We start from the raw sequence: 107,282 nt of genomic DNA, 5'->3' as shown, positions 1-107,282 counted from the left end.
GAGCCATTTTAATCTGTAACTCGTCAGCGTTGGTTAAATAATAACTGGTTACACCAAAACGTGCTGATGCTACCTGTTTAATCGCTGTTCGCATACTGTTGCCATTTGGCAATTTAGTATAACGCATTTCATCTTCAACCACCTTCACCGGTATTGCTCTTTCCGCCGATGCGGTTCATTGCAATGGCTAAAGTAGAGTGTGCCTCGTGAGAGATTGAACCGAAAGACATAGCCCCTGTTGCAAATCTTTTCAGAATTGATTCAGTGGATTCAACTTCGTTTAGCGGTACCGACGGACGGCTATAGTTGAATTCAAACAAATCCCACGTGATGGTATAAGCTTGTTGCGTTTGCTCATTAACCAGTTTGGAGTATTGTTTAAAGATACTGTAATCGTTTTTGCGGGTTGCATTTTGAAGCAAGTGGATGGTTTGCGGATTAAACAAATGCGCCTCACCTTTACGACGGAATTTATAAGTCTCCTCCGGCAGGCAATAAATGCTCTGTTTCAGTCAGCGGACCAAAACTGCGGTGGTGTTTGATTAATGTTTCTTTAGCAATTTCATCCAGACCTAAGCCACCGATACGGGAAACTGCGCCAGTGAAATAAGTGTTTACCACCTGTTTATTTAAACCTAAAATCTCAAAAATCTGCGCTCCCTGGTAAGATTGCAGGGTAGAAATACCCATTTTAGAAAAGATTTTAAGCAAACCACTGTTTACGGCGTAAATGTAGTTTTTTGTTAATTGCTCTGCTGACAAACCAGATTCTTTTTGAAAACCGTTTATGGTTTCTAATGCTAAATATGGGTTAATTGCAGTTACACCAAAACCTAATAAAGTAGCAAAATGGTGTACCTCCCAGATGTCGCCAATAGCTTCAATTACAATACCTACAGCACCCGACGATATCCTTTACGGATTAAATGGTGGTGTACTGCAGAAACCGCCAATAATGATGGCATAGCAGCATGTTCTAAATTCATTGCCCTATCTGTTAATACAATTACCTGGAAACCATCTTCCACGGCATCAACAGCGTAACGGCACAAACGATCTAAAGCTTTTGCCATTGCACCTGGCTTTGCCATCAGCCCAAAAATACGTCTGTAAAGTTTTCGCCTGGAAAACTCCGGTATCAATACTTCTCAATTTTTCAAGCTCCTGATTGGTTAAAATTGGATGTTTAATGGCTACGCAGTGCGATTGTAATGGATTTTCTTCTAAAAGATTTCCGTTACTGCCCATAAAACTTGCCAAACTCATTACCACTTTCTCGCGGATAGGATCGATAGGCGGATTGGTGACCTGTGCAAATAACTGCTTAAAATATGAGGATAAATGCTGAGGACGTTTAGATAAAATGGCCAAAGGGGTATCAGTTCCCATTGAACCGATTGGCTTTTGGCTTCTATAGCCATTGGTTCAAGCAAAAGATCAACGTCTTCCCTGCTGTAACCAAAAACCTGTTGATATTTAAAGATAGATTCTTCTGATAAGCCGGTAAACATCACACGTGGCTCAGGCAATTCTTCCAAACGGATCTGGTACTGATTAATCCAGTCAGCATATGGGCTTTTACCACAAACCTGTTGTTTAATTTCGTTATCGCTTATAATTCTTACCCTGCTCCATGTCTACTACGAACATTTTGCCAGGCGTTAAACGGCCTTTTTCTATTACTGTACTTTGATCTATCGCAAGTGCACCAGCTTCTGAACCCATGATTACACGGTCATCAGAGGTGATGGCGTAACGCGATGGACGCAGACCGTTACGATCTAAAGTAGCACCAATTAATTTTCCATCTGTAAATGCAATTGCCGCTGGTCCATCCCATGGTTCCATTAAAGTAGCATGAAACTCATAGAATGCCCTTTTAACAGGATCCATGTCTTCATTGCCATCCCACGCTTCCGGAACCAGCATCATTAGTACGTGTGGTAAAGTTCTGCCTGCATGAAGCAACAATTCAATAACGTTATCTAAACATCCTGAATCTGAGTTGGTTTCATCGATAACTGGCAATAACATATCAAGTTCTTCCGGAGTAAAATATGCCGAAGCAAAAGATTTAACCCCAGCCCTGAACCAGTTTAAATTTCCTTGTAAAGTATTAATCTCACCATTGTGGGCAATAAAGCGGAATGGCTGGGCCAATCTCCACGAAGGGAATGTATTTGTGGCAAAACGTGAATGTACCAAACCTAAAGCAGAAACCATTCGCTTATCGGAAAGATCGGTAAAATAAGTACGTACCTGCAATGAAGTAAGCTGACCTTTATATATAATGGTTTGCGCAGAAAGCGAAACAATATAAAAATCTTTACCGCCATGAACGGTATTGACGATTAGCTTAATGAGGTAGTTTTTAAAAATATAAAGTTTACGTTCAAAATCTGCTCCTGGAGCAACTGTATAAGGGCGGGCAATAAATACCTGCTCAATTTCGGGTTCTACAGAAAGTGCCATATTGCCGATATCTGTTGTATCAACATCAACTTTTCTGAAGCCTAAAATTTCAAGGCCAAGTTTTTCGGCGGCACGGTAAATTAATTCTCTGCACTCTTCTCTGGATCTGATATCCTTTGGCATAAATAACATACCTACACCATAATTATTGGTTTCAGGTAAGCTAAAGCCAGCTTTTAAACATTCATCATAAAAAAATTCATGGGGAATCTGAATCATTATACCAGCACCATCGCCAGTATTCGGTTCTGCTCCACATGCCCCTCTATGATCTAGATTTTCTAAAATAGTAAGTGCATCGGAGATGATTTGATGCGATTTTCGCCCTTTCACATGTGCAACGAACCCAATACCGCAGGCATCGTGTTCAAATTGCGCATCGTACAATCCACTGTTTGGTTCCATTCTTTGCTCGTTAGTTGTTAGTGTATAGGAAACACTAAGATACGAAAAACAATCTTTAAATTACAGAGTTGACATGTTTTTTTAGAAAAATTTTAGCCCTTATGTAATTTAAAGTCTTAAAATTAAAATAATACTAATATAAGCTCAATATAATTATCATATTAATAATGGTAAGATTATACAATAAATTCAATTTTAAACGCAAAAATCAGCCTAAAACGTTTTATTTAAGTATTTACATATAAACAAACTATTTATAAATGAAAATATTGAACCTGTCTGCTTATGCATCCATATTTTTAATGCATTTTAAAATTACACATTTAAATTTTATTAATTTACTAATCAACAAGATAGCGCATTTGATAAAAAAAATAGAAAAATGCATTTCGGGAAACAACTTCTTTTTCTACCTTTGTGGCCGGGCAAGTCTTTTACGACCAGCTCCCTTTGAACTCCCCCAGGGTGGGAACACAGCAAGGGTAGAAGGTTGTAGCGGTGCGATAGAAGGTGCTTGCCCTTTCTTTTTACCCCCTTACCCCCTGAAGGGGGGATATTAAATTCTTCAGGGGTTCTTGTAACAGAACCTAGTAATCATTTTAAGAATTTATAAGCATGAAATTTTTTATTGACACAGCAAATCTTGATCAAATCAAAGAAGCGCAAGATCTTGGCATTTTAGATGGAGTAACCACTAATCCTAGCTTAATGGCTAAAGAAGGTATTACCGGCGAAGAAAATGTAATCAATCATTATAAAGCCATCTGCGATATCGTTGATGATAACGTTAGTGCTGAAGTAATTTCTACAACTTTCGATGAGATTGTTAAGGAAGGTGAAGCTTTAGCAGCTTTAAATCCAAAAATCGTAGTTAAAGTTCCGATGATTAAAGATGGTGTGAAGGCCATTAAATATTTTTCATCTAAAGGAATTAAAACCAACTGTACTTTAATTTTCTCTGCAGGCCAGGCTTTATTGGCTGCAAAAGCTGGAGCTACCTATGTTTCTCCGTTTTTAGGTCGTTTAGATGATATTTCGAGTGATGGTTTGGTTTTAATCGAAGATATCAGAACTATTTTTGATAATTACGGTTACGAAACTCAAATTTTAGCAGCATCAATCCGCGGACCATTGCACATTGTAAACTGTGCTAAATTGGGAGCTGATGTTATTACTGCACCATTAGCAGCGATAGTTGGTTTATTGAAACACCCATTAACCGATAGCGGTTTGGCTACATTCTTAGCTGACCATGCTAAAGCAGCTGGTAAATAAGTTTGGAGATTTTAGTTTGGAATGTTGAGTTCCAAATGTATAAAAAAGACCTAAGTTAGTATTTAACTTAGGTCTTTTTTTGTGTTATAGAAAGTGTAACTGGACAGGTACTTAATGTGTTTTATTGCGTTTGCCACGGAAACACAGAATTCACGGAAATTTATTATGTTTTCTAAACGCGTTACTCAATTTGGTGATTTCATCCTAAGCCCTCACGCGTCTTCCTGAACTTGTTTCAGGATCTTATCATAAGTTGACCACAGTTACTCATTAAGAAGTTAAGATCATATGGCAGTTTGCTTATTCCAAACTCCAAGCCCTAACCTCCAAACTAAACTAAAGATTCCCGGCTTAAAGCTTCCTTAATCTTTTCATAACTAATATGCTCATCCGGCGCTATCAAAATTCCCTTCACTCCTGCCCCGTTTGCGGCTTCAACATCTCTAGGTTTATCGCCAATCATGATAGATTGTGCAGGGTCGATATCGTACATTTCAATTGCATCCAAAATCATACCTGAAGCTGGTTTTCTGCATTTGCATTCGCCGCCTACTGTTGGGTGATGTGGACAGTAATAAAACGCTGCAATATCTGCCCCTTTTGCTAAAAAAGCATTTCTAAGCATTTGATGCATTACCCCTAATTCCTGTTCTGTATAACGTTTTAAGGCGATACCACCCTGATTTGTAATTACAATGAGGAGATAACCTTCATCGAATAGCTTTTTTAGTACTGGTATCTGATAGTTTAATATTTCGAAATCTTCTACGCGGCAGATGTAATCATATATTTCGTGGTTGAGTACGCCATCGCGATCGAGAAAAATAGCTTTATTCATTATTGTGGTTTGAGATAAGAGTATTGTGATTAGAGCATGTATCATAAAGGTAGAATTGTCACCCGCCCTATCAATGACCTGTTTAAATGCCTATCAGCATTTAGACATGCTCGACGTGACATAATTTGAATGGAATTGCTACAAATGATACATTTTCTTTATAATCGCCAAAATAAGGAAAAATTAAGGACAAAAGAAAGCCCAATCTTTTTAGAGACCGGGCTTAATCATATAATTTATTTGGTTGGGTTTATTTTAAATTCAATCCGGCTTTGTGTCCTTTTATGGCGAAAAACAAGATATATAAATAACAAGGCAATACGGTTAGCAAATAAGCCAACTGGAAGTTTACATGAAGTTTTTCATTTAGAAATGCATATAATAACGGCATAATTGCACCGCCGGCAATACCCATTACCATAATAGCTGAACCGATTTTAGTAAATTTACCTAAATGGCTGATGCCGAGTGGAAAAATCGCAGGCCACATTAATGAATTCGCCAATCCTAATAAAGCCACAAAAATTACAGCGAACCAGCTCGAAATCGCAAAAGATAATACCGTGAATATGATACCTAATATTGCACAGATCCTCAATGCTTTTTGTTGTGAAATGTATTTTGGAATGGTAATTATACCAACAATATAACCAATTAACATACTAAATAGCGTAATTGAGGTTAATTTCCCACTAATTTCGGTACTTATTCCCAATTCGCGACCATAAATACCAATAATATCACCTGCCATAACCTCAGCACCTACATATACAAAAATACAGAGTGCGCCTAAAAATAAATGCGGAAACTGAAATATGCTTTGGTGTTTAACAATGGCTCCTTTACTTTCGTCAACAATATCTTCTTCTACCTCAACTTCCGGTAAATCAGTAAATTTGATAAAAATGGCGAATAGCGAAAAAACTATGGCTAAAACAATATATGGCATGTTTACACGGCCTAAAACGTCGTTTAATAAGTGCTCGTGCACAGCACCGGTAGCTGCCTTAATTTTCTTTTCTACTTCAGATGCATTTTTCAAAAACAGGCTTCCCATAATTAAAGGCACAATCATTCCTGCAAATTTGTTGCAGATACCGGCTATGCTGATGCGTTTTGCCGCACTTTCTATGGGGCCAATAATTGTTAAATATGGATTTGAAGCGGTTTGAAGCAAGGCCAATGCAGCACCCTGAACAAAAATCCCTGTTAAAAATAAACCAAATGTTCTGGTTTGTGCAGCCGGAATAAAAATAAGCGAACCTACACCCAAAATTACCAAGCCTAACACGATACCATTTTTAAATCCCACTTTTTTAAGTATCCATGATGATGGTAATGCCAAAAAAAAGTAAGCCATATATGAAGCAAACGTTACAAAAAATGCCTGTAAGTTTGATAAGCCAAAAGATAATTTAAAGAAAGGAATTAATGTTCCATTTGCCCAGGTTACAAAGCCAAAAATAAAAAATAGGGCACAAATAATTAGGAGTGGTTTAGGGCCCTGTGCTTGACCCGATTTTGTTGTTTGTTGCATAAAATTTGGTTCGGTTTAAGTTGTAGCGACCAAACTAAACAATAATATTAAATAATGTGTAGGGCAAACGTTTGCGTGATTTCATCTTTGATTGATAAATAAACTTAATTGGTGCTTACGCATCTGAAACCAGTATGTTCAAGGCCGGTATCTGCTGAGGTTTTCATTCTTGAAGTTACACGATATCCTTTACAATAAGAGGCATTACACATAAAAGAACCGCCCCTTACAACCCTTTTGGGTATAGTAGGCTCCATAGGATCGTAGCTATCTTTTGGCCCTTTTGGATTGTTGGTTAAGCCGGTAAGCGTTCCGTAATAATCAGGACGATACCAATCACTGCACCATTCCCAAACATTACCTGCCATATCAAATAATCCGTAACCATTCGATTTAAACTGTTTTACAGCTGCTAAACCATTGTATCCGTCCCAATCCGTATTTTTAACCGGGAAATTACCTTGCCAGGTATTGGCTTTCGCTTTACCCTTTTCTATATCTTCATTTCCCCATGGATACTTTTCGTTTTTCAAAGCACCTCTTGCTGCATATTCCCACTCTGCTTCTGTTGGTAAACGTTTTCCAGACCATTTGCAATAAGCCATCGCATCATCCCAAGAAACATGTACTACAGGATAATTTTCTTTTCCTTTAATATCACTTTTAGGTCCGTGAGGATGTTTCCAGTCTGCACCTTTTACCCAGCGCCACCATTGCGAAGCATCGTTTAATGAAGTAATGCTTTTTGGTTGGTAAAAAACCAGAGATGCAGCAACAAAAACACTATCTGGTGGTTTTGGCGTGCCTTCAGGAAGCTGTTTTTTCATTTCTTCCCAGTCTGGTTTGCGTTCGGCAGTGGTTTTGTATCCGGTTGCATCAACAAATTTTTTGAAACTTGCATTGGTTACTTCAGTTACATCAATCCAAAACGAAGCAAGTTTTATCTGATGTTGCGGATATTCATCATCTCTACCCTCTTTATCCGATGCACCCATGGCAAATTCTCCGGCAGGGATTAAAACCATCCCTTCATGACTAACTTCATTCGAAGCAAAACTCGAAGAATCTTTTACTGCACCAAAACGGCTTGGCATATTTTTTTCGCAGGATGCTAATGAATCTTGTTTGTGCTTCGCCTGTTCTTCTTCTTTAACTTTATTGGATTGGCAGGAAAATATAGTGAGCATCGGCAAAAAAAGTAAGACGGCAAGAGATCTACGCATAGGATAGTATTAAATTATGAGCCATAAAAATATCAATTCTAATTAAAAAAGAAAAGGTAAATAATTAATTCGCCTATAAATCAATACACTAACGCATTTGATGATTTTTTATTTGCAGGAAACACTCCATAACCCTATATTTGCACCACTTTAAAGGAAACGGATAACGTTTTTAATCAAAGTAGATTCCGTAGCTCAGCTGGTAGAGCATTACACTTTTAATGTAGTGGTCCTGGGTTCGAATCCCAGCGGGATCACAGAAAAAGGAAGATCAATTTGATCTTCCTTTTGTTTTTAAAACAAATTTTCTCGCCATATCTTAGAGTAATTTCAATCCCATCGAAGAAATCCTAACACTGAGTTCTAACTCTGAAAGTTACATCATAAATGAAATCCAATATTGGATGTTGAATTTCGTCCACAACATTTAGCTATGATTACAGCAATTATTAAAGAACTACCATTTTTTGATAAAGTAATGTTGATGATCAATTTCTATGCGGTCTTATGTATCTTTAAAGCGTTAAATCTTAATCCAATTACACTTAAAAGCCTTAAAAATGAAGGATGTTGATATCAAGCGAATATCAAGGCTTACGGCAATTATCACGCAAATGCAGAGCAAACGCTTGTTGACCGCCAGTGAGCTTGCCGACAGGTTTTATGTAAGTGTCAGAACTATTTATCGTGATGTAAAAGCGTTGGAACAAGCAGGTATTCCCATTAATAAGGTGGAGGGCAAAGGCTATAGCCTAATGGATGGATATAGGGTTCCACCAATAATGTTCACAGAAAATGAGGCCAGTGCTTTAATCACTGCTGAACAGATTCTATTTAAAGGTTCCGACACTTCACTAAGCAGAGAATACCGGGCAGCGATCAGCAAAATAAAATCTGTACTTCAACATTTAACAAAAGAAAAAGTGACATTGCTATCTGATAGAATAGCGATTAGTCCAGCAATTTTTCATAATCATCAAAGTAATTCACTGACAATGGTTCAAAATGCGCTCACCTCTTTTAATCTGCTCGAAATCACATACCGGTCAAATCTTAAAGGGGAGCTTACTCAACGCGAAATTGAGCCATTTGCGCTGTATTTCAGCCTAAAAGAAAGTTGGCTGTTGATTGCTTTTTGTAGGTTGAGAAAAGATTTTAGAATGTTTAGCCTAGAGGGAATTCAAAAAATTAAAAAGCTTGATTCGAGTTTTCAACCACACAAACTAACCCTGGCGGAGTATTTAGAAGAAAAGAAAAAAAAGTTTCATACCCCTGACACACTGTTGTCTTAACCCTAATTTATCTTTGTAACGGCGAAGGCCAATACACGATTACACAAAAATTAGGATTATGAATTTAATTTCGATTAGAATTATTACTGAAGACGTCAAATTGCTAGTTAACTTTTATGAGCGATTGACAAAGATGCCGGTATTACAACACACTGATGATTTTGCAGAGATAAAAACCAAGGCAGCAACACTTGCGATAGGAAGTACAAGAACCTTACAGTTTTTTGGAGGTGAGGAAGTTGCAAAAGCTGCCCAAAATAGAACGGCAATCATAGAATTTATGGTTGAGGATGTAGATAGTGAATATCATAGGCTAGCCGACTTTCTTCAACCTTACATTGTGCAAATGCCTACAATAATGCCCTGGGAAATAAATCCCTATTGTTACGTGACCCGGACGGTAACCTCGTAAATTTTTTCACTCCTGTTTCTACCGAAGCAATTAAAAGATTCAAGAATTATTAGCATATGCCAATACCTTATTCTGTTTTATATTTTAATTTTGGGATAGTGGGTCCTCACCTATCTCAAAAAATTCGAATATTGGTTGGCTATTAAGGGAAGCTTAAATTGTTTAGCATCAGTTGTTTGTCCATTTTAAGCGCCCCCCACACTAGGTGCAAATCCTGGCTGGATTATAGAAAAATGAAGATCAATTGATCTTCATTTTGTTTTAAAAACAGTTTTTTTTTCCCTATCATAAGTCATAGTATTCATTTCTTATTCGATACGGAAAAAAGCAGCTTGTATTTAAGTGTACAATTGAGAATTTCCAACACGATTTTTTCAATTGTTTCTTAAAATGGATGAGCATAAAATAAAAGTTATTATTTAGAATAATCCCCCTATTCATTTATAATATTACCCCTACTATAAATTTCATGTTCGGTAGATTTGGATAACCACTTATAAATCAATTACCAATATGAAAAAATTTCTATCTACACTCCTTATCGGAGAGCATGCTTGTTCGGTTGTAAAAAGAGCAATCAGGAAAAAACCATTTCAACCACAGAAAAGATTTCGGCAAAGGCAAAAACCGAACTGACTGCCAGCTCCGTTAACCTTGATGATTACACGTTAACATTGGAAGATAATTTTGACGGCGTTGGTCCACTTAATGCCCGCTGGAACTACAGGGCCGAAAATACGGTTAGAGGATATGCAACCATTCTGCGTTCAAATGTATCGTATGCAGTAAGCGGAGCAGGCATTTTAAGGTTAGCGGCAAAAAGAAACGGTGATAGCTTTACCGCTAGTCAGATTTCGACTCAGAACTCGTTTTTACAGAAATACGGTTATTTTGAATGCCGTGTACTTGTAAATCGAACAGTTGGTCCGCATTGTTCTTTCTGGATACAATCACCCACCTATGGTAATACAAATGATCCAGGTGTTTCTGGAACTGAAATTGATGTTTTTGAGCACCATATGGCTAATGGAGCTAATATTGCCCGCCACAACCTACATTGGAATGGTTATGGTGCTGATCATCAAACTATTGGATCATTGGAAACCATAAGCGGACTTCAATATGGCTTTCATACTTTTGGTGTGGAATGGACATCTTCGGCTTATATATTTTATGTAGATGGCGTGGAAAGATGGCGCACCAGTACTGCTATATCTCATACGAGCGAATACCTTATTTTTAGTCAGGAAATTACCGGATTTGGTGGAGATCGTTTTACAGGAACCTATCCTGATTTTATGGATATTGACTGGGTAAGGGTTTACAAAACCAGAAAAGCATCCATATTTCAAGAATGCCAGTATAAAGGCTGGGCAAAACAACTCCCGATAGGAAATTATACCACAGCACAGTTGGCTGCTTTTGGTGTAACAAACGATGCCATATCTTCTATTTCTGTTCCTTCGGGTATTAAAATACAGCTTTATCAGGGCGACAATTTTACAGGGCCATCAATAACACTTACTGCCGATAACACTTGCTTATCAGATGAAAACTTTGATGACAATATTTCTTCTATAAAGGTGAGCGCAAATTAAGTTAGTACATATTAAGGTTCGGCACGGAATATTTTAGTGCCGCATCTTTCTCTATGGCGATTATTTGGGCTATGATTTACTTCGCAAAATTCCATTCACTGCTAAGAATTATATAATTATTTGGGATCAGCAAACTTGGTTACATTCTTCCCGAAAAAACACATCCATACTATATAATGATGAATATCTAAATCAAACTTATATATGCTATATTCATTTACAATCAAGCTTTCGGATTAAAAAATCAATTAAATTTTTTAATTCAAATAAATAAACGTTAATTAGACATTTATTTATTGTTATGAGCACAGCAAATTATGTAATTGGAGTAGATTACGGGACGGATTCTGTCCGGTCTGTTCTAGTCGATACCGCAAACGGAAAAGAGATTGCCTCATCTGTTTTCCTTTATCCACGATGGCAGAAAGGTTTATATTGTAAGCCCGCTGTAAATCAGTTTCGCCAACACCCCTTAGATTATATTGAAGGTTTAACCCACACGATAAAAGATTGCCTTGAAAAAGCCGGTGGAGCAGAAATTGCACACCTGGTAAAAGGGATTTCAGTTGATACAACAGGTTCTAGTCCTGTGGCAGTTGATGCAACAGGTACTCCCCTTGCATTGACTAAAGATTTTGAGGAAAATCCAAATGCTATGTTTGTGCTGTGGAAAGATCATACATCGGTTAAAGAAGCAGCCGAGATTAATGAACACGCTACAAAGTTCAGCACCAATTACCTTAAATACGTGGGCGGAATTTACTCGTCTGAATGGTTTTGGGCTAAATTATTACACATTTTAAGGATAGATTCTACTATTAAAAAAGGTGCAGCATCATGGGTTGAACATTGCGACTGGATCCCATTTTTACTTTGTGGTGGAAACGACATTAAGGAAATGAAACGCAGCCGTTGTGCCGCTGGGCATAAAGCCTTATGGGCCGAAGAATTTAACGGTTTACCTCCAGAAGATTTTTTTAGCAGCCTTGATCCACTTTTAGCTGGATTTAGAGAAAAATTATTTAACGATACTTATACTTCTGATATTGCTGCTGGTACCTTAAGCGAAGAATGGGCAACAAAACTCGGCTTAAGTACCGATGTAATAGTTGGCGTTGGTGCATTTGATGCACATATGGGGGCTGTTGGCGGACAAATTGAGCCCTATTACCTCAGTAAGGTAATGGGTACAAGTACCTGCGATATCCTGGTGGCACCGAACCAGGATTTACACGGAAAATTAATCAATGGTATCTGCGGGCAGGTAAATGGATCTGTAATACCAGGTATGGCTGGTTTAGAAGCTGGTCAATCTGCTTTTGGTGATGTTTATGCATGGTTTAAGAATTTAATCAGTTGGCCTCTAAATCATTTACTTGCCGAATCTGAAGTGATTGATGAAGCTACTGCTCATGCATTAAAGGCAGAATTGGAAGGGAAAATAATTGCAAAGTTAAGTACCGAAGCTGCTGCCTTACCCGATGGCGATTATGCTGAGCTGGCAATAGACTGGTTAAACGGCCGCAGAACACCAGATGCAAACCAGGAACTTAAAGGCGCAATTACAGGTTTGGGTTTAGGAACCGACGCTCCACGTTTCTTTCGTGCATTGGCTGCCGCAACATGTTTTGGTGCCAAGGCCATTGTAGATCGTTTTAAAGAGCAAGGTGTGCCTGTTAAAGGCATTATTGGTATTGGTGGTGTAGCTAAAAAATCGGCTTATATTATGCAAATGATGGCTGATGTATTGGAAATGCCAATCAGAATTCACCGTTTTGAGCATACCTGTGCTTTAGGTGCAGCGATGTTTGCAGCGGTAGCAGCCGGTGTGTATCCAAACATTGAAGCAGCAATGGCAGCCATGGGAACTGGATTTGAGAAAGAATATAAGCCTAATATTAAAAAGCAGAAACTTTACCGCCAGCATTACCAACAATATTTGGGATTAGGCAGATACCTGGAAAAATACAATAAAAAGGATGTAAAACCTTATCTATCATGAGCAACTATCAGGATATAAAAGAACAGGCTTACCAGGCCAATATGCAGTTGCCAAAATTGGGTTTGGTACTTTTTACCTTCGGAAACGTGAGTGCTGCAGATCGGTCGAAAGGTGTTTTTGCCATTAAACCTAGTGGTGTACCTTATGAGGATTTATCGCCAGAGAAAATGGTCATTGTAGATTTTGACGGAAATACCATTGAAGGAAGTTTACGCCCATCATCAGATACTAAAACCCATGCCGTTTTATATAAACATTGGGAAGAAATTGGTGGAATTGTGCATACACATTCTACTTACGGTACAGCATGGGCACAGGCACAAAGGGCAATTCCCATATTTGGAACAACCCATGCCGACCATTTAACAGTTGATATTCCATGTGCACCGCCAATGGCTGATGAAATGATCAAAGGAAATTACGAGTACGAAACGGGTTTCCAAATTATGAACCATTTTGAAAGTTTAGGTTTAAGTTATCAAGAAGTAGAAATGATTTTGGTAGGGAACCACGCTCCTTTTACCTGGGGAAAAACGGCTGAGAAAGCAGTTTACAATAGTGCTGTTTTGGAAACTGTAGCGCAAATGGCTTTGTTAACCGAACAGATCAATCCGCAGGCACCGAAGCTGAAAGATTCGTTAATAGAGAAACATTACGAGCGTAAACATGGTGATGGTGCTTATTATGGACAGCGTTGAGGTAGTCTTTAGTCACGAGTCTAAAGTCTTTAGTCTTGGGTGCAGAAATAGCGTTGCATAATAAGTTTTGGAAAGCAGGTACAGTAGTGCTTGGGGAACGAAAGCCCCGCCATTCGCTATAATTCCGATAAAGAATCGGGAGCTGCCGCTGCTGTCGGGTTTAACAAAGTAAAGTTTACCTAAGTAACCTAAACCTGATTGGAGTGACGACATGAACCCAACTGCAGGTGGGTGAATAAAACGGAAAGCAGGATTATCGTTGCTTTTCAAAAAAATCTAAGTGGTCAGTGAGGACACAGACCACGGCGGTTGAAATAAAATATATGGTCTATGGAAATGCAGACCACATGAATAGAATAAATTAAAAATAACATAAATAGTAATGATTGATTTAAAAAAATTACAAGTTTGGTTTATTACAGGTACGCAACATTTGTACGGTGAAGAAACCTTAAAACAAGTAGCAGAACATGCACAACAAGTGGCCGATTCGTTAAACCAGAATGGAAGTATTTCTGTTTCGGTAGTGTACAAACCGATTGTAAAAACTACAGAGGAGATTTTCGAAACCTTGCAACAAGCCAATATTGATGAAAACTGTATCGGCGTAATTACCTGGATGCACACCTTCTCTCCTGCTAAAATGTGGATCAGGGGTTTAAATGTTTTGCAAAAACCATTATTGCACTTACATACGCAATTTAACCGTGATATTCCATGGAATACCATTGATATGGATTTCATGAACCTGAACCAAAGTGCGCATGGCGACCGTGAGTTTGGTTTTATGGTTTCGCGGATGCGTAAAGATCGTAAAGTGGTTGTAGGCCATTGGCAGGATGAAGAAGTAGCTAAACAGATTGATACCTGGTGCAGGGCCGCTGCTGGCTGGCACGATTGGCAAGGGGCTAAATTTGCCCGTTTTGGCGATAATATGCGTTATGTTGCCGTTACAGATGGCGATAAAGTAGAAGCTGAAATGAAATTTGGTTTTGCCGTAAATACTTATGGGATAGGTGATTTAGTAGCGGTAATTAATGGAATAAGTGAAGATTCGATTCAAACATTATTGAAAGAATATGAAGCTACTTACGAAATGGCCGACGATTTAAAAGTTGGCGGTGCCAGACATTCATCTGTATACGAGGCCGCGAAAATTGAATTGGGTTTAAGAAAATTCTTGACAGATGGAGGCTTTAAAGGCTTCTCTGATACTTTTGAAGATTTGCATGGTATGATTCAATTACCTGGGATTGCAGCACAGCGTTTAATGGCCGATGGTTATGGTTTTGCGGGTGAAGGCGATTGGAAAACGGCCGCTTTGGTACGTGCCTGTAAAGTAATGGGCGCTGGTTTAGCAGGCGGCAATGCATTTATGGAAGATTATACCTATCATTTCGATCCGGCAAATTCGATGGTTTTAGGTTCGCATATGCTTGAGGTTGATGCTTCATTGGCGAGTGGAAAAGCCAGTTTAGAGGTACATCCATTGGGTATTGGAGGCAAAGCAGATCCTGCACGTTTAGTTTTTAATGTTGCTGGTGGCGATGCATTAAACGCATCTTTAATTGATATGGGCAACCGTTTCCGTTTATTGGTAAATGAAGTAAAAGCTGTTGAGGCTGAACATGATTTACCAAACTTACCGGTAGCCCGTGTATTGTGGAAACCACTCCCTGATATGAAAACCGGTTGTGCCGCATGGATTTATGCTGGTGGTGCACATCATACTGCTTATAGTCAGAATTTAACTACTGAACATTTATTGGATTTTGCCAATATTGCTGGTTTAGAATATGTAAATATTGGTGCTGATACCAAGATCAATCAATTCAGGAATGAATTGCATTGGAACGAGGTTTTTTATAAATAGTTTTGACGATGTTCGATAAAAAAAGCCGATAATTAAACGATTATCGGCTTTTATATTACATATCTCATTATTGATTGTATTCCCTGCGATCGTTCTACCTTTTGATCGTCATCCGCTGCGATAGTCCTCGCCTTTGATAGTCATGGCCTTTGATCTTCCTTCCCTGCGATCGTTCTCCTGAACTTGTTTCAGGATCTTAATTCACATGAAATAACTTATTTATTATTAAGTATTTGTATAAATAATGAAGTTTATTTGCTGAAGGCGATAGAATCGCCATTTTCATGCATCCTCGTTACAAACAAGGACGATTACTTTTTATGCGATCGTCTTCCTGAACTTGTTTCAGGATCTTACTTTACATATAATAACTTATTGATTAATAAGTATTTGTTCATATAATGAAGTTTAATTGTTTTAAGTGATACAATCGCCATTTTCGTGCATCCTCGTTACAAACGAGGGCAATTATTGCGATCGTCTTCCTGAACTTGTTTCAGGATCTTTTTTGATAAATTTAACCTTTTACAATTGAGGTGAAATCTGAAAAAATCTTCAACCTTAAAAGCTCTAATATCTCTTACTGACTTTTTAAACCAATCAATATTAGAAAGGATATTAATTGCTTTATAAACAGCTGTTAAATTTTCTTCAGTAACATATGTACTTCCCTGAATCCAATAGAAACCACTATTATTTAAATGATTTTTTATTTCAACATAAGCACTATGATATTTCTCACCATATTCTTTTAAGGTCAGATATAGTCATATCAAAGCTTAATGCGTACATGCTTCCTCATTTGAAAACCTAAATAAATCTTCTTTTTCAAAGAAAACTTCGCCATCATCTGATTTTGCAGTTATCACAATACCGGCAAATGGATTTTCTTCTATTTCTAGAACAATACCATATATCCATTCTGCTCTATCGGTAACTTGCGGAGAAATTGAAACTCTATCACCTATTTTCATAACAAATGTTTTATTGTTAAATTAACATCATTACAAATATAAGTATTTTGATGTAGATGTATAAATTGTTACTGTCTCAATTGAGATTAGGTTCAAAACCAATAATACTCTTCATAAAAATAGTAAATAATTTTAAATTTCGAAACAAGTTTAGGTGCACGCATAATTAAAATATCACTTACAGGTATTTTGCTGATAAAGTCGGCTAGCGCTTTAAAATTTCCGCCTGCGTGGGAATGATTACCGTGTTAGAATTAGATAGATCATGTCAGTTCATACTAACCATTGCTTTAATCACCCCATTTTTTGGATCTAACCAGCTTTCAAACTCATCTTTCACTTCTTCAAATTTAACCTGATGCGTAATGTAATTGGTGGGATTAACCAAACCAGCTTTCATCGATTTAATTACATGCTCGAAATCTTCAAAGGTAGCATTCCTGCTGCTCATTAATGTCGATTCACGCTTATGAAACTCAGGATGATTAAAAATTAAATCCCCTTTCTGAAGTCCGATTAAAACAAACCGTGCGCCATGAGCCATGTAATTTATGGCGTTATTGATTGCTTTTTGATTACCTGTAGCATCAATTACTACCGTTGGCATATCGCCATTGGTAATTTTGCTAAGTTGTTGTGTTACGTCAGGTGATAATGCATTAACTACATGTGCAACTTTCAATTTATCTTTACAGAATGCCAAACGGTCTTCATTAATATCCAAAGCGATTACATTTGCTCCTGCAATTCGGGCGAATTCCATCGTACCTAAACCAATTGGCCCGGCACCGATAACCAGCACAAATTCTCCAGGCTGTACATCTGCCCTGCGAACACCATGCGCCCCGATGGCTAAAGGTTCTACTAAAGCCAGTTCATCATAACTCAAGCCTTCGCCATGTAAAAGTGTTTTAGATGGAACCTGTAAATATTCGCGCATACCACCATCTACATGTACCCCGCAAACTTGCATTTTAACACAGCAGTTGGGTTTATTCATCCGGCAGGCAATACATTCGCCACAATTAAAGTATGGAATAAAGGTAACAGCCTCTCCTATTTTGAAACCAGTGGCTCCATCGGCTTCAGCCAATTCGCCAGATAATTCGTGACCTAACACTCTTGGGTAATTAAAGAAAGGTTGAGTACCTTCAAAGGCATGTAAATCGGTTCCGCAAATGCCGATTCTTTTAATTTTTATAATCGCATGGTCCTTTTTAAGCTTCAGGTTTTGATGTTTCTGAATATTCGAAAGTTCCGGGTGTTGTACAGGTAAGGGTTTTCATTTTAATGAAGGTTAATTGTATAAATTGGTTTATCGGTTAACTGTAAATTGGGAACTGTTAACTGAAAACTCGCTATGCGTTTGCCAAAGCTCGGTCTAAATGTACATAACCGCCATCAACATGAATAATTTGTCCGGTGGTATGGCTTGATTTATTCGACATTAAAAAGGCCGTCATATTTGCAATTTCCTCAGCGGTTGTCATTCTATTTTCCAATGGAATTTTAGAAGTGATTTCTTTTAGTTTATCTTCCGCGTTATCCAAAGTTTCAATCCAGGTTTCGTAAGCGGGTGTCCAGCATTCGGCAACCACTACTGCATTTACACGAATGCCATATTTAAGCAACTCTACGGCCCATTCTCTTGTTAAGGCATTTCTACCTCCATTTGCAGCAGCATAGGCCGAGGTATTTCCTTGTCCGGTTTCTGCAGTTTTAGAAGTGATGTTTACAATTGCACCTTTGCTTTTAATTAATTCTGGAAGGGCATGGTGTGCCATCAAATAATAATGCACTACATTTTTATGTAATGAGGCCATAAAATCTTTATAATTTCCACTTTCTAAGCCCACGCCATCATTAACGCCTGCGTTATTCACTAAACCGTCGATTTTGCCAAATTTGGCCACGATATTTTTCACAACTGATTCGCAATCGTCAGGGTTTGAAAGCTCCGCCACAAATTGCGCTGCTTTTCCTCCATTTGCGGCAATTGCATCAACTACTTTTTGATTGTCTTCTGCTTTTCTACCTACGATTACTGCAATTGCATTTTCATTTGCAAAAACTTCTGCAATACTTCTGCCAATGCCCTTTGCAGCACCAGTGATGATGATCACTTTTTCTTTTAATTGTAAATCCATTTTTTTTATTTTTTTGTGTCGTCTCCGCTAAATTCAATTCTGCGATTTTTAATGCTGATTAGGTCCTGAAAAAAGTTCAGGGATGAGGATACCGATTAGTTAATCATATTTATTATATCCGCTTTCCTTGATGCCGGCAATACTTTTAAATCTATCAATTTTCCATTCTTTAAGCTGCCTTCAACGGTGGTTTGATATGGCGCATAAAGTTTGAAATGAACATCCCAATCTTTTGGCCATGCCGGAAACAGATATATTTTCTTTCCATTAACCTGCATCAGCATTTCCTGTAAACCGATCATGCCTGATCCGCCCCAATTATGGTCTGGAGTCCAGTCGAAACCTGGCCCCCAAAATGCAGGAAACCTTCTCCCTGAATCTTTTAGTTTAGCGGTAGTTAATTTCGCAGCATCTTCTGTTAAACCGAGCCTTGCCGCAAATATATTATCCTGTTTCCATCCAACATGACTTCGGAATTTAAGCACATCGGTATCATATTTAAAAGTATTAATTGCGATATCTAAACCAGGCTTCCCTATCCCATACATGCCCCAAGGAAATACAGGGTACAACTGCGGACTTTCAGTATTATTAATGCGTTCCCAGAGTTTTGCTGGCGAAATGGTGGTATGTCCGTCAAAAGTCCTGAAACTTATTGGCGGAATGGTTTTCAGCATGACTTTCCACTCCGTTTTCTTAGCTTCAGATAAAGAAGGTTTGTTAATCAATCTTTCTAAAACCGTTTTCAAAGCCGCAACTGTAGAGGTAGAATTGTAAGCCATTTTATAAGTCTCGGCCCCTGAACCTGGGTATAAAACCAAATGACCATCTGCATCTAAAGCTTTTGCCCCTCTTTGCTTGGCCAAATAAGTGTAATGTTCTTTAAAAAAAGTAAGTGAACTTTCAATTAAAGGGAGGTATTTATCAATATTTTTGCCGCCATAGCTTTCGGTTTCCAAAATCGTCATACAAAACTCCAAAACGGTATCCCACTCGTATTCTAACCAGGCATTGTATTCCATGCCTTTATTAAAATCGGCAGGGCGTTTCCAACCATATTCAGCAGGATTTGGTAAGCCGAAATTTTCTAATTGCTCGGTAAAACTTGCGCCCTTGTGCCCAGGCAGCTTCGGTTCTGATTTCTGCATTTTTCAATAAATCCAGATAAAAATCAAATTGAGGCTTCATCTGGTCGATATCCCCGCTTTTTAGCATGGGCCAATATACCAGGCGTTGGTTTTGAGCGGTATGCGTTCCACCGCCCCAGTTTCTAAAATCGGGGGTGTATTTTAACGTGGTGTCGGTTAATTGAGGGTCGAATGTGAAAAGACCGCCATTAAACTTTGTTGGGTATTTGCCAAAAGCATTGCAGCCTAACATATAGCGGAACAATTGATAGTTTTTTGATGCTTGATTTGCTGTCTCATCTTTCGAATCGATGTAAATGAAACTCTTTTTAAAGTAATCATTCCACCACTTTATACTGGCTTTTTGGTCATTTTTGGAATTTACAGCATTCAAGCCCTTTTCCCATTCAGCAATTGATGGCGTGTTTAAAGTATTGAGTGTAATTGCAATCTGATTTGAAGTTGAAGGTGTTTTACTTCTTAATTTCCAGGCTTTAAAAGGTGTATTCAAGTATATTCCGGTATAGTTTCCGGCGGGTAACATATTCTGGCCTTCCATTAAGCCTCCGAAGATTAAATTTTTCAAAGGATTAAATAATTCAGCCTTTCTTTCTTCCAACCCTTGTTGCTTTACAACAATATCAAATACTGTTTCAGGTTTATTTTGGTGATAGAATTGAATCGTATTGTTTTTAAAGGCTATTTCATCTTTATATGTTTTTACAATGCCTTGAGGTGCCCATTTATACGAATTTTGGTTATTTTCTTTGCCTTTTGTGATGCGGTCTTCAAAACGCCAGCTTTCATAACTTGCTTCGGTTGTAATTTTTTGATTGCATTTAACATTAAGGTGGATTACCGGATTGAAAAACATCAACCCAGACTTTAATTTGAGTATTTAAGTTTCCATTTTCACCTGAAATCTGCGCATAACCATCCTTTAAAATCAATTCTTGTTTGAATGATTTTCCTTCGAATGGATTTGGAATTAAATTAAGTTTTACGCGCCCCAGTTTAAGCAAAGTATTGTTTTCATCGAATGTTCCGCTGCGCGATAAGTAGAGGTATACTTCACCCTTTTCTACCCAGAGATTTAAGCCAATATCGCCACCTCCTACAGGCATGGATTCGGAAGAGTTATTACTTTGTGAAGCCCAGATAACGTTATCTTTTTCTTTGTGAAAAAGCATTTGTGGATAACCATAAAGACAAGAAGAACACCAGAAAAATGGCTGGTTTTTTTAAGTTTATACTATTTGACCAATTAATACCTGTAAGAACATTCATGTGCTTAGCCAAAAAACTTATTATCTGCGTTTTGGTGGTTAAAATCATATTAATTATTCCAATTATCAGTACGAAAAGAAGAAACTGGTAGGCCATCGTTTCCGAATAAGTCGCCGATTACAAAATCTTTAAATGCGTAGCGAACCGCAACAGGAACTTTAACTTCTGGGGCCGAAACCACTATACTACTTCCTTTTATAGCTGCTTTTGCAGGATAAAATTTTTGATCAGTACCTGCAATTTCGAATAAAGACAGTTCTTTACCAAACGAAGTTAAGCCATTCGGCACATTTTGAAATTTGACTACAGCTGTATTCTTTTCAATTGTTAAAGATTCGTAATTCGGACTTGCAAAACCAAAACCTTTTATGCCATAAGTTTGTGCCAAAGCCAGGTAAGCCCAGTCTTTCTCCGCCTTGTTTTTTATTTGCTGGATGGATTGATTTTTCTTCGCCGATATCCAATAAAACAGCCATTCCGGAATTCGGTATTGTAGTTAATGATTTACGTTGTGCATCTCTCAGGTACTGCAGAATTATTATTTTTACTTCCTTTGGCCAATGATGAGAAATTGTAATTATAAGGTGCAATTTGTGCATAATAAAAAGGGAATTCGCCATTTTCCCAGTTTTTTCGCCATGAGGAAACCATCGCTGGAAATAAATCTTCGTAACGATCAGGACGGTCGTAATTTGATTCGCCCTGGTACCAGATCGCCCCTTTTATGCCATAACCAATAACCGGGTAAAGCATACCATTGTATAGCGTGGTTGGTGTACGGCTCACTTCTTTTATACTGTCTCCTTTTATCGGAATTTTGATTTCAGCATAAGGTTTTAAATCTTCCGGCGACATCCATGCCTCAATGGTTGAACCGCCGTAACTGTCGTTAATGATTCCAATAGGCACATTTAACATTTCGCTCAATAATGTACCGAAATAATAGGCTGTAGCGCTAAAATTAGAAACAGTTTCTGGCGCAGCCAATTTCCAATCTGATGGCTTGCTATTTTCTTGTCGTTCGATAATTGAAGAACGAGGAACCGTATATAGCCTGATATTATTATTCGATGATTTTAGAATTGCCTCATTTGAACCAATTATTGGCTGGCTTTTAAAACCTTTCATGGGCATTTCCATGTTTGATTGCCCACCACAAAACCAAACTTCTCCAATCAAAATATCGGTTAAAACAAGTTTTTCACCATCATTTAATTCAATTTCATAAGGGCCTCCAGCTGATGGCGTTGAAACTTTCACTTTCCATTTACCACTCTGATCAGCGGTAACGGTATAACTTTGTTTATTCCAGGAGGTATTAATTTTTACTTTACCCGAGGCTTTTGCCCATCCCCAAATGGCTACGTTGCTTTGTTGTTGCAATACCATGTGGTTGGTAAAAATTGATGCGGGTTTAACCGTTGCAGATGCAACAAGGCCGCATGCTAGGTTTAAGAATATGAGGAGTTTTAGTTTCATTTTTGTTTTTTTAATAGCCGTCACCCTGAATTTATTTATAGTCTAAATACACAAATAAGACCCTGAAATAAATTCAAAGTGACGATCGCGTTTAATGTTATCTACTTACAGGCAACCATACCGACATTTCTGAATGCCCTCTGTTGCCCCAGGCAAAATACGGCACCAGTTTAATTGTTGTTTCTTCATTTTTACGATCGATTGGGCGGTAAAGTACATTGTTCCAGCTGTTCGGCTCTACTATCTTTGCTTTACCGATCAGGGCTCATCATTTCAGCTCCATCAATATTGATAGTTTTAGCCTCGAATTTCGTTGAAGTGGGTATAAATGCATTAAAAATTCGTTTTCCGGGTAGATCGGTCGATTCCAGACAATACACAATCGGGCCACGTTTTACAGCTACCTGATTTCTGTTTTCTTCTACCAAAGGATTTGCCTCAATCAATGTGGCCTCCATCGGAAGGTTTAATTCTATTACATCTCCCTTTTTCCAAACACGATTAATTTCCGCATAGGTACCAGAATTAGCTATAATATTTTCAGTTTTCCCATTGATGGTGATTTTTGCATCATGTGTCCATGAAGGAATCCTTAAAAACATCGAATAAGCTTTATTAGCGGTCTCTTTTATGGTGATTGTTATCTTTCCATCCCAAGGATAATTTGTTTCTTCTGTTAATGAAATTTTGCTGCCATCAGCTAATTGAGTACTTAACTTATTTCCACCATACAAATTAAACCACAGCCCTTTATCAGAAACACTGTAAGCATAATCACTTACTTCGGCAATGGTGCGTACCACATTCGGCGGACAGCAGTTTGATAATGCAATATAAGGCACTCTATCTTTCGACCAGCGCTGTTTGAAAGGCAAATCATTAGATTGCGCCAGTGGATTGGTATATAAAAAATTCTTACCATCCAAACTTATCCCAGATAAAACGCTATTGTGCAAAGCCAATTCCATTACATCGGCATATTTTGCATTACCAGTAATTTGTAACATGCGCCAGTTCCAAAGTACGTTACCAATGTTGGCGCAAGTTCCATTATGAGCAGTGAAATTGGGCAACTGGTAATCGCGACCAAAGGCCTGATGGATTTTCTGTACATCTGCAGGATTGTAAGAAGTCCCATCTGGTGAAGTACCGTCATAAAGTGAGCCACAACCACCTGTAATGTACATTTTGTGCTGATTTACATCATCCCACATTAAATTTAAAGTATTTAACAAGGAGTCTTTCCCGGTTTCGGCATAAAGATCGGCCACACCAGCGTATAGATAATTGGCTCTTACGGCATGCCCCATGGCTTTGGTTTGCTGCAAAAACGGAATCCGATCCTGGTTATCATCTGTTCCATCGTCGATTTTACCTTTAATCGCAATTAAATGTTTCGCAAGTTCTAAATATCTGGGATCTTTTGTGGTGCGGTACATTTCTATCACGCCCATATAATGGGATGGACAAATGGCATTACGTGCCAAGGTTGGTGAGGCCGATTTATAAAAGTTGTATAAATAATCGGTTGCTTTTTTAGCGATGTTAAGTAAAGTTGTTTTACCTGTAGCGCGGTAATGGATGCAACCGGCTGTCATTAAATGGCCAATATTGTATGATTCGAAGCTTAGGCGATCCTGAAATTGATTTTTCGAACCGGTTTTCCGCTGTTCAATCATCGCTTTGGTGTAAATGTATCCATCCTCACGCTGCGATTTACCAATTACTGCAATGGCCTGGTCCATCATTTCGTTCAACTTTGGATTTTTAGTTGAAGCATATAAAACAGCGACAGCTTCTAAAGTTTTGTAATAATCGCCATCATGAAAAGACGGCCCTGAATGAGACCCGGTATCTAATCCTGCAGCTATTCTGAAATTCTCGAAAGCATGGCTAATTTTTGGATCGTTATAAATGGCCCACATATTGGGCACCATCGTTTCTGTAGCTACCTTGAAACGATCGGCCCAAAAACCGTTTGTCCAGGTTACATCAGCCATATTGATACTATGCAATTTGGCATAAGGAGATTTTGATGTATTTACCAAAGCTTTATCCTGTGCATTAACACAGAACGAAACTATAGAAAATACTATAAATAAATTAATTTTTAAAATGCTCATATCTTATTTCTTCTCCACTTGTATTACTACCGGTCCAAGCAATCCCGCTGGATTTAAAGGTTTGCCTTCTAATCGGAAAGGGGCTGTTGTTTTGGTAATTCTTTTATTTTCTGGCAGTTTGCTGTCACCAATTAAACGGTTTGCCCAGGTATTGGTTACTTCGATGGTAATTTGATTTTCACCATTTTTTAATGCTTTGGTAATTTCCAGGCGATGCGGGGCTGTCCACAAAGTGCCACAATTTACACCGTTGATTTTCACCTCTGCAATACTGGAGAATTCTCCTAAATCAAGCCAGATTTTAGCTTTAAGATCTCCGTTAAAGGTGAAGTTTTTATTATATGTAGCTGTGCCAGAATAATATTTTACCAAGCTATCGGCATTAAGCGTCCAATCGGTTAATTCATTAAAAACGACAGGTTTTGACGGCCCGGCATAAGCCGTATCGAATTTCACTTGCCAGGATTTGGAAATATCCTGAATGGTTTTGAAGCTTGACCAGTTGTTGCCACTATTAAATTGAGTTTTAGGAGTTTTCCTTTTCGAAGAGAAAGAATAAACTTTGGTTAGGAGCGATTTTATAAGTAAAGAGCTCGTTTCGCTCTCCTTCATTAGACCAATTATTAATGTCAGTTAACTTATCGGCAACAGCATCATAAACTTGTGGTACTTTATTGGCTACACGAAATGAAAAATATAGGTTTCTTTCCTTATTTTCTTTTGGTTTGAAATAAAGTAAATTTCTTTTTTTTTCACTCACTCTGTGTGTATAGGCAATATTATTTGCAGGTTGAATTTCAACATCCTCAATTGGCACAATGTCATATATCTCAATATCTTTTTTAACTCCTATTTTATCGAAATTCTCACCATAGTAAGGAGCATTAATAACCGTACCTAGAGCAATCTTTTTGGTAAAATTAACCGCAATATTTTTATCCCAAATTTGATTTACAACAGCATTAAACTCGGTAGCATTAACTTCCTGTAAATCAATCTGATACAAAGGCTTATCTCCAACAATTACTTTAGCTCCAGCTTTAATTAATTCCAGCAGTTTTTTTAACAGTACCATAACTCATATACTGATAATTTGGATTCATTTTCATGTTGCCTGGAATTACCAAAATTTTATAAGATGCACCACTTTCGAAAACAACATTACCATTTTTAACGCTTGCTGTTTTCAATACATCAGGATTAAAACTATCGTAAGCATAGCCCCGTAACGGATTTACCCAATTTTCAGGGTCGGCCATGTTTGCCAGAATGGGTTACACCGGATGGGATTTGCCGTAAAGGTTCACCAACATTTGCGAGGCGTTTCTTTTCAGCCGCCACTACTTTTGCACCAAAAATCCCGGGTAAGGTTTCAACCAAACGATCTGGTAAAACAGAACGGCGGGGTAATTCTTCACCCGTAAAAACGGCTATATCTACAACTGGTTTTCCTTGTTTGTAGTAAATGATTTGAGTACGTTCTGCATATTCTATCCATGCTTTTCCTGGTTTCCAGCCAGGTTTGGTCGCGTTGGAAGTATAAGCCCACGCCATCTAAAGTAGTCCAGGTTTCCGATCTGTCCAGGGATTATGGGTAAAAACGTGATATACCAATTTATTGATTCCGAGGGCATAATTACGATCCTGTAAGCTTTTCATATTGGCTGGACTTTCGTTCCAATCCATACGGACGGTAGTAAAAGCTTCGGCCTGAATTATGTTTTTCCCATAAATATGTGCGCCAGAAATGGCATCTAACATATCGTTCGGTTTATCATGTGTAGGGCTGTTTAACCAAAACTCACCCATGGGAATGTCGACAGTTTTGTAATGCATTAAACCATCACTCATCATGGTTGGTGCAATACTTTCGGCCGTAAATATTACACCTTTTTCTTTGGCCAATTGCGCCAAAGTTTTATAAAACTGATCAACCACCAATTCTGAAATGGTTTTTCTTACATCGTAAAGGAAATTTTCAGAAACTGCGGCACTTTCTACTGGTAACCCGGTCATAATGGGTAAATAATGCGTTAAATCGTAACCTCTACGTTTTAAAAATTCGGCTTTAAACACTGGCGACCAATTCTGACTGCCACACTCCCAACTGTCTACATGAAAAACACTCAAAACTTTTTTAGCGATTTCGGGTCCGCCATGCTTTAAAGCTTCACCATACCAGTTATCGAATTGTAATTTTACTGCATCTGGATTAAATTTATCACACTCCAGTCCTTTTCCACCGCCACCGGTTGCGTTGGTATGTCCGGTTGAAGTATGGCCAATTCTCAAAATTGTCCAGCTGCCTTTCGGTGCTTTCCAGTTTAAAGTCCCGTCTTTATTTAATCTACGGGTAAGATTAATAATTTTATTCAACGGCACGCATAAATTCCTGGCAATTTCAGCGTCGGTACTTCTTTTGCTTACCCGCCAAACTGATCCGTTTTTACCTTCAAACTGGTTGATTTTCGCTTCTGATGATAGCTCCAGATTGACCAGTTTTAATGATGGCTTCCATTTAGCCGCATCCAGATCTTCTGAACCTGGTTCTGATCCTTTTTTATCATAAATAAAACGGAAAAATTTGGCTGTAGTTGGCTTGATGGAGTGTGTTACATCTTCATCGGTGTCTTGCCAGCCATGACGAGGTGGTTCTAACCTGCCAATCGAACGGAAAACTTTGCCGTCATTACTTACTTCGACGGCTAAACGCTGTGCCTGATAATTGTTGCCACTAACTTTAATGGTTATCGTTTTGCAAGTAAATGGCTTGGCAAATTCATATTGGATGTAGCATGGTTCATTTGAACCAAAGTTTTTCTTATTGCCAGGTTGAACCAAACCAGTGGCATCAGCACCATTGCTTGCTGTAATTTTTGGGATAACCGTTCTGGTAGAAATATTTTCCCCTACGGGAGATGGATACGCATAAACTGCTATATCTTTATAATAGTTTTCTTTTGATTCAGGTTGAGGTAAAGTGATTTTAGTGTTTGAATTATTGATAGTTATCTTCGACCATACCATCTTCTGCATGGAAAGTTCTGGTGTAATCCAAGGTCCACCGGCCAGGGCGAAACCATCACTTACATGCATACCTAATTTGAGATCTAACCTTTTCGCTTCCGCCATGGCAAATTCAACCATTTTCCACCATTCCGCTGTTAACTGAACCGCAGGTGGCGAATAAACCGGCGTTTTATCTGGTCCCTGGATACTCATTAAATAAGCACCCGCGATACCGTTTGATTTCATGGCTTCCAGATCGGCTGTGATGCCGGCTTTTGAAACCGCACCTTTAACCCAATACCAAAATACCCAGGGTTTAGCATTTTCATTCTGTTGCGCATAAACATTTACAGCCAAAAAAAAGTTCGACAACAGCATGAATATTAAAATCTTGCTAAACCTAAATTTCATTTATTTATATTTTTTTAATACCAAGGTGCTTTTAACCCTCGAAATAATCTTTATTAGAGAACAGATTGCTTTTAGCTCCATTCGCAATGATGATATTATTTGTGCGCTATTTTATACCCTCTTAAACCGAAATAAAGAATAATCACAAAACACACCAGTGGAATGCTGTAACCGATCTGAATATTATCTCCATACATATCGATTAAACTTCCCATTCCAAAGGGTAAAATGGCTCCTCCAACAATAGACATAATTAACCATGACGAACCTGGTTTGGTATCGTCTCCAATACCCTCAATTCCTAATGCGAAAATGGTTGGAAACATAATCGACATAAAAAAGCCTATTGCACCCAAGGCATAAACCACATATGAACCTTTGCCTAATATGGCCACTAAACACAATAAAATTGAGATAACGGCATAAATGGTGAGCAATTTATGAGAGGATATAAATTGCAAAAGTGCTGTACCGGCAAAACGGCCTGCGGTAAATAGAAATCCATAAACTACCAAATATGACGCAGCGGTTTTTTCATCAAAACCTCCCCCTTGTTGCGCCATTCTAATAAAGAAACTGGTTACGCAAACCTGTGCGCCCACATAGAAAAACTGTGCTATAACAGCCCATCTTAAATGTTTGTGGCGTAAGGAACCGAAAAAGCTTCCCTTTGCCTCACCATCAATGCTTTTCGTTTTAATTTCGGGAAGATTTATAAAGTAGAATATCGCGGCGATAACCAATAGCACTATTCCTAGTGTAATATAGGGCGTTTTCACCGATGCAGCCTCTTCCAAAAAGTAGTTATTTCGGCTAACGTCGTTCATAGCAGCCAGTTCATCTTTTGTGTGAGATTTACCCGAGAGGATAAATAAACCACCAATCATTGGGGCAACCATTGCTGCCAATCCGTTAAAAGATGCAGCTAAATTTAATCTGCTTGTTGCCTTTGCAGGATCGCCCAATACGGCTGCATAAGGATTTGCGGAAGTTTCGAGCATGGTTAAGCCACAACCAATAATAAAAAGTGCTATCAAAAATGTTATGTAAGATAAATTATTTGCAGCAGGCACAAATAGGAATGCACCGAAAGCAAATGCCAATAAACCAGCAATCATAGTGGCTTTATATCCCCATTTTTTTAAAATTATTCCGGCTGGAATAGCCATTAGAAAATAAGCGAAGAAAACAGAGGTATCAATTAGGGTTGATTGTTTATTATTTAAATTACAGGCTTTTTTTAGGTGAGGAATCAGAATTGAATCGAGGTTATGTGCCATTCCCCAAAGGAAAAACAAGCTGATTACAAGTATAAATGGCAATAAATACTTCTTCCTTGATGAGGAATCGCCCTCGGTTATAATTTCTGGCTGTGTGTTGTGGTTCATTATATTTGGTTTTTGTTTGAATTGACAAAAAAGATTGCCGCGTCGTTCCTGCTCGCAATGACGATTTATCTTACTTTTTCTTCACTACTAAAAGGTGGTCGCATACAAGTACCACTTCTCCGTATTGGTTGATGATTTCAACGTGCATCGGTTACGGTGCCATATTCTGGCCTTTTGCTATCTCCTTTTTCAGAAATGGTTATTTCGGAGTGAATGGTATCGCCAATAAAAACTGGCTTTACAAAACGTAGTTTATCATATCCTTTGCTCATTGCCTCCGGATTGATTTCTGAAGCTGTTAAACCGATTCCGATGCTAAAAATCATGGTTCCATGTGCGATTCTTTGCTTAAAGGGCTGTGTAGCACACCATTCTGCGTCCATGTGGTGCGGAAAAAAATCGCCGGTATGGCCTGCATGCACAACAAAATCTGTTTCAGTTATGGTACGACCTAAGGTTACGCGCTTATCCTGTAATTGGTATTCTTCAAAAAATGTTGATTTGAAATACATAGTTTTAATCTTTTTTACGAAACCTCGCAGGTTTTAAAAACCTGCGAGGTTTAAGCATTTAGTTTTTTAACTTCTCTTTAACTTTAACCCCACCAATATCACTCGATTTATATGCACTTTCTACAACTGCCATGGTTTGAATTACATCTTCTACACTGGTATGCAACACATCAGTTGAACCTTCATTGTACCGCATTAAATTGGCCATTGTGCCGATAAAAGCTTCAGGAAACCAGGAACCTTCCAGTTTAACGGTTTGCCATTCTGCTTGTTTTCCATCCTCTACAATGCAATATTCAAAAACATCAGGCACACCATGCGGATAATCCATCAGCAAGCCAATTTTAGCTACGATTGCCCCCTTTGTTCCCTCCCATTTAATATAACTTTCCTGGTGATTTGGGCCGAAATCGTGATCATGATTGGTGTTGATTACGGCATGCATGGTATCGCCATAATCGAATAAAATGGTAGAACGTGATGATGACAAACTTTTAGCCGGATGTTTAAGGGTTTTAGCCAGAATACTTTCCGGATTACCCAAAAACGAGCGAATTAAATCTACATAGTGAATGCTATGGTACTGGATTTCTAACCGGGGGTGAATAATTACGTGAGGGAAAATCTCCAGGGCGTTTTAATCGTTACACGAACTTCCATATCATATAACTCACCTATTAATCCTTTATCGATCAGGTATTTTGCAGCACTTACAAATGGGGCAAATCGCAATTGAAAATTTATAGCTGCTTTTAAGTTTTTGGATCTGCACAGTTCGAGGATTTCCTTTGCCTGAGTAAAATCATCACCCATGGGTTTTTGGATCAGTACAGCACTGCCATCAGGCAACTGTTTTAGCGTTTCAATATATTGTTCGGGCATGATGGTTAAATCGTACACAGCGTTTGCAGGTGCAAGCTTTACCGCTTCCTCAACCGAATTGTACACGTTTGGAATATCAAAGGCATCTGAAAGTTTCTGCGCTCTTTCTTTGGTTCTGTTTACAATGCCGTGAACCTCAAAACCTGCAATTTTATAGGCAGGGAGATGTGCATCGGCCACAATGCCGCCAGCACCAATAATAATAATCGGTTGTTTGGTTTTCGGTAATTCTGGTTTATATTTGATATCAATGCTCATTTGTCAATTTCATTAATCTGGTTTTGTGCAAGCTGAATCAATTCTTTGGTAGTTTGATCGGTATTTATGGCCTGCAGAACCATCTGATCGATTATAGCCGCTATTGCAGCCCAGTTTGTTTTTTGAGGCAACATGTTGGCCACCTCATGTAAAGCTTCTAATTTGTGGTAATATGGAATAACTTGATTGATTTGCTCATCTTTCCAGGTTGATATCCGGCAACCGATTCCGCCTTCTAAGGTGAGCTGTTTGTCTTGTTCTTTATCTAATGCAAAACGAAGAAAATCGTAAGCAATATCTTTGTTTTTACTTCCCTTCGCAATAGTGTAAAGCCAGTATACATTTAAAGAAGCTGATTTTTGATTAACAGCTGAAGGTAAAAGTTCAACATCAATTTTGCCTTTTACTTTTGAATTTGCATCTACTTCGCACATGGCCGCAAAACCAAACCAATTAATCATCATGGCAGCTTCACCTTGTGAAAAGGCTATCCCTGCAGCAACAGATTCAAATTGTGCAGATTTTGGATGAACAGCAGTTTTGTCGTTCACTATCTTGCGGTAAAAGTTAAGTCCATCAATCGTTTCTTGTGTATTGATGTAGATGTTATTATTTTTATCAACCAGGCTTCCTCCTCGAGTCCACAATTGCAGGCAAAAGTCGAAAACGGTATTGTGGCCATCAGGATAACAAGCGAAGATACTTCCGTAAAGATTATCCTGTGGACGGTTAAAGAACCTGGCGATCTGATGAAAATCTTCCCAGGTTTTCGGTACTTCCAATGCCTTACCGTATTGTGCTAAATAACTGGCTTTTTCGGTATCGTTTTCAAACAGATCTTTGCGGTAAATGAAACATTCAGGCCCATCATGAAAAGGCAGACCAACTACTTCCCAGCCAAACCGCTGTAAACTTAATAACGACTTGCTCCAGCCTCTCGGAAAATCGTCGGGTTTATTTTTATTGATGTAAGGATTTAAAACTTCAAAATCATGATTGGTATAACCTTCTAAAACCCAATCGGTGCTGATGTGCGCAATATCGAAATCGCCTTTGGCTAAACCTTTTTGAGCAATGGTACTGTCGTAAAGTTCGTGTAAATCCATCACTACCATTTCCAACTTCATTTTACAACCTGAGACCATACAATATTGATCCCAGAATTTCTGCATGGCAGATTCAAAAGGCGCAAATTTACGAACGGCTATTCTGAAAGTTTCTATCTGGTTATGCATTTGCAGTGGTATGCTGTGTTATAAATTCTTTGATAATTTTTTCATTATCCTGTCCTAATTTAGGCGATCCTTTTGATGAAGTAAGCAACTCGCCATCAATACGGATCGGGCACCTGGTGGTTTGATATTTGTAACCATCTACCATTTCCACCTCCTGGATCATGTTCAAAACTTTAAATCCGTCGTGTGCCATCAACGCATTCCAGTTTAACACATCAGCGCACCAAATATCGGCTGGCTCGAGTATAGAAAGCCACTTTTCAGTAGTTGCAGAGAGAAGATGATTGGCTAAAATAGCTTTAATCTCATCCCGTTTATCAAATGCTTCGCTCACTTCAACGTAATTTTCCAGTTGCTCGCAAATTAGTAAATTGCCTAACTGTGGAATTGAACCCATTGCCAAAGCTAAATATCCGTTTTCTGTTTGATAAATCCCATATGGAGCGCCTAAATATGCATTTGCATTATTCTTTTTTGAACGCTCGGGTAAGCTTCCTCCATCATTCATAAAAGTGGTAATGGTTTCAAACTGAAAATCGTAGGCCGATTCCATCATGCTTACCTGCACAAATCCACCTTCATTTTTGATGGCTTTTCGATATAAACACGCTAAAAGTCCTTGCGCTAAATGTGCGCCAGCCAACATGTCTACAATGGATAAACCCATGGCAACAGGACCACTATCGGCATTCCCCGTTAAAAAAGTTAGGCCGGTAACTGATTGTAAAAGTAGATCCTGACCTGGCTTATTTTTCCATTCAGTAGCGGTTCCATAACCTGATATTTCGCCATAAATAATTGAAGGATTTAAAGTGATTACCGACTGATAATCGAAACCCAAACGTTCCATCACACCGGGACGGAAGTTATGAATCATTACATCTGCCTTTTTTAGCAGTTCGCGGACCATTTCGCAATCTTCTTCGCTTTTTAAATCTACTTCAAAGCTTTCCTTATTTCTGTTAATGGCATGAAAAACTGACGATTCGCCATTCATAATCAGGTTTGAAGTGTATAGTGTACGGCAGATATCGCCAACACCCAATCGCTCAATTTTGATTACGCGCGCACCCATATCGGCAAGGCGTAAACCTGCCGATGGGCCAGAAAGAAACTGGCTGAAATCGATAACTAAATAATCTTCAAGCGGTAGCATAATTTTATTTGTTTATTCTTGACTCGTCATGCTGAATTTATTTCAGCATCTTTACTAATAAGACCCTGAAATAAATTCAGGGTGACGAATTGATATAATTAATTTAACTCAAATTCCTTATTAATCTCTACAGTATTCTCACCAAGTTTTGGTGCTGCTTTACTGGCAAATAACTTTACGTTATCCAACCTAATCGGGCTAACGGTTGTCTTTATTTTTTTACCTTCATCTAAAACCAAATCCTGTTCAATCTGCAGGCCTTTATAAGTATTCAATGCTGTTGCCGTTTGATAGTTCAGTACTTCAGCGCACCAAATACCATGATTTTCTAACAGTTCGACCCAGGTTTTGGTATTCTCATTTTTAAAAGTTGCTGCCAAGCGAACAATCAACTTGTCGCGATTTTCGAAGGCTGATCCTGCTTCTACGTATAAATCTGTGATATCACAATTAATAATGGCGCAGATATTTGGAAGATTGCCCATTGCCATCGCAATATAACCATCGGCAGTTTCGTACATGCCATAAGGCGCACTTAAGTAGGCGTGTGCGCTTCCCTTCGCCCCGCTTCTATCGGGTAATTTTCCACCATCATTTAGGTAAGTGGTTAATACTTCGAATTGTACATCTAAAATTGATTCCAATAAGCTTACTTCCACTAAAACACTTTTGCTGGTTTTTGCTCTTTTGATTAAAGCTGCCATAATTCCCTGCACCAAATGGTTACCACACATGATATCAGAAACGGAAAGACCAAATGGAACGGGTCCATCTACATCAACTCCTGATAGAAAAGTTAGACCTGAAACGGATTGAACCAATAAATCTTGTCCGGGTTTGTTTTTCCAGGGGCCTTCGTTGCCATAACCAGTTACCATACCATAAACAATTTTAGGATTTACCTTTTGAACTGTTTCATAATCCAGGCCAATTTTTTCCATTACCCCCGGACGGAAATTATGCGTCATTACATCGGCCTTGCTGATTAGTTTTTTTAACCTTTCTAAATCGTCAGGATTCTTTAAATCGGCTGCATAACTTTCTTTATTTCGGTTTATCGTATGAAAAAGTAAACTATCTTCATCTATAAAAAGGTTTTTGATGGATAGTTGCCTGCAAGCATCTCCCGTTTTTGGACGTTCAATTTTGATTACACGTGCGCCTAAATCTGCCAGTTTTAAACCAGCAGATGGTCCAGCCAGAAACTGGCAAAACTCCAAAACCAAAAGTCCTTCTAACGGCCTGTTCATGATAATACTAAACTTTTAGATTTTTGATATAATTCGTTCATTGCTTTTAAAACCAGTATTTCATCTCCACCATTCATTAAATAATCGCGAACAACATCACCTGCATGGTCTTGAAAATACATGGAGCCATGGTAGCGTGGACGAAGAAAAGCCCTTTGTAGAGCCGGTAAGGTATTTGAAAAATAATTTTGACTCTGACGGTTTACTTCTTCGTTTTCCAGGCTGCCAGATGCCCAGGCTGCCCACCACTTTCAAAGAACAAGGTGGATTGACAAGCTGGTGAGCCAACAAACGCTACATATTTAGCGGCCATATCGGGTGCTTCGCATTTAGCAGAAATGGCTAAACCAGTTCCGCCTAATGTGCTTCTCAGGTTGGTTTTTCCATTTATAGAAATCATATCGTGAAAATGTAAGGTTTTGCGTGCATAACCGTTACGCGAGTAGTTTGAATAACCATAAGCGAAAGGACAATAAGCAATTTCATCGTTCAAAGTCATAGCTTCATATACTTGAATGGGGTTCCTGTTAAAATTGGCCTGATCCATTTTTGAAGCCAATTCGCGGTACATTTTCAAAACCTTTACTCCTGTTTTACTGGAAATCACTTCTTCATCATTTTGGCAAGGATCTTCTCCTACGGAACAGCAAAGCGTATAAAAATTCATTAAAACATCAATTGGAATACCAGCAAATGCCACTAAGCCTTTATCTGCAAGTGCCAATAAATCATCAAAAGACTGAGGTAGTTGCAGTCCTTTTTCAGCAAGTATATCAGGCCTTGAAGCAGCTACAGGTGTTGCCGCATCTATCGGTAAGGCCCATAAATGGTCATCATAGAAGTAACTCTCGTAAGATTGCCCAACGGAATTTTCTTTTTGATCTTTTAAATATTCTGGAGATAGGTAAGAATCCAAAGGCAATATTGATTTTGTTTTTGCGGCAAAACCTGCCCAGGGATGGTCAATTACCAAAAGATCAAATCGCTCGGCCAATTCCTGGATTGAAAAATCTGCAAATTGCTGTAAACTTCTTTTCTCCCAAGTGATGTTCACATTTGGGTACAATTCAGAAAATCGCTGTGCCGTGGCCACCATCGGCAAAAGCCCACGACTGTGGTTCCAGGTTATTCCTTTTAAATTAATCGTCTTTTCCACTTTATTTATCTTCTAATGGTTGGTGTCTCCATCGACCATGGTTTTATTTTACCTATTTTCGGTCGGTGAGACACCAACCGATAGAACAATTTTAAATTGATCGTCTTCTCCACTTATCTTATTTTAATTATTCTTCTAATGGTTGGTGTCTCCACCGGCCATGGTTTTATTTTACATATTTTCGGTCGGTGAGACACCAACCGATAGAATAAAAGCTTAGTGTTCTTCGTGTCTTTGTGGTTAAAAATTTGTACGTGCTCATTATTTTCCAGTGTTAATTGTGAATGACGAGGAAACTAAGCCAGCTGATGATGCTGTCAAGTTAATCGTTCCGGTTTTTTCTGTTGACTGTACAATGGCTAAGCATAAACCATGAAAAGCTTTGCGGTAATTGGCTTTAAAAGGTTCTAAACTTGCCTGAAACCCATTATCAACGCCAGCAATGAAGCCAACCCCATCTACTTTAAAATTTACCAGGTTATCAGCATTCGGCACTACATTTCCGGCAGCATCTAAAATGCGTACGGTTACAAACGAAAGATCTTTACCATCAGCTTTAATACTTTTCCGATCAGCTATTAATTCGATTTTTGCCGGTTCTCCTGCGGTTTTAACCTCTCGTACTAAAATATCTTTCCCGTTTTTGCGTGATACCGCTTTTAATGTTCCAGGCTCAAAAGCCACATTCCAAAGCACATGTAAATCATCATTATGCTTTGATCTTTTACCTAAAGATTTCCCGTTCAGGTAAAGTTCTACTTCATCAGCATTATTGTAATAAGCCCATACCTCAACTGATTTTCCTTGCTTCCAGTTCCAATGAGGCAAAATATGTAATACGGGCTCATTGGTCCACTCGCTTTGGTACATATAATAGGAATCTTTTGGGAAACCCGCTAAATCGACGATGCCGAAATAAGAACTTCTGGCCGGCCACGGATATGGCAGCGGTTCGCCAAGGTAATCGAAGCCAGTCCAAACAAACAAACCAGATACATGATCGTATTTTTTAGCTGCTGCCCAGGTTTCTTCGTGTGTAGAACCCCAATATGCCGAAACATTATCGTAAGCAGATGCCGACCATTCCTTATTTCCTTCAGTAAATTTAGTTTTACCATCCTTTGGCCAGCGGCGAATGGTATCGGCTGTATCATAAAAACCCCTGGTTTGTAGCGCAGAAGTAGTTTCTGTAGCCAAAAATTTAACACCAGGATAATTATTAGGGAAATCTTTATACAGCTTATGGTTATAGTTTAATCCATAAATATCAAGCGCATTGGCCTGGTAGATAAAATTCTTTTCGGCTTTTGTTTCGGTCAATGCTGAAATTACGGGGCGGGATTTGTCGAGATTTTTAACAATACCCACTAATTCTTTTGTAATGGTTACACCTGTACTATCGAATTGCTCACGGATTTCATTACCGATACTCCATAGAATAATGGATGGGTGGTTGCGATCGCGTTTAATCATTTCTTCTAGATCTCTTTTGTGCCACTCCGGAAAATCGAGGTGATAGTCATTTTTTGTTTTCTTTTTTACCCACATGTCAAAAGCTTCATCCATAACGAGGAAACCCATTTTGTCGCATAAATCTAAAAACTCAGGAGCAGGTGGATTATGGGCAGTTCTGATGGCGTTAACCCCCATTGCTTTCATAATTTCCAGCTGCCGCTCCATTGCACGCACATTTACAGCAGCTCCCAGGGCACCTAAATCGTGGTGCAGGCAAACACCTAAAATTTTCGTTGATTTTCCGTTTAAAGAAAAGCCTTTAGTTGCATCGAAATTGAATTCCCGAACCCCAAAAAGTGTGGTATAATGGTCGATAATTTTTCCATCAGTTCGCATCACTTCTGTAACTAACTTATACATCACCGGCCGTTCAACCGACCATAATTTCGGGTTTGCAATGCTTAACCCATTTATGACTAATTTTGAATTGGTTTGATTAATAGCCATTGGCCATTGCTTTTGTTGAAGTTTCTTTCCTCTATCATCGAAAATGGTAGTCAGGATTTTATAATTTCCCGTTGTGTTGAATTTATTTTCAAGTTCGATATCAACAGCTATTGATGCCAGGCTTTCACCAGGAGATAAAATCCGGTTTTCAATGCTTTGACCTTTATCGCCATTAATAACATCAGTTTTAACAAAAACACCATTTCTTTTAACTGAAACTGCTGCAGCCGAGGTTAACCACACATTTCTATAAATTCCTGAGCCTGAATACCAGCGAGAATCGGGCTGTGCTGAATTATCCACCTTAACCGCGATACTATTTTTTCCGGATTTTAAAAATTTGCTGATCTCGTAAGAAAATGAGCTGTAGCCGTAAGGCCTTTTGCCCAGATATTGTCCATTGATCCAAACTTCACTGTTTTTATATACGCCATCGAATTCGATGCTAATCAACCTGTTTTTTAAAATTGGCAGGGGCAATAAATTCCTTTCTATACCAGCCTATGCCCGTGGGTAAACCACCACCTTCTGGTTTTGCGGGATTCTTCTCGTCGAATTTCCCTTCAATGCTCCAATCGTGCGGTAAAGTGAGTTTTCTCCAATTCAAATCGTTAAATGAAGATGATTTTGCATTTGGCTCATCCCCTAAGAAGAATTTCCAATCTTTGTTAAAGCTGGTTCTAGTGCGGGGTTCCGGCCCAATCTTATCTCGATTGGTCGTCATTGCGAGGCACGAAGCAATCTTACTACTATAGGTTGGCCGTTCTTTCGCATTAGGATTGCATTCCCGAAAAGTCGGGACAGGCAGTGCCTCGCAATGACGTGATGCCCACAAACCGAATGTCAGAAAAATTACAACTTTAAAATTAGGTAGCCTCTTCATCAGTTCTTCGTTTCACTTACAAAATTCAAATTACTTTTACCTAAATCTTTGGAAGTTGCCACGGCAATGCCACGCTGATCTTGTTTGTTAACAGCGCAGTAAAAATGATAGACAATGCCTTTATACTTTAAAACGAAAGATTTATGGGCATACAACTCATCATACTTTTCTGATGACTCAATCAGGTTTTCACCTGTCCAATCGGTCCAGTTTACCAGGTCATTGGAGGCAGCAAAGCGGTTAAATGAACCCTTTCTATCTTGCCAAAAGGCACCAAAGTAAAACATGACCCAGGTATTGTTAATCTTCTGGATAACAGCATCTCCTGTAATACCAACTGGATGATGAACCACAGGATTTTTATTAAAACGCTGCCAATGAATCATATCGTCAGAAACGGCCATTCCAATTCGCTCATACCAGCGTGTTTTTTTGTTATTCACCAGCGAATCGCCAACAGCATTGTAGTACATCACAAATTGATGTCCGGTTAACTTTTGTTTATCCTCAATTACGGTGCTTTTAAAAAGTTTGTTACGGTTTTCCCACCAGCGTACATCTGCATCGCCCGAAGCTAAAACAGGTTTATCTAACCGGCTCCATTCCTGAACTTTGGATGGATCTTGTTTGGTATAGGCCATGCCGATGGATAAAGGCTCCACTTCATATCCTTTTTCCTTACCACCGAAATAAGACATCCAGTACTTGCCATCGAACTTGTTTACACCATAACTGCCACCCCATTTGGTATCCAATAAGGCATTATAACCTGCCTTTTGATTATCATCCCAATGGCCTGCATCGCCAAACGACATGAGTTTGCCTTGATTCTCCCAATGCAGTAAGTCTCTACTTTTTGCTAACCAGGTTTCGTAACCGCGACCGCTAAAAATCAGGTAAGTCATGTACCAATATTTACCCTTTTTAAAAATAGTCGGGCAATCCATTTTATGGTCTTTATCTGCTGGTACCATCACCAAACCATATTTATAAGGGGTTTTAACTTCCTGATAAATTTTTTCCATCGTTTCTGCTGAAACAGGATATAAGGTTTGCGCATTCAAATTCAATGCACTAACAAAAAGAAAGAATACGAGGATTATCTTTTTCATTTGTACGTTAAATTAAATTTATAGTAACCAGAACCGATAGCTATCTTGTTCTTGCCATTTTCTGTTCCTGCTTCCTTAAATGATGATTTAAATTCTTCTGAGATAGCATATTTCGGTAAAACAGGCAAATAAATGGTAGCTTTTGAGTTTACAGGAATGTTAACTTCTAAAGTAAAATTTTTAGCTGTTTTGGTCCATTTGCTCGATATTTCTCCATAAGGGCCATTATAGCTTACCTTAGCTGATGTTAAATCGCCAACTACTTCCGGTTCGATTTTAATGTGGTTAAAGGCAATTGAATTTTCTTCCTGGCGGATGCCACCTACGCCACTGTACAGCCATTCCATTAAATGGCCCAGCATAAAATGATTGTTGGATACGGTTGGTAAGGCTGCCCACGATTCGGTTAAGGCTGTTGCGCCTTTAGCCAACTGCATGCCATAGCCAGGTACATCAGAACGGCTGTTCATGTCGAAAATCACATCCGATTTCCCCGCATCTTCTAAAACGCGTAACACATAGCGGTAACCAATATCCCCTGCTGTTAAGCTATTTTTACGATCTCTTATGTCTTTAACCAGACTTTCAATCACTGCACTTTTATCTTTTTCTTCAACCAAACCCATATAAACTGCCATCGCATTCGCTGCTTGCGAACCTGTTGCGTATTGCTTGGTTTTTGCATCAAAAAACTTGTTATTGAAAGATTTTCTCACTTCTACAGCGAGTTTTGCGTAAGCAAGTGCATCAGCTTTTTTACCTAAAAGCGTGGCTATATTTTCCATGATATTTAAATCATAGTAATAAATGGCCGTTCCGGTAACGCCCATTGGGGTTAATTGGGAAACACCAGGTGGATTCGGACCTAAATCATACCAATCTCCTAAACCTTGTGATAAGATGTGATTATTGGCCTTAGTATCAAGGTATTTAATGTAGCGCTGCATCATCGGGTAATAATCATGCATCGCCTGTTGATCACCATACCACTGATATAAATACCATGGCATCAAAATCCCGCTACTGCCCCATTCAGGAGAATCGCGGAACATATCGCCCCCATATTCGAACTTTACGTATTCAGGTGAAATTTCAGGGATTAATCCGTTAGCCAGTTGGGAGTTTTTCATATCCTGCAAGGCTTTTTTAAACAGCGGTGCGGCGTTGTAATTGTAGCGTACAGAACTGCCCATTAAATGCAATTCTTCTAACCAACCTAGTTTTTCGCGGTGAGGGCAATCGGTAAATACGCTCACCATATTGCTTTTTATCGCCCAATCGATCAGGCTAAAAGTTTTATTAAATAATTCGTTTGAGGAGGAAAATTTACCCACTTGCTCAGCTGCATTTCTAATGTGTAATGCTTTTAAAACTTCTATTACAGCTTTGCCAGTTGTGTTTGTATTACCAATTAGTATCCCACCCTTAACCTGTAGATAACGAAATCCTGTATAAAAGAATTTTGGTCGCCAGGTTTCCAAACCTTCCCCTTTTAATATGTAGGTAAAATAAGATGGCCCTCCAATATTTTTTTGCGTTACCGAACCATCAGCTTTTAATAATTCGGCTGGTGTAATGCGAATGGTATCGCCTTTTTTACCGCGGACTTTTAATTCGATAATGGCTGATGAATTTTGCCCCATATCATAAACCCATTCGCCATTGGTAACTGGATTGATATTTTGAGGGACAAAATTTTCGAAGATTTTTATTGGTTCTTCTTTCTGCGCATTTAATTCCACACCATCAACCAGTAACGATGATTTCCATTTTCGATCGTTAAAACCAGCTAAATTCCAGCCGTTTTGCTCAAGATTGGCATTGTAATCTTCCCCACCGTAAATGCTCGAAAAAGTTATGGGCGATGGTGCGGTTTTCCAACTTTGGTTACTTATAATGTTTGCATTGGTACCATCTGTATATTCAATCAATATCCGGCAGATCATTTTTGGGTAACCATTTGCAACCTTTAATTTTCTATACCTTTCTTTAACTGGAGGAATATAATAAAAACCATTGCCCAACATCACGCCGATTGCATTTTCACCCTTTTTAAGCTGTTTAGTTAAATCATAAGTGAGGTACAATGCCTCTTTATCATACTTTGTCCAGCCGGGTGCTAAAAAATCATCGCCAACTTTAGCACCGTTTAAAGTCATTTCGAAATGGCCTAACCCAGAAATAAAAGCGGTGGCTTTTTTAATGGTCTTTGTAACCGTAAAACCCTTGCGGAACATAGGTAATACGTTATTGCCATTATATTTGTCTTTTTTGCCGTCTGTTGGCAAGCTGTTTTTGTTAGAATCAGCCAGTTTTTCATAGGCAATCCATTTTGCGCCTTTCCAATCCGCTACGGTTAGCAATCCCATTTGCCAAAACGCCAGACTGCTCCAGTCAGACTGATGACCGAAATTATCCCAAACACGGACTTTCCAATAGTAGGTTTGAGTTGATGAAAGCTTAACACCTTTATAAGGTATTTGAATAGATTGACTTGAATTGACTTTTTTTGTATCCCAGATTTCGCCAATATTCTTATCTAAATTGCTTTTACTGCCCGAAACTAAAATTTGGTAAGCCGTTTGCATCACATTGTGTTTTGATGATTGCAGTTTCCAACTTAACCCCGGCGATTGTACATCAATTCCAATCGGATTATTACGATACTCACAATCCAATCGGGCAACCTTAATATCTTGCGCAAAAAGCGGAATGCTTAACAGGTAAAGCCAAGAAAAGATTACGAGTTTACTCATCAATTTTTACACCATTTTAGGTGCTTGCTTAGGTTTATAAATGGTTATCAGCGATACAACTATTTTAGAAATAAATGCCCAATTCTTTTTGAATTAAGCACTTTAAATTTCGTAACTTTAAATTGCTATCTCTAATTCAAATATAAATGTTTTTTTTAAATATGAAAACATATATTCGTATTTAAATTATGCAAAATCTTCTGTTGTATAAATAAGAAAGCATTTTGTATGTTTGATATTGTAAAAAATACGCTACAGCCAAATTTAAACCCGTATGAACGAAAAAGAATCGAAGTACCAAGCCCCTGCTTTGGATAAAGGACTTGATATATTAGAGTATTTATCAGCACAATCTATCCCATTATCTCAAACTGAAATTGCTGTTGGTATTGAGAAAACACCTAACGAAATTTATAGGATGTTGATGAGTTTAGAAAGTCGGGGTTACATTTTACGCGATGAGGTTTCGGGTAAGTACAGGCTATCGCTTAAGCTTTTTTACCTTTCGCACAGGCACTCGCCAATTGATGAACTGCGTAAAGCTGCACAATTTCCGTTAGAAGAACTGGCCAATACCATTCGCCAATCGTGCCACCTGAGTATTTTATACATGAACCAGGTAATGGTGATTATCCATGCAAAAAGCCCCGGCCCCATTGCACTTTCTATTGAAGAAGGTAACTTATTCCCACTACCATTAACTGCATCAGGCAAGGTTTTATTGGCATATATGCCTGATTATGAACGTAATACAACCTTAAAAAACAATTCTATTTTTAAAAAATATGCGAAGGCACAACAAGAAGATTTCTTGAATTCGTTAACGGATATTCAGCAAACAGGTTCTTATTTTAAAAATAGTGATTCGGTTTCGGGTGTTACCGACATCTCTGTTCCAATCGGCGTAGCAAGCAACAACGGCATTATTGCCTGTTTAACCATTTCGATGTTAAATGCGCTAAATGTAGATCAAACGATTGCCAATGATGTGATTCTTGCTGAGGCCTACAAATGCGTTAAAAAGATTGAGCAACGGATTGGAGTTTAACCCCCAAACCCCTGATGGGGGCTTTGACTTTCTAATCGTTAATATAACTGCTAACTGCAATTGCCAACTGATTTGGGCGTTCCCAAGCTACGCAAGGGGTCGGGCTTTTCAGGGCTCCGCTTCGCTTCGGTACCGATGAAGGATCGGTACTGAACCCTTACAATCCCTAACGCAGTATTTGTTGCAGTAAGCTACAGATAGGGAGATGTATAGACAAGAACAACTGAGTTTGGTTAAATAAACCTGATAGAACGGAAAGCCCGGAACGAAGAATGAGTGAGGACTTCGGAGGGAGAGCAGGGCTTTCATAACCTAAAAGCACCGAACCCCGCTTTTCTAAATAATAGGACCGGCAAAATAAAACCTCCACTTCGCTCTGGTACCGATGAGGAATTGGTACAACCCCCAACGCGAAACTACCGTATTAAGATTTTCTTTTAAACCTCGCAGGTTTACCAAAACTGCGAGGTTTAAGGTTTTTAGCCCGAATACTTCACCTTATACTCTCTTCCCTTTTCAATCGTTACCTCATAAATTCCTTTCGAAATTTCTTTCACTTCTGCATCTTTTACAACTGGTTTCGACTTACTTTTAATACGCAATTTTCCTAATCCTGTTGCTGAAGATACCTTAATTTCTTTTTTACTGCAAAAAACAGCAATATCACCATTGGCTGTTGGCACCTTACCTTCTATCCATTCCAATCCGCCTAAATTGGGTTCAATGGTGTAGTTTTCGTAACCAGGGCTGGTTGGCTGAACTCCTAAATAGTATTTTCCCAATAAGTAAATCGGACTCGCACCCCAGGCATGACAGAGGCTTTTCCCGAATGGCCTGCCATACATGGCTAAATGTTCTGTTCCCTTTTTATCGGGGTTGTATTCTTCCCAAAAAGAAGTGGCACCCAGTTTTAACATTCCGCCCCAATAATTTTTCATTTCCTTAAGTACATAAGGTTGTTCTCCCATGGCACATAATGCTTCCAATTCATAAAAACGCATGTAAGGAGTAGTAATTTTGGCGATCTGATCGTTTAGCAATACATTCTTTTTAACAGCCAGTTTTTGTTCTGGAGTAAAATAATCAAAAAAGATCCCAAACATATTGGCATAACGGGTTACATTATCGGTTTGCTTATCGTTAACGCGACTATGCACTAATGCACTCTTATTTTGGTTCCAGTAGAGTTCGAAAATCTTGCTTTTCAGTTCTTTTGCCTGCTTATCGTATTTTGCCATGCCTTCGGTATCATTGGCCAATTTGGCGCATAAAGCCATGGTTTCTAAACTGCGCGCATACAAGAGTTGCTCAAAACTCACTTCTCCATCTTTACTCAGTTTATCTGCCCAATCGATAAAAATCCAATCCCCAGGCATCCATTCCAACAAGCCATTTTTATTCTTTCTGCCATCAATGTAGGTCATTAACGATTGCATTCGCGGATAAATATCCTGTACAAATTTCTGGTCGCCTGTAAATTTATAGTAATCGTAAATCCCTAAAAACCAATAAAAAGAATAGTCCATAATGGTATTAATGTGTGCCGTTACCGGATCTTTACCACGCTGAGCAAGCAATGTGCGTTTAACTGTTGGCGCATCAAAAAACGAGTAATAGTTCATTAAATAACTTTGATAGGCATCACCACTCCATACCCAACGGTCGCGTTTTATGCCATCAATAAAAAACTCACGGGTATTTAAGTGAAAAGTGTATTTAGCAACATCATAGATTTTATTGAGTTCGCTATCGGAAGATTTGAAACTTCCTTTTTCTGTTACAGGAGCATATTCGTACAGCATGGAAACAGAATCAGCTGATGCCGAACCTTGAGCTTGATAATTGACATACCTAAAAGCTTTTGAAAGCGGCATAATGGAATCCTTTTTCTGAGCCAAGTCGATATCCAGATCATCCAAAGTTTCACATTTATCTGTTGATAAAGCCTCCTCTTTCGATTCTCCATAATAAATACTCAATCGTCCTTTTCCTTTCAAACCGTGTACTTTTATAAACCCAAAAGTTTCCTTTCCGAAATCAGCAACTGCACCCTTATCTACTTTTTCGGTTTTAACTGCCGATTGCGCAACTACGGGCAATTTAAATTGTGAAGGCAATTTAGTCGGATCAGATAAGTTCCATGATCCTGCCGAAACAAAAGTAGTTCCTGATTTATCAGAGGTTTTTCCACTGGCATCTATCCATTCTTTATCCTCGAAAGTACTTAACCAGGTTTCATCAGAAACTACGGTTTTGCCTTGAACAAAAATTGCTGGCACATTAGCCTGATTATAAACTTTTAAGCTCAATTTGTGCTTTCCAGCGGGGATCTGGATACTTTTAGGGAAACCGGAAATGGCCTGTCCATCTATTTTCACATTGTAAGTTCCTTCTACAAACAACTTAACTTCTTCTGGCTGAGTAAGGGTAAATTCTTTATGAAAATCGACCAGCACATAGTGGCTGTCCATTTTCCAGAATACTGGGAAAAATGATCCTCTTTCGGTTCTGCGGTTTTGCATTACATTGCTCATGTAGATATCGAAATCGCCAGGGTACCAGATCCATGAGGCTTTTTGAGCAAAAAGTTGTGCTGCCGAGCTTGTGAAAATGGCAATTAGGATAAGTTTTTTTAAGTTTTTCATATTATTGAATTTTTTAAACACAGATTAACACAGATTTTTATATCTGTGTGCATCCTTTTCTTCTGTAGTTCATTATTTTTAATGCCCATTAAAAAAAAGGTAAAGTGCAACCATCACTATTGCTAATGCAATCCACGAGATCCAAACTGTTCGATCAGGTTTTTCGATGTTGGCCTCATGTTCCTTATTAACCTTGTATATACTTGGTGATCTATCCAATAAAGAAATTAAAATCGCGATAATCAGTAATCCGGCAAAAATGAAAAATGATAACATCAGGTAATGGGGCCAAAATGTATATTGATCTGAAGGCAAAATCCATAGGTAAGTTACCCCCACACCTAAACTTAAAACAGAGCCGATTGACAGGGTAAAAATTTACCGCTTTTCTCGTCGTTCTTTTCCAGAAAACGGTAAGTAAAAATACTACAGAAAGCGGTGGTGCAATAAAGCCTAAAACTGATTGAAAAACGTCGAATAGATTTAGCCCTTTAATGTTATCGATAGCCAAAACAACAATAACAGCAAAAATACATCCTGCAACAACTGCCAAACGGCCAATACGGATAATCTGTTTATTGCTGGCTTTGGGGTTAATTTTCTTTACATAAATATCCATGGTAAAAACGGTACTTAATGAATTTAAGGAAGACCCGATGGTGCCCACCAACACGGCAATGAGTACTACGATAACCAGGCCATTCATACCTGGAGGGAATAAATTGGTTACCATGGTCATATATGCTTCATTCGGATCTTTTAAACCTGGAAAAAGCACATAACAAAGGATTCCAGTACCAATAAACAAGGGTAGGGAAAGGATTTTTAACCAGCCGATAAAACTCACACCCAATTGCCCCTGCTTTAAATTTTTAGCGCCTAGAACGGATTGAACCATTGATTGATCAGTACAGAAAAAGGCTACAGCTGCAACAGGGTAACCTAACAATATGGCATACCATGGGTATTTTGGATCGCTGGAGGGCTGAATTAAATTCCAGAAGTGATGAGGTGTTTTTGCATACAATGCAGAAACCCCACCAACTTTGTTTAAGCCTAAAAGCATCAGCGAAAGCGAAACGGCAATCAATAAAATCATTTGAAAAACGTTCACTTTGGCAATGGCCTTTAATCCACCGAAAAAGGTGAACAAACCAGCAAAAGCCACCAATACCGTAACAGATTGCCACATGGGAATGCCCAAAATCTGGCGGACTAAAAAGCCGCCTGCAAACAAACCCAATGATAACCAAGAGATTAAAATTTTAACCAACGCATACCAGGCGAGGATATTTTGCGTAGAATCGCCGTAACGGTTACCCATAAATTCGGGCATGGTGCTAACCTTAGCGGCAAGGTATTTTGGCGCAAAAACAATTGCAAGTAAGAATAAAAATATAAAGGCATACCAATCGAAGTTGACGGCCACAATACCGGTGCTATAACCAATGCTTGCAAAGGCCAATAGCATTGAAGGGCCAACGTTTGTGCCCCACATATTGAAACCAATGCTGCTCCAGTTTAAAGATTTATTGGCCAGAAATAAGGTTTCATCATCATTTTTCTTTTTAGAGAAACTGGCGCGATACCCAATGATTATCAGCACTATAAGGTAAGCGATTACGATGAAGTAATTTAAACTGGTTAAACGTTCTACAATGTTTCCCATTAGGTTTATTTTGGTTAGTTTTATTTATTGCCACGGAAACACGGAATTCACGGAGCCCAGACGACCATTTTTATAGTTACGTCATGCTTAATTCATTTCAGCATCTATTTTACCAAATAGATTGCTTTGTCGTTCCTCCTCGCAATGACGATTTTTCTCTTACAAGCCTATCGATTCCCTTGTGATGTGATTTGCTTTCAAAATTTCATCAACTTTTACAGGTAAACCAGTTTCTAACGATTGATCCATTGCTTGTAGCAAAGCCACAGTACCAATTCCTTCCTTTAAATCGGGATAAGCGGTAAAGTTGTTGTTTATGCTATCTGCAAAATAATCCAGGTAATTCTGGTATTCTCCCGCATGGTGGCTTTGTCCTTCAAAACGGAAATAATGTTTTAAGGTCGAATCGCCCCAGGTTATTATCTTTTCTTCGCCGGTTTTTGTAGTAACCGAATAACGCAGTTCATGGTAATCGGCCTGGCTTGCCCCTTCAGTTCCGCGGAGGATGCAGCTCATGCCACTATCGCGACTTGCTGGTTGTGTTGGGCCTGTATAAGCACCGCTAACCCTTGCAATCCGGCCATCTTTTGCCTTGAAAATAAAGTGCATCGTATCCTGATTTTTCAGTCCGGCTTTTAAGCCATTGCTACTCAACATGCCATAGCCCATTACTTCTTCAATATCAGGCATGTACCACCTGATAAAATCTACCGGGTGACTTAAGCCTCCATACAGCCATTTAAATGATTGTTTTAAAGACCAGCCTTTCTCCAAAAACCAACGGTGATCTGCATGGTAATGACTTTCTATTGTGATTAGTTCGCCGATTAACCCTTCATCAAAATCTTTCTTTTGGCGCATTGCAGGCTCGAAAAAGCGTGAACTTTGCCCTACAAAAATCTTTTTTCTCGATTTCTTTGCCAACTCCAAAAGCTCATTGGCTTGAGCTAAATCATCAATAAATGGCTTGGTACACACCACATGTTTTCCGTGCTCCAGTGCCAATTTAATGTGCTCAAAATGCAGGTGATCTGGCGTATAAATCGCAATCATGTCGATTTTATCGCTGTTTAACATATCCTCGTAATTGGTTGTCCAGTTTTCAAAATCGAACTCCAAAGCACGTTCTTCGCAAAGCTTTTTATTGGCATCGCAAATCTGGATGAGCTTAAATTTTCTACTTGATAGTGATGCTGAAATTGTGCTTCTGCCCTCTCCTAAACCTAAAATCCCTAATCTTAACATGATATTATTTTTTCTAAGCGTTTAATATTTCCTCTTCCTGCCCCCTCCAAAAGGGAACAATAATGCTTCTAACGTATCGGTTTAAAAAATACCCAAACCTCATCGGGTTTTGTGCCTTCAATTCCTTCCTGGTATTTTTTCATAATGGCATTCCATTCATCCACCTTTGGATTGTTCTCGGTAGTTTTTGGATTTAAATCATCTAATTTTTTCCCTTTTGGGATGCTAATAATCAGCATAAGCTGCCGATCATTTTTAAAAATGGCCAATCGTTGAAATTCTGCATTACAAAACCCCTTTGATATTTCGGGCCATTTTTGAAATTGTGTTTTATGATAATCTAAATATTCTTTTTGCATCTTTTCATCCTTAACCAGGTTGGCCGATAAAATGATGTTATCCCATTCTTCAACTGGCTTATCTCCGCAGTTTTTTTCTCTGTTGAAATCATAAAACAGGTTATCGTATAACTTAATTTCGGATGCATTCAGGCGTTTTAGGGATTGTTTTAAGCTCTCTACTTTTTAAGCTAGAGGTGTAAATCACCAATCGGTTATTCCACTTATAAATTGAATTTGCCAAAAGGTTATTTTCTTTTGCAAAAGTTGTTAAAGTGTTATTGCCTGGAAGATTATCCGACTTAAAAACCAATTCAAATACTACTGATTGATCTACAGCCTGGTTAATCCCTCTTTTGGCGTAGTGGGCTTTTTCCTTTAATAAATATTGAAATGCGCTTTCTAAGCCGGCATTTTGCTTAACCTGATCTGAAACTTTTGGTCCGTTGCTTTCCCAAACATTACCTGGTCCGTTGGCATTTTGGAGATACTTTTCTGTTGGTGTCCAATTGTTTTTGATGGTAAAATCAGATGATCCTTCATCGGTATACAGATAAAACCAATGATCTGGCAAATGCGCGTACGGAGCCTTGTAAATGCTGTCGACTACATTTTCTATTATAGTTGATCCTGGCTGGGCAGACAAGGTGTAAATCCCGGCAACATCATACATATGTTTTCCGTAATGGTTTATTTTATTACTACTAATTGTGTTGTTCGCCATCGCGTTTTTGGTTTTCGTCCAACCCCAACCCATGCTGATGCCCGAGTAAGAAACATCACTGATTTCGTTATGAAGAATTTTAATGCCGCTAACATAACCTGCCCCAATACCCACTGCGCCCCAATCTTCATTGGTAACATCTGTAATCAGGTTATTTTCGATGGTGTTATTGCCCGAAATTTCTCTTTTATCAGTCGGATTGTATGGCAAATGCACTTCAACAGCTTCATCAGAGAAAGTTCCCATCAAAATGGCCGAACCACCAATATCTTTGAATAAATTTCCTTTGATTTCATTGTCTATAGTTCCTTTTTTATAATCCAAACCTGTAGAAGCTAGATGGACGAAACGGCAGGATTGAAATGAGGTATTATTAGCATAACTAACCTCTATAGCAGCTGCCGGGCGGCCAACCCATGCCTGATTTTCTAAAGTTGGTTTATCCGGTGTGCCGGCTTTATTTAATTTGTAAGCATCGAGCATATACATACCCGCCTGATGTGGCACATGGCCCAGTTTTGATGGCCTCAACCAGGTAGCATGTTCGAAAGAAATGCCTTTAAAGCTCACAAAAGAAACCGGTTGATCTATCGTTCCTTCAATTTTAATAAGGTTCTCCAGTGCTGGGGAAATTACCTCGGCATTCTGCATATTTTCTGAAGCTTTTGGCCAATAATAAAGTTTATGATTTTGCAAATCTTCATACCATTCGCCAGGTTTATTTAAAAATTGGATGGCATTGCTGAGGTAAAAAGCTGAATTCCCTGTTTTGTCTGAAATCCATGGTGCTGGCCAGGGATGTTCGGATTGTATTCTGCTCTCAGGTTGCCAAAAAGAAAGCTCAGCTGTATTGCCAATCACTTTAACCGATTTAACACGGAGATTTGCAATAGCCCACCATTGATGGATCAGCATTTCCATTCCTTTGATATTGGTTAAATTAATACCTTTTTGCATTGGAATTTTACAGGTTTGTTTCTTGCTATCCCATGACAAAATCCTTCCCATTTCTTCACCATTATAATTTTTTGCACGTATGGCCTTTTTATCGTTTACCCAGAGCTGCCTGAATTGCAGGTCGCTCCCGTCAAAATTTGGAATATTTGTAACCCAAACTTTGCCCGTTGCTTCTTTTGGTAAGCCTGGGATGTTACCATATAGTTTTTTCCATCCTTTAATTTTTACACCACCACTTAAAACAACCTTCTCATTGGCAATTATCTGTGTCGGACTATCGTTTGTACCTGAATCTTCCGGTCTAAGTACTATCGGTTCATCCAATTGATAAAAACCTTTGCCAATTATAATTCTAATACCACCTTTAATTGATGTATCGTTTAAACGTCTAAATTCGCGTGCTTTACGCAGGGCTGAATGAAGTGTTGCCAAAGGGTTTTCTTTAGTGCCTAAATTGGTGTCAGATCCATTTATTGATACATAAATATCTGTTGCATTAGCATTAAAACACAATAAAGAAAAAAGAATTAAGAGGCTAAAAAGTGGTAGTTGTTTGGTTCGTGGAAACCCAAACCAAGACGTTAGAGATTTAAAATTTAGCATAGATAGTTGGTTGGTCTGTGAGGACACGGACCAAGTAGCAGGTAAAGAAGATATGAACCAAGGCATGGATATACCGCCCCAGTACTTGTCTCCACGTACCGACCGGTTATAAAAACTAAAAATTCTTCTCAAAAAGCACTTCATTATATTTATACTATTTCGGTTGAAAAACAGATTTCAGGTAGCTTGTATTTGCGCTGAAATTATATTTTACATTTGTTGGCTGGTTGGCATCCCGGCTTCTTTCTACAACCAGCCAACCGCTCCAGCCCATATCATTTAAAGTTTCTTTAACTTTGTTCAAATCAATTTTTGGATCGTTCTGTAACCAAACCCCATCTTCATTTGTAGCATGGATCTGAACGATGTTTTTCCTGCCTAAAATCCTGAGTTCATCGTTTAAATCTCTTCCATTCTTAATGGCATTAGAGAAATTGAAATAACTTTTAACATGCTTGCAATTGATATCTTTTAATAATTGTAATTCTCCTTTGGCATCTAAAGCACTTTCAATTCCAATTGTAATGCCAGCTTTAGCAGCCATTTTTCCAGCAACTTTTAACCTTTCTACAATTGGTTCGCGCAGTTCTGGATTTTTAATTAAATCGCCTTGAATACCCAATGGCAGAAAGACTGCTTTAACATGCATTGCTTTAGCAGTATCTAAACAATCCTGAATCATTTTCTGATAAGTTGGGCGTTTGGCAAATGATTGCGCATAAAAACCAGTCATCGCTAACGAACAGATTTCGAGATTCAGCTCTTTTGCTTTATCCAAGTACTCCTGTCTGATTTTTGGATCGGCCAGTTTATTGTCGAAAGTTTCGCGATCACCCAAACCACCCATGTCAATTTCAAGCCCATCGGCACCAATTTCTTTTGCAAGTGTCAAAGCACTGATTTTCTGACGTTTTAAAATCATTAAATCAATAACGGCAACTTTAAAACGGTTTTTTTTATCTGCGGCGAAAAGCAAATGACTGGGAAACATAAAAGCTCCCGTTAACAAGGCCATGCTACCAATAAAAGATCTTCTGTTTTGATGTTGCATATCCAGTTATTTACTCGTGCTTAGTGGAAATAATTTTTCTAAATTTTGAAAGCCCATCATCGCATTTTTAGGCAATTTTTCACCTTTATCGCCAAATACATATAAAGCATTCTCCTTTTCAATCGTTACCTTACTTTCATCATATTTACCGGTTTTATCTTTAACCCCAGAAGCATTTAATTTGAAATTTTTAATTAGGAAATCGTATAACGCAACGCGTTTATTGACACCAAAATCGTGCTTTTCATCAGGAAGATGAACATTCTCCACTTTATCTTTAGCCCCATAATAACCGTACATTTTCTGCAGGTAAGGAAAATCGTGTTCTGGTGTATGTGCTGTCCAATCGCTACCGTCTGACACCAGTAATTGCGGACGTGGAGCAGCCATTGCGGCTAATTCTACGTTATCGGTACCACCACCACATTGATGGATTGGCATTCCGCTTTCGCATGGGCAACCGCCATAAAAGTATGATGACATGGCAACCACGGGTGCACTCAATTTAATCCGGTCATCCATGGCTGTCATTAAAATAGAATGACTTCCGGCGCCCGATCCACCGCTAATTCCGATCCGGTTGGTATCTGTTTCTTTTAGCGAGCCGAAATAATCCAAAATTCTGATACCGCCTAAAGCTTGAACGGTTTGGGCCAGGCTTTTTCTATGGTCTTCGTATTTAAACTGCAACATCGATTCGCCCCAGGCAAAAAGATCATAACTAAAAGCCATTGCTCCCATTTTGGCAATCATTGCACAGCGGATCTGGCAATCGGGCCTATAACGTTGTTTTTCCCAGTGTCCGTCAGGGCTAAGCACCACAGGAATTTTTCCTTTAAAATTTAATGGTTTGTAAAGGGAACCGTTAATCCATACACCTGGTAAGATTTCCAATGCAATGTTTTCTACCGAATAGCCATCAAAAATTCTTTTTGCCGTTACAATCGGTTTTGAATTTGGTTTTGCAGGTAGCGGTGATAGCAGTAAAGCTTTGTATAGTTCAGGTTTAATTTCTGCTTTACGTTTTTCCCAACTTGCCTGATCATGATATTTTGTAGCCAATTGATCTAAATATGCCCATCCATCCTGCACTTCCCATCGGTAATATTCATATTCTTTTAATTTATAAACACCAGGCTTTTCTTTGTTTACCTTCATATCCAAAGGCATAAGCACATTGGTAAGTGTTTCGTCTACATCAGCCCGGAAACGCCAATCAGCATAGTTTACCCATTTATCTTTTACCTGAGGTTCTGAGTATTTAATTTGTACTTTGAAACGCGTTTGAATCTCTTTCAAAACATCAATAAGTGGTTTTTTATAGAGATTATCAGTGTTTTGAATTTGAGCAGAGAGGTTGTTTACAGGGAATATATAGGAAATAAATAATACAGCAAAAAATCTCAGCACCCTGGTCGTCATTGCGAGTGCTGATTTTTCATCAGCCGAAGCAATCTTTCTTGATAGGATAGATTGCCGCATCATGCTTCCTCGTAATGACGATCGCAACGACCTAGAAATGAATTCTTTAATTGAATTTATCATCTTAACCTTCCTCATTTTTAGTTTCAGTAATTACGGGTGCCGTATATCCTTTCAGTTTCGGCCAAACACCATTTTTAATTTTCTTCAGTTTTAACTTTGAAGGATCTACCACTACATGTTTAATTTTTTCCCTTCTCCAGGTATAAATAAAATGTAACATGCCGTCGCTGGTTTGAATTACAGCCGGATAAGAATACTGGCTAATGGGTGAATCTTCCAAAATCAATGCAGCAGACCATTCTTTGCCATCTTTAGAAACCGATACATTTAATGGTGTTCTAGGTCCTTTAGCTAAATCGCCCGGAGGTAAAACATGGTTGTACACCAATACCTGCCGCCCATCTTTCATGGTTACTGCATCTGTGCCAGAGTTATTGTTGGGTAATGTGGTTTTGGTTAATGCCGACCAGGTTTCACCATTATCGTTAGACCATGCCTCTACAATTGCACGGTTGGCGGTTCTGGCCAAAATCTGCAACTTTCCGTTTCCGTATTGTAAAATACTTGGTTGAATGGCTTTTATGCCGTTTTCAGGAAGCGGGCCAACCTTCCTCCAGGTTTTACCATTGTCTTTTGTTACTTCAAAATGGATTTTCCAACCATCGCCCTCTTTGCTTGATGGTGCAAAGAGATTTCCGTTGCTCAATAAAACCGGTTTGTTTTTTACAGGTCCAATATAACCATCAGGTAGCTTTGTAGCATCCGACCAGGTTTTACCATCATCTTTCGAAGTTTTCATCATCCCCCACCATTCAGATGGTTTTGGTCCGATTTTATAAAATAACAACAAATCTCCGCCGGGAACCTGATAAAGAACAGGATTCCACGTTGGTAATCTTGTACCATCAGGCTGAATACCATTTGCAACCGAAAACGGAGCCAACCATTTACCATCAACAAAGCGGCTGATGTAGATTTCTACATCGGGATTCCGCTCTTTTGTGCCGCCAAAAAATGAAGCTACCAAACCTGTCGGCGTTTCTGTTATTGTAGCTGAATGGCATGAAGGAAACGGAGCTTTGTCGTAAAGAAATTCTTGTTTTACGATTCCGGTTTGCCATTTTTCTACCTGGGCATTGGCGCTGATTAAGGCAGCAAATATAAAGACCAGTGTAATTTGTATTTTTCTTTTTAACATCATATTTATTTATTAAAAAAGGTCATCATTGCGAGGCACGAAGCAATCCTAATGCTATAGCTACCGTAGTAAGATTGCTTCGTGCCTCGCAATGACGATGAGGTGAAGCAAATTCTCGTTATTGTTTTGCTTTTGCCGCTTTCTCTTCTTTTATCTTTTTTGTATAGGCACTATAAAGTGCTCTCCAGCTTCGACCATTATTATTTAGCATTTGCTCCGATTTTGTTTTGTAAATTTCGAAAATGGCTGAAACCTGCTTCATGTTTTTATAATCCACAGCTTGCTCGCGGGCTTGTTTTAAGTAAGCCAAAATCTTGGCTTCCTCATCAGCAGTTAAATCCGGAACAATGGCTTTATAACCTTTCATGGTGAATTCTACTTTACCAATAGTGTATTTATCCAATATGGTTTCTACCTGCTCTGGTGTTAAGTTTTTTCTCAACCCATCCATTAAAACCTGGTGAACGGTAGAAGGTATTGCAGAATCGGCAATAATCTGTTTGTCTAAATCGCTTAATTTATTGCCAGTAACCGGATTTATTCCATCAGGAACTGTAGATGATGGATGATCGTTATGCCAATCCCTAATTGTTGTTAAGTGAACTGCAATTGCATTTTCTACTGCTGATTTTTTAGCTGCATCAGTTAAATTTAATGCTGAGGTCCATTCTTTGGCTTTGGCTACAATTTCTTCAGGCACCACAATGTCCTTCGTTTGACTGAACGCGTTTACTGTGGTTAGCAGTAAGGTTATCAGTATAAATGGTTTAAAAAACTTTCTCATAATTGTGTTTTCTTTTTTAATCGTCATTGCGAGACTTGATTTTTCATCAACCGAAGCAATCTTTCTTGGCAGGATAGATTGCTTCGTCGTTCCTCCTCGCAATGACGACTTATTTCATTTTTATTTCCGCTCTACCACAAATGAATAATCTCCAGAGCCGAGCTCATAAACGGCCCTGTTATTCTCCATTTTTATAAATTTTAAATCTTTTATTGATTTCGATTTTTCTGAAACCTCATTTTTATTATTTGCAGGAATATAAATCATTGCAGTTGTATTTGCCGGAATGGTGATATTCCAGTTAAATTGCTTTGCTGTTGTATTATAATTGCTTTTAATTAGTCCATAAACCGAATTGTAACTTGCATTTACAGCGTTTAAGCCATTAATTATTTCCGGTTTCATGATTATCTTTTTGAAAGCTGCACTTTCGGATTTTATTCCAGCCAGATTTTCATAATACCAGATCAGTAAGTCACCGAGCATCATTACATGGTTTTGTGAATTCATTTTTGGATCGGCTGTATTCCCATTCCACAATTCCCAAATGGTGGTTGCGCCGTTATCTACCATGTAGCCCCAACTCGGATAAGTTTTTTGTGTGGCCACGGTATAAGCCAAATCTGGTCGGCCATAATCGTTTAAACAGCGCATTAACCACTGAATCCCCACTAAACCATTGCTCAAATGCCCCTTATTTGTAACCTCTACCGTGTAAGTAATGCTCTTAAAAACTTTATCTACATTGTTTTGAGGAACCATCCCGAAGTAAAGCGGAATGATGTTATCGGTTAGTGCATTTGAGGCATAGTAGCCTTTGTTGTTATAATATTTTTGATTAAAAGCGTCTTTGATTTTATTTCCCAAAAGCTCATATGCCTTTATTTCTTCATTGTTGCCGCTTACCTTGGCAAATTGCATCATCAATTGGGTGAAATGATAATAATATGCTGTCGAAATCAATTCTGACGGATACTTTTTATCTGCACTTTTACCACGGCCAAATTCGATGGTAATGGGCGGCATGCACCAATCGCCATAACTATCTTTGGTCAAAATATAATCTTTCATGTAACGGTTTTGCATGTAAGCAAGCCATTTTTTCATTGCCGGATAGTTGTCCTTTACGGCAGATACATCACCAGTTTGCTTATATAACATTTCGGTAACTAAAAGCATTGCTCCGGGCCAGGTCATGTTATCGCTGTAGTAGCGCCAAAAGGCTGGTGCAACATCCGGAATGGCACCATCTTCTTTTTGTGAATTTCTAATATCCTGCAACCATTTGGCGTAAAATCTACCGTTATCAAAAAGAAAACTTTCACCATAAGCCACTGCGCCTCTATCGCCCAACCAAGGCATGCGCTCGTTGCGTTGCGGACAATCAACCGGAATCCCTTTATAGCTGCCAGCAATTCCCCACCAGGCATTTTTTACAATCTGATTGGTCAAAGCATCCGAAGTTTCGAACGTTCCGACCGTTTTTATGTTATCGTAAATCATTTTGCCAACAAAATCGCTTAGTGATGGCTGGTAGGTATAGCCTGTAAGTTCTATATATCTAAATCCGCGGTAAGCAAAAGTAGGTTCCCATGTTTCTAATTCCCCACCTTTTAAGGTGTATAAATCGGTACATTTTGCATTGCGAAGATTAGCGGTAAACAGTTCGCCATTATCTTGTAATGATTCAGCAAACCGCATTTTAATCTGGTTGCCTTTAATACCTTTTACCTTGATTTGCAGCCAGCCCACCATATTCTGACCCATATCCAAAATATACCGGCTACCCGAAATTTTAGTGATTGAAACCGGTTTAATGGTATTCATCACCTTCATATTTTCATTCATCTGGGCCTCAATTGTTCCCATTGGTTCTTGTACAAATTCTGCCTTTGCCCATTTACTATCATCAAAACCTACCTTATTCCAGCCTGAAGCTTCTTTTGTAGCATCGTATTCTTCGCCATCGTATTCGTTATTGGTTCTGATCGGTCCATCTGTTGTGCCCTTCCAGCTATCGTCGGTATCAATATTTGCCGTTGTTCCGTCGGTGTAAACAATGTTGATGTTCATGAGCATTTTCGGAAAACCAAACGTTTTAATTTTATACGGTTTTTCATTTTGGCGCATTGCGAAGAAACGGCCATTTCCGAGTATGGCTCCGACTGCATTTTTACCATTTTGAATGTAACTGGTTACATCATAGGTATTGTACTTTACGTTTTTAGTATAATCAGTAGGCGACGGCGATAAAACATCATCCCCCACTTTTTTACCATTAATATATAGTTGGTATAAACCTAAGCCAATGATAGATGCGGTGGCAGATTTGATTTGTTTTATAGACTGAAACTCCTTTCTGAAATATCGTGCTGATAAACGTGAATCCGTTTTAATGTTATCCCATGGGAAAGCCCTGTCGAAACCAATCCAACCCTTTGGCCAATCTTTATAATAAAGCAAACCCATAGAGAAAGCGTTGTTAGCCGACCATTCACTTTGACCAGCAGTTGTCCATACTTTAACCTTCCAGTAGGCTTTCATACGGCTAGTTAACGCCATACCGTTGTAGCTTACATGGATAGATTCTGGTTCGTTAACCTTTCCTGAGTCCCATAAATCTCCTTCATTCGCCTTTAATTTTTCTGCCGATGATGCAACTAAAATTTGATAAGCGGTTTGCATTACATTACGCTCATTAGAAATGATATGCCATGCAAAGCGGGGTTTTACAACATCAATGCCCAACGGATTTTCGAGCATCTCGCAGGTGGTGTGCTGCAACGAGATTTGCGCCATCACTTTTGTAAAGGATAGGAGGCAAATGCTGATGATCGCTAGGTGGAGTTTAATGTTCATTACGCTTCGCGGTTGATTGCACAGATTTATTGATTATACTAATTGTATTATTGTTTTTTAAAAAAATTCGTCATTTCGAAGCTGCGCCTGTGCGAGCTGAAGCAATCTTTTTTGCTAATGTTATTGTGCTCCATTATTGCTTTATTGAGATTGCTTCGTCGTTACTCCTCGCAATGACGAACTATGGAGCGAAAAATCAAAATACAAGGTCATATTCAATGCCCTACTTGGATCTTTATCAAAATCGTAATAAATATTCTTCATTCCCATTGGCCCTGTTGTTTCTGGTTTTTGGGTTTTTGTACCAATTGCCGAAATGGCATTCATAAAGGAAATATCACCATTCGGAAATGTCGGACTCATATTATCGTATTCTGTATCCTTTGATTTTTTTGGTGTAAATAACCTTAAAAAAACATCTTCCCGATCCGTTACAACTTTGAATGATTGTTGCTTGCCAATAAATTCGCACCAGTACATATTTGAATAATAGCCTTTAAATTCTGGATATTGCCATGGTGCTTCTCCTGTTGCCGAATTGTTATAATCCTTTTTCCAAATGCCAAACTCCGTTCCCTTCATCCTGTTTTTCCAAACGCGGTATGGCCCATTACCTTTGTATTCAACGGCTTTAATCTCTGTTTCTGGATAAGAAAAGTTAACACCAACAAAAGTCGTAAAGTAATCTGATGGAAAATATTTTACTTCCATTTTTAACCATCCAGATGGGTAAATCGTCCATTGTAGGGTATTCCAGCTTTCCTTTTTATCAAATTTAGATGAAATCACTAAATTCTCGCCATCCATTTTTTGAGTAAAACCTTTAAAGTTATTTACACCCTCCTGCAAAATAGGACCATTAGCAAAAGGAATTATCCCTTTAGCATTCCTGGCCTGTTGCAACAAACCAGTTGTTTTGTCGAACGTTAAATCAATACCATTGGCAGAAACAAGGTATAATTTAGCGTCTTCTTTCAGATTTATTTTTGAAGAACCTGTTTTTACGATAATTTTCCCAGCATCATCTGTAGGTAAAGCGATGGGGAAACTCCAGGTGAATAATTCTTTACCATCCGGTCCATTTGCGCTAAGATAAAGTGCATCAAAACTTCTCCAATCTGCTGGAAGATTAATCTGTAATTTTCCTTTTTCGAAGGGTTTAATGTTTGGTGCATCTGCTTTGCCAGACTTAAATGCAGCATCTGTTCCAGCTTTTAATTTCTTCAATTTCCAGTTAAAAGTACATTGATTGAGGTTGGTAAAAGCATAGCGGTTTTCTAAGGTAAACGAGCCATCAAAGCCAATTGTCATTTCTCTTTTTGCTATAAAAACCGGACTCCAAACTTCCTTAATGGTGAAAAAACTGCCTTCTTTTTCATGGTAAGGCCCAACAATTCCATCTGGGCCATGATTTCCATCGGTATCCAATTCGCCATTTTTATCGGTACGCACCACAGCCTGGTCGGCAAAATCCCAAAGGAAACCACCAGCCGAAAGTGGATTGTTCCACATGGCATTCCAGTAATCTTCAATGCCTGCACCATGACCGCCATCCCACATACCATGCAGAAACTCGGTAGGCATTAAAATATTGTGCCCATGATCGTAGTTGCCAATTCCGTAATTAAATTCACGGTAGTGTGTGGTTTCAAATCCGTTAAAAACTTCCCAAGGGTGAATTAAAGGTCTTTTTTGAAGATCTTCCTCGCCAAAAAGATGATCGAGTTCGCGGTTATGCCCCCCTTCGTTGCCATTGGCCCAAAAAATAATCGATGGATGATTTTCATCATTCAACATCATTTCTTTCATCAACTTCGTTCCGGTTTGCGTATCATAAGTGCCGTGCCAGCCTGCCAGTTCGTCCATAACAAATAAGCCAAGCGAATCGCAAACGTCTAAAAAATGGCCATCTGGTGGGTAGTGAGACATCCGGACGGCATTCATATTCATTTCTTTCATCAACAAAACATCGGCGATGCTGATTTTTTTACTGGTAGTTCTGCCCGATGATGGATAAAATGAATGCCGGTTTACACCTTTAAACTTCATTTTTACTCCGTTAACATATACGCCATCACGTTCTTTTACTTCAACTGTTCTAAAACCAATTTTTTTGGAAATCTGATGGATCTCTTTCCCATTTTTAATTAATGTTAAGCTTGCCGTATACAAATTCGGAAATTCTGACGACCATAAAGCCGGATTGGAAAACTGATGATTGAGTTTTATGTTTTTATTTCCTTTATTTATTGAAGTTGTAAACCGATCACCAAATCTTTTCCCATTTTTTCCTAAAAGCTCCACTTCGATTTTATCTGCATCACCAGTATAATTGATTTGCGCATTTAAACTGCCATCAGCTTTGGCATCGATCTGAATCCGATTGATATGGGTTTGCGGCAGTGATTCGAGATATACAGGTCTGAAAATGCCGCCAAAAATCCAGAAATCAGCCTTGCGTTCGGCATTGTTAACCGATTCATTAGCAGAATGCTTGGATACTTTTACTTCAAGTAAATTATCGTCGCTAAATTTAATCAGTTTGGAAATATCGTATTTAAAAACATAAAATGAACCTTGGTGAATCTCACCGGCCAACTGACCGTTAATTTTGACTTCGGTATCGGTCATTGAGCCTTCAAAAACGATATTGATTTCCTTATTTTTCCAGGCAGTTGGAACTTTAAATTTATACTTATAAAGCCCTTCTTCCTTTCCCTTATTGTCTTCTTTGTTGAAACCATAATTATATTTTCCGAAACCCTGCAGTTCCCAGTTTGAAGGAACTGGTATAGTGGTCCATTTGCCTGAGTTGGCGCCAGCGGTACAGAAAAAATCCCAGTTCACGGTATTGTCGTTCCCTGTTCCCGATAGGTATAATTTCTCCGTTTGCTGTGCTTTTAGCGAGCAGAATATGGTTGTTAAACACAAGAAAAGTATAAATCTGCGTTTCATTAATTGGTTTTAAAAGTTTTAGTTAATGGATTATCGGTTCGGAAAGGCAAAGCAGGTAAACCATTGCTATAAAAGTTTCCTGTTGGGTTTTCCGTCCAGTTATAACGCACGGCTACAGGTGTCTTAACTTCTTTTGAAGAAACAACAACTTTTCCATCTTTTATCACAGCATCAGCATTTACAAATTTTCCGTCATTTCCTGCGATGGTAAAACCGGTAATAGGACCGGATGAAGCTGATTTTAAATAATCGAAATTCAATTCGGCTTTCCCATTTTTAAACGATACTGATTGATAAACAGGCCCTGAGAAATCATTTTTTTGATTATAGGTTTCGGCCAAAGCCCAAAGTGCCAATCTTCTGCCTACCTCCCATTTATATGTTGGGTGTAAATCTTCATTGGAGTCGGTTAAATCGTTTGTAGAAACCATTCCAGTGTTCGGTAAACGCAACAATTGTGTTTGCGCTTCCCAAAATCCAGGTTCGGTATTTTCATCAACAGGTACTTTTCCTTTGGTATTGGAATAGTTAAAAGGTGCAATCTGGACAAAATAAAAAGGCATAGTCTTTTCTTTCCAGGCTTTTCGCCAGCTATTAATCAATACCTTCATTTTATAGGCGTAATTGATCTTTTCATTTAAAAAGCAATTGGTTTCGCCCTGATACCACAAAAAACCACGGATTTTAAATTGTGTTAAAGGTTCGATCATCGTTGAATAAAACTTACCCGGATCGTTACCTATTTTTTGATTTTTGAAATAATCCTCCAGTGCAAATGCATTTTCTGAAATCCACGGTTCAATTGCACTTCCCGGAATGGCCGAAGAAATCATGCCCACTGGAATTCCTAATTTTTCCTGAACTTCTTTGGCGAAGAAATAACCAACGGCTGAAAAAGCACGTAATGCTGAATCTTGCGCCATTGCCCAGCTTTTATGAAGCGAATCAGGTTTGATTAAAGTTTTTCGGTTAACCAGGAAAATTCTGATCTGATCATTTTTTGCCTTTGCAACTTCATCAAACGGGAAACCTAATTTTTCATTTTTAGGTTTTGGGATTTTGGCCAGTTTGCGCATGGCATATTCCATATTGGATTGACCAGAACATACCCAAACCTCGCCTACCAGAATATTGGTAAGCTCAATTTTATTTGAGCCACTGATGATCATGGTTTGGGGTTTTGTAGCTGTTTTTAATGGTGCTAAAACCACCAACCAGTTTCCATTTTTATCGGCAACTGTTTCTTTTTTCTGACCTGCAAAAACTACTGCTACTTTTTCATCAGGTGAAGCAAAACCCCAGATATTGATTGGTTTTTGGCGCTGTAAAACCATATTGCTCGATAAAATTTGAGGCAAAAGGATTTTTGCATTCACGGTTAAAGAGAGAAGAGAAAGTAATATTGTTATTGCCGTCATTGCGAGAAGGAACGACGAAGCAATCTCTCTCGCTTTTTGAAAAGATTGATTTATTCCTCGTAATCCCGGATTCTCTCCCGTCATTTCGATCCGATAGCTATCAGATGGAACGCAGCGAAACCGAGAAATCATTTCCGCTGGGTTCAAAGATTTCTCCACTACGGTCAAAATGACGCTTAGAAAAGATTTCCTCGCCTTGCCCCCTCGTACTGACGATGATGTGGCCGGAATGCCGAACGCTTTAACACGCAATGAGGGAAAAAGTCCAAACTCCAAACCCAAAACTCCAAACTTTCTCATCTAAAATCCCTCCGTTTTTAAATACTTAATCGAATAAACGGCTTCCTTCTTCTCTGCTTCCCCGGCATTTTTCAAATCATAGGTTTGATCCGCAGGTGTATCTACATCAGGAAAACGACGAACGTCGCCGGTGCGGAAAACAATTCTGGAAACATCAGCAACAGGTTGAAAAGCCAGGCTGGTTAATACATCTTTGCCGTTTACAGTGATAGTGTAAAAACGCGTAAAGGCATCTAATTTTAATTTGATGTCGTAACTTTTACCTGCCTCGTATTTCATGAAATTTTTATACCGTGCTCCTGCCTTTGCGCTTAAAGTTCCTGCGGTATCAAAAGTAAGGCGCACAGTAGCTGTTCCTTTAGCATCCTGCAACTCGATTTCCAATAAACCGAAGTCATTTTGCTTCGGCGTAACAGAAAATGAGGCGATTATTTTTTTTGCTGCTGGAAACAACCTTTCAACTTTGGCATAATCAAAAGGATCTTTGTCTTTCAATACTAAAACGCCGTTTTCAACCTTAACAGGGGCCCAAAGTGGACTGTAGACATTCCATGTTTCGAGTGCTTTATCAGCTGGCATCTTACTGAAATCATCGTTTACATGTTGTGTTGCTTTATTATTAAGGGGTACCGGCACAGAAGAAACCCAAATATCTTCTTTGTTCATGCTGTAGGTTACCCATAATTTACCATCAGCAGGTTTGCCATTACCTTCGATAATTCCACGTACATATTGTGGCCCGTACGATTTATAATTGCCTCCATAACGCATTGGCGTAATTTCACCGTGTACGAGTAGAAGGTTGGTATAATCGAGTCCGTTTTTACTTGTTGATATGGCTAGCGGCCACCGGTACTCAGATGGATTATAAACCGTTACGTAGTTGCCATCAGAAGTTTTTTGTCCCCATATTTTGGCATTACTATTCACGAAACCGGGTGCCCTGGAAGCATTTTCCGGCCAGCTCGTACCGTTATCATTGCTAATTGCAGTTAAGGCATTTTTCCATAAACCTACTACTCTGCCATCAGGTAAATGATAGTAACTGAAGGCCTTATATTGCTTTTGTAAGGTAATTAGCGGATCTTTTCTATTGGCTTCCTCATTCCATTGCTGTGTCATTAGTTTATTGGCTAACAGCTCATTACAAGCTTCAATAAAAGCTTTACTTTTACTTTTGGTGTATAATAGGTATTTTGTATTTTTCTCGAAGTAGCCGGGGTTGTAGTGAATAAAATAAATAGGGCCATATTTGCCGTCTGGCTGAATTTCTCTTACGGCCCTGCCAATTCCCTGGCCATCGTTAGGATCGTCTTTAGCATCAAAACTGATCGCATAGAAACCCAAAACCAGGAAAACATTTTTCTTTGAAACATAAAAGCCCATGCGTTGATGCATCACGGCATCTAAGCCTTTAGCTACATCGGTTCTACCCGCTTTTGTTGTACCATCCGGAATTCGGTAAACCGGAAAAATAACATCTGGCTTGCTCCAGGTGTAGCCATCTTTTGAAGACTGTAATAATGTTTGACCTGGTGGGATACTTTCGCCAACTTTATCACTCAGGTATTCGATGTAAAATTTATTGTTCCAATAGGCCAGCATGGGGGCATGGTTGTAAGTCCAACCGAAGTTTTCGGCCAGTTCAGGGTGTTCTCTGTTCGCACGGAAAGTTTGGATATTATGCACACCCATTACCGGCGAAAGCTGACCATGATGGTAATCTGCATTAACCAGGGTTTTACCTGTATAGCGCACCGTATCTTGCGCATGCGAAGTGGTTATCGCAAATGCAAATGGTAAGCTTAAACAAAGTATTTTAAATATTTTCATGTTTATGTTGCTTTCTTTGGTGCGTCACTCTGGATTTATTTCAGAGCCTTTTTAGCTTTCCCATTAAATGCTGAACTAAATTCAGCATGACGACCGTATTAAAACTCATTTATTATTTCTCAATCTCTTTATCACTTTTCTTTTCACTTTTATAATCGTTCCGTGTTTATGCCCTTCGGGGATTGAAATTGATGCTGTTACATCTTTAAATGTCTTAAAATCGGAAGTTTTATAAGCTGAATAAATCTTTTGCCCATAAGCATCGAAATAAATAAGCCAATCATTTTTTACTTTTACCACCGTTGGTCCTTCTGTTAATTTCGGACTAAAAGTTTCAGAAACGTTTTCGTAAGGCCCAAGTGCATCTTTTGCAAAAGCAACTTTTAAATTCCTGTTCGGTCGGGTATTGTCTTTTAGTACCAATACATAATCTTTAGGAGCGCGTTTTACAATTACCGCATCAATTACACTAAAACCAGGATCAAGAAATAGTTTAGGTTTAGAGAAGGCAACAAAATCTTTTGTGGTAATGCTGTACATCCGATGGTTGTTCTCTTCCTCTTCTATTCCTTTAGTAAAACGGAATGGTATAGTTGAAGCCCAAATGATTATATATTCCTTTTTCTCGTTATCATAAAAAATCTCTGGTGCCCAAACATTAACTGTCTTTGTTTCGCTTTCCATTACCGGAAGGAATTTTTGTTCGCTCCAATTGATCAGATCTTTTGAACTGGCATAACCAAAACCTTTGTCACCCTTCCAACTGCAAGTCCATACTAAATGGAAAGTGCCGTCTGGCCCTTGAGCAATTGACGGATCGCGGAGTACTTTTTGCGTACCTACTGCTGGTTTCAAAAAGGTTTTATTTAAATCTGTCCAATGGTAAGCATCATAGCTGTATAAAAGCCTTAACCCTTCGTTTGCCGGCTCGCGGAAAGAGGTAAATAAGTAAGCCTGTTTTGAACAGGAACTTAATCCGCACAATAGCAGGCCAATTATAGCTAAGCGAAATGATGATATGGAATTGGGTTTAAACACTGTTTTTATTGTTATTTTCTTTTTTCAATTGTCAGTCTGAGCGTAGTCGAAGACCCTTTATTATAATTTGGTTAAGGATGGCCCTTCGCCTACGCTCAGGGAGACATTATTTATTTATTGATGGTCGTCATTCCCGCGCAGGCGGGAAACTAAATACCCCAATAGCCAAAGCATTACGATTCCCAATCAAGTTGGGAATGACGATCGCCCTAGTATGCGTTATTTCGCTGCGCTTCATCCAATAACTATCGGATCGAAATGACGAGCTTTCTAATGAGATTGCTTCGTCGTTCCTTCTCGCAATGACGATATTGACCCGGCTTAACGCCATACGCCTATCGCTAAACGCTTCTACTATATCTCTTCCAAAACCAACACCCAGTCATTTCCATTTCCAGGTTCACCTGGGGGATTGAACTCCTTAATGCCTTTATTTTCAAACTCTCCAATCGGCGTAGTTTTTCCTGTTCTTGGATCAAACCATGAAGCTTTTACTTCGTCACCATCAATTTTACCCATTTGTACACTGAAATTTTTACCAGTATAGGTGTATAACATTGCAAACTCTTCGCCTCTTGTAGCAAGAACGCGCTCGTACTTTTCTCCATTTTTACCAGCAACTAAAGTTCGGTCTGGTACACGGTCGAAATAAGAGTGCGAAAGCATTAAATTTTTCAGGTATTGCATCTGTTTTGCACCTGGGGCATTAATTGCCGTTATCCATTGATCTTTAGGGCCATAAGCAGGTTTTAAATCTGTCTTTTTATACATCTGCATTACCGAATTGTGACCATAAGTATAACCAAATGCACCTGCAAAAACCGACCAATAACCGTATCTTCTAACATCGCTATCTGTCCAGCGCGGTTGCAGTGTATCATGTAAACCTTGTGGAATATCCTCATATGAAGGCTCCCCATCAATAGTTGGTTTGGTTGGTTTTAATTTATAATCGGCTTCGATGTATTTCCAGTTATCCTCTCCATAATGCAGTTGCTCATTTTTAGAAGTGTCTTGGTCGTAACGGCGGTGGCCTGACTGTACCATATCGAAATCGCACCATTTTGCATTTTGAAACCACTGTGATGAAGCGGTACGGCCTCTTGGATGAAATGTAATTAAATGATTCGGATCATTTGCTCTTAAGGTTTCGCCGATGGTGTTCCAAACAGCCGCACCTTCACTCCCTTTAATGTCGCCACCATTTAACCAGATAATATTCCATTTTTCTTTATAACGTTTGGCTAAAAACTCTGAATAGGCTTTTGCCTGTTTTTCATTTACTTTTTTGGCCTTTACATTGGTTCCCCAAACCGGAACTAAAGCCATATAAAGACCTTTTTCTGCGGCCAGATCTACGATATAATCTACATGGTCCCAATAATCGTAAGCCAATGAATCTTTAGGATTGTTGCCAGGTGTGAGCATTGGTTTGGAAACATCAGCATGAACAACTGACGAATCTCCATATACATTTTTCGAAGGTACATCATGTAATAACATCACCTGAATAACATTAAAGCCCTTTTGTTTACGGTCTTCGAGATAGGTATTTGCTTCTTCGCGGGTTAAACGCCCGAACAGTAACCAACCTGTATCGCCAAGCCAAAAGAAGGGTTTGCCATCCCCTGTGGTTAAATATCTTCCGTTTTCTGATACCAAAAGGCTTTTATCCCCAAAATGAGATTTCTTTTTACAGCCAAAAGCAAGGCAAGAAACTAAAGCAAGTAGATATAGTATAGATTTAATGTTCATGTTAAATTTTATTGATGATGAGTACCTCGTCGCCTGCTGCCACTTTATTCAGTTTTACAATTGTACCACCGTTAATTTTCTCTTCTTTTAGCACTTTACCATTTCTGGTATTAAGCACTTTTACATTGAATTTACCTGTATTTTTACTTAAATCGAGGTCTATTGCATTTGATGAGGCATTATATAAAATATAAGCTTTACCTGCATTTTCCAGCCCATATTGTTTAGCTGATTTACCTGCAGGGAGAAAAGGTTTCATTGAGGAAGCAGCACTTAAAACTGTTTTATTTATATCGTTAACGTTTGATAAAGAACCACCTGCCATTAAAATCGCCCATCCAAAACTATCAAAGCTATCTCCCGAATACATTACTGCTTTTTCAGGGAACTTATTTTTATATTCGGAAACGGCATGGTAAACTTCTTCGAAAGATGTTTTCTTAGGTTTTAGCAAACGGGCATGTTGTCGCGGTGCCAAACTTAAACCACCTTGCGGTGCATAAGCTGTTCCATCGGCCTGATAATGCCAATACCTGATATCTATTAAATTAATCACACTTGCACGTTCAGGATCGGCTAAAATGGCATCCTGCACATCTTTGGTTACACTCAAACCAATAATTGGGTGTTTGCCTGTTTCTTTCTCCCATTCTTTTATGGTATCGATCCAGAATTGAACGAAATGAAGCGGACCGGTAAATTCGGCACCGATTAACTGAATTACACCAGTATTTCCATTAAAATTTTCCAGGCATTTTCTGATGTAAGCCTTATGGATTGCTTTACGATGCTCGTTGCTGATGTCGTAAAATTGCTCGGCCATAAAAATGCGTTTATCGCCAGCATATGGCACAGGCTCAGGAAAACCCGTATTGTTGATGTTGTTTGCGGTACGCCATGGAAAGTCGGCATAATGTGCTCCGGCTTCGATAATGTTGTGCTGAAAATAATTTTCGTGGATTAAAACCAGGCCTTTTTGATCGGCAAGGTTAGCGAATTGCTTTAACCTGTCCCAATACCATAAATTGTATTTAGTAATGTCGTATTTGCTTAAACCATCCCAGGCTTTATCCTGACCGCTACGGGCAAAAGGCAATTCGTAAAAAGGAGCCCAAACCTCGCCATCCATACGGCGGATTCGCTCATGATCATCTCTTCTTCTGTCGTACCAAAGGCCATAATTGTGATCGAGCACTTTAACGGTGCCATTTTTCATCGCATCTGTGATCGAATCCAAATCATCCGTTAAGCCATTGCCTGAACGCCCAGGTACGAAACGGGTAATGTGAAATTTAGTATTTTTCAATCCATACGGACGGGCACTCCCATTCCACCAGGGAACATCCTGGCGATTACCCACCACAACTTCATTGCCACGCACCAACCAGCCATTTTTAACCGTCATTGCTTCAGCAAGTGCGGGTTGAAAAACTTTATCAAGACCAATTTTATCGATACTTTTTGCAGAACCGGCATCGGTTATGATTTTATCCCGATCGGTTGCGGCATCAATATATTCTGAAACTGTTAAAGCAGGTTTATACGCCAGTTTAGTCAGTTTTAAGGCTACATCAACAGGCGGACTGCTTGATGCTTCTGTTTCTACAGGAAGTACAAAATTTCGTTTTTCTGCTTCATTACCCAATCTATCTTTTAGTTGGGCATAATATAAACTTCGAGGCTGGATCTGTTCGTTTGACATATCCCAATAACCGTTCCCGGCAAATTGCGACCAGGTTCCAAAAGCCCAATTTTGTGCTGTTGGGGGTTGAAAATTATCAACTCTTGCAGCACTACATTGCCAGAATACACTATTTGCAGCACTCCAACCGGCTCCTTGGCCATCTTGTCCACGGTTTAAATAACTTAGGGCCTGTCCGTCAATATTTACTATATCAAATAACACACCTGATGCCCAGCTATCAATAGCACCACTAAAACTGAATGGCAAATAAGACTGGCATTGTACAAAAACATTAGGACCAGGGGCACAAAAGCCTACAGCAAAATCATGGTAACCATATTCTGAGTATAACCTTTGAAAAAGCGTTTGCTGACCAGTGGTTAAAAATGTAAATCTTCGTTCACCACCAATTTCTGAAACTGGGGCAAGTGATTTACAATCTTCAACTGTAATTCTTTTAGCGGTTTCGAGTACATTAACGGCAGAGCCGGCAAAATGCTCAAAAACAACCTGACGAACCCATGCATCCTGGGTATTTTCTACGCAGATGGCTGTCCAGCGATGGTATTCATCCTTACTATTATCCTTATGGTAATCTGATTCGATTTTTAGATTTTCGATACCTGTTTGTGAAATTCTACCTTCCCATTTGCATTTAGAAATGGTTGCTCCACCAAACTTAGCATCTAAAGCCGTTGTAATAGGTGCATCAAAAGTAATGGTATTGCCGTTTATGGCGATAATCTTTCTATCCCAATGGATATCTCTTGTTCCTGGTTTCCAGCCTAAAGCACTTTCTCCTCCACCAAACTCTACCGTTTTTAGCGTTTCGATCCATTCTTTGGTTGATGGACGGTGAATCAAAATTTCATCACCAACCTTTAATCCGCTGGTACTTGCTAAGGTTACTTTATTTGCATTAACAGGTACAAAAGGATCAGTAATGGCGATAGCTTTTTCTTCCAACTTATTCTTTTGGCCTAAAATTCTGATTACGCCAATCCGGTCTAAACCTGTTGCAAAAATTTTTGTGCCGTTTTCGCCCATTCCACTACCACGAAGTACCACTCCCGATGCTGACAACCTCAATATTCCTGCAACTTCGTAAGTGCCTTTTTGTAGTAATACTGCTCCACGTAAACCATCTTTACCGATTGGCAATTTAGCTACATAATTTAGGGCTGATTGAATTCTTAAAGTAGCATCGCCCTTTGCAATAGGAACAACTACCTTTATTGTTGCATTGGGAATCGCTTTTTCACCCGCCATGTAACCTGCATAAGAAAAATCGGGAATCCGGTTTCCTTCTGCATCTGGAGTGTAAGCCATTTTGCCATCTTTTCCTTTAAAAATCGGCTTTGGAGGCTCAGCAGGCTTTATTTTTTGTGCATAAGAAAAGTTAATCGCCAAAAGAGCCATTACCAAAATCGGTAAGGCTTTTATTTGTATGGTTTTTAATATATGGTTAGTTTTTGGCATTGATGTTTTTTTAATCAACTTTCTACAAACACGCGTCACCCTGAATTCATTTCACGACAGAAGAAAAGCAAAAATGCTATAAGACTGCCAAGCCTTTCTGCTTTCAGCTTTAGTCTTTAATCTTTACCTGGCCTCACCTTATTAATATCGACCAAGCTATTCAAATAAACTTCAATATTGGCATAACCAGATTTCGACAGTTTTGTGGCATCTTTGGCATCTTTTGGGTTAAGTCCGTTTTTGGTTTCCCAGGCATCTGGTATCCCGTCATGGTCTGTATCTACATACGGTTTTCCATTATATTCCGGGTAACCACCTACTTGTGCAATATCAGAAATAATTCCTTTTTTATACGAATCGGCAGGTAACCTACGTTTTACATAACTCTGTTTAGCAGGCAATTTCCCATCTTCAACATGTTCAATTTTACCCGTTGTAACCTGTTTAATAATGCGTTGGTCTACCGCATCGCGAACAGGTAAAGATGCACCGGCATTGGCCAGCACATAATCGTATGCTTTTTTAGTATCGATGATTGAAATTTTCGCCATAGGCAATGGTTTATCCACTTTTATCGAATCTAATAACTTTTGCTTATCACGCTTACTTTCTGGCTGAATGCCGCCATCCCAGTTGTTTTTTGTTACTTTTTCATTCCCTTCGATAATGTTTCCGGTTACATAAGCCCTGCCAAATTCATTAGCAAATTTTTTGTCTCTTCCAGACTCTGGCTTTAAGATACGATAAGAAATCGGCTCGCCTGCAGGAGTAATTGGTCCGGGTTTGTAATAATTATTAATGAAACTGTAAAACGAAGCATTATCGCCACCATCTGCACTTCTGTTCCACCAGTTAAAGATCACATTATTTGCGAAACCAAAATCGCCATACATACCAACAGATGGATTTCGGCTTATATTTGATGCCCAAAGGTTACGCATAAAAGTTGAATTTAAACCGCCAATGGTGCTGCCGAAAGCATGGTTATATGTGTCTAAAGCTTCAGAAAAAATTGAATTTTGAATGGTAACATTTACTGTTGGTAATTTCTCAGGTTTGGAACCGTCTTTTTTGTCGTAAACATGGCGATAGATAGACATATTTTCATCTAATCCCCAGCTCGCAGAAACGTGGTCGATAATAATATTCCCCACGGGATTACCGCCAATTGCATCATCTCTACGGGTAACATCAGTTGCCCCACGGCGGAAACGCATGTAACGGATCACAACATCATGGGTATTGATCCAAACAGATTCGCCAGCCACACAAACCCCATCACCAGGTGCGCTCTGGCCAGCGATTGTAATGTAAGGTGCACGGATAATCAATGGTGTTTTTAACCTGATAATACCAGAAACATTAAAAACAATAATTCGCGCTCCACCTTGTTCACAGGCCTCACGCAAGGTTCCTTTGCCCGAATCATCAAGACTGGTTACAACATAAACTTTCCCGCCTCTACCGCCAAAAGAATAAGCACCACCACCTTCTGCACCAGGAAAGGCAACCGTTTTGGCTTGTGGCAAATCACTTGGTTTGGCCGCCCATGGGATATAAGGTTTACCATGTTTAGCCTCTTCATCAACAATATGTTTCACTTTCAGAAATTGAAGTTCTGATTGTTCTTCAATGCTTTTTAATAGCGAATCGGCTTTTTTTTCCATTGCCTCAGGGATAACCGGATATTGCGCAAAAGCAACATTTCCTAGCCCGCATAAAGCAATTATGCTAAAAATTGAATTCCTGGTACGCATATTAGTTAGGCTTTACAATGGAAACAGGAACAACACTATTTAAATATACTTCGATGTTGGAATAGCCGCTTTTAGTAATCTTTGCGGCATCAGCTGCATCTTTTGGGTTTAATCCGTTTTTCAACTCATAGGCATCAGGCATACCATCATCATCACTGTCTTTATATGGTGCTCCTTTATATTCCGGATAACCTCCTACCTGAGAAACTTCTGTAATGATACCTTGTTTATAAGAATCGCCAGGTAACCTGCGGTGTTCGAATTGAAAAGCAGATGGTTTAGCATTAGGATGAACTTCAATTTTTCCGGTAGCAACCTGCTTAACTACACGGGTATCAACCGGATCTCTTTTTGGCAGGGTTGCACCAGCATTTGCCAATACATATTCTTTAGCTTGTAGGGTTGGAATGATGCTGATTTTAGGCATCGGAAACGGATCTTTTGCTTTCATCGCTGCAAAATACTTACTTGCAGCCTCATACGACATGAGGTTTCCTTTTTTATCCTCCAATTGCACGCCTCCATCCCAATTGTTTTTGGTTACTTTTTCATTGCCATCAATGATATTTCCGGCAACATAAGCCCTGCCAAAAACCACATAAGGTAATTTACTGCGGCCAGATTCTGGCTTTAAAATGCGGTAACTGATCGGGTCTTTTAATTCAGTAACCGGACCAGGTTTATAAAAGTTGTTGATGATATTGTATTGTGCGGTATAATCGCCGCCATCTGTTGAGCGGTTGTTCCAGTTAAAAACTACGTTATTGGCGAAGTTAAAAATGCCGTTCCACCCGATTGATGGGTTACGGGCACCGTTATCGGCCCAAAGGTTACGTACAAAGGCACAATTTTCGCCACCTAAAGTACTTCCGAATGCATGGTTCCAATAATCTAAAGCTTCAGAGAAAATTGAATTTTGGATTGTAATGTTAACGGTTCCTAATTTCTCCTCAGTTTTACCTGTACTATCATTGTACATGTGGCGGTACATCGACATGTTTTCATCCAATCCCCAACTGGCAGAAACGTGGTCGATCATGATATTTCCAACCGGATTTCCACCAATGGCATCATCACGGCGGCCTACAAAAGTTTCGCCTCGTCTAAAACGCATAAAGCGAACAATAACATCGTGGGTATTTAACCAAACCGACTCGCCAGCAACACAAACACCATCGCCAGGTGCTGTTTGGCCAGCAATTGTAATATATGGGGCACGGATAATTAAAGGAGTTTTTAACCTGATAATACCAGCCACATTGAAAACTACAATCCTTGCGCCCCCTTGTTCACAGGCATCGCGTAAAGAACCCGGCCCCTTATCATTTAAATTTTTGACTACAATTACCCTACCGCCATGGCCACCAAAACTGTAGGCACCACCACCTTCTGCCCCAGGAAACGCCAATAATTTAGATTGAGGTAAATCTGTAGGTCGGCCCGCCCATGGAATATAAGGTTTGCCTTCCCCTGCTTCTTTTGCAATAATAGGCTTGGCTTTTTCCCATGCTATATCCGATTGATGATAGGCTTCTTTCATCATCGAATCAGAAGATTTTTTAACGTCGGCCGGAATATTCGGATATTGTGCAAAGGTATAATTTGCCGAGAGGATTAATGCTGTTGTAGCCAACAGATTTAAAAAGTTCTTTTTCATTTTGTGTTTGCTCGTGGGAAGATAAAGAAGTTACGGAATATTTTTGATTCAGCAGAAAAACTGATCTTTAATATCGAATATCGTGGCTCATTTCTATATCTATCCTTGTAAATAATTTTGGTTAGAAAGTATATTATCTTTCAAATTTGCACGCAATAAGCGGCTATTTTATGTATAATTTTGGCTAGCTATTGTATCATCTTATCAATTGGCTAAAATGGCTGTAACAAATTAAATTCATTCTCTCAGCCATGTTACAAGATAGAAATAATATTCATATATAAATGTAACATTCTTGAATAAAAAAAAGGAAACAAATTAATGTTCCCTTTTTCAAACCAAATTTAAAAAACCAGGACGGTGAGCAAACCGCCCCAAAAAGTTTTAGTCATTTATTTTAAGGGATCGAAAGCTCCACCCCATGTATTGTTTTGCACTAAGTTGATATTATTATTTAAAGATACCGTTGGAATACCAAAGAAGTAAACTCCAGGCTGATAGGCGATGTTATAGGTATCCAGTTGTTTAGTAGTTACGGTAAAGTTCGATGTGTAAAGTGCATCCAAATTGATGCTTGCAGCAGCATCACGCGAGCCTAATAAATAATCGGTATTAGTGCCGGTATTTTTTAATGCAATGGTTACCCCCATTCTTCTTTTACCATTAAGTACTGTTTCCAGTAATTTACGGCGTCTTAAATCCCAAAAGCGCTTGCCTTCAAATGCAAGTTCTATTTGCCGCTCTTTAATTATGGCTGTAACCAACTGGGGTCCGCTGAGCCCGGCCGTTAATCCATAAAGCCCGTCTGTACCAGCTTCTATCCCTGCTCTTTTTCTTATCGCTATGATGTTGGCGTAAGCTTCCTGGCCTTGCCCTATATTGCCAATTTCAGCAGCACATTCTGCCTGGTTCAGTAATACTTCTGCATAGCGGATTTCCAACCAATCTGTACCTGCATTTAAAAACGTTGCAAGCGTAAGTGCCGGATCTATGGCTTTTCGTAAGTATAAACCACTTGAACTAACAGAGCTTTCTGTTGAGGTTAATACGTTATTTTTACTGTAATAATACGTCCACAAACGGTAATTCGGGTTAGCAGATAGTGGCCAGTTACAGCCGTTATAAGCAATTGTTTGTTCAAATCTCGGATCGCGGTCTTTATAAAATGTGCCCAGGTTATATGGATATTTTGTAGATACACCTATATCCTTACCATCTTTCATTGGAAATGCCTGTGCCATGTCCCAAGTTGGAAGATTTGATCCTCCTGTGGTACCTATATATTTAGGAACAGTTGCATTTGGATAGGTATTATTATTTTGGCCGATATCAGTTGTTGCCGCATTGTAAAGCGTTGCTAAAACTGCTTCAGGGTTACGGGGGGTACTTCCGCCGTTACTGCCTTCAGTAGTCCACATGGTCACATCAAATTTAGGATACAAACCAAATCCATTGGCAGATAATGTGGTTATTGCCTGGGTATTGGCTGTATATGCATCCTGCCACCTCGAAATTAAATTACCAGGATTAAATTCCGGTGAAGCAAAAGTGAGCAGAACACGCCCTTTAAAAGCTTGGGCTGCACCTTTTGTTATGCGTCCGTAATCATCATTTTTTGGCCATCTGGCAGGAATATATTTAATGCAGGAATCTAAATCCTTTGCAATTTGAGCAAATGTTTCGGTTGTTGTATTTCGTGGTAATAACGCAGCTTTTTTTGCATCTTCACCAACTGCATCAAGCGGAACCAGCACAATCGGAACACCGCCATAAAGCTTTACCAATTCAAAATACCTGAAAGCTCTCCAGAAATATGCCTGTGCAATAAATCTATTTTTCACGGCCGGATCTAAAGTACCTGCGTTAACATCCCTGATAAACATATTTATGGTTCTGATTTTCACATAGTTTCCTGCTGTATTTGTGTTGCCCAAATCGGTTACTGATTCGATTGTTGCCGTGCCTTTAACAAATACATTGTCGCCATATTGTTCTTCAGATAGCGAATTTACAGATGCGCTTAAACCACCTACATTACCAAACCAGGCTGGTTGATTTTGACTATAAATATAATCTATACTTAATTTTGTTGTGGTAGAATCATTGTAAACCTGATCGGCAGTAAAGCTACCTAAATCTTGTTTTTCAAGAACTTTTTTACAGCTAAACGTAAGTGTTGCTAAACAGGCTGATGCTATTAATATTGAAATCTTTTTCATGACAATTAATTTTTAAAGGCCAACATTTAAACCGAATGAATATGTTTTAAGCGTTGGGTATGTACCCACCGGGCTTGAGAAATCTCTGTATTTACCTGGAAATGGATTAATAAACTGAACAGGATTTGTAGCCTGTGCAAATACCCTGATACTTGCTATACCAAGCTTTTCTGTTAACTTACTAGGTATTGTATAGGCCAGGTTGGCATTGGTAATGTTAAACTGCGTGGCAGATACCAGCCAAAAATCGGTATTTTCGTAAATACTGGTAAAGTATGGATTTGGATAAGCGGCATTAGGGTTGGTAGGTGTCCAATGATCGGCCCAATAGGCTGGCCTGTTGCCATATACCGATGGGCTTGTACCACTCGGTTTTAAGCCGCCGATACTTGTTTTACCACCCCATGATAAGCCCATTACCACATTTAAACTTAAGCCACTATAACCTACATTAAAGTTTAGCCCCAAATTGTTATGGTTGTTTTGTCTGGAGCTAACAAATTGCCTGTCTTTGGTATCAATAATACCATCACCGTTAACATCTTCATAATTGATCATTCCAGGTTGCAAAATATCATTGAGTACTTTAACCTTTTTAGGATCGTTTTGCACTGCCGATCCGTTAATTCTGTGTGCAATAATTGCATCAGCTTCTGCCTGCGTACGGATGATCCCTAAAGATTTATAACCAATATAACCTCTATCACTTGAGTATCCTGTATTATCGTCTATCGTACCTAACTGTGCTGTAGAAACATCATACTTTATGTTCCGATTATCGCTCCAGGTATAAAAAGGAGTTAAGCTATAGTTGAATTTTCCTACCTGATCGCGATAAGAAACGCTAAATTCGTAACCGAACATGTTTGCCTTCGCAAAATTCTCTGTTGGTACCGCCGCCCCAATAAGTGCAGGCACAGATGAGGTTAAGGTAGACAATAAGCCATACCCGTGTGTCCAGAAATATTCTCCGGAGATGGTTAATTTATTTTTAAGAATACCCAAATCGAAACCATAATTGGTTTTCAGGTATTTGTCCCACACTACCAGCTCATTCGGAATAGCAATATTCGTCCTAATCGCAATGCTTCTGTCTATCTCATTAAAAACAGCACCTCCGCTACTTCCTGTACCTAAATTATATGATGGCAGGTATTGATAGGCTTTAGTTGCATCAGTACCAGTTAACCCTACTGAAGCCCTTAGTTTAAATAAGTCGATAAATTTGAAATTATCCTTAAAGAATTTTTCCTGAGAAACTACCCAACCAGCTGATGCTGCAGGAAAGCCACCCCAATTATGACCCGGGGCAAAACGCGAACTTCCATCCCTGCGGTAAACCAGTTGCAAAAGGTACTTATTGTCATAATCATAATTTAAACGGGTAATTAAAGACTGAAAACCTGTTTCACTTACCTGGCCAGATTGATTTGATGTTTGTGTGCCTACCGTAAAGGTTTGGTAAGGCAAGCCACCGGCAACAATGCCTTCGGCTTGAGCTGAAACGCCTTCTGATGAAAGCTCTCTTTGTTCAAAAAGGGCTAATGCTGAAATGTTGTGTTTACCGAATGAACGATTATAATTTAAACCAGCATTTAACTGATAATTATCTGCAAATATTGGATTCAGCCTGATTCTATCGCCATTTTTGATTGGAAAAACACCTTGAAGCGTGCCTCCCGGAATGTGGTTGTTAGCCCCTAAGCCAGAATACTTATAATAATTAAATGTTGTTCCGTATTGTTTACCGTTAGAACTGTTAATATTTTTATTGATGGTGGCAGTTGCCGTTAAACCCTTAACACCGGGAATTTCATAAGTAACCTTGCCTAACATATTCATTACGTAAGATTTTGAACTTGTAAAATTATCTGAGTTTTGAATTAGGAAGAAATTGATGTTCTCCAAACCTCCGGTATTGCTGGCCCCTAAAACTACAGGATTGCCATTAATGAAGTATTCAGACCAGGGATTAATGTTCTGTAATGTTGCCACATCGTTATCTAAACTCTCTGAAGTACCATTTAATTTATAATAATAACTTCTTGAAGAGGATACATCAGCACTTACTGAAGCTGAAACCGTTAAACGTTTAGATAATTTAGCATCGATACTTGCGCGTAAACCATATTTACTCGAGTTTACCCCTTTAAAGTTTGAATTTTGCGTAACATAATCACCGCCAACAAAATATGTCACTTTATCGGTACCACCACTAATATTTAATGATTGACGGTAGAGATTTGAGGTTTTAAATGCATCTGCAAGCCAGTTATGGTTGTTTTTTGAATAATAATCCAATTCATCGGGTGTATTCCATTGGGTAAGGGTTCTGGTTGGCTCAGGCACGCCGGCAGTTTCAATATAACCATTGGCATTTACAATTTTATTGGTAAGCACTCCTGCACTTGTTTGCTGATAAACCTGTGCATTTAAATAATCGTTTACAAAATTCCCTAATTCTAAACCCGACATCATTTTGGGTAATTGTGTTGCATCAGAAAAACCTACCGAGCTGCTAAAATTAATGCGTGGAGCACCTAATTTCCCTCTTTTGGTTCTAACAATTACTACACCGTTGGCACCAGAAACACCATAAATGGCAGCCTCTGCATCTTTTAGGATAGAAACACTTTCTACCACGTTTTGATCCAATAGATCAAAATCTGCTTGTGTTCTGATTACATCATCGATTACAAATATTGGATTTGTACCTTGTTGACTGTCTTTAGAATATACAATTGGGTTACGCACCTGAATGGTAGTTCCCTGCCCAGGCCGCTGTGTACCTCCTGATACGGTTAAACCAGGAGCAGTTCCACGCAATGCCGCACTTAATGATAGGGCTGGCACATCTTCAATGGCTTTCATGTTCACTGTTGAAACAGCTCCCGTTAGTGTTATTTTTTTCTGGGTACCATAACCTACCACTACTACATCCTCTAGATTCTTATTGTCTGAAACGAGTTTGACGTTAATGGTATTTTGTGCACCAACAGGTATGGTTTGCCTGGTATAACCTATGTAAGAGAATACAAGTACATCTGCATTGGATTTTACCTGAATGGTGTAAACCCCATCTGAATTTGTACTTACATTACTTGGTGCGCCTTTTAAACTTACGTTTACTCCAGGGATTCCCTGGCCGTCGGCCTGATCTACCACTTTACCGGTAACCTTCCTGTCTTGAGCAAAGATTACAGTGCTTGCTAAGATCATAATTAGCAATGACAATGAAAATTTGCGTAAAAATTTTAATTTCATCTTAATATTTGGTTAGTTTCAACTCAATTTGCGGCAGATTTAACCTGCCATTTTACACTACAATTTTTCTCAGCATTTTTAAATGCTAAAATTATACTGATGTAATAACTTGTAAACTTTTTAAGTGGAGGGCGTTAACGGTTTGTAAATAAAATACTCGGTATTTCACCTGATGTATATGGCTTAATGAAAAATTAAGTCATTAACTTTGATAGAAAAATTAATGTAAAATGGGAAATTTGGCTCATTCTTTATTTTGATCTGAATAATTATTTTTGGTTAGAAAGTATATTATAATTCAAATTTGCACCTAAAATTAAACTATTTCATGTATAATTTTGGCCAGGTATTGTATCATATTATCATTGAATAAAAAGCCATCTTTCTGATTTTATGCTAATCAATAACTGGAATACAAGGTAAAAATAATATTCATATATAAATATAATATTTAAATAAAAATATAGTAGAATTTTGTTCGCTACCCGATTATTACACAAAAAACGTTGTTTTAACGTTTATTTTAAGGTTTTGGTAAGGAAATATTTACATAAACACTTGCAGGGTTAATCATAAATACCTTTATTCTAGCTCCCAAAAAATGCTTATGCCAAAAAAAGAGAGCATTTCTGCTCTCTTTTTTAAACCAAATACATAAAATTTTTAAATTTTACCGTTGAACTTTTATACTCACATTAACGTAAGGCCTTTTTTGCAGATCAGCAGTAACTGCATTAATATACATCATACCATATTTACCTTCTGGCGTTAAAAAAAACACGGCGTTACCCGCTGCAATACCATTAGCAGGTAGTGTTTGAGTCGTTTCGTTAAATGTAATTGCCCTTGCTTTGGCCAAGGTTTCTATAGAAGAACCCGAAATTGCCGTTGTAAGGAAGGCAGTTGCCTGCCCGGTAACCGGCTGACTAAATTTAGTAGTCCTTTTTGGGCTAAAGCCACTAATATCATAAACCGTTAGTGGATTTGTAGCTACGCTTGGAGAATATAAATTAACCACCCAGGTTGGCGTTTGAGCTGTTGAATTGGAACCTGGTTTTCTATAAATTCCAAAATCTATCTTAGCCGCATTTGCTGCTGCATTTGTGTAACTAAAACCTGTTGCATCGCTAAGTGAAAAAAAGCTCGGTAATGATTTGGCAACAGTATCCGGTAAAAAGATATCTCTGTTTGCATAAATCATAAAACTTGGATTTACATCAACGGTTACTTTTTTGTATCCATCACCAATGTACACTCCTTTTTCGTTCAAAGCACAAATGCGATAGCTTTGTTTACCATCACGAAGTGCTGCTGCCGGGAAAGTTGTATTTGGTAGTTTAATCACTGCCGAAAAATTTCTGCGTTGGGTAGGATCTGTAATTGCAATGGTATAACGTGTAGATTGTTGTGTACCTGCAGAAACCTCAAACACATAAGAATACATATCTTCTTTAGCAGAATTTAAGGTGAAATCAATCCATACCTCTTCCTTGTCGTTAATTACTTTATAATCGGTAACACAACGTGGATCGCTGTTGTTGAAAGTCACTGTTACATCTTCGAACATATTAAATATGTTTGCCGACTCTTTTTTACAGGATGCGCAAAAAACTAAGCACAAGCCAATGAGTACCTTATAAATATATTTAGTTTTCATTATTTTAATTTTTAATCAGATCAACTGAACATTTATTCTTTAATATTAATCAAGCGGGTCAAATGTGCCACCAGCCCATCCAACTGTAGGAAGGATTTTATTGCCAAAACTTACAAAATCATTATGGAAGGTATAGAAATAATGAAATTCGGGCACATTATATGGTAGATAGGTTGTATTTGTAACCACCACATTTTTAAAATACTTGGTATAAGTGGCTTTATCATTAATATTTAAAGTTTCTCTGAACAATGTTGTACCTCCTGGAACTGTTGGATCTTCTAACACCTTTTTATCTTTTTGATCTGATCCTGATGGTGGATTTACCAGCTGCACTTCCAATTTAGCCATATTCCCTGTTAACAAATGCATGGTGCGCGATCTTCTTAAATCTGAATTACGTTTGTTCTCGAACGCGAATTCAATTTGTCTTTCGTTCAGTATTAAGTTGCGCAATTGTGGCGTACTGCCAGCCAAGGCAAGTCCATAATCAGAATCGCCTGCTACTACCCCAGCTCTCGTGCGGATCTGTCGTACCAGATCTTTTGCACCAGCTATATTTCCAGTTTCATTCAAGCAATCTGCATAATTTAACATTACTTCAGCAAATCTAAGCTCAATCCAATCCATCCCGCTTCCGCCTCCGATAGAGTTATTGTAAACAGATGCACTTGCTGTTAAAGTTGGTGTAGAAAATCGCTTAACATATACAGCGTTTCCACTACTTTCGCCGGTTGCTAAATTGTAAGTCCATTGTTTTCTATTTGCATTTCCACTTAAAGGATATACCGATCCGTTTGTGGCAAAAGTAGCTTCGAACCTTGGGTCTCTGTTTTGCCAGAACATGGTAGCATCATATGGAAAAGCTGTAGAGGTATTTAATGGTTTCCCATCTTTCATTGGATAAGCATCCAACATTTTTGTAGTTGGCATATAAAACGTATTCGGACTTCCACCTTCAGATGATGGTCTAACACGTTGTTCGATTCCATTCGCCCCTGTTTGGTATGGTGTTTGAGTAGGTTCTAACCAGAATTGCTTCTGTATTGGCGGTACCTTCTACCCGGAAAATATCCAAATAATTCGGCATTAATTTTTTACCTGCCGAAACACACATATCATAAGCTTCTTTATTGGCAGTTAAAGCATCAGCCCATCTTGATGCCTGGTAAGGGTGCTTTGCATCATTTAAGGGGTTAAACTGCGGACTGGCCCAATACAATAACACTTTCGCTTTTAAGCAGGTAGCAATTAGCTTGGTAATTTTACCTCTGCCATCGGCATCATTCGGTGTAAAGCCTTCGAGTAGAATAATTGCGTTGTTTAAATCACTTAATATTGCAGCAAAACATTCTTTGGCAGGCCTTCTCCCCTCATCGTAAATGGTATCATCTCCCTGCGGTTTTAACGGAAGTGGAACACCACCATAAACCTTAACCAGTTCGAAATAGGTAATCGCTCTAAGCGCATAATACTGCCCAAGCAATTCATTCTTTTTTTGCGTAAGCATTGTACTCGTTGGAAGATTGGCAATGGCATCATTGCACCGGGCAATATCCCAGTATTTGTTTTGGCCAGGGTTACCACCATACGTATTACCGGTATACCTCGCATCATTATTTCCTAACATACCCTGCAGCCCGAGTGCTGCTTTTGCATTTGCATCACCATCCGGAAAGTAATTTTCATCACTTGCATAATGAACACCATAACGATCAGGAACCAGTTGCAAAGGAAATTGATACATGGCTACATCGTACACCCTGTTAAGGTGTAACTGTACTGAACCATCATTATCCCAAATGGCCTGATCGATACCGCCAGTATCCGGCAGTAAGAAAAACTCATCTTTATTTACACAAGCCGGTAAAAGTGCAGCTAATGTTAAAATAGCTATGGCCTTTTTTATATTGTTTTTTAATTGATTAATCATTGCTCAAAAAATTATAGGTTAACACTCAATCCTAATGATATCGTTCTCAACATTGGATAATCCCAGGCACTTGAGGTGTATGGATCTTTATAAGGTAGAGGATTTACAATGGTCCAAAGATTATTTCCTGTAAGTAGAATCCGGGCTCCACCAATTCCTAATCTGCTTGCAAACGCACTAGGTGCCTTATAACTTAAAGTCATGGTATTGATCCGGATCATGGTGCCATCAACAGCCCAAAAATCAGAATTTATGCCCAATGATGGATCATCAAACCTAGGATATTTACCTTCTGTTGGATTTTCTAAAGTCCAACGATCTGTCCATATCGTTAAAGTATTTCTGGTTTTTGAGGGTGCTGTTCTTGCTCTGCTATCGTAGAAAATTTTGCCACCAAACCTTGCATTAATGTTGGTGTTTAAACTGAAGTTTTTATAGGTTAAATTTAAGGAAATACCAGAAGAAAAAAATGCATTTGTGTTGTTGTACAATGGAGATAAATCACTATCTGAGATTACGCCGTCAGCATTTGTATCTTCATAATATAACCATCCAGGTTGTGGAATTCTATCGTAAACCCTGTAATTCGGATATTTTGCCATCCAGGCATCTACTTCTCCCTGCGTTCTGAACGTGCCCAGGTTTCTTAAACCGTAATTGCTTGTGTTGTATTTGCGTGGGTCGGTACCGAATAATTGTAAGTTAGGAAAGGTGTTGTTAATTAAGTTTCCTGGTGTGTAAAGGATTCTATCTGTAACAGAATTTCCATAAGAAAAATTCATGCTCGCGCTTAGGTTCCAATCTGTAGCAAGTTTTGCTTTATAACCAATACTGAACTCAGAACCCCAGTTATAAAGTTGCCTGTAGTTTAATACAGGTGCTTGTGTGCCAAAATATTGTGGATATTGATTGTTTGCACCCAACTCAAAACCATCGTAAGTATAATTTTGAAATGCCTCAATACTAATATCCAATTTGTTGTTAAACATCGAAGTTTCTAAACCAACATTTATTGTTCGTTTCTTTTCCCAGGTAATTTCAGGGTTTGCCAAACGCGAACGGTTTAAACTGTTCGAATTGGCATTGCCGTACACGTATCCATTGGTTACATCAATCTGAAAACGATCTTGCCATAACCGTACACCAACACGGTCATCACCAGTAATACCAACGTTTGCTTTTAATTTAAGGAAATTGATAAAGCTGAGCGCATTGCTGTTTTTAAAGAACTTTTCCTGACTCACCACCCATCCTATTCCAATGTTTGGCGATACACCCCAACGGTTGCCCAATGCAAAGTTAGATGAAGCATCAATACGGGCGATACCTTCGATGAGGTATTTTTTATCAAAATCATAACTAAAACGAGCAAAACCAGAACGCTTTGAAACTGCTGTTTTATCTAAGTTTGATGCCACCAATGTATTAATATCATAAGCAAAATATTGATCAACACCTGGGATGAGGCTGATTGGTGTAACGAACAGTTGAATTTTGTGAATTGCCCTCACTTTGCTCTGCACCAGCCAAAAGACTAAAACTATGTTTTGCGATTGTTTTTGCATATTGAAGCGTTAGAAAAAACTGATAGCTGTTGTTATCAATTAAGCCTGGGGTATAACTTGAATTGGCTGCACTTGTTGGCTGAAAGGTGGCCGCAGTACCCACCGGTGATTGATTGGTGAACAATTCGAGGTTATTACCTCTTTTAGCAAAATTGTAAAGTGTAAAAGGTGGTATATATTGTGTATTTTTTGATGAGCCACTTGACTGTGAAACCTGGCCTTTAATTATAAGTCCTTTCAAAAAAGTTGGCTCATATGTTAATGCTGCATTGATGCGGTAAGATTTATTGGATCCATTATTGTAATAACCAGATTCTGCAACAGCTAACGGGTTGATATTACTGGTGTTAACCCCATTAACATTATAATTTACAAATTTACCATCAATACTAATCGGAACCCATCTTGGAACAGTTATCAGCCTTTCAAAAAAGGGAGCATCATTATCTTGTGCATTATGGTGCAGTTCCTTTGTACCATAATCAACATTAAAGTTTACATCAGCTTTTAAACCGTTGGCTAATGTTGCAACTACACCACTTCTAAATGAATATTTATTGAACTTCATCCCTGCATAGTTTCCATTTTCTCCCTGGTAACTTCCTCCTGCAAAAAAGGTAATTTTATCACTCCCGCCAGAAATACCGATGTTATGTCTTTGTGTAGTAGCTGCTTGCCAAACTTCATCGTACCAGCTTTTATAATCCAGCGTTTTGATATATTCTAAATCCTCAGGAGCAAAATATTCTGATGCAGCAGCACCTTGTGAGCGGAAGGTATCATTTAATAATAAAGCATGCTCATAACCAGATAACATTTTTGGAACTTTAATCGCATCAGAAACACCCACATAGCCGTTGTAGGTGATGCTTGGTCGGCCTATTCTACCTTTTTTTGTTGTAACCAGCACAACCCCTTTAGCACCGGCAGCGCCATAAATTGCAGCAGAGGCATCTTTTAAAAATGTTAAATTTTCTATCATTGAGGCGTCAATATTATCAAAAGCCTCTCTTGTTACCGTAATATTATCTACAACATAAAGCGGTTCATCTGTGGTACCAGCCGCGGCTGTAGTGGTGGTAGAATTTCTAATATTTAATGTTATTGGCGAACCCGGTCTACCTGAAGATTGACTTACACCAACACCAGCAATCCTGTTTCTCAATGCTCCTGCTAAATTTGGCGCAGGAATATCCTGAAGTTCAGCCCCGCTAATGGTTGCTACAGCTCCTAAAATTTCTGATTTTTTCTTCGTTCCGTAACCGATAACCACAACCGCTTCATTATCTAAACTCTGACTATCTTCTACAAAGCTTACGGTTACATTGGTTTTGCCTGCCAGTGCAATTACCTGTCTAACATAACCCACATAAGAAAATACAAGTGCATCTGTTTCAGGATTTGCAATTAAAGCAAATTCACCTTTATCATTGGTGCTTACATTATTGGTTTTACCGCGGATTCCAACGGTAACTCCAGGAACGGGTTGCCCATCTTTTTTGTCTACCACTTTACCTGTAATCTGCTTTTGTTGGGCAAAAACAGCGGTATATGTGAATAACATGAGCACTAAAACCCATGAGGTTTTTCGTAAAAATTTTAAGTTCATATTTGTTATTTGGTTAGTTTTTTATACTAATTAGATTTATTTTATCCTTAATTGAGCAGCATTTGCTTTATTAAAGAGTAACATATCCATACCTGGCAAGCTTGATGTTGCCAGTTAAAGTTTATCCAATAAAATTTTCCGGTTAAGGAGGTGTTGTCTGGGATTCTTTTTGCTCATAAAGCTTGCTAGTTAGGCAAAGAATCGGATAGCGTTTTAAATTTTCGGCGAACGAAAATTTTTTAATTTAGATTTCTCATATCTTTTTTTTTATAAAATTTAATTTTGGTTAGAAAGTATAATTCAGGGCTTACTATAACCTTGAAATATGGGTATTTTATTAATAAACAGTTAAATATTATATCATTTTAGCAAAGGATGTAATACACTAACTATTAACTATTTAATGAGTTATTTTCTTTAAACAAGATACAATTAAATTCATATATAAATGAAATATTCTTAAATAAAAAAGAAAAAAATAATGGAGCATTTAAATCTGCTCCATTATGTATATTAATTTACTTGTGCTTTCGCTTTTCTTCGCTTCTCCCACTCTGCTCCTTCTTTCTTCAAATCGTAGCCAGCAGCAGATAGGTAATTATTAATTCTACCTTTATATTTACCAAACCAGGCATGTTTTTTATCTGATGATTCTGCATCCATTGCATGCTCCCTGGCCTCGGTTAACCAGGTTAGAATTTGTTTTTTCTGATCATCTGTTAATGTTAAAATTTCTTCCTGATAAGCCTTGTAAGTAATGGGCAGTACATTGTAAGTCATGCCGTTTTTAACAAGTTCAACCTGCTCATTTGTTAATTGTGCAGACAATTTGCTGATGTATTTTTTGTGGAGTTTTGCAAGCGATGTTTCTACAATGCGAGCATCTTTTGCAAGTGCCGAGTCGCGCTCAACCTTATTTTCTTTGTTTTTCTCTTTAATCTCTTTAACACGAATATCCCTTGCAGCATAAATATCGTTTAACGCACTATACTGATCCCTGATAATCCCGGTAACTTTTTCAGTTTTCTTGGCATCGGTAATGCCTATATTGGTCACAATTTTAGCAGAACGTCAGTAATCATTTTGGTATAAGCCTCTTTATCGGCTGGGGTATTATTTTGAGCGAAAATTGCCGTAATGCTCGAGCACGTTAACAGTAAGGCTAAAATTGATGATTTCATGTTGTTAATTTTAAATTGAATTTCTTTTTTTATTAAGGTTCACATCTCCGCAGAAATGCACTTTTAAGCCAAGTTCATCTAATGCAGCAGCTTTTATCCTGCAAGCCTCATGTGCTCCGGCTTCATAATTGGTGTATACCACCTGTATGTGGTTGGCTTTATGTCTGGCCATCAACTGGTCGCGACTCACTCCTTTTAAAATGGCGTGCATAATTGGCCATTCAGGCGTTGTTCCATCCCATCGTCTGTTTGTTTCTGCATCAGGCAAAGCTACCACTTCGCCAACACCTAAATCGCAATGAATTTCATTATCCATAATGTATACACGGCTCCAAACAATAAAACCGGGTTTACTGATACCTTTTAAAGAGCCGCCACCTAATCTGAAATACATGGCAGGTTGCCTATCGCTGCTTGCGCCTGCATAACCATTAATAAAATGTGCTGCTGGTGCTGCGCCCGAAATCAGGAATAACCATACAAAACCATCTACTTCCTCATTTTTATAATATTCGCCCCAACGGATATCATGTAAAGTGTTTTCGCCAGTCATGCCCAATTCTTTCCAAAGATTATAGGTTACCAAAGCATCCAAACCGGCACATTCATCCACTTCGTTAAAATGTGGTAGTGCGCGTTTGGGATAAAGCGCTTTCCCATCTATAGAAAATACCGGTGGCCGGTCTTCATTATTTAATAAACCCTCTACCAAATCGCTGGCCACGGTTAAATCTTTTAAACCTTGTTGGTATTGTATGCCAATGGTGTCGCAGCTAAATTCATCAGCAATTCTTACCGCTGCAATGTACATTTTGCACTGTTCAAGGGTTTGTCTTTTGGTTAACTCGGTTTCTTCATTAGTGCCCCAGTTAAAAGTCATTCCCTTTTGTAAAAGCCAGTCTAAAACAGACTCAGCTTCTACATTTGTTACTTGTAACATGGATGCGTAAAGTGCTGATTGACTTAACCGTTCTTTAAAGAATCCGGTTTTATGAAGCAGTTCGTCGGGGATGATAGCATTGTACATACCCATGCAACCCTCATCAAACACGCCCATTATTACTTTGCGTGCTTTTAAATTTCTGGCAAAGGTTCTACCTATCTTATCATCACTGGTTGGAATTTTACTGAGGGCAAAACTTTTAACATGGCTTTGATCGTAGCTAACTTTACCTGTAGAGAGCCATTCCTGTAATCCTTCAGTGAAAAAGTCGTCAGTAAAATCTTCACTCCATAAAGTGCTGTAAGGGATAGCTGCTTTGGTTAAACAACCATTCAGGTTTAACATGCCCACTAAACCGGGCCATTGGCCGCTCCAGTTTGCTACTGTTAAAATAGGTCCGCGGTGCGTGGTAAGCCCCGCAAGTACGTGATGAGAGTATTGCCAAACACTTTCTGCTACAATTAAAGGCTGCTCAGGATCGATATTTCGAAAAATATCCATACCCATCCTTTGCGAATCGATAAAGCCATGTTTTTTTGTTGAATTGTAAGGATGGGCGCGTTTAACCTTCCAACCAAACTGCTCGATTGCTTTAGTTAGTTTTTGCTCCATTTCCAATTGGGCAGGCCAGCAGTTTTGATTTGCCGAAAGCCTTAAATCCCCGCTAGAAACCAATAGAATTTCTCCTTGTTTACCCTGTCTCATATTTTATTAATGAACAAATTATTTATATAAAAATAATTCGTCAGCTTATATTTTGGTTAAGCCTATAAGGCTATATACAAAACTCAACAATGAAAAACATAATTTTCTAATGGTTTTTATCAAATTAATATAGGATGTTATCATTAAACTAATTAACTTTAACCCGCTCTGGTACAATTTATATTGTAATATATACAGCACTAACCAAATATTTACAAGTAACATGAAACCTCATTTTCATAAAGTTCCGATTACCTTACAAAGTTCCTTTAGCATCCGGCATGATATCAAACCTGATTTTGGTAACATCTGGCATTACCACCCTGAACTGGAATTGCATTATGTAATAAAAGGTGAAGGCGTTCGATTTATTGGCGACAACATCAGCAATTTTGTGCCTGATGAGATGGTGCTTTTAGGTGAGAACTTGCCACATACATGGCGCTGTAAAGATGAGTATTTTCAAAATAATCCAGATTTAACCACTGAAGCCATGGTGATTCATTTTTTACCCGATTGCCTGGGCAAATACATGCTTACTTTACCTGAAGCTTACCTGATTCCGAAGTTATTTGAAAAAGCGAAAAGTGGCATGGTGATAAAAGGCAAAGCGAAAGACAAACTGGTTGATTTAATGAGGGCTGCTGTAGATGCGACAAATTTAGACCGCATTATCATTTTGTTATCAATTTTAAAAACTTTGGCCGAAACGGATGAATATGCTACCATTGTAACGAGTAAAAATACCTTTTATCAAAGTAATGAATCTGAAACACTCCGCATTAATAAAATTTGCAATTATACGCTGAGCAATTATAAAAAGGACATTACACTTGAAGAAGTAGCATCATTAAGTAATTTAAGCGTGACTTCTTTTTGCAGGTATTTTAAGCTAATGACAAAGAAAACCTTTTATGATTTTCTGATCGAAATAAGGGTAGTCCATGCCTGCCGTTTCCTGATTGAGAACAAATTACCCACCGAAATGATTTGCTTTGATTGCGGTTTTAATAATGTTTCAAATTTTTACAGGCACTTTAAAAAGGTTACCGGAATGACACCTTTGGATTATAAAAGGAAGTATTTGAATTAATAGATCCTGAAACAAGTTCAGGATGACGACCGCGTTAAAAGAAGATGAATAAACAAAAATCAGCAATAATTAGATCCTGAAATAAGTTCAGGATGACGACCGCGTTAAATGATTGGTCGTCATTCCCGCGAAGGCGGGAATCTTAATGCAAAAGAAAAAAATAACCAAAACATTGCGATTATCAATCAGCTTGGAAAAGATAAATAACTAAGAATCAGCAATAATTAGGTCCTGAAACAAGTTCAGGATGACGAACGCGTTAAAAGAAGATGAATAAGCAAAAATCAGCAACAATTAGTTCCTGAAACAAGTTCAGGATGACGACCGCGTTAAAAGAAGATGAATAAGCAAAAATCAGCAATAAATTCGGTCCTGAAACAGGTTCAGGATGACGACCGCGTTAAAAGAAGATGAATAAACAAAAATCATCAATAATTAGGTCCTGAAACAAGTTCAGGATGACGAACCGACAAAAACTTATATAAAAACCTTAATATTTAAATTATTGCGAAGCAAGGTATAATCATCAAACAAAGTTTCTACCTCTTTTACTACACTTGGCGTAAATGAACCTACATTTCTGCGTGTAAAAGTAGAAATATTGAGTCCGCGTTTTTGCAGAAAATATTTCGAAACCACAGGATAAACATTATGCATTACATCCATATTATCAATCAAGAATTGTTGCACCACCTGTACTTCATCTTTAAAAGCTTCATCATTGTAATGGTCGCACAGCCAAACAATTAATTCTGGAAAATAATTTCCTTGAATGCATGATAAACCAGATGCACCAGCTTTTAAAGATTCTACTGCATGAACGATATAAGCGTCATACAATCCAAATGTGCTGCCTTCTGTCAGTTTCAATTTTTCTTTAATCTGATTCAGATCCAGGCAGGTATCTTTATGGTAAATTACCCTTCCAGTTGATACGAAATCGGCCAATTGTTGTGGTTTCAATACTCTTTTATAAGGTACCGGGCATTCGTAAAATCCCTAAGGGAATTTTATCTGTTTGGTTTAAAAGATCAAATACCCTTTCGTTAAAAATCTCATCAGATTCCGTTTCATCAGCCAACAAGCTGGTAATGGCAATTACCGCCTCTACACCTGTATTGCTTACTTCTTTTACAAAATCTGCCTGTTTACTTATTTCACCTCCAAATGTTCCGGTAGCAACAACCGGCACTGCTCCATTAACTACTTTAATTACATGTTTTATAGCCTGGATTCTTTCCTTATCATCTAACTCGAACATTTCGCTCGATAAACAATTTGCGAATAAGCCCGATGAGCCAGCTTGCAGGTAAATTTCTGTCAGCTGTGTAAGCGCCGGGTAATCTATGTTCCCGTTGTTTAAAAAAGGCGTAAGCATGACCGGGATGAACCCTTTTTGTGAGTTTTCCATTATAATATGATATGGTAAAATTTTCTATATAATTTGCCTGGATAAGTTCTAAAAGAATCTTAATTGGCGGTTTTAGTTTTTTGTTTTTTAATTTTCGTCAGGAAAAGTCCTGTTAAAAAAATGGTTAAAGTGCCAACCACGATAATCATATTTTTATGCAAGGGATTTCTAAAAGCTTCATATTCCGGAGGAAGAAGTGATGAAAATGTCATCCATATAATTACGGCTATTCCGATTATTGTTGCAGTGATGGCTTCGTGATTTTTAGTTTGCCTGCTGATAATCCCCAGGAGGAATAAACCAAGCATTCCTGCGGCAAAAATCCCCGATAATTCCCACCAAACGTCTAAAATGCTTTTTACTCCAATCATGGCGATGCCGGCAATCATACCGAGTAAGCCAAAGCCAACAGTTGCCAAATGCAAAAGTGATAAATTCTGCTTTTCGGTGATACCTGGCTTAAAATACCTTTTATAAATGTCGACCGAAAATACCGTAGCCGAGGCATTCATTCCGGAACTGATGGTACTCATTGCTGCTGAAAGAATGGCCGAAACAATCAATCCAACCAAACCTACCGGAATTTTAGTGACCATAAAATGGGGCATAATTTTATCACCATAATCTGCTGGTTGTAATGCATTTTGTACCTTCAAAACCTCAGCGGCCGAAGCATGTAAAGGCAAACGCTCAATCGCTACCTGGTGCTTAATCGATTGTACCAGATCAGGATTAATCTCGTAATAAGCATACAAGCAAGATCCTATAATAAAAAACAGCAAGGATGCAGGTATATAAAGCCATACGCATAACCAGATCGACTTTGAAGCGGCTTTACTTGATGATGCTGTATGGTATCGCTGAATGTAATTCTGATCCATCCCGAAGTTATTCAGGTTGATAAAAAAGCCATAAAGCAGCACCACCCAAAACGAAGAACCAACAAAATCAAGCTTAAAACTACCTAAACTGAATTTTTTGGCCGATTGTCCGATCTCTACAATCTTCGAAACCCCTCCCGGCATATTTGAGATGATTAAATACAGAATCAGTAATGCGCCAAAAGTTTTCACTACAGCTTGTACCACTTCTGTCCATATTACCGCTTCAATTCCTCCTAAAACAGTATAAACAATGATACAAATGCCCATTACAACCATAATCATCTGCATGGAATAACCCGTAAGTGCTTGTAAACTCAAGGCGATTCCAAAAAATATCGATCCCATTCTGGCCAGTTGCGTTAACAAAAAGCACACCACTGCATATACTCTTGCCCATGCTCCAAAACGTTTTTCTAAATGAGTATAGGCCGATATTTCACCCGTATTCCGATAAAAAGGAACAAAGTATTTTGAAGCAATCCAGGCGGCCAATGGCATTGAAATACTGAACACAAATGCATTCCAGTTACTACCAAAAGCTTTTCCAGGTACGCCTAAAAAAGTGTTACTGCTTAAAAATGTTGCATAAATAGATAAACCTATCGCCCATCCGGGGATCAGGCCCGAAGCTTTTGTAAATTGCTCGGAGTTTTTATTTTTCCTCGAAAAATAAACCCCAACTAATATCATTCCAACAAGATAAATGAAGATAATTGCAAGATCGACTACAGGAAGTCCTTTCATTATTTGTTGGCTCGTTTATTAATTTGGTTAAAACAAATATGCATGTCTAAATATCTACATTAATATAAGATTTTGGCCACATATTATATAATCTTATCTTATTGAACATCCAATGCATCAACCGCTAATCCTTTAGCATCGATGGCAATCAATTTTAGTTTATATGTTCCGGCATTTATCATGCTCCCAGTATTGGTGCTCAAATAATTCCATTTACCAGTTTTGGTTGGCGCAAATTCAACATTTTCCATCTTCATCAAGGTTCCATCTGCTAAAGAGAAAATTAATTTTCCTGTTAAAGGCTTTTCGGATGGATTATGGTATTTAATCGTTAATGAATAGGTGTCGGCAACGCCAACTGAAATCTGCCAGGTTAAATTTCCCTGATCAGCAGCATTAAAAACAACACGTTCCTTATCCATAAGCATCGATTTAATAACACCCTTACCTGCTAAAATACCCTCGGTAGCTTTATAAGTGGTAGTGGTTTTTAAATCGTAAGCGGGTTGTAAGTGGGTAATGGGCAATGCGAAAACAGTTACAGTTCTATTATCGAAAATAATTCTTTCATTGGGAATAAGCCGTTTGCGATAAAGATGGAATATTTCATCCTTACTATTTTTTAGGGAAGTTTTAGTGTCTTCGAATCCCTGTGGTATGCTGCTATTTATGTTTAAAGCAATAAAAGCATCCAAACTATCTGTAGCGGTAAATTCGATACTTTCTTGCCCGCGGGTGGCTTTTAACCATTCGGCACCGAATAAGTTGGATGGAAGTTCCGAAAATGTTAAATTTTCACCTTTAAACTGTTCATCACCAATATCCAGCCAACTGTAAAGTTCAGCATTTTTAATTTTTGCTAAGAGTGATTTACTTGGTTCAGCAGGTTTAATAGCCGGATTTAAACTGGCAATTGCAATAGCTGAGATAACTGCCTGACCAACTTTTACCTGCGGGAAATTAATATCCAAAAAGCCACCTTTAACAGTTATTTTAACCGTTTTTTTCAATAAAGTGTTGCTTCCGGATGCCTTCCAGATGTCTAAATCTTTTATAACCGTTTTACCATTAAAAGCGACATCAAATAAACGCATGGCTTTGGCATCAAAACATCCACCAATCCCCATCCAGGGTTCAATAAAATAAAGTTCGACCAGGTATTCCCCATCAGGAAGCGGAAAATGGTATTTCAACTGATCCCTGCCATACCTGAAAGTTTGAAAAAGCTTCCAATCTTTAGTACCATCAATGGGTTGGAATGTGCGCCGCTGACTGGCAAAAAAATTAGGGATACCCGTGAAATCTTTTGTCCAGGAGGTTGAGCCAAAGTTGTTAGATGAGCTTAAATTTCTATCAGCATACCATTTGCTTCCATTGGTATCTGTATAGTCGCCACCGCCACAGTTTACGCGATATATATAATTATATCCCTGAGCAGGAACGGTTAATTTTTTATCATTAATTAAAGTATTAAAATTTGGACTTTGAGGCAGGTTTTGCAATACAATTTGATCTTTAGCAACTGCTTTTCCGTTTACATAACCTACTGCATATAATACGTTATATTTTATATCTGGCTTATTCCATTGGAAGTGCGTGCCTATTGCGCCACGTTTTCTTCTGCCTAAAGATTGGCCTTTTATATCATTAAACAGTTCTACCTCATCACAGTTAGCATACACCACAATACTATCTTTAATTCCAGGTTTGTTCCAGCGGTTTGGCCATGTATGTGAAACAATGTACACCATTGGCTCAGTTTGTTTTGGTGCATAATTTGCCCTGAACATGTAAAATACATCTGTAGGCTCCTCCCAGGGGGTAAACATGCCCTTGTAATTTACAGGCCCTACCCGATCAAGATCTCTCAAACCTTCACCGCCCTGTACCCTGCCAGGGTTATCATGCGAACTGTATAACCAAAAGAAATGACCGGCTGTTTTATCTTTTACCGATTCGGCCAGGCGCACTTTGGTTTCCATTAAATCGGTCATTTTGTTTTCGGTATAACCTTTTCCATTGGCATCGGTTGTATGAAGATCAATTGTTCTCCATGCACCGTATTCACCAACCAAAACCTGCCTTTTTAAATCTTCGCCATAAGCGAGCGGATTGCCGCCATAAGTGCCTGTCCAGTTTTGAGGCACATCCCAATCTGTACCTTTACCACCATTGCATGTAGTTACTTTTCTTTGTGATGAGGCGGTAGGATCTAATTTTCTAATCAGCTCGGTACATTCTTTAGCAAAATCTTCTGGTAGTGTACTTTCATTTTCCAAACCCCACAACACTACAGCCGGACTGTTTCTGCGTTCTTTTACCCAATCGGTTAAAAGTGCTTTAAAGTTCTTTCGAAATTCAGGTGTATCATACCAGATATGTGCGGCCATTTGTGTCCAGCATAAAACCCCTTCCTGATCCCAATAATCTGAATACAATAAATTATGCGGTTGGTGTGCATCGCGAAATGCATTAAAACCTGCAGCCTTAATTTGCCTAACTCTCGAACTAATCTGCTCATTGCTAAAAGCATGGCTCTGACCAATTAGATGCTCATATTCTGCAATTCCATTGATAAAAACAGGCTTTCCATTTAATAAAAACTGTTTTTGGTTTGCCTGGTCATCAATCCGATACCTATCAGATGGCCAACTGATCCAGCGGATACCGTAAGGAGTTTTCAGCTCATCTACAATTTTCCCGTTTTCGATTATGATAGTTTGAACCGTGTACAAATATGGATTTTCTAAAGACCAAAGTTTAGGATTGATTATTTTGTCGGTTTGCTGATCAATTTGAATTTCTTTGCCACTAAGGATAGTTATTACTTTCCTTAATTCTTTAACCTGTTTTCCGGTTTTATCTAGTAACCTGTTGATTATGGTTATATTTTTAGGCTTCGGACTGTAATTTTTAATTGTGGTACTCAGATTTAAAATAGCTGCCTTTTCTGAAACTTTATTATCATTCCAAATGTGTACGCCAAAAGGTTCAACCCGAATATCATTGGTTACAATTAAATGAACAGGGCGAAAAATCCCCATTGGTTGCGAACCCTCTGAAAAACCGCGTTCGGTAGAGCATCCCCCATCAACCCAAGGTAAATCCTGAATATTTGCAGGATGATCGGCACGGATAGCCAAAATATTTTCCTGGTTATTTAGTTTAATCGTGGTGGTAACATCTAATGTAAAAGTTGTTCTGCCGCCAGCATGATAGCCTACTTTTTTACCGTTTAACCAAACAGTAGCATAAGAACCTACCCCTTCAAAATACAGAAAAAAGCGTTTTCCCTGTTTAATTTCAATCGTTTTAAAGGTTCTTCGGTACCAGGCATAACCATGCTTATTGCCGTGAAGTTTCCGTTGATAGCCCTCATATTGATCCCAGTTGTGCGGAACATTTACTGTTTTCCAGTCTGTTGTTTTATAATTGGCCTGCTGAAAACCTTCATAAGTATTGTTGTTTTTTTCGTCGGCAATGGTTTGCCAATTGGAGTTTAATAAAATGTCTTTTCTGCTATGATTTTGCGCATAAAGGGAATTAGACCCATATAATGTGAGGAAACAGAATACATATAAAAATAAATGCTTTAAATTAATCCATTTTGTTTCGTGAAGACATGATCCGAGGCTACTGGGTAAGGTACGTGTCTCCACAGATCGCTTTGCGAAATTTCGCAAAGAGGGCTCAAACCAGCCTGACACTGGCAAAATATCCCTCCACTCCCTTTTAGCTTTCATAAGTGAATTCATCGTGCTATCAAATCTCCATCCAATTGGTAACTTTCACCTGCTTTTGTCTCAATATTGGCGTTTTTGTTTTTGTAACGGATTTTACAATTTCCGCCTGTTCTAGATTTTATCGTTAATGAAGTTAATTGTCCCCTATCCCAGGTTAAATTCAGCTCAAAACCACCTCTGGCACGTAGTCCTTTAATTTCCCCTTGTGGAATGGCACTTGGTAATGCGGGTAAAATATCCAGATAGCCTTGGTGACTTTGCACTATCATTTCGGCTATTCCGGCTGCACCTCCAAAATTTCCATCGATCTGAAAAGGTGGGTGTGCATCAAAAAGATTTACATAAGAACCTGCACCGTTATTGGCTGGTTTCATCAGCATTTTTACCAATTTCATGGCATGGTCGCCGTCTTTAAATCTTGCCCAAAAATTGATCTTCCAAGCCAAACTCCAACCTGTAGCATCATCTCCACGATACAAAAGCGATTGTTTTGCTGCCTGCATCATTTTTTCATTGCCATCCCATGTAATGTCGTTTCCGGGATAAACACCCCACAAATGAGAAACATGACGGTGTTTGTTAGTGGTATCGTCTTTATCTTCAAGCCACTCTTGCAATTGACCGTATTTACCGATCTGATTCGGGGCAATCTGTTTCACTTTCTCAATTAATGTTTTTCTAAAATCTGCATCTGTGTTAAGTGCTTCTGATGCTTTAATACAATTATTAAACAGCGATCTGATGATTTGATGATCCATTGTTGGCCCTGCAACTAAACCACCATTTTCTGGCGAATTAGAAGGTGTACTGATTAACCAACCCGTTTTAGAATCTTTAACCAAAAAATCTTCATAAAATAAGGCAGCTTGTTTCATTAGTGGATAGGCCTCAGTTTCTAAAAACTTGCGATCTTTACTAAATTGGTAATGCTCCCACAAATGCTGACTTAACCAGCCACCACCACTCACCCAAATGCCATGATTTGAAGCGTTAATAGGTGCAGTTCCGTTCCATAAATCGGTATTGTGGTGTAAAACCCAGCCACGGGCATTGTAATATTGTTTAGCCGTTTCAGCACCAGTTTTTGCCAATCCTTTAATTTTACTAAAAAGAGGTTCGTTAAGGGCTGATAAATTGAGAATTTCTGTTGGCCAATAATTCATTTCCAGATTTATATTGGTGGTATATTTACTTCCCCATGGTGGTGTTAACAGATCATTCCAGATTCCTTGCAGGTTTGCAGCTTGTGTACCGGGCCTTGAGCTCGATATTAGCAAATACCGCCCATATTGCATGTATAAAGCAGCAAAAGCAGCATCGCTAGTTGTTCCAAACTTGGCTAATCTTTCGTCAGTTGGTAAACTTTCATTCTCCGAACGACCAAAATTAACGCTAAAGGTGTTGTAGTAGCTTTGGTATTCTTTAATATGGTTTTGCTTAATCAAGGAATAAGGTTTACCTTTTAAGCTGTTTAACGCTTTAGTATTCGCAGTTGCAGGATTTCCAGAAACATTTTGAGCATTGATAAAGTTAGTTCCAGCAGTTAAATAAAGTGTTACTTCATCTGCCTGATTGATGCTTATTTTTCCATTTAAGACTTTAACCGAGCCGTTTTTAATCACCGCAGTCAATCTGCTTTCTCCCATTAAAGCACCATCTTTTACCTGAACCGATAGCGCAATTACATTATTCCCGAAGGTTTTAACCGACGATTTTCGATGAACGCTGAATAATTCTGCATCAAAACTGATGGCCGATTTTTTATCAGCAGTCATGTGAATAACAATAGCTTGATTTGGCTGACTCGCGAAATACTCCCGTTGGTAGTTTACACCATTTAAAGTATAAGTAGTTTTAGCCACAGCTGTACTGATATCCAAAGACCGTTTGTAATTCGTAACAATCGATTTTGTTTGTTTGAAGTATAAGTTTAAATCGCCAAAAGGCTGATAACTTCCCTGATATTGCGGTACAGCAGGTGGATTTTCATCCTGAATTAAATATTTCCATTCCTTTACGAGCGAAATACCCTGATCTATATCAGTTCCTACAGGGTAAATCCCTATTTTTTTTGATGTGTCTTTATAACCGACCAAACCACCTTTATCGAAATAATTTAAAACCTGGATAGCAATTGTATTTTTGCCTTTTTTAATCAGTTTTGCAGGAATGGTATATTTTCTTGGCTCTGTATTGTCTGTATTACCCACCAGTTCCCCATTAATGTAAGTAAAATCCTGATCGCGAATGCGGTTAAGGTCGAGTATGAGGTCTTTTCCAAGCAAAGTTTCAGGTACATCAAAAGTTGTTCTGAACCAAACTGCGCCATCTAAATTGGCTAAACCTACAGTTTCCCAACCTTCATAAGCTGGTACTTTAATGTTTTTCCAAAGTTTGTCGTCGAAGTTTGCAAGTGAAGGATTTCCTTTGATACCTTTCTTTGCTTTCATATCGTTTACCCAAACTTTTCGATCTCCTGAACTACTTTGCAAGCCCATAAAATGTTCCTGAGCTAAAGCTTCAGCGGCAGCCTGTTTTCCTTCAGCTAGTAGTTTTCTAATTTCCGGCAGGTATTGATAGGCACCTTTTCGATTATAATCTCTTGGCGCACCTGTCCATAAAGTTTCTTCATTAAATTGGATGTGATCAACAGCAGTTCCGGCAAAAATCATTGCCCCTAGTCTTCCATTGCCTATGGGTAAGGCATCCGTCCACTTTTCGGCAGCTCTATTGTACCATAGAGTGTGGTTATTTTCTTGCCCATAACTGCCAAAGTGAGCTGTTAATATTAAAAATAATGTACTTAATAAAAGTTTAAACCTCATATTATTGTCCTTTATCGCCTGAAATGATTTCGATGCTACCGTTTACTTCCTTTTCCTTTATAACGGCCTCTTTCATTCGCCTAAAATTATTGTTTCCTAAGAAAATGTTTTTTGTCTCAGCGCCGCTTAATTTCAAATAAGTAACCGTTTCTTTCGTCGGGAAAGCATTGTACAGGAACAGATCAGACACGTTTGTGAGATCAATTACAGCAGCATTGGCATGCGGCTTATTACTTTTTAAACCGTCTACAATTAAATTATTCGTTTTTATTACTTTTAAGGATGCACCCAACTCCGTATTTACAGTTACATTATGAAACTCAATATTACTTGAATTTTGGATAGAAAAGCCAGTTTTGGCATCCATATTAATGTCGTTAAAAGTAATATTATTGATAGGCATTTCTTCTAAACCATTTAAATAAGCGGCTTGGTTCACCTCACCAGTAATGTTGCTAAAATGAATGTTCCTGAAAACCGGTGTACGCTCAGAAACAGCTTCAACATTTGTTTTGGCGTATTGCATATCGAGTACAATTGCCTGATCTTTAATGTTTTTCATAATAATATTACTCACACGAATTTCTTCTACCACACCACCTCTTCCGCGAGCAGTTTTAATGCGGATACCACGATCAGTTCCATCGAAAATGCAGTTGGAAATCGCTATTTTGCGTACATCACCAGACATTTCGCTGCCGATAACCACACCGCCATGACCAGACAGCATAGTACAATTGGTAATTACATAATTTTCTGCCGGAACTGCCATTTTTCTTCCAGGTGCATCTTTGCCCGATTTAATGGTAATGCAGTCATCGCCAACACTGATGTGGCAATCTGAAATGTGTACATTTTTGCAAGATTCAGGGTTAATTCCATCTGTATTGGGCGAATGTGGGTTATTAATGGTAACTGCATGGACCTTAACATTTTCGCAAAACTCTGGATTTATAGTCCAGAAAGGCGAGTTGCGGATCGTAATGCCATCGATCAACACATTTTTGCAGAACATAGGTTGTATAAACGGCGGTCGAAGAAAACCACGTTTCATCTGCTTAGGATCATCTGGCAAAATAATATCTTTATTCAAACCGTCAAAAGTAGTTTGCCATTTAGAACGTGCTTGTCCTTCTTTATAACCTTCTACAAAATCCCACCATTTTTTGCCATGCCCGTCAATAATTCCACGCCCGATAATGGAGATGTTTTCTACTTTATAGGCATAAAACAAAGGCGAAAAACTGGTAACATCTACGCCTTCATAACGGCTTTTTACCATAGGCAAATAATCGTTGAAATTATCGCTAAAATGCAATTCAGCACCGGCATCAATCAATATAGTTATGTTACTTTTTAAATGGATAGCGCCGGTCAGGTATTTTCCAGCAGGAAAATAAACTGTTCCACCACCAGCTTTTGATGCCGCTTCTATCGCATTTTTAATTGCAGTTGTGGCCAGTTTGCTACTGTCGTTTTTTGCACCGTATTTAATTACATTATAATAAGATTGGCCGCTGGCAGTTAAGCAAGTGCTCATTGCAATTAAAAAAAATGAGGTTTTGATTATATGGATGTAATGTTTCATTTGGTTATATTTTATCGCTTTTTCGTCATGTCCACCGTAGTGGAGAAATCTTTGAACGTTACTAAAAAAAGTTTAAAGATTTCTCCGTTTCGCTTCGCTCCAGTCGAAATGACGACCGATTTAATTCATTTTCACCATTCATCGTCCCCGTTTGTAACGAGGATGTTCGAAAACAGCGATTTTATCGCTTTTTACTCAATGGATATCCGGTATGTGAGGACACAGACCAAGGACTTTCCTTTTAATTCATCTGCACTTTTAAAGGCTTCAAATCTTTGCCTTTATAAATTTCTTTACCATCAATAAACACCAATAAGCCCTTACCCTTATTATATTTTTTTCCGGTTTTATCCCACAAAATAGTCAGGGTTTTATGGTGATACGAAACTTGATCTAACATAAACCAATCCCACTGGTTCTTAGGAATTAATGGTGAAATTTCAAGTACATTATCCTCACGTGGTTTTATGCCAATCAGGTCATTGATCATTAAATCATTAAAGGTGGAGTGATTGTAAAAACTGCTCCGCGGGTTATCGCCTTTTAACCATTCCCCGGTTTTTTCATCCTGGTACTCACCAATGTAAGGTTTACCATTTTTTACATGAGATGCAGCATACTGATGTAGTTCTTTATAAAAAACTTCGGCAGTCATTTTACCATGTTTTTTATAGTTGGTGAGCAGATTTGCCAAACCTTTTAGCGTTTGAGTGCTTGCAAAAGGCCAAAGTGCACCATCCCATTCGCAGCTATGCCCTGTACCTCTTGTTCTAAAAGTTGGGTTTCTTCTTTCAGCGGTGGTTAATCCCCATGGTGCTTTAAATCCAGCAGTATCAAGCAACTGATCCCAGGCTTTTGCATATTTAGACTGGTCATCAGGCAGGTTAAAGTCCCAAGGGGTAAAACCGATGGCTTCTCGCACCTCTGATGAGCCACCTTTGGCTTTTCTGGTTTCAAAAAATGAGGCAGAAACATTCCACAAACTGTCCTGAACCAACTTTTTGAGCACCATTGCTTTATTTCTATATTTATTAGCCAAGGTTTCATCACCTAAAAGTTTGGCAATTTTAGCTAAAGCCATGGCATTACCGTACATGTAACTGTTTATAGTTGGGCGCTGGTTTTGATCTTTCCTTGATCCGCTGATTGATTCTTCCATGCCATCTTTAACATCATGCTGCCAGAATAAACCATTTTTAAGTTGCCTTTCGGCTTCCCATTTGCCGTAATCTTTATCCAATGCGGGCAAAATTTCCTTTAAAAAGCCTTGATCAGGTTGTACAAGGAAATTCTGAAAAACAGCATCATCCACCCAACTGCTAAATTGATGGAAACGCTGTTTGGTTTGACCAACATCGGCATGGTAGAGCCAGAATTTGATATAATCTTTTAAATAACTGTTGTCTTTTAACCACCTGCCCTCATAAATATGATGGCCTAATGCACAACTAATGGAATTGTATTTGCCGGCATGTTTAACCGGTTCGATAAACTCCGTAAAAATAAAACCCTCAGGCGTTTTAACAAGATGCTTGCGGTATGTCCACCAGCGGTAGTAATAATTTTGCTCCAATACCGTATCAGGGCATTCAAATAAAGGTGCCTGTTCAGCAATCCATGTAAAAGCTTCGGCATTGGGAATATAATTTTTTACAGCTTCTGTATCGATAGAATTGAAATAGGTAATATATTTCTTTAATTTATCAGTTCCCAGGATTGATTTCTGCTGTGCAAATCCCGCTATAGTCAATACCGACAATGAAGCTGTTGCAATAAAATTTCTTGTATTCATCATTATTCAAATAACCAGTCTATATCTTTTCCTCTACCATCCAAACCTGCATTAAAAATCCGCAATTCTTGTTTATCATCAATAAAACCCAAAACCAGACAAGTGCCTTTACCCAAATTTAAAGTATGTGTTCCTGGCGCGAAAGAATAAGCATGAACATTTACCGGCGGAAAACCATTGGCTACCAGTGCATTCGATATCTTAATTTCAGACTGACCATAATTATTGGCACTTGCATCAGTTTCCAGTTGTGGTGGAGCAAGAAATTGAGGATCTTTCTGGTTAAAAAAGCCAACTAACAATTTTACAGGTGTTTTTGTCGTAAATTTGATTTCGGTACCAATTTTAATTTGCTTTTCTTTAGAAAGTTTAATTCCTTTTAAACCCAGCAATTGTGCGGCAACTTCTTTAATTTTAATGGCTGTATCGGCAAAAAGCTGTGCATCTTTTGCAATCACATAGCTTTCAGTTTCGTTTAAGATTTTAACATCAGCATTTTTATAAGGAACAATTGCTGTAACTGTGCCTTGTTTTATCGATTTAAGTGAATCGATGCTATGTTTAAAATGTTCGAGTTCTTTACTAAAAACAGGCAGCATTTCTTTCCAATGGATAAATGTTTTATCTACACCACGCATCGGGATTTTGCGTTGCTTGGTTTGCATACTGTTGGCATACAGGTAACTGTGTTCAGTTAATTTAACCAGTTTAGCATAGTGGTCTACACTTTTTTGTAAAAATGGTAATGCCTGTTCTAAATCGGCTACCTGATTGGAATTTTTATACCGCAGTATCCATAAAGCTGCCTTAACTTTTTCAGCATAAAAATTGGCCATTTCATCATAGCAATCAATATCGTTTTTAAGTCGCTTAAATTCCGCAGTATCTTTTGTTACAGTTGGTGCAGCTTCGTTAATAGATTCTATTGCTTTTTTGCCATGCGCTACCACTTCACGTGCTACCTGTACTGGTGTTTCGCCAATATGGCCTTGTTTCTTCCACTCCTTCTCAGCGTATTCAATAATCATTTCGCCTTCAGGCGCTTCCGATTCGTACATTAAAGTGAATAAACCATAACGGAAAGGGTTGATCAACTGAGTCATTAACATGCCAAGGGTTAACGTTTGGCGGTTTCCATCTGTAATGCCATATCTGCGCAAAAGCTTTGGCGATATTTCTCCAGATTCTTCGTAAGCATTCAGAATGGCTTTACCTGCGGTTAAATGAACACCATACTTATTGGCCAGTTCATTTCCCCAATAGTTAATTTCCTGACTACGGTCTCTTTGCGAATTCCACGAGTACCTTGCCCATTCCTTATACCAAATCCAATCGCGGTCTACCTCTAATAATCTTCCTTTTACATTATCTGCAGAATATGGCCAATCCCAATAACTCGCTTGCGGATACAAATGCAATCCTTTTGCCCCATAAATCTTATTCATTGCCTGAACTGATTTTTGGATAAAATCTGCAGAACCATAACGAAAAGGTTCCAAGTTTGCTAAAATATGCACGTTAGAAATGTTAACTGTACCAATAGCAGCTAATTTTCTATTTAAATCGGCCCAAGCTCCACGCGGTGTGTAAGTTGTTAAAGCTTCGCCGTTAAACTTATTTTCAGTGTACAGGTTTTTATATAAGGGAAGCGCGGCTTTCATTACACTTGGAGCATCGGTATCATGTGCGCGTAGTACAATCGGAGGCTCTTCCTTAATGCCTGCGGCTTTTAATCCATCTTTAACTCCTGGAATTATTGTTTTGGTAAACCAATCTATATCATCCTGGCCAACACCCTCCATTGCTTCGCCTAAGGCCACCATTAAACCCACATTCGGATATTTTTCTACAAAAGAAGCAATAGATTTTCGGGTATAATCGGCAATTAACGGTATAATCGGACGGTTTCGATCCTGCGTTTTTAAGCCATGTTTATCGGCAAATGGTTTTGGAATAATAATATTGTAAAACATCTGAATCACCCATATACCGCGTTTATCAGCTTCTGTGGTTAAGAAACTGAAAATTTCCTCATTCTTTTTTAAAGTGGCATCATCAACCTCCACTGCATATGGATAATCTTTTAACCTCAATAACGACGAAAAAGGATGTCCGTTCCACAAATAAAGCGAATTATACCGGTTTTCGACCATCATATCCAGGTACTTGATCCATAAAGCTTTATCATATAACCAGGGGAATGTTTCTGGCGTGTAAGGATATTCGTAAACATCATGGCCAGGTAGGTAATCGGGTTTTTGCAAGCCGATACATGTGCCTCTCAATACCATTTCAGGCTGGTCGGACAGGGATATCTGCGTTGGCAGTTTTCCAGTGCTGGCAATCTGGTCGGCCAATTCAATACAGCCATATAAAGCACCCGATGCATCGTTGCCAATTACATAAAGCACCCCATTTTTTCCATTATAAATATGAAATCCCTCTTTTTTAGTAACTGAGATTTTATTCTTAATCTCCAACGGAAGGTTACTGGCAAATAGTTTGTCGGAAAATACACCAACCGCAATAACGTTCTCCGTTTTGCCAAGCTTATCTCTTTGTTCAATTGTAAATGAATATTTTAATTTGGCTAATGCTTTTGATAGCTTTTCGGCACCAAAACGCACACGCACATGCTTTTCTGTAGAAATTACAATCGTTTTTTGTGTACGGCTTGAAGCATAAACAAATGATAGGGATAAAAAATAGCAGGAAATAAAAATTAGAAAATTTCTCATTCAATTGGCTCTGTAACAACACCTGTATCAGGCAAGTTGGTGCAATATCTGGTTAAATATTATCTTTAAATATAAAGACAATATTCAAATATAAGTAATTTTTGCGATTGCCTTTGTAAAATTTATGCAAGGTAAAGCGGTTTATATGTTCAAAACAGGTTATGACAATATCTG

The 107,282-nt window shown here is 38.6% G+C and carries 81 protein-coding genes, 1 tRNA gene and 1 other RNA gene; 11 read left to right on the top strand and 72 right to left on the bottom strand.

Annotated elements, in window-relative coordinates; all coding sequences use genetic code 11:
- The 6 genes from AC0IWE_RS18550 to AC0IWE_RS18525 form a co-directional block, all read right to left on the bottom strand.
- A partial coding sequence (locus AC0IWE_RS18550) for a glutamate synthase-related protein (RefSeq protein ID WP_471794238.1) occupies positions 1–94 on the bottom strand: 94 nt, incomplete at its 3' end.
- Between the two features lie 40 nt (positions 95–134).
- On the bottom strand, positions 135–446 hold the full coding sequence (locus tag AC0IWE_RS18545; protein ID WP_471794230.1) for a glutamate synthase-related protein: 312 nt from the start codon (positions 444–446) through the stop codon (positions 135–137).
- A 25-nt stretch (positions 447–471) separates the two neighbouring features.
- Positions 472–867, bottom strand: coding sequence for a glutamate synthase central domain-containing protein (locus AC0IWE_RS18540; RefSeq protein ID WP_471794237.1), 396 nt, complete (start codon positions 865–867; stop codon positions 472–474).
- A gap of 26 nt (positions 868–893) precedes the next feature.
- Positions 894–1,073, bottom strand: a complete 180-nt coding sequence (locus AC0IWE_RS18535; protein ID WP_471794229.1) for a glutamate synthase central domain-containing protein — start codon at positions 1,071–1,073, stop codon at positions 894–896.
- A complete protein-coding gene (locus AC0IWE_RS18530; protein WP_471794228.1) occupies positions 1,033–1,389 on the bottom strand; it encodes a glutamate synthase central domain-containing protein in 357 nt (118 codons plus the stop codon). Before AC0IWE_RS18530 ends, AC0IWE_RS18535 begins: the two co-directional genes overlap by 41 nt.
- Positions 1,390–1,605: 216 nt before the next feature.
- Complete coding sequence (locus AC0IWE_RS18525) at positions 1,606–2,877, bottom strand: hypothetical protein (RefSeq protein WP_471794227.1); 1,272 nt, start codon at positions 2,875–2,877, stop codon at positions 1,606–1,608.
- Between the two features lie 423 nt (positions 2,878–3,300).
- Here AC0IWE_RS18525 and ffs point away from each other — a divergent pair.
- Positions 3,301–3,400, top strand: an RNA gene (gene ffs / locus AC0IWE_RS18520) — signal recognition particle sRNA small type.
- A gap of 92 nt (positions 3,401–3,492) precedes the next feature.
- Complete coding sequence (gene fsa / locus AC0IWE_RS18515; RefSeq protein WP_010602758.1) at positions 3,493–4,152, top strand: fructose-6-phosphate aldolase; 660 nt, start codon at positions 3,493–3,495, stop codon at positions 4,150–4,152.
- Positions 4,153–4,483: 331 nt separating this feature from the next.
- Here the strand turns inward: fsa and AC0IWE_RS18510 are convergent, their stop codons facing one another.
- The 3 genes from AC0IWE_RS18510 to AC0IWE_RS18500 all read right to left on the bottom strand — a co-directional run bounded on the left by AC0IWE_RS18510 (position 4,484) and on the right by AC0IWE_RS18500 (position 7,714).
- Positions 4,484–4,990 carry a D-glycero-alpha-D-manno-heptose-1,7-bisphosphate 7-phosphatase gene (locus AC0IWE_RS18510; protein ID WP_463494793.1) on the bottom strand — a complete coding sequence of 169 codons (507 nt, stop codon included), beginning with the start codon at positions 4,988–4,990 and terminating at the stop codon, positions 4,484–4,486.
- A gap of 250 nt (positions 4,991–5,240) precedes the next feature.
- Positions 5,241–6,527, bottom strand: coding sequence for a sugar MFS transporter (locus AC0IWE_RS18505; RefSeq protein WP_463494791.1), 1,287 nt, complete (start codon positions 6,525–6,527; stop codon positions 5,241–5,243).
- A 104-nt stretch (positions 6,528–6,631) separates the two neighbouring features.
- The gene (locus AC0IWE_RS18500) at positions 6,632–7,714 is read right to left on the bottom strand and encodes a formylglycine-generating enzyme family protein (RefSeq protein ID WP_471794226.1); all 1,083 of its coding nucleotides are present in this window, start codon (positions 7,712–7,714) and stop codon (positions 6,632–6,634) included.
- A 220-nt stretch (positions 7,715–7,934) separates the two neighbouring features.
- On the opposite strand from AC0IWE_RS18500, the gene AC0IWE_RS18495 reads away from it, so the two are divergent.
- From AC0IWE_RS18495 to araA, 7 genes are all read left to right on the top strand, one after another.
- Positions 7,935–8,007, top strand: a tRNA-Lys gene (locus AC0IWE_RS18495).
- 303 nt (positions 8,008–8,310) lie between these two features.
- Positions 8,311–9,042, top strand: coding sequence for a helix-turn-helix transcriptional regulator (locus AC0IWE_RS18490; protein ID WP_471794225.1), 732 nt, complete (start codon positions 8,311–8,313; stop codon positions 9,040–9,042).
- 133 nt (positions 9,043–9,175) lie between these two features.
- Positions 9,176–9,454, top strand: a complete 279-nt coding sequence (locus AC0IWE_RS18485; RefSeq protein WP_471794224.1) for a hypothetical protein — start codon at positions 9,176–9,178, stop codon at positions 9,452–9,454.
- A gap of 554 nt (positions 9,455–10,008) precedes the next feature.
- Entirely contained in the window at positions 10,009–11,052 is a 1,044-nt protein-coding gene (locus tag AC0IWE_RS18480; protein WP_471794223.1) for a family 16 glycosylhydrolase, read from the top strand.
- 301 nt (positions 11,053–11,353) lie between these two features.
- Positions 11,354–13,054 carry a ribulokinase gene (locus tag AC0IWE_RS18475; RefSeq protein WP_471794222.1) on the top strand — a complete coding sequence of 567 codons (1,701 nt, stop codon included), beginning with the start codon at positions 11,354–11,356 and terminating at the stop codon, positions 13,052–13,054.
- Positions 13,051–13,752, top strand: a complete 702-nt coding sequence (locus tag AC0IWE_RS18470) for an L-ribulose-5-phosphate 4-epimerase (RefSeq protein ID WP_471794221.1) — start codon at positions 13,051–13,053, stop codon at positions 13,750–13,752. Before AC0IWE_RS18475 ends, AC0IWE_RS18470 begins: the two co-directional genes overlap by 4 nt.
- Before the next feature lie 382 nt (positions 13,753–14,134).
- Positions 14,135–15,625: an L-arabinose isomerase gene (gene araA, locus AC0IWE_RS18465; RefSeq protein ID WP_471794220.1), complete on the top strand. Its 1,491-nt coding sequence runs from the start codon at positions 14,135–14,137 to the stop codon at positions 15,623–15,625.
- Positions 15,626–16,404: 779 nt separating this feature from the next.
- Here the strand turns inward: araA and AC0IWE_RS18460 are convergent.
- From AC0IWE_RS18460 to AC0IWE_RS18325, 28 genes are all read right to left on the bottom strand, one after another.
- Positions 16,405–16,599: a hypothetical protein gene (locus AC0IWE_RS18460; RefSeq protein WP_471794219.1), complete on the bottom strand. Its 195-nt coding sequence runs from the start codon at positions 16,597–16,599 to the stop codon at positions 16,405–16,407.
- A 268-nt stretch (positions 16,600–16,867) separates the two neighbouring features.
- Positions 16,868–17,779, bottom strand: a complete 912-nt coding sequence (locus AC0IWE_RS18455; protein WP_471794236.1) for a zinc-binding alcohol dehydrogenase family protein — start codon at positions 17,777–17,779, stop codon at positions 16,868–16,870.
- Positions 17,780–17,957: 178 nt separating this feature from the next.
- Positions 17,958–18,746 (bottom strand): L-fucose dehydrogenase, encoded by a 789-nt coding sequence (locus AC0IWE_RS18450; RefSeq protein ID WP_471794218.1) that lies wholly within the window; start codon positions 18,744–18,746, stop codon positions 17,958–17,960.
- A gap of 95 nt (positions 18,747–18,841) precedes the next feature.
- Positions 18,842–19,894 (bottom strand): hypothetical protein, encoded by a 1,053-nt coding sequence (locus AC0IWE_RS18445; protein ID WP_471794217.1) that lies wholly within the window; start codon positions 19,892–19,894, stop codon positions 18,842–18,844.
- The gene (locus AC0IWE_RS18440) at positions 19,806–20,747 is read right to left on the bottom strand and encodes a DUF5703 domain-containing protein (RefSeq protein ID WP_471794216.1); all 942 of its coding nucleotides are present in this window, start codon (positions 20,745–20,747) and stop codon (positions 19,806–19,808) included. Before AC0IWE_RS18440 ends, AC0IWE_RS18445 begins: the two co-directional genes overlap by 89 nt.
- Entirely contained in the window at positions 20,719–21,063 is a 345-nt protein-coding gene (locus tag AC0IWE_RS18435) for a DUF5703 domain-containing protein (protein ID WP_471794215.1), read from the bottom strand. The genes AC0IWE_RS18440 and AC0IWE_RS18435 overlap by 29 nt, the downstream gene beginning before the upstream one ends.
- Before the next feature lie 146 nt (positions 21,064–21,209).
- Entirely contained in the window at positions 21,210–21,548 is a 339-nt protein-coding gene (locus AC0IWE_RS18430; protein ID WP_471794214.1) for a hypothetical protein, read from the bottom strand.
- A 116-nt stretch (positions 21,549–21,664) separates the two neighbouring features.
- Positions 21,665–22,639, bottom strand: a complete 975-nt coding sequence (locus AC0IWE_RS18425) for a sialate O-acetylesterase (protein WP_471794213.1) — start codon at positions 22,637–22,639, stop codon at positions 21,665–21,667.
- 97 nt (positions 22,640–22,736) lie between these two features.
- Entirely contained in the window at positions 22,737–22,805 is a 69-nt protein-coding gene (locus AC0IWE_RS18420) for a hypothetical protein (RefSeq protein WP_471794235.1), read from the bottom strand.
- A gap of 85 nt (positions 22,806–22,890) precedes the next feature.
- On the bottom strand, positions 22,891–24,762 hold the full coding sequence (locus tag AC0IWE_RS18415) for an aceric acid hydrolase (protein ID WP_471794212.1): 1,872 nt from the start codon (positions 24,760–24,762) through the stop codon (positions 22,891–22,893).
- Between the two features lie 3 nt (positions 24,763–24,765).
- Positions 24,766–25,374, bottom strand: coding sequence for a glycosylhydrolase-like jelly roll fold domain-containing protein (locus AC0IWE_RS18410; protein WP_471794211.1), 609 nt, complete (start codon positions 25,372–25,374; stop codon positions 24,766–24,768).
- Positions 25,289–25,837 (bottom strand): glycosyl hydrolase, encoded by a 549-nt coding sequence (locus AC0IWE_RS18405; RefSeq protein WP_471794210.1) that lies wholly within the window; start codon positions 25,835–25,837, stop codon positions 25,289–25,291. The genes AC0IWE_RS18410 and AC0IWE_RS18405 overlap by 86 nt, the downstream gene beginning before the upstream one ends.
- Positions 25,803–26,021, bottom strand: a complete 219-nt coding sequence (locus tag AC0IWE_RS18400) for a hypothetical protein (RefSeq protein WP_471794209.1) — start codon at positions 26,019–26,021, stop codon at positions 25,803–25,805. Before AC0IWE_RS18400 ends, AC0IWE_RS18405 begins: the two co-directional genes overlap by 35 nt.
- Complete coding sequence (locus AC0IWE_RS18395) at positions 26,008–26,316, bottom strand: hypothetical protein (protein WP_471794208.1); 309 nt, start codon at positions 26,314–26,316, stop codon at positions 26,008–26,010. The genes AC0IWE_RS18400 and AC0IWE_RS18395 overlap by 14 nt, the downstream gene beginning before the upstream one ends.
- Positions 26,317–28,143 carry a glycosyl hydrolase gene (locus AC0IWE_RS18390; RefSeq protein WP_471794207.1) on the bottom strand — a complete coding sequence of 609 codons (1,827 nt, stop codon included), beginning with the start codon at positions 28,141–28,143 and terminating at the stop codon, positions 26,317–26,319.
- A 134-nt stretch (positions 28,144–28,277) separates the two neighbouring features.
- Positions 28,278–29,570 (bottom strand): L-fucose:H+ symporter permease, encoded by a 1,293-nt coding sequence (gene fucP, locus AC0IWE_RS18385; protein WP_471794206.1) that lies wholly within the window; start codon positions 29,568–29,570, stop codon positions 28,278–28,280.
- Between the two features lie 137 nt (positions 29,571–29,707).
- Positions 29,708–30,082, bottom strand: a complete 375-nt coding sequence (locus AC0IWE_RS18380; protein WP_471794205.1) for a MaoC/PaaZ C-terminal domain-containing protein — start codon at positions 30,080–30,082, stop codon at positions 29,708–29,710.
- 58 nt (positions 30,083–30,140) lie between these two features.
- On the bottom strand, positions 30,141–30,626 hold the full coding sequence (locus AC0IWE_RS18375; RefSeq protein WP_471794204.1) for a hypothetical protein: 486 nt from the start codon (positions 30,624–30,626) through the stop codon (positions 30,141–30,143).
- 65 nt (positions 30,627–30,691) lie between these two features.
- Positions 30,692–31,222: a Gfo/Idh/MocA family protein gene (locus AC0IWE_RS18370; RefSeq protein ID WP_471794203.1), complete on the bottom strand. Its 531-nt coding sequence runs from the start codon at positions 31,220–31,222 to the stop codon at positions 30,692–30,694.
- Positions 31,219–32,457, bottom strand: a complete 1,239-nt coding sequence (locus tag AC0IWE_RS18365; protein ID WP_471794202.1) for an extracellular solute-binding protein — start codon at positions 32,455–32,457, stop codon at positions 31,219–31,221. The genes AC0IWE_RS18370 and AC0IWE_RS18365 overlap by 4 nt, the downstream gene beginning before the upstream one ends.
- Entirely contained in the window at positions 32,450–33,613 is a 1,164-nt protein-coding gene (locus tag AC0IWE_RS18360) for a CaiB/BaiF CoA transferase family protein (protein ID WP_471794201.1), read from the bottom strand. The genes AC0IWE_RS18365 and AC0IWE_RS18360 overlap by 8 nt, the downstream gene beginning before the upstream one ends.
- Before the next feature lie 98 nt (positions 33,614–33,711).
- Positions 33,712–34,863 carry a CaiB/BaiF CoA transferase family protein gene (locus tag AC0IWE_RS18355; RefSeq protein WP_471794200.1) on the bottom strand — a complete coding sequence of 384 codons (1,152 nt, stop codon included), beginning with the start codon at positions 34,861–34,863 and terminating at the stop codon, positions 33,712–33,714.
- On the bottom strand, positions 34,860–34,985 hold the full coding sequence (locus tag AC0IWE_RS18350) for a hypothetical protein (RefSeq protein WP_471794199.1): 126 nt from the start codon (positions 34,983–34,985) through the stop codon (positions 34,860–34,862). Before AC0IWE_RS18350 ends, AC0IWE_RS18355 begins: the two co-directional genes overlap by 4 nt.
- An 80-nt stretch (positions 34,986–35,065) precedes the next feature.
- Positions 35,066–36,019, bottom strand: coding sequence for an ABC transporter substrate-binding protein (locus tag AC0IWE_RS18345; RefSeq protein WP_471794198.1), 954 nt, complete (start codon positions 36,017–36,019; stop codon positions 35,066–35,068).
- A 261-nt stretch (positions 36,020–36,280) separates the two neighbouring features.
- A complete protein-coding gene (locus AC0IWE_RS18340) occupies positions 36,281–38,434 on the bottom strand; it encodes a glycoside hydrolase family 2 TIM barrel-domain containing protein (RefSeq protein WP_471794197.1) in 2,154 nt (717 codons plus the stop codon).
- Complete coding sequence (locus AC0IWE_RS18335) at positions 38,427–38,864, bottom strand: hypothetical protein (RefSeq protein WP_471794196.1); 438 nt, start codon at positions 38,862–38,864, stop codon at positions 38,427–38,429. Before AC0IWE_RS18335 ends, AC0IWE_RS18340 begins: the two co-directional genes overlap by 8 nt.
- Positions 38,864–39,976: a glycoside hydrolase family protein gene (locus AC0IWE_RS18330; RefSeq protein ID WP_471794195.1), complete on the bottom strand. Its 1,113-nt coding sequence runs from the start codon at positions 39,974–39,976 to the stop codon at positions 38,864–38,866. Before AC0IWE_RS18330 ends, AC0IWE_RS18335 begins: the two co-directional genes overlap by 1 nt.
- Positions 39,973–42,732, bottom strand: a complete 2,760-nt coding sequence (locus AC0IWE_RS18325; protein ID WP_471794194.1) for a family 78 glycoside hydrolase catalytic domain — start codon at positions 42,730–42,732, stop codon at positions 39,973–39,975. The genes AC0IWE_RS18330 and AC0IWE_RS18325 overlap by 4 nt, the downstream gene beginning before the upstream one ends.
- 274 nt (positions 42,733–43,006) lie before the next feature.
- Here AC0IWE_RS18325 and AC0IWE_RS18320 point away from each other — a divergent pair, with 274 nt between their 5' ends.
- Positions 43,007–43,780 (top strand): IclR family transcriptional regulator, encoded by a 774-nt coding sequence (locus AC0IWE_RS18320; RefSeq protein ID WP_471794193.1) that lies wholly within the window; start codon positions 43,007–43,009, stop codon positions 43,778–43,780.
- A 479-nt stretch (positions 43,781–44,259) separates the two neighbouring features.
- Here the strand turns inward: AC0IWE_RS18320 and AC0IWE_RS18315 are convergent, their stop codons facing one another.
- The 27 genes from AC0IWE_RS18315 to AC0IWE_RS18185 form a co-directional block, all read right to left on the bottom strand.
- Positions 44,260–46,425, bottom strand: a complete 2,166-nt coding sequence (locus AC0IWE_RS18315) for an alpha-L-rhamnosidase-related protein (RefSeq protein WP_471794192.1) — start codon at positions 46,423–46,425, stop codon at positions 44,260–44,262.
- Positions 46,426–46,636: 211 nt separating this feature from the next.
- The gene (locus tag AC0IWE_RS18310) at positions 46,637–48,094 is read right to left on the bottom strand and encodes a sodium:solute symporter family transporter (RefSeq protein WP_471794191.1); all 1,458 of its coding nucleotides are present in this window, start codon (positions 48,092–48,094) and stop codon (positions 46,637–46,639) included.
- A 159-nt stretch (positions 48,095–48,253) separates the two neighbouring features.
- On the bottom strand, positions 48,254–49,339 hold the full coding sequence (locus tag AC0IWE_RS18305) for a Gfo/Idh/MocA family protein (protein ID WP_471794190.1): 1,086 nt from the start codon (positions 49,337–49,339) through the stop codon (positions 48,254–48,256).
- 68 nt (positions 49,340–49,407) lie between these two features.
- Complete coding sequence (locus tag AC0IWE_RS18300) at positions 49,408–49,698, bottom strand: L-rhamnose mutarotase (RefSeq protein ID WP_471794189.1); 291 nt, start codon at positions 49,696–49,698, stop codon at positions 49,408–49,410.
- A gap of 112 nt (positions 49,699–49,810) precedes the next feature.
- Positions 49,811–51,871 carry a right-handed parallel beta-helix repeat-containing protein gene (locus tag AC0IWE_RS18295; RefSeq protein WP_471794188.1) on the bottom strand — a complete coding sequence of 687 codons (2,061 nt, stop codon included), beginning with the start codon at positions 51,869–51,871 and terminating at the stop codon, positions 49,811–49,813.
- A gap of 244 nt (positions 51,872–52,115) precedes the next feature.
- Positions 52,116–53,012 carry a sugar phosphate isomerase/epimerase family protein gene (locus AC0IWE_RS18290; protein WP_471794187.1) on the bottom strand — a complete coding sequence of 299 codons (897 nt, stop codon included), beginning with the start codon at positions 53,010–53,012 and terminating at the stop codon, positions 52,116–52,118.
- Between the two features lie 6 nt (positions 53,013–53,018).
- Positions 53,019–54,497 (bottom strand): acetylxylan esterase, encoded by a 1,479-nt coding sequence (locus AC0IWE_RS18285; protein WP_082458692.1) that lies wholly within the window; start codon positions 54,495–54,497, stop codon positions 53,019–53,021.
- 61 nt (positions 54,498–54,558) lie between these two features.
- Complete coding sequence (locus AC0IWE_RS18280) at positions 54,559–55,698, bottom strand: sialidase family protein (protein ID WP_471794186.1); 1,140 nt, start codon at positions 55,696–55,698, stop codon at positions 54,559–54,561.
- 115 nt (positions 55,699–55,813) lie between these two features.
- Positions 55,814–56,479 carry a DUF3826 domain-containing protein gene (locus AC0IWE_RS18275; protein WP_471794185.1) on the bottom strand — a complete coding sequence of 222 codons (666 nt, stop codon included), beginning with the start codon at positions 56,477–56,479 and terminating at the stop codon, positions 55,814–55,816.
- A gap of 120 nt (positions 56,480–56,599) precedes the next feature.
- Positions 56,600–59,338, bottom strand: a complete 2,739-nt coding sequence (locus tag AC0IWE_RS18270) for an alpha-L-rhamnosidase (protein WP_471794184.1) — start codon at positions 59,336–59,338, stop codon at positions 56,600–56,602.
- A gap of 141 nt (positions 59,339–59,479) precedes the next feature.
- On the bottom strand, positions 59,480–62,293 hold the full coding sequence (locus AC0IWE_RS18265) for a glycoside hydrolase family 2 protein (protein WP_471794183.1): 2,814 nt from the start codon (positions 62,291–62,293) through the stop codon (positions 59,480–59,482).
- Positions 62,293–63,669 carry a sialate O-acetylesterase gene (locus AC0IWE_RS18260; RefSeq protein WP_471794182.1) on the bottom strand — a complete coding sequence of 459 codons (1,377 nt, stop codon included), beginning with the start codon at positions 63,667–63,669 and terminating at the stop codon, positions 62,293–62,295. Before AC0IWE_RS18260 ends, AC0IWE_RS18265 begins: the two co-directional genes overlap by 1 nt.
- A gap of 342 nt (positions 63,670–64,011) precedes the next feature.
- Positions 64,012–65,844 (bottom strand): six-hairpin glycosidase, encoded by a 1,833-nt coding sequence (locus AC0IWE_RS18255; RefSeq protein ID WP_471794181.1) that lies wholly within the window; start codon positions 65,842–65,844, stop codon positions 64,012–64,014.
- A gap of 105 nt (positions 65,845–65,949) precedes the next feature.
- Positions 65,950–66,882 carry a glycoside hydrolase family 43 protein gene (locus tag AC0IWE_RS18250; RefSeq protein ID WP_471794180.1) on the bottom strand — a complete coding sequence of 311 codons (933 nt, stop codon included), beginning with the start codon at positions 66,880–66,882 and terminating at the stop codon, positions 65,950–65,952.
- Between the two features lie 354 nt (positions 66,883–67,236).
- Positions 67,237–68,637: a glycoside hydrolase family 140 protein gene (locus AC0IWE_RS18245; RefSeq protein ID WP_471794179.1), complete on the bottom strand. Its 1,401-nt coding sequence runs from the start codon at positions 68,635–68,637 to the stop codon at positions 67,237–67,239.
- Position 68,638: 1 nt separating this feature from the next.
- Positions 68,639–71,800 carry a DUF6298 domain-containing protein gene (locus AC0IWE_RS18240; RefSeq protein WP_471794178.1) on the bottom strand — a complete coding sequence of 1,054 codons (3,162 nt, stop codon included), beginning with the start codon at positions 71,798–71,800 and terminating at the stop codon, positions 68,639–68,641.
- A gap of 116 nt (positions 71,801–71,916) precedes the next feature.
- Positions 71,917–73,557 carry a pectate lyase family protein gene (locus tag AC0IWE_RS18235; RefSeq protein WP_471794177.1) on the bottom strand — a complete coding sequence of 547 codons (1,641 nt, stop codon included), beginning with the start codon at positions 73,555–73,557 and terminating at the stop codon, positions 71,917–71,919.
- Position 73,558: 1 nt separating this feature from the next.
- Entirely contained in the window at positions 73,559–75,214 is a 1,656-nt protein-coding gene (locus AC0IWE_RS18230; RefSeq protein ID WP_463494638.1) for a pectate lyase family protein, read from the bottom strand.
- A gap of 392 nt (positions 75,215–75,606) precedes the next feature.
- Positions 75,607–77,433: a RagB/SusD family nutrient uptake outer membrane protein gene (locus AC0IWE_RS18225; protein ID WP_471794176.1), complete on the bottom strand. Its 1,827-nt coding sequence runs from the start codon at positions 77,431–77,433 to the stop codon at positions 75,607–75,609.
- A gap of 12 nt (positions 77,434–77,445) precedes the next feature.
- Positions 77,446–80,697, bottom strand: a complete 3,252-nt coding sequence (locus AC0IWE_RS18220; protein ID WP_471794175.1) for a SusC/RagA family TonB-linked outer membrane protein — start codon at positions 80,695–80,697, stop codon at positions 77,446–77,448.
- A 670-nt stretch (positions 80,698–81,367) separates the two neighbouring features.
- Positions 81,368–82,354: a hypothetical protein gene (locus tag AC0IWE_RS18215; protein ID WP_471794174.1), complete on the bottom strand. Its 987-nt coding sequence runs from the start codon at positions 82,352–82,354 to the stop codon at positions 81,368–81,370.
- Positions 82,355–82,399: 45 nt separating this feature from the next.
- Positions 82,400–83,341 carry a RagB/SusD family nutrient uptake outer membrane protein gene (locus tag AC0IWE_RS18210; protein ID WP_471794234.1) on the bottom strand — a complete coding sequence of 314 codons (942 nt, stop codon included), beginning with the start codon at positions 83,339–83,341 and terminating at the stop codon, positions 82,400–82,402.
- Positions 83,325–84,287 carry a RagB/SusD family nutrient uptake outer membrane protein gene (locus AC0IWE_RS18205; RefSeq protein WP_471794173.1) on the bottom strand — a complete coding sequence of 321 codons (963 nt, stop codon included), beginning with the start codon at positions 84,285–84,287 and terminating at the stop codon, positions 83,325–83,327. Before AC0IWE_RS18205 ends, AC0IWE_RS18210 begins: the two co-directional genes overlap by 17 nt.
- Positions 84,288–84,298: 11 nt before the next feature.
- Complete coding sequence (locus AC0IWE_RS18200) at positions 84,299–85,798, bottom strand: SusC/RagA family TonB-linked outer membrane protein (RefSeq protein WP_471794172.1); 1,500 nt, start codon at positions 85,796–85,798, stop codon at positions 84,299–84,301.
- On the bottom strand, positions 85,737–87,461 hold the full coding sequence (locus AC0IWE_RS18195) for a SusC/RagA family TonB-linked outer membrane protein (RefSeq protein WP_471794171.1): 1,725 nt from the start codon (positions 87,459–87,461) through the stop codon (positions 85,737–85,739). Before AC0IWE_RS18195 ends, AC0IWE_RS18200 begins: the two co-directional genes overlap by 62 nt.
- Before the next feature lie 513 nt (positions 87,462–87,974).
- Positions 87,975–88,517: a DUF3826 domain-containing protein gene (locus AC0IWE_RS18190; RefSeq protein ID WP_471794170.1), complete on the bottom strand. Its 543-nt coding sequence runs from the start codon at positions 88,515–88,517 to the stop codon at positions 87,975–87,977.
- Positions 88,518–88,652: 135 nt separating this feature from the next.
- Positions 88,653–90,290 (bottom strand): fucose isomerase, encoded by a 1,638-nt coding sequence (locus AC0IWE_RS18185; RefSeq protein ID WP_471794169.1) that lies wholly within the window; start codon positions 90,288–90,290, stop codon positions 88,653–88,655.
- 223 nt (positions 90,291–90,513) lie between these two features.
- On the opposite strand from AC0IWE_RS18185, the gene AC0IWE_RS18180 reads away from it, so the two are divergent.
- Positions 90,514–91,383, top strand: coding sequence for an AraC family transcriptional regulator (locus tag AC0IWE_RS18180; protein ID WP_471794168.1), 870 nt, complete (start codon positions 90,514–90,516; stop codon positions 91,381–91,383).
- A gap of 477 nt (positions 91,384–91,860) precedes the next feature.
- Here the strand turns inward: AC0IWE_RS18180 and AC0IWE_RS18175 are convergent, their stop codons facing one another.
- From AC0IWE_RS18175 to AC0IWE_RS18140, 8 genes are all read right to left on the bottom strand, one after another.
- Positions 91,861–92,346, bottom strand: a complete 486-nt coding sequence (locus AC0IWE_RS18175; RefSeq protein WP_471794167.1) for a dihydrodipicolinate synthase family protein — start codon at positions 92,344–92,346, stop codon at positions 91,861–91,863.
- 7 nt (positions 92,347–92,353) lie between these two features.
- Complete coding sequence (locus tag AC0IWE_RS18170; protein WP_471794166.1) at positions 92,354–92,794, bottom strand: dihydrodipicolinate synthase family protein; 441 nt, start codon at positions 92,792–92,794, stop codon at positions 92,354–92,356.
- Positions 92,795–92,853: 59 nt separating this feature from the next.
- Complete coding sequence (locus AC0IWE_RS18165; RefSeq protein WP_471794165.1) at positions 92,854–94,422, bottom strand: sodium:solute symporter family protein; 1,569 nt, start codon at positions 94,420–94,422, stop codon at positions 92,854–92,856.
- Between the two features lie 98 nt (positions 94,423–94,520).
- Positions 94,521–98,081 carry a malectin domain-containing carbohydrate-binding protein gene (locus AC0IWE_RS18160; protein ID WP_471794164.1) on the bottom strand — a complete coding sequence of 1,187 codons (3,561 nt, stop codon included), beginning with the start codon at positions 98,079–98,081 and terminating at the stop codon, positions 94,521–94,523.
- 92 nt (positions 98,082–98,173) lie between these two features.
- Complete coding sequence (locus AC0IWE_RS18155; RefSeq protein WP_471794163.1) at positions 98,174–100,990, bottom strand: glycoside hydrolase family 95 protein; 2,817 nt, start codon at positions 100,988–100,990, stop codon at positions 98,174–98,176.
- A 1-nt stretch (position 100,991) separates the two neighbouring features.
- On the bottom strand, positions 100,992–102,578 hold the full coding sequence (locus AC0IWE_RS18150) for a glycoside hydrolase family 28 protein (RefSeq protein WP_471794162.1): 1,587 nt from the start codon (positions 102,576–102,578) through the stop codon (positions 100,992–100,994).
- Between the two features lie 241 nt (positions 102,579–102,819).
- Complete coding sequence (locus AC0IWE_RS18145; RefSeq protein WP_471794161.1) at positions 102,820–104,373, bottom strand: MGH1-like glycoside hydrolase domain-containing protein; 1,554 nt, start codon at positions 104,371–104,373, stop codon at positions 102,820–102,822.
- Positions 104,373–107,108 (bottom strand): alpha-d-galacturonidase, encoded by a 2,736-nt coding sequence (locus AC0IWE_RS18140; protein WP_471794160.1) that lies wholly within the window; start codon positions 107,106–107,108, stop codon positions 104,373–104,375. Before AC0IWE_RS18140 ends, AC0IWE_RS18145 begins: the two co-directional genes overlap by 1 nt.
- Between the last annotated feature and the right edge of the window lie 174 nt (positions 107,109–107,282).

This window comes from Pedobacter sp. AC402 (assembly GCF_979252805.1).
This window is presented reverse-complemented; position numbering and strand designations above follow the sequence as displayed.

Coding starts and splice junctions, on each gene's coding strand:
- AC0IWE_RS18525 (WP_471794227.1), bottom strand. CDS start 2,877: ATGGAACCAAACAGTGGATTGTACGATGCGCAATTTGAACACGATGCC.
- AC0IWE_RS18165 (WP_471794165.1), bottom strand. CDS start 94,422: ATGAAAGGACTTCCTGTAGTCGATCTTGCAATTATCTTCATTTATCTT.
- AC0IWE_RS18255 (WP_471794181.1), bottom strand. CDS start 65,844: ATGAAAATATTTAAAATACTTTGTTTAAGCTTACCATTTGCATTTGCG.
- AC0IWE_RS18180 (WP_471794168.1), top strand. CDS start 90,514: ATGAAACCTCATTTTCATAAAGTTCCGATTACCTTACAAAGTTCCTTT.
- AC0IWE_RS18500 (WP_471794226.1), bottom strand. CDS start 7,714: ATGCTCACTATATTTTCCTGCCAATCCAATAAAGTTAAAGAAGAAGAA.
- AC0IWE_RS18475 (WP_471794222.1), top strand. CDS start 11,354: ATGAGCACAGCAAATTATGTAATTGGAGTAGATTACGGGACGGATTCT.
- AC0IWE_RS18530 (WP_471794228.1), bottom strand. CDS start 1,389: ATGGGAACTGATACCCCTTTGGCCATTTTATCTAAACGTCCTCAGCAT.
- AC0IWE_RS18235 (WP_471794177.1), bottom strand. CDS start 73,557: ATGCGTACCAGGAATTCAATTTTTAGCATAATTGCTTTATGCGGGCTA.
- AC0IWE_RS18150 (WP_471794162.1), bottom strand. CDS start 102,578: ATGAAACATTACATCCATATAATCAAAACCTCATTTTTTTTAATTGCA.
- AC0IWE_RS18315 (WP_471794192.1), bottom strand. CDS start 46,425: ATGAAAAACTTAAAAAAACTTATCCTAATTGCCATTTTCACAAGCTCG.
- AC0IWE_RS18215 (WP_471794174.1), bottom strand. CDS start 82,354: ATGAAAACTAAATATATTTATAAGGTACTCATTGGCTTGTGCTTAGTT.
- AC0IWE_RS18450 (WP_471794218.1), bottom strand. CDS start 18,746: ATGGATTTACAATTAAAAGAAAAAGTGATCATCATCACTGGTGCTGCA.
- AC0IWE_RS18440 (WP_471794216.1), bottom strand. CDS start 20,747: ATGTTTTTCAATCCGGTAATCCACCTTAATGTTAAATGCAATCAAAAA.
- AC0IWE_RS18410 (WP_471794211.1), bottom strand. CDS start 25,374: ATGAAGGAGAGCGAAACGAGCTCTTTACTTATAAAATCGCTCCTAACC.
- AC0IWE_RS18270 (WP_471794184.1), bottom strand. CDS start 59,338: ATGAACATTAAACTCCACCTAGCGATCATCAGCATTTGCCTCCTATCC.
- AC0IWE_RS18325 (WP_471794194.1), bottom strand. CDS start 42,732: ATGAGTAAACTCGTAATCTTTTCTTGGCTTTACCTGTTAAGCATTCCG.
- AC0IWE_RS18290 (WP_471794187.1), bottom strand. CDS start 53,012: ATGCAACATCAAAACAGAAGATCTTTTATTGGTAGCATGGCCTTGTTA.
- AC0IWE_RS18265 (WP_471794183.1), bottom strand. CDS start 62,293: ATGAAACGCAGATTTATACTTTTCTTGTGTTTAACAACCATATTCTGC.
- AC0IWE_RS18330 (WP_471794195.1), bottom strand. CDS start 39,976: ATGAAAAAGATAATCCTCGTATTCTTTCTTTTTGTTAGTGCATTGAAT.
- AC0IWE_RS18535 (WP_471794229.1), bottom strand. CDS start 1,073: ATGGCAAAAGCTTTAGATCGTTTGTGCCGTTACGCTGTTGATGCCGTG.
- AC0IWE_RS18310 (WP_471794191.1), bottom strand. CDS start 48,094: ATGGGAAACATTGTAGAACGTTTAACCAGTTTAAATTACTTCATCGTA.
- AC0IWE_RS18490 (WP_471794225.1), top strand. CDS start 8,311: ATGAAGGATGTTGATATCAAGCGAATATCAAGGCTTACGGCAATTATC.
- AC0IWE_RS18335 (WP_471794196.1), bottom strand. CDS start 38,864: ATGAAGAGGCTACCTAATTTTAAAGTTGTAATTTTTCTGACATTCGGT.
- fsa (WP_010602758.1), top strand. CDS start 3,493: ATGAAATTTTTTATTGACACAGCAAATCTTGATCAAATCAAAGAAGCG.
- AC0IWE_RS18370 (WP_471794203.1), bottom strand. CDS start 31,222: ATGAGCATTGATATCAAATATAAACCAGAATTACCGAAAACCAAACAA.
- AC0IWE_RS18145 (WP_471794161.1), bottom strand. CDS start 104,373: ATGATGAATACAAGAAATTTTATTGCAACAGCTTCATTGTCGGTATTG.
- AC0IWE_RS18195 (WP_471794171.1), bottom strand. CDS start 87,461: ATGAACTTAAAATTTTTACGAAAAACCTCATGGGTTTTAGTGCTCATG.
- AC0IWE_RS18435 (WP_471794215.1), bottom strand. CDS start 21,063: ATGCTTTTTCACAAAGAAAAAGATAACGTTATCTGGGCTTCACAAAGT.
- AC0IWE_RS18425 (WP_471794213.1), bottom strand. CDS start 22,639: ATGAAACTAAAACTCCTCATATTCTTAAACCTAGCATGCGGCCTTGTT.
- AC0IWE_RS18405 (WP_471794210.1), bottom strand. CDS start 25,837: ATGGTACTGTTAAAAAAACTGCTGGAATTAATTAAAGCTGGAGCTAAA.
- AC0IWE_RS18415 (WP_471794212.1), bottom strand. CDS start 24,762: ATGAGCATTTTAAAAATTAATTTATTTATAGTATTTTCTATAGTTTCG.
- AC0IWE_RS18275 (WP_471794185.1), bottom strand. CDS start 56,479: ATGAGAAAGTTTTTTAAACCATTTATACTGATAACCTTACTGCTAACC.
- AC0IWE_RS18170 (WP_471794166.1), bottom strand. CDS start 92,794: ATGGAAAACTCACAAAAAGGGTTCATCCCGGTCATGCTTACGCCTTTT.
- AC0IWE_RS18360 (WP_471794201.1), bottom strand. CDS start 33,613: ATGCTACCGCTTGAAGATTATTTAGTTATCGATTTCAGCCAGTTTCTT.
- AC0IWE_RS18245 (WP_471794179.1), bottom strand. CDS start 68,637: ATGAACATTAAATCTATACTATATCTACTTGCTTTAGTTTCTTGCCTT.
- AC0IWE_RS18280 (WP_471794186.1), bottom strand. CDS start 55,698: ATGATGTTAAAAAGAAAAATACAAATTACACTGGTCTTTATATTTGCT.
- AC0IWE_RS18365 (WP_471794202.1), bottom strand. CDS start 32,457: ATGCATAACCAGATAGAAACTTTCAGAATAGCCGTTCGTAAATTTGCG.
- AC0IWE_RS18305 (WP_471794190.1), bottom strand. CDS start 49,339: ATGTTAAGATTAGGGATTTTAGGTTTAGGAGAGGGCAGAAGCACAATT.
- AC0IWE_RS18350 (WP_471794199.1), bottom strand. CDS start 34,985: ATGTATTTTCAAGACCATGCAGGTGATGTTGTTCGCGATTATTTAATG.
- AC0IWE_RS18445 (WP_471794217.1), bottom strand. CDS start 19,894: ATGCAGAAATCAGAACCGAAGCTGCCTGGGCACAAGGGCGCAAGTTTT.
- araA (WP_471794220.1), top strand. CDS start 14,135: ATGATTGATTTAAAAAAATTACAAGTTTGGTTTATTACAGGTACGCAA.
- AC0IWE_RS18185 (WP_471794169.1), bottom strand. CDS start 90,290: ATGAGACAGGGTAAACAAGGAGAAATTCTATTGGTTTCTAGCGGGGAT.
- AC0IWE_RS18485 (WP_471794224.1), top strand. CDS start 9,176: ATGCCGGTATTACAACACACTGATGATTTTGCAGAGATAAAAACCAAG.
- AC0IWE_RS18470 (WP_471794221.1), top strand. CDS start 13,051: ATGAGCAACTATCAGGATATAAAAGAACAGGCTTACCAGGCCAATATG.
- AC0IWE_RS18460 (WP_471794219.1), bottom strand. CDS start 16,599: ATGAAAATAGGTGATAGAGTTTCAATTTCTCCGCAAGTTACCGATAGA.
- AC0IWE_RS18285 (WP_082458692.1), bottom strand. CDS start 54,497: ATGATGCGGCAATCTATCCTATCAAGAAAGATTGCTTCGGCTGATGAA.
- AC0IWE_RS18380 (WP_471794205.1), bottom strand. CDS start 30,082: ATGTATTTCAAATCAACATTTTTTGAAGAATACCAATTACAGGATAAG.
- AC0IWE_RS18230 (WP_463494638.1), bottom strand. CDS start 75,214: ATGAAAAAGAACTTTTTAAATCTGTTGGCTACAACAGCATTAATCCTC.
- AC0IWE_RS18205 (WP_471794173.1), bottom strand. CDS start 84,287: ATGATTAATCAATTAAAAAACAATATAAAAAAGGCCATAGCTATTTTA.
- AC0IWE_RS18320 (WP_471794193.1), top strand. CDS start 43,007: ATGAACGAAAAAGAATCGAAGTACCAAGCCCCTGCTTTGGATAAAGGA.
- AC0IWE_RS18155 (WP_471794163.1), bottom strand. CDS start 100,990: ATGAGGTTTAAACTTTTATTAAGTACATTATTTTTAATATTAACAGCT.
- AC0IWE_RS18240 (WP_471794178.1), bottom strand. CDS start 71,800: ATGCCAAAAACTAACCATATATTAAAAACCATACAAATAAAAGCCTTA.
- AC0IWE_RS18300 (WP_471794189.1), bottom strand. CDS start 49,698: ATGCAAAAAGAATATTTAGATTATCATAAAACACAATTTCAAAAATGG.
- AC0IWE_RS18400 (WP_471794209.1), bottom strand. CDS start 26,021: ATGGCCGACCCTGAAAATTGGGTAAATCCGTTACGGGGCTATGCTTAC.
- AC0IWE_RS18510 (WP_463494793.1), bottom strand. CDS start 4,990: ATGAATAAAGCTATTTTTCTCGATCGCGATGGCGTACTCAACCACGAA.
- fucP (WP_471794206.1), bottom strand. CDS start 29,570: ATGAACCACAACACACAGCCAGAAATTATAACCGAGGGCGATTCCTCA.
- AC0IWE_RS18225 (WP_471794176.1), bottom strand. CDS start 77,433: ATGAAAAAGATTTCAATATTAATAGCATCAGCCTGTTTAGCAACACTT.
- AC0IWE_RS18355 (WP_471794200.1), bottom strand. CDS start 34,863: ATGAACAGGCCGTTAGAAGGACTTTTGGTTTTGGAGTTTTGCCAGTTT.
- AC0IWE_RS18140 (WP_471794160.1), bottom strand. CDS start 107,108: ATGAGAAATTTTCTAATTTTTATTTCCTGCTATTTTTTATCCCTATCA.
- AC0IWE_RS18505 (WP_463494791.1), bottom strand. CDS start 6,527: ATGCAACAAACAACAAAATCGGGTCAAGCACAGGGCCCTAAACCACTC.
- AC0IWE_RS18220 (WP_471794175.1), bottom strand. CDS start 80,697: ATGAAATTAAAATTTTTACGCAAATTTTCATTGTCATTGCTAATTATG.
- AC0IWE_RS18395 (WP_471794208.1), bottom strand. CDS start 26,316: ATGGCGTGGGCTTATACTTCCAACGCGACCAAACCTGGCTGGAAACCA.